This is a genomic window from Pandoraea sp. PE-S2R-1 (assembly GCF_002179865.1).
Taxonomy (GTDB): Bacteria; Pseudomonadota; Gammaproteobacteria; order Burkholderiales; family Burkholderiaceae; genus Pandoraea.
In genome coordinates this window covers 340856-456198 of record NZ_NGUR01000017.1, presented here as the reverse complement: position 1 = coordinate 456198, position 115343 = coordinate 340856, and the positions used below count along the sequence as shown (strand labels likewise).

At 63.8% G+C, this 115343-nt stretch carries 86 protein-coding genes, 1 tRNA gene and 1 riboswitch (1 of these 88 cut by a window edge); of the genes, 40 read left to right on the top strand and 47 right to left on the bottom strand.

The features are described from left to right. Positions 1-62: 62 nt before the first annotated feature. Positions 63-1238: an MFS transporter gene (locus tag CDV44_RS25990; RefSeq protein WP_087691480.1), complete on the top strand. Its 1176-nt coding sequence runs from the start codon at positions 63-65 to the stop codon at positions 1236-1238. On the opposite strand, the gene CDV44_RS25985 is transcribed toward CDV44_RS25990, so the two are convergent. After that, positions 1150-2091 carry a LysR family transcriptional regulator gene (locus CDV44_RS25985; RefSeq protein WP_087691479.1) on the bottom strand — a complete coding sequence of 314 codons (942 nt, stop codon included), beginning with the start codon at positions 2089-2091 and terminating at the stop codon, positions 1150-1152. The two genes, CDV44_RS25990 and CDV44_RS25985, sit on opposite strands and share 89 nt — an antisense overlap. Before the next feature lie 123 nt (positions 2092-2214). Between CDV44_RS25985 and CDV44_RS25980 the strand changes: the two genes are divergently transcribed. Then, positions 2215-2811, top strand: coding sequence for a nitroreductase family protein (locus CDV44_RS25980; RefSeq protein ID WP_058375681.1), 597 nt, complete (start codon positions 2215-2217; stop codon positions 2809-2811). Between the two features lie 94 nt (positions 2812-2905). On the opposite strand, the gene CDV44_RS25975 is transcribed toward CDV44_RS25980, so the two are convergent. The 3 genes from CDV44_RS25975 to CDV44_RS25965 are packed head-to-tail and all read right to left on the bottom strand — an operon-like array spanning position 2906 to position 8810. Beyond that, positions 2906-4390 carry an efflux transporter outer membrane subunit gene (locus tag CDV44_RS25975; RefSeq protein ID WP_087691478.1) on the bottom strand — a complete coding sequence of 495 codons (1485 nt, stop codon included), beginning with the start codon at positions 4388-4390 and terminating at the stop codon, positions 2906-2908. Then, entirely contained in the window at positions 4387-7533 is a 3147-nt protein-coding gene (locus tag CDV44_RS25970; RefSeq protein ID WP_087691477.1) for a multidrug efflux RND transporter permease subunit, read from the bottom strand. Before CDV44_RS25970 ends, CDV44_RS25975 begins: the two co-directional genes overlap by 4 nt. A 2-nt stretch (positions 7534-7535) precedes the next feature. Further along, the gene (locus tag CDV44_RS25965; protein ID WP_212677151.1) at positions 7536-8810 is read right to left on the bottom strand and encodes an efflux RND transporter periplasmic adaptor subunit; all 1275 of its coding nucleotides are present in this window, start codon (positions 8808-8810) and stop codon (positions 7536-7538) included. A gap of 305 nt (positions 8811-9115) precedes the next feature. On the opposite strand from CDV44_RS25965, the gene CDV44_RS25960 reads away from it, so the two are divergent. Next, positions 9116-9988 (top strand): LysR family transcriptional regulator, encoded by an 873-nt coding sequence (locus CDV44_RS25960; protein ID WP_170936107.1) that lies wholly within the window; start codon positions 9116-9118, stop codon positions 9986-9988. 55 nt (positions 9989-10043) lie between these two features. Here the strand turns inward: CDV44_RS25960 and CDV44_RS25955 are convergent, their stop codons facing one another. The 11 genes from CDV44_RS25955 to CDV44_RS25905 form a co-directional block, all read right to left on the bottom strand. Next, complete coding sequence (locus CDV44_RS25955; protein WP_170936106.1) at positions 10044-11420, bottom strand: histidine-type phosphatase; 1377 nt, start codon at positions 11418-11420, stop codon at positions 10044-10046. A 17-nt stretch (positions 11421-11437) separates the two neighbouring features. Beyond that, positions 11438-13588, bottom strand: a complete 2151-nt coding sequence (locus tag CDV44_RS25950) for a TonB-dependent siderophore receptor (protein ID WP_249277722.1) — start codon at positions 13586-13588, stop codon at positions 11438-11440. 276 nt (positions 13589-13864) lie between these two features. Continuing rightward, a complete protein-coding gene (locus CDV44_RS25945) occupies positions 13865-14281 on the bottom strand; it encodes a biopolymer transporter ExbD (protein WP_087691474.1) in 417 nt (138 codons plus the stop codon). Next, a complete protein-coding gene (locus CDV44_RS25940; RefSeq protein WP_087691473.1) occupies positions 14282-15064 on the bottom strand; it encodes a MotA/TolQ/ExbB proton channel family protein in 783 nt (260 codons plus the stop codon). It abuts the gene before it with no gap. Between the two features lie 35 nt (positions 15065-15099). Beyond that, entirely contained in the window at positions 15100-15816 is a 717-nt protein-coding gene (locus CDV44_RS25935; RefSeq protein WP_087691472.1) for an energy transducer TonB, read from the bottom strand. A gap of 291 nt (positions 15817-16107) precedes the next feature. Next, positions 16108-17046, bottom strand: coding sequence for an inositol monophosphatase (locus CDV44_RS25930; RefSeq protein WP_087691471.1), 939 nt, complete (start codon positions 17044-17046; stop codon positions 16108-16110). Continuing rightward, positions 17043-18155: an ABC transporter ATP-binding protein gene (locus CDV44_RS25925; RefSeq protein ID WP_087691470.1), complete on the bottom strand. Its 1113-nt coding sequence runs from the start codon at positions 18153-18155 to the stop codon at positions 17043-17045. The genes CDV44_RS25930 and CDV44_RS25925 overlap by 4 nt, the downstream gene beginning before the upstream one ends. Further along, positions 18152-19972, bottom strand: a complete 1821-nt coding sequence (locus tag CDV44_RS25920; RefSeq protein ID WP_170936105.1) for an iron ABC transporter permease — start codon at positions 19970-19972, stop codon at positions 18152-18154. The genes CDV44_RS25925 and CDV44_RS25920 overlap by 4 nt, the downstream gene beginning before the upstream one ends. Further along, positions 19956-21038 carry an ABC transporter substrate-binding protein gene (locus CDV44_RS25915; protein WP_249277721.1) on the bottom strand — a complete coding sequence of 361 codons (1083 nt, stop codon included), beginning with the start codon at positions 21036-21038 and terminating at the stop codon, positions 19956-19958. Before CDV44_RS25915 ends, CDV44_RS25920 begins: the two co-directional genes overlap by 17 nt. Positions 21039-21130: 92 nt before the next feature. Continuing rightward, positions 21131-22150 carry a LacI family DNA-binding transcriptional regulator gene (locus CDV44_RS25910; protein ID WP_087691468.1) on the bottom strand — a complete coding sequence of 340 codons (1020 nt, stop codon included), beginning with the start codon at positions 22148-22150 and terminating at the stop codon, positions 21131-21133. A 185-nt stretch (positions 22151-22335) separates the two neighbouring features. Next, positions 22336-22412: transfer RNA gene (locus CDV44_RS25905), tRNA-Arg, on the bottom strand. Between the two features lie 215 nt (positions 22413-22627). On the opposite strand from CDV44_RS25905, the gene rocD reads away from it, so the two are divergent. Further along, the gene (gene rocD / locus CDV44_RS25900; RefSeq protein WP_087691467.1) at positions 22628-23842 is read left to right on the top strand and encodes an ornithine--oxo-acid transaminase; all 1215 of its coding nucleotides are present in this window, start codon (positions 22628-22630) and stop codon (positions 23840-23842) included. Here the strand turns inward: rocD and CDV44_RS25895 are convergent. Next, the gene (locus CDV44_RS25895; protein ID WP_058375695.1) at positions 23839-24168 is read right to left on the bottom strand and encodes a multidrug efflux SMR transporter; all 330 of its coding nucleotides are present in this window, start codon (positions 24166-24168) and stop codon (positions 23839-23841) included. The genes rocD and CDV44_RS25895 overlap by 4 nt on opposite strands. A gap of 158 nt (positions 24169-24326) precedes the next feature. Between CDV44_RS25895 and alaC the strand changes: the two genes are divergently transcribed. Next, a complete protein-coding gene (alaC, locus tag CDV44_RS25890) occupies positions 24327-25544 on the top strand; it encodes an alanine transaminase (protein WP_087691466.1) in 1218 nt (405 codons plus the stop codon). Positions 25545-25646: 102 nt separating this feature from the next. On the opposite strand, the gene CDV44_RS25885 is transcribed toward alaC, so the two are convergent. Further along, on the bottom strand, positions 25647-26426 hold the full coding sequence (locus tag CDV44_RS25885) for a helix-turn-helix domain-containing protein (protein WP_087691465.1): 780 nt from the start codon (positions 26424-26426) through the stop codon (positions 25647-25649). A gap of 115 nt (positions 26427-26541) precedes the next feature. Between CDV44_RS25885 and CDV44_RS25880 the strand changes: the two genes are divergently transcribed. Continuing rightward, a complete protein-coding gene (locus CDV44_RS25880) occupies positions 26542-27303 on the top strand; it encodes an alpha/beta fold hydrolase (protein WP_087691464.1) in 762 nt (253 codons plus the stop codon). 66 nt (positions 27304-27369) lie between these two features. On the opposite strand, the gene CDV44_RS25875 is transcribed toward CDV44_RS25880, so the two are convergent. Genes CDV44_RS25875 through CDV44_RS25860 form a run of 4 tightly spaced genes read right to left on the bottom strand, consistent with a single transcriptional unit; the run spans position 27370 to position 31155 of the window. Next, complete coding sequence (locus tag CDV44_RS25875; RefSeq protein ID WP_087691463.1) at positions 27370-27786, bottom strand: PPC domain-containing DNA-binding protein; 417 nt, start codon at positions 27784-27786, stop codon at positions 27370-27372. After that, positions 27783-28319, bottom strand: coding sequence for a PCC domain-containing protein (locus CDV44_RS25870; protein ID WP_249277720.1), 537 nt, complete (start codon positions 28317-28319; stop codon positions 27783-27785). Before CDV44_RS25870 ends, CDV44_RS25875 begins: the two co-directional genes overlap by 4 nt. Beyond that, the gene (locus tag CDV44_RS25865) at positions 28316-29953 is read right to left on the bottom strand and encodes an acyl-CoA synthetase (RefSeq protein ID WP_256388480.1); all 1638 of its coding nucleotides are present in this window, start codon (positions 29951-29953) and stop codon (positions 28316-28318) included. The genes CDV44_RS25870 and CDV44_RS25865 overlap by 4 nt, the downstream gene beginning before the upstream one ends. A 35-nt stretch (positions 29954-29988) precedes the next feature. Further along, a complete protein-coding gene (locus CDV44_RS25860) occupies positions 29989-31155 on the bottom strand; it encodes an acetyl-CoA acetyltransferase (protein ID WP_058375702.1) in 1167 nt (388 codons plus the stop codon). 669 nt (positions 31156-31824) lie between these two features. Here CDV44_RS25860 and CDV44_RS25855 point away from each other — a divergent pair. From CDV44_RS25855 to CDV44_RS25845, 3 genes are all read left to right on the top strand, one after another. Continuing rightward, positions 31825-32844 (top strand): TRAP transporter substrate-binding protein, encoded by a 1020-nt coding sequence (locus CDV44_RS25855; RefSeq protein WP_087691461.1) that lies wholly within the window; start codon positions 31825-31827, stop codon positions 32842-32844. Between the two features lie 15 nt (positions 32845-32859). After that, positions 32860-34722 carry a TRAP transporter large permease subunit gene (locus CDV44_RS25850; protein ID WP_058379828.1) on the top strand — a complete coding sequence of 621 codons (1863 nt, stop codon included), beginning with the start codon at positions 32860-32862 and terminating at the stop codon, positions 34720-34722. A gap of 155 nt (positions 34723-34877) precedes the next feature. Further along, complete coding sequence (locus CDV44_RS25845; RefSeq protein ID WP_087691459.1) at positions 34878-35633, top strand: SDR family NAD(P)-dependent oxidoreductase; 756 nt, start codon at positions 34878-34880, stop codon at positions 35631-35633. Positions 35634-35667: 34 nt separating this feature from the next. On the opposite strand, the gene CDV44_RS25840 is transcribed toward CDV44_RS25845, so the two are convergent. Then, positions 35668-36612, bottom strand: coding sequence for a LysR family transcriptional regulator (locus CDV44_RS25840; RefSeq protein WP_087691458.1), 945 nt, complete (start codon positions 36610-36612; stop codon positions 35668-35670). 344 nt (positions 36613-36956) lie between these two features. Here CDV44_RS25840 and CDV44_RS25835 point away from each other — a divergent pair, with 344 nt between their 5' ends. Beyond that, positions 36957-38144: a sigma-54-dependent Fis family transcriptional regulator gene (locus tag CDV44_RS25835; RefSeq protein WP_249277719.1), complete on the top strand. Its 1188-nt coding sequence runs from the start codon at positions 36957-36959 to the stop codon at positions 38142-38144. Positions 38145-39054: 910 nt separating this feature from the next. Further along, positions 39055-40218 (top strand): porin, encoded by a 1164-nt coding sequence (locus CDV44_RS25830; RefSeq protein WP_058375708.1) that lies wholly within the window; start codon positions 39055-39057, stop codon positions 40216-40218. Between the two features lie 117 nt (positions 40219-40335). Here the strand turns inward: CDV44_RS25830 and CDV44_RS25825 are convergent, their stop codons facing one another. Then, on the bottom strand, positions 40336-41859 hold the full coding sequence (locus tag CDV44_RS25825) for a gamma-glutamyl-gamma-aminobutyrate hydrolase family protein (RefSeq protein ID WP_249277718.1): 1524 nt from the start codon (positions 41857-41859) through the stop codon (positions 40336-40338). Between the two features lie 337 nt (positions 41860-42196). Here CDV44_RS25825 and CDV44_RS25820 point away from each other — a divergent pair, with 337 nt between their 5' ends. Next, on the top strand, positions 42197-42478 hold the full coding sequence (locus CDV44_RS25820) for a YkvA family protein (protein ID WP_058375709.1): 282 nt from the start codon (positions 42197-42199) through the stop codon (positions 42476-42478). 87 nt (positions 42479-42565) lie between these two features. Here the strand turns inward: CDV44_RS25820 and CDV44_RS25815 are convergent, their stop codons facing one another. The 3 genes from CDV44_RS25815 to CDV44_RS25805 all read right to left on the bottom strand — a co-directional run bounded on the left by CDV44_RS25815 (position 42566) and on the right by CDV44_RS25805 (position 44832). Further along, positions 42566-43540 (bottom strand): quinone oxidoreductase, encoded by a 975-nt coding sequence (locus tag CDV44_RS25815; protein ID WP_087691457.1) that lies wholly within the window; start codon positions 43538-43540, stop codon positions 42566-42568. Between the two features lie 65 nt (positions 43541-43605). Continuing rightward, a complete protein-coding gene (locus tag CDV44_RS25810; protein WP_087691456.1) occupies positions 43606-44037 on the bottom strand; it encodes a methylglyoxal synthase in 432 nt (143 codons plus the stop codon). Between the two features lie 15 nt (positions 44038-44052). Beyond that, positions 44053-44832, bottom strand: coding sequence for an SDR family oxidoreductase (locus CDV44_RS25805; protein WP_087691455.1), 780 nt, complete (start codon positions 44830-44832; stop codon positions 44053-44055). A 212-nt stretch (positions 44833-45044) separates the two neighbouring features. Between CDV44_RS25805 and upp the strand changes: the two genes are divergently transcribed. After that, positions 45045-45695: a uracil phosphoribosyltransferase gene (upp, locus tag CDV44_RS25800; protein WP_058375713.1), complete on the top strand. Its 651-nt coding sequence runs from the start codon at positions 45045-45047 to the stop codon at positions 45693-45695. A 15-nt stretch (positions 45696-45710) separates the two neighbouring features. Here upp and CDV44_RS25795 read toward each other — a convergent pair whose 3' ends face one another. Both CDV44_RS25795 and CDV44_RS25790 read right to left on the bottom strand, forming a co-directional pair. Next, a complete protein-coding gene (locus tag CDV44_RS25795; protein WP_058375714.1) occupies positions 45711-46628 on the bottom strand; it encodes a DMT family transporter in 918 nt (305 codons plus the stop codon). A 129-nt stretch (positions 46629-46757) separates the two neighbouring features. After that, positions 46758-48239 (bottom strand): helicase HerA-like domain-containing protein, encoded by a 1482-nt coding sequence (locus tag CDV44_RS25790; RefSeq protein WP_249277736.1) that lies wholly within the window; start codon positions 48237-48239, stop codon positions 46758-46760. 437 nt (positions 48240-48676) lie between these two features. On the opposite strand from CDV44_RS25790, the gene CDV44_RS25785 reads away from it, so the two are divergent. The 15 genes from CDV44_RS25785 to CDV44_RS25715 all read left to right on the top strand — a co-directional run bounded on the left by CDV44_RS25785 (position 48677) and on the right by CDV44_RS25715 (position 63678). Beyond that, a complete protein-coding gene (locus CDV44_RS25785; protein ID WP_058375716.1) occupies positions 48677-49402 on the top strand; it encodes a YebC/PmpR family DNA-binding transcriptional regulator in 726 nt (241 codons plus the stop codon). Positions 49403-49408: 6 nt separating this feature from the next. Then, a complete protein-coding gene (purD, locus tag CDV44_RS25780) occupies positions 49409-50695 on the top strand; it encodes a phosphoribosylamine--glycine ligase (protein ID WP_087691453.1) in 1287 nt (428 codons plus the stop codon). 340 nt (positions 50696-51035) lie between these two features. Then, positions 51036-51935, top strand: a complete 900-nt coding sequence (locus CDV44_RS25775; RefSeq protein WP_249277717.1) for a mechanosensitive ion channel family protein — start codon at positions 51036-51038, stop codon at positions 51933-51935. Positions 51936-52104: 169 nt separating this feature from the next. Next, a complete protein-coding gene (hemF, locus tag CDV44_RS25770) occupies positions 52105-53052 on the top strand; it encodes an oxygen-dependent coproporphyrinogen oxidase (RefSeq protein ID WP_087691452.1) in 948 nt (315 codons plus the stop codon). Positions 53053-53065: 13 nt separating this feature from the next. After that, a complete protein-coding gene (locus tag CDV44_RS25765) occupies positions 53066-53770 on the top strand; it encodes a nicotinate-nucleotide adenylyltransferase (RefSeq protein WP_087691451.1) in 705 nt (234 codons plus the stop codon). Positions 53771-53833: 63 nt separating this feature from the next. Continuing rightward, positions 53834-54286, top strand: a complete 453-nt coding sequence (rsfS, locus tag CDV44_RS25760) for a ribosome silencing factor (RefSeq protein ID WP_087691450.1) — start codon at positions 53834-53836, stop codon at positions 54284-54286. Between the two features lie 20 nt (positions 54287-54306). After that, positions 54307-54777, top strand: coding sequence for a 23S rRNA (pseudouridine(1915)-N(3))-methyltransferase RlmH (gene rlmH, locus CDV44_RS25755; protein ID WP_087691449.1), 471 nt, complete (start codon positions 54307-54309; stop codon positions 54775-54777). 277 nt (positions 54778-55054) lie between these two features. Further along, positions 55055-56386, top strand: a complete 1332-nt coding sequence (gene ugpB / locus CDV44_RS25750; protein WP_087691448.1) for a sn-glycerol-3-phosphate ABC transporter substrate-binding protein UgpB — start codon at positions 55055-55057, stop codon at positions 56384-56386. A gap of 138 nt (positions 56387-56524) precedes the next feature. After that, positions 56525-57421 carry a sn-glycerol-3-phosphate ABC transporter permease UgpA gene (ugpA, locus tag CDV44_RS25745; RefSeq protein WP_058375724.1) on the top strand — a complete coding sequence of 299 codons (897 nt, stop codon included), beginning with the start codon at positions 56525-56527 and terminating at the stop codon, positions 57419-57421. Continuing rightward, positions 57418-58263, top strand: a complete 846-nt coding sequence (gene ugpE / locus CDV44_RS25740; protein WP_058375725.1) for a sn-glycerol-3-phosphate ABC transporter permease UgpE — start codon at positions 57418-57420, stop codon at positions 58261-58263. Before ugpA ends, ugpE begins: the two co-directional genes overlap by 4 nt. Positions 58264-58265: 2 nt before the next feature. Next, positions 58266-59363: a sn-glycerol-3-phosphate import ATP-binding protein UgpC gene (locus tag CDV44_RS25735; RefSeq protein WP_087691447.1), complete on the top strand. Its 1098-nt coding sequence runs from the start codon at positions 58266-58268 to the stop codon at positions 59361-59363. Beyond that, a complete protein-coding gene (gene ugpQ, locus CDV44_RS25730; RefSeq protein WP_087691446.1) occupies positions 59360-60139 on the top strand; it encodes a glycerophosphodiester phosphodiesterase in 780 nt (259 codons plus the stop codon). Before CDV44_RS25735 ends, ugpQ begins: the two co-directional genes overlap by 4 nt. 163 nt (positions 60140-60302) lie before the next feature. Continuing rightward, positions 60303-60902 (top strand): nucleoside triphosphate pyrophosphatase, encoded by a 600-nt coding sequence (locus tag CDV44_RS25725; protein ID WP_087691445.1) that lies wholly within the window; start codon positions 60303-60305, stop codon positions 60900-60902. A 42-nt stretch (positions 60903-60944) separates the two neighbouring features. Then, positions 60945-62414, top strand: coding sequence for a ribonuclease G (rng, locus tag CDV44_RS25720; RefSeq protein ID WP_058375729.1), 1470 nt, complete (start codon positions 60945-60947; stop codon positions 62412-62414). Positions 62415-62439: 25 nt separating this feature from the next. After that, positions 62440-63678, top strand: coding sequence for a cation diffusion facilitator family transporter (locus CDV44_RS25715; RefSeq protein ID WP_087691444.1), 1239 nt, complete (start codon positions 62440-62442; stop codon positions 63676-63678). Between the two features lie 80 nt (positions 63679-63758). On the opposite strand, the gene rfbC is transcribed toward CDV44_RS25715, so the two are convergent. The 5 genes from rfbC to msbA form a co-directional block, all read right to left on the bottom strand. Then, on the bottom strand, positions 63759-64307 hold the full coding sequence (rfbC, locus tag CDV44_RS25710) for a dTDP-4-dehydrorhamnose 3,5-epimerase (RefSeq protein WP_087691443.1): 549 nt from the start codon (positions 64305-64307) through the stop codon (positions 63759-63761). A 69-nt stretch (positions 64308-64376) separates the two neighbouring features. Next, positions 64377-65264 (bottom strand): glucose-1-phosphate thymidylyltransferase RfbA, encoded by an 888-nt coding sequence (gene rfbA, locus CDV44_RS25705; RefSeq protein WP_212677150.1) that lies wholly within the window; start codon positions 65262-65264, stop codon positions 64377-64379. 13 nt (positions 65265-65277) lie between these two features. After that, complete coding sequence (gene rfbB / locus CDV44_RS25700) at positions 65278-66336, bottom strand: dTDP-glucose 4,6-dehydratase (RefSeq protein WP_087691442.1); 1059 nt, start codon at positions 66334-66336, stop codon at positions 65278-65280. Between the two features lie 27 nt (positions 66337-66363). Continuing rightward, complete coding sequence (locus CDV44_RS25695) at positions 66364-66945, bottom strand: peroxidase-related enzyme (RefSeq protein WP_087691441.1); 582 nt, start codon at positions 66943-66945, stop codon at positions 66364-66366. A 90-nt stretch (positions 66946-67035) separates the two neighbouring features. Then, entirely contained in the window at positions 67036-68784 is a 1749-nt protein-coding gene (msbA, locus tag CDV44_RS25690; protein WP_087691440.1) for a lipid A export permease/ATP-binding protein MsbA, read from the bottom strand. Positions 68785-68947: 163 nt separating this feature from the next. On the opposite strand from msbA, the gene recQ reads away from it, so the two are divergent. Next, positions 68948-70753 carry a DNA helicase RecQ gene (gene recQ, locus CDV44_RS25685; RefSeq protein WP_058375736.1) on the top strand — a complete coding sequence of 602 codons (1806 nt, stop codon included), beginning with the start codon at positions 68948-68950 and terminating at the stop codon, positions 70751-70753. A gap of 25 nt (positions 70754-70778) precedes the next feature. Next, positions 70779-71582: a glycosyltransferase family 2 protein gene (locus CDV44_RS25680; RefSeq protein ID WP_371328815.1), complete on the top strand. Its 804-nt coding sequence runs from the start codon at positions 70779-70781 to the stop codon at positions 71580-71582. Between the two features lie 130 nt (positions 71583-71712). On the opposite strand, the gene CDV44_RS25675 is transcribed toward CDV44_RS25680, so the two are convergent. Then, complete coding sequence (locus tag CDV44_RS25675) at positions 71713-72564, bottom strand: glycosyltransferase family 2 protein (protein WP_087691439.1); 852 nt, start codon at positions 72562-72564, stop codon at positions 71713-71715. A 58-nt stretch (positions 72565-72622) separates the two neighbouring features. After that, entirely contained in the window at positions 72623-76237 is a 3615-nt protein-coding gene (gene dnaE, locus CDV44_RS25670) for a DNA polymerase III subunit alpha (protein ID WP_087691545.1), read from the bottom strand. 228 nt (positions 76238-76465) lie between these two features. On the opposite strand from dnaE, the gene CDV44_RS25665 reads away from it, so the two are divergent. Both CDV44_RS25665 and gluQRS read left to right on the top strand, forming a co-directional pair. Beyond that, positions 76466-77350 (top strand): sulfurtransferase, encoded by an 885-nt coding sequence (locus CDV44_RS25665; RefSeq protein WP_087691438.1) that lies wholly within the window; start codon positions 76466-76468, stop codon positions 77348-77350. A 9-nt stretch (positions 77351-77359) separates the two neighbouring features. Then, positions 77360-78274 (top strand): tRNA glutamyl-Q(34) synthetase GluQRS, encoded by a 915-nt coding sequence (gene gluQRS / locus CDV44_RS25660; RefSeq protein ID WP_087691437.1) that lies wholly within the window; start codon positions 77360-77362, stop codon positions 78272-78274. Between the two features lie 78 nt (positions 78275-78352). On the opposite strand, the gene CDV44_RS25655 is transcribed toward gluQRS, so the two are convergent. After that, on the bottom strand, positions 78353-79867 hold the full coding sequence (locus CDV44_RS25655; RefSeq protein WP_087691436.1) for a DEAD/DEAH box helicase: 1515 nt from the start codon (positions 79865-79867) through the stop codon (positions 78353-78355). Between the two features lie 283 nt (positions 79868-80150). After that, entirely contained in the window at positions 80151-81203 is a 1053-nt protein-coding gene (locus CDV44_RS25650; protein ID WP_087691435.1) for a bile acid:sodium symporter family protein, read from the bottom strand. A 253-nt stretch (positions 81204-81456) separates the two neighbouring features. On the opposite strand from CDV44_RS25650, the gene CDV44_RS25645 reads away from it, so the two are divergent. The 3 genes from CDV44_RS25645 to wrbA all read left to right on the top strand — a co-directional run bounded on the left by CDV44_RS25645 (position 81457) and on the right by wrbA (position 83717). Continuing rightward, positions 81457-82443 carry a LysR family transcriptional regulator gene (locus CDV44_RS25645; protein WP_249277716.1) on the top strand — a complete coding sequence of 329 codons (987 nt, stop codon included), beginning with the start codon at positions 81457-81459 and terminating at the stop codon, positions 82441-82443. Between the two features lie 238 nt (positions 82444-82681). Then, the gene (locus tag CDV44_RS25640) at positions 82682-82975 is read left to right on the top strand and encodes a hypothetical protein (RefSeq protein WP_087691434.1); all 294 of its coding nucleotides are present in this window, start codon (positions 82682-82684) and stop codon (positions 82973-82975) included. Positions 82976-83084: 109 nt separating this feature from the next. Next, on the top strand, positions 83085-83717 hold the full coding sequence (gene wrbA / locus CDV44_RS25635) for an NAD(P)H:quinone oxidoreductase (RefSeq protein WP_058375743.1): 633 nt from the start codon (positions 83085-83087) through the stop codon (positions 83715-83717). A gap of 92 nt (positions 83718-83809) precedes the next feature. On the opposite strand, the gene blaOXA is transcribed toward wrbA, so the two are convergent. Then, positions 83810-84676 (bottom strand): OXA-62 family carbapenem-hydrolyzing class D beta-lactamase, encoded by an 867-nt coding sequence (blaOXA, locus tag CDV44_RS25630; protein ID WP_087691433.1) that lies wholly within the window; start codon positions 84674-84676, stop codon positions 83810-83812. Between the two features lie 255 nt (positions 84677-84931). Here blaOXA and CDV44_RS25625 point away from each other — a divergent pair, with 255 nt between their 5' ends. Next, on the top strand, positions 84932-86578 hold the full coding sequence (locus CDV44_RS25625; RefSeq protein WP_087691432.1) for a hypothetical protein: 1647 nt from the start codon (positions 84932-84934) through the stop codon (positions 86576-86578). A gap of 41 nt (positions 86579-86619) precedes the next feature. Here the strand turns inward: CDV44_RS25625 and CDV44_RS25620 are convergent, their stop codons facing one another. Continuing rightward, on the bottom strand, positions 86620-87075 hold the full coding sequence (locus CDV44_RS25620) for a carboxymuconolactone decarboxylase family protein (protein WP_087691431.1): 456 nt from the start codon (positions 87073-87075) through the stop codon (positions 86620-86622). A gap of 126 nt (positions 87076-87201) precedes the next feature. On the opposite strand from CDV44_RS25620, the gene CDV44_RS25615 reads away from it, so the two are divergent. Then, the gene (locus tag CDV44_RS25615) at positions 87202-88758 is read left to right on the top strand and encodes a PLP-dependent aminotransferase family protein (protein ID WP_249277715.1); all 1557 of its coding nucleotides are present in this window, start codon (positions 87202-87204) and stop codon (positions 88756-88758) included. 110 nt (positions 88759-88868) lie between these two features. Next, positions 88869-88967: riboswitch (TPP riboswitch) on the top strand. 73 nt (positions 88968-89040) lie between these two features. After that, positions 89041-90957 (top strand): phosphomethylpyrimidine synthase ThiC, encoded by a 1917-nt coding sequence (gene thiC / locus CDV44_RS25610; RefSeq protein ID WP_058375748.1) that lies wholly within the window; start codon positions 89041-89043, stop codon positions 90955-90957. A gap of 172 nt (positions 90958-91129) precedes the next feature. On the opposite strand, the gene CDV44_RS25605 is transcribed toward thiC, so the two are convergent. After that, positions 91130-92362, bottom strand: a complete 1233-nt coding sequence (locus CDV44_RS25605; RefSeq protein WP_141118809.1) for a hypothetical protein — start codon at positions 92360-92362, stop codon at positions 91130-91132. 363 nt (positions 92363-92725) lie between these two features. Here CDV44_RS25605 and CDV44_RS25600 point away from each other — a divergent pair, with 363 nt between their 5' ends. Then, the gene (locus tag CDV44_RS25600; protein WP_058375750.1) at positions 92726-94087 is read left to right on the top strand and encodes a hemolysin family protein; all 1362 of its coding nucleotides are present in this window, start codon (positions 92726-92728) and stop codon (positions 94085-94087) included. Between the two features lie 71 nt (positions 94088-94158). Here CDV44_RS25600 and recD read toward each other — a convergent pair whose 3' ends face one another. From recD to recC, 3 genes are read right to left on the bottom strand one after another with little or no spacing between them, the layout of a single operon-like run. Further along, entirely contained in the window at positions 94159-96324 is a 2166-nt protein-coding gene (recD, locus tag CDV44_RS25595; RefSeq protein ID WP_087691429.1) for an exodeoxyribonuclease V subunit alpha, read from the bottom strand. Beyond that, entirely contained in the window at positions 96321-100268 is a 3948-nt protein-coding gene (recB, locus tag CDV44_RS25590) for an exodeoxyribonuclease V subunit beta (protein WP_087691428.1), read from the bottom strand. Before recB ends, recD begins: the two co-directional genes overlap by 4 nt. Further along, positions 100265-103669 (bottom strand): exodeoxyribonuclease V subunit gamma, encoded by a 3405-nt coding sequence (gene recC / locus CDV44_RS25585; RefSeq protein ID WP_087691427.1) that lies wholly within the window; start codon positions 103667-103669, stop codon positions 100265-100267. Before recC ends, recB begins: the two co-directional genes overlap by 4 nt. Before the next feature lie 321 nt (positions 103670-103990). On the opposite strand from recC, the gene CDV44_RS25580 reads away from it, so the two are divergent. Further along, positions 103991-106213: an FUSC family protein gene (locus CDV44_RS25580; protein WP_087691426.1), complete on the top strand. Its 2223-nt coding sequence runs from the start codon at positions 103991-103993 to the stop codon at positions 106211-106213. Between the two features lie 72 nt (positions 106214-106285). Here the strand turns inward: CDV44_RS25580 and CDV44_RS25575 are convergent, their stop codons facing one another. The 4 genes from CDV44_RS25575 to CDV44_RS25560 form a co-directional block, all read right to left on the bottom strand. Continuing rightward, positions 106286-106924: a response regulator gene (locus tag CDV44_RS25575; RefSeq protein WP_087691425.1), complete on the bottom strand. Its 639-nt coding sequence runs from the start codon at positions 106922-106924 to the stop codon at positions 106286-106288. A gap of 510 nt (positions 106925-107434) precedes the next feature. Beyond that, a complete protein-coding gene (locus CDV44_RS25570; RefSeq protein WP_087691543.1) occupies positions 107435-109033 on the bottom strand; it encodes an efflux transporter outer membrane subunit in 1599 nt (532 codons plus the stop codon). 142 nt (positions 109034-109175) lie between these two features. Then, complete coding sequence (locus CDV44_RS25565) at positions 109176-112328, bottom strand: multidrug efflux RND transporter permease subunit (protein WP_087691424.1); 3153 nt, start codon at positions 112326-112328, stop codon at positions 109176-109178. Then, on the bottom strand, positions 112325-115343 hold the 3' portion of the coding sequence (locus CDV44_RS25560) for an MdtB/MuxB family multidrug efflux RND transporter permease subunit (RefSeq protein WP_087691423.1). It continues 143 nt past the right edge of the window; only the last 3019 of its 3162 coding nucleotides appear in the window; the start codon falls outside the window, past its right edge; the stop codon is at positions 112325-112327. Before CDV44_RS25560 ends, CDV44_RS25565 begins: the two co-directional genes overlap by 4 nt.

The window sequence follows — 115343 nt, the reverse complement described above, 5'->3', positions numbered from 1 at the left end:
CACCATGGCAACCTCCCCCAGCCATTCGTTGCTGCCCGTCCCGGCATGCGCCCTACATCACCATGCCCACCGTCGTCACGCTAGGTCTTGCGCAACTGATCAACTGGGGCGTGAGCTTCTATCTGCCCGGCGCCTTTGCCTGGCGCATCGTGCAGTCGACCGGCTGGGCGCAGACGGTCGTGTTTGCCGGCCCGTCGCTCGCCATGCTGGTCATGGCCGCCGTCTCGCCGTATTCGGGCCGTTGGCTTGAACGCTTCGGTGGCCGGCGCGTGATGTGCGCCGGCACACTCATCTGTTCGACAGGCTGCGCGGTGCTCGCCACCAGCACGACGCTGGTGCAGTTCTATGGCGCGTGGTGCCTGCTTGGCGTCGGTATGCGGTTGTCGCTCTACGATGCCGCTTTCGCGACGCTCGCCGCGCTTTATGGCGCTGCCGCACGCCGGCCGATGACACAGATCACGTTGATGGGCGGGCTCGCCACGACCGTGTTCTGGCCGTTGGGCAATTGGCTCGGTGATGCATGGGGATGGCGCGCGGGGGTGTGGGTGTACGGCGGATTCGGTTTGATCGCGTGGGGGTTGCTGTGCAGCCTGCCGCCGACGCCACCGCGTGCAGCGACGGCAGGTGAGACACACAGGGCATCGACGGCCTTGCCGTGGCGCCCCGCTCTGCTTTACGGCAGCGTCATGGCGCTGGTGTCGATCCTGTCGTCGGGACTCGCCGCCCATCTGACCGCGTTGCTCGGCGCACAAGGACTGCCGGTCGGTCTCGCCGCGCTATGGGGGCTGGGGCAAGTGTGTGCGCGCATGCTGGAGTGGCTGCAACCGCGTCAGACCAGCGCGGTGAGGCTCAACGTGATCGTCGGCTGCGGCCTGCCGTTGTGCTTCGCGCTGGGACTGGCGGGCATGTCGTCGCTGGTGGTGGCGGCCGTGTTCATCTTCACTTACGGCGCACTCAACGGGCTGGCCACGCTGCTGCGCGCCAGCCTGCCGCTGGAACTCTTTGCACCCGGTGCCTATGCCCGTGCGCTAGGCACGTTGCTGACGCCCGCGTTTGCCTTCTCGGCCATTGCCCCTTGGGGCTATGCACTGGCGCGAGAGCACTGGGGCGATCTCGCTATTCTCTGGGTATCGCTCGGCATCGGCCTGCTTATCGCGTGCGCGGCAGTAGCGTTGCTGCGTCAGGTGCGGCGAGCGCCTGCTCCACAAACACCCGCAGAAACTCAATCCACGATTTGACCTTCGCGTCGAGATACAACCGAGAGGCATAGACGGCGTACACGTTGGTGCCCTGCAATTCATAGTCGGGCAGCACCCGCACCAACGCGCCGCTGCGCAAGGCGGGCAACGCCGAGAGCAACGGCACCGGGCCCACGCCGCAGCCGCTGATCAGCGCGGCCGCCAGCGAGTCGGCCGTATTCACGCGCAGACGCCCTGCGGGCACGGGGATCTTCACGCGCCCGTCGGGCCCTTCGAAATGCCAGTGATCGACGGAATAGTGCGGCGCGATAAGCCGCACTTGCGTGTGCTGTGCCAACTCGTCCAGTGAGCCGGGGGCACCGTGCATTTCCAGATAGAGCGGCGCAGCGCACAACACCGAAGCCATGCGGCAGATACGCGTCGAGACGAGGCCAGAGTCGGGCAACTGCGCCGTCGCCAGCCGCAGCGACACGTCGATGTTCTGTTCGAGCAGGTCAGGCACCCGTGACGACAGAATGAGATCGGCCTGTACGTCGGGGTGTTGCTCAAGAAATCGCGCCAGTGCGGGGATGACGAACACCTGCCCGAAGCTGGCAGGCGCGTGCAGACGCAGCGTGCCGCTCGGCGCAGCGCTTGCGGCACCGGCCTCCGCCTCGGAGTCTTCGACCATCGAGAGAATCTCGCGGCAACGCGCGAGATAGCGATGACCGGCGTCGGTCAGCGCCAGCTTTCGCGTCGTGCGATGGAGCAGACGGGTGCGCAGATGCGCTTCGAGTTCCGAGACCGCTTTCGAGGCTTGTGGCGTGGTCATGTCGAGCGCACGCGCCGCACCGGCAAAGCTTGCCGCATCGGCCACACGCACGAAGATCCGCATGTTCTTGAGGGTGTTCATGGAGCGTCATGATATATGCACGTGCCCCGATATTGGTTGGGATCGGCGCGCCGGCTTGGTATGCTAGCGCCCCGATAGTCCAGCTTCACCCTTCGACTTCCCTTTGCCTACGAGACTCTCCGTATGACCGACACGACGCCCCGCCAAGCCGACCATCCGATCGACCCGCAATTCGTGGCCCGCTGGTCGCCGCGCGCGTTCACCGACGAAACGCTGCCGGAAGCCACGCTGAACACGTTCTTCGAAGCCGCCCGCTGGGCGCCGTCGGCCTACAACGCGCAACCGTGGCGCTTTGTGTATGCCCGTCGCGGCACGCCGCACTGGGAACAGTTCGTCGGCTTTCTCAACGAATTCAACCAAAGCTGGGCCAAGCACGCGGCCGCCATCGTCATCGTGATCTCGAAGTCGACGCTGACGCCCCCGGGCTCGCAGCAGGAAGTGCCGGCACCGACGCACGCGCTCGACACGGGCGCCGCGTGGGGCTACCTCGCCCTGCAAGCCTCGCTCTCGGGCTGGGCAACGCACGCCATGGCCGGCATCGAGCACGACAAGATCCGCAACGAACTCGACCTGTCGTCGAAGTACACGATCGAAGCCGCCGTCGCTATCGGCCGCCCGGGCGACCCCGCCACGCTACCGGAAGGCCTGCGTTCGCGTGAAGTGCCGAGCCCGCGTGAGCCGCTCGCAAAGATTGCTGCCGAAGGCCGCTTCGCGTTCTAAAGCGCATCGCCTGATGTAAAAAAAAACCCCGCCGGGTCTCTCGAACCGGCGGGGTTTTTCTTTGACAGCGACGCCCTGAACGCAGATCAGCCGATCACGATGCCGACGGCTGCGGCTCCCAGCCACCGCCCAACGCGCGATACAACGCCACGTGATTGACGAGCACGCGCTGCTTCACGTCGATCAACTGCTGCGCCGCCTGAAACTCGCTGCGCTGCGCATCGAGCAGTTCGAGGTAGCTCGCCACGCCGTTCACATAACGGCGCTTGGCCAGCCGCAGCCGCTCACGCTCGCCATCCGATACGCGTTTCTGCGCCTGAAACTGACGCGCCAGTTGCGTCTGTGCCGTCAGCGCATCGTCCACTTCGGAAAACGCCGTCTGGATGGTCTGCTCGTACGTGACCACGGCCATTTCCTTGCGCACTTCGGCAAGGTTCAGGCCCTGAATATTGCGGCCACCGTCGAAAATCGGCACGGTGATCTGCGGCAGGAACGACCAGACACCCGAGCCTGCACCAAACAGATCGGCAAAGCGCGTGCTGGCCGTGCCGATCTCAGTCGTGAGCTTGATCGACGGGAAGAACGCGGCGCGCGCCGCACCGATATTCGCATTGGTCGCGCGCAACTGCGCTTCGGCGCGGCGGATGTCCGGACGGCGCATCAGCAGCGACGACGGCAACCCTGCCGCCACCGGCACGACGAACGCGTCGTCAAGCGTGGCAGCGGCAACCGGCCGGGTGCCGACGTCGCCCGTGAGCACCTGCAACGCGTGCACGACCTGACTGCGTTGGCGCTCCCGTTCGGCAAGCGCTGCACGCGCGACTTCGACCTGCGTCGTCTCGGTGTTCAGATCGAGATCGTCGACCAGACCTCGTTCGGCCCGCAGACGGATGACCCGAATGCCTTCCTCGCGTGCCGCCAATACGTCGCGGGCATAGGAAATCTGCTCGCTGAGCGCGACCAGACCGATGTACGACGTGGCGACCTCGGCGACCAGACTCACCTGCGCCGCGCGCTGCGCTTCCTCGCTGGCGAGATACTCCTGAAGCGCCGCGTCGCGCAGGCTGCGCACACGACCGAAGAAGTCGAGTTCGAATGCGCTCACACCCACCGTCGCACGCAAGTCGTTGGCGACGTAATTGCCCGTCGTGCCGCCGTTGCCGTCCGACGTCCCGGCATACCGCTGGCGGCCGAAGGCACCGCCTGCCTGCACGCTCGGCAGCAGGTTCGCGGCTTCGATGCCGTACAACGCGCGCGCTTCCTGTACGCGCAGCGAGGCCAGCCGCAGGTCGCGATTCTGCACCAGTGCCTTGCGGATCAACGCTTGCAGGCCCGGGTCGGTGAACACCTCCGCCCAATCGGCATCGGCCGTCGGGGCGGCAGTGAGTGCCGTCATCGAACTGAGCGACGCCGAAGCCGGCACCGAGCCGTCCGGCGAGGCGTCATAAGTCGTCGGCATCGGTGCCGCCGGACGCTCGTACGTCGGCGCCAGTGTGCAACCGGCCAGCAAGGCGAACGGCGCCAGACTAGCGATGCGGCCCACGGTCATCCCGCGATTGCGGGGTCGAAACTTCGTCATACATTCCCCTCGGCGGCCGGCTTCACATCAACCGCAGCGTCCGCCTGATTCGGATTCGGCCGGCGCACGAAGCGCCCGACCCACAGGAAAAACAACGGCACGAGGAAGATCGCCAGCACCGTGGCCGTCACGATCCCGCCCAGCACCGCGACACCGATCGCGCGCTGCGCGCCGGACGCGGGGCCCGTTGCGATCGCCAGCGGCACCACGCCGAAGCCGAAGGCAAGCGACGTCATCACGATCGGGCGCAGGCGCAGACGCGCGGCTTCCACCGCCGCATCGATCCAGCTCATGCCGTGCTTGACCAGATCGTTCGCCACTTCCACGATCAGAATCGCGTTCTTCGCCGACAGACCGATGGTCGCAATCAAACCGACCTTGAAGTAAATATCGTTCGGCATGCCAAGCAGGCTTACTGCGCTCAACGCACCGATCACCCCCAGAGGCACCACCATGATGACGGACGCCGGAATGGCCCAGCTTTCATAGAGCGCGGCGAGTGCGAGAAACACCACCAGGATCGACAACGCGAACAGCATCGGTGCCTGCGCGCCGGAAATACGCTCCTCGCGCGACTGGCCGCTCCACTCGTAGCCGATGCCCTTCGGCATGTCGGCCATCAGTTGCTCCATGCGCGCCATGGCTTCGCCACTGCTCTTGCCCGGTGCCGATTCCCCTTGCAGCGTGAACGACGGATAGCCGTTGTAACGCTTGAACTGCGGCGCACCGAGCTTCCACTTGAGCGACACGAAGGACGACAGTGGCACCATTTCGCCGCTGGCATTGCGCACGCGCAGATTGCCGACGTTCTCCGGCGACACGCGCTGACGGCCATCGGCCTGAACGATCACACGTCGGTTCTCCGCGCCGAGCATGAAGTCGCCCACGTAGTCGGAACCGAACATGGTCGCGAGCGTCGTGTTCACTTCGTCCATGCTCACCTTGAGCGCTTCCATCTTGCGACGGTCGAGCGTGACGTCGATCTGGGGCACATCGCCCTGACCGGCGAAGATCACGTTCTTGAGCACCGGGTCGTCGACCGCGCGTTTGAGCAGTTGATCGCGCGCGGCGATGAGCGTTTCGTTGCCCACCCCGGCTCGGTCCTGCAAGCGCAGGCTGAAGCCGTTCGACGAACCCAGTTCCGGCAACGCCGGGCTGTTCATCGCCAGCACCATGCGGTCCGGCTGACCGCCGAACTTCGCATTCACGCGATCGACGATGGCATTCACGCCGTCGTGCTTCGATGTGCGCTCGTGCCAGTCTTTCAGCGTCACAAACAACATGCCGCCGCCCGGCCCGGCACCGAACTCGTTCCAGCCGCCCAGCACGAAGACGTGTTTGACCGGCTCGTCCTTCATCAGATAGGACTCGATACGCGTGAGAGCCGTCATCGCTTCGGGCAGCGTCGCGCCTTGCGGCTCCGAGGCCATCACCATGAAGCTGCCGGTGTCTTCCTCCGGGATGAAGGCCGACGGCAAGCGCATGAACGCCAGCGGCACGGCAATCAACACCGCCGCGTAGACCACAATGGCACGCCACGGACGACGCAGCGTATTGCTGACCGTTCGCGTGTAGCGCTCCGTGCCCAACGCAAACGTACGGTTGAACCAGCCGAAGAAACCTCGTTTCTCGTGGTGATCGGCCGAGATCGGGCGCAACAACGTGGCGCACAACGCGGGCGTCAACGAGAGGGCGAGGAACGCCGAGAAGGTGATCGACACCGCCAGCGTGACCGCGAACTGGCGATAGATGTTGCCCACGGCGCCCGAGAAGAATGCCATTGGCACGAACACCGTCACCAGCACGACCGTAATACCCACGATGGCGCCGCTGATCTGCCGCATGGCCTTGACCGTCGCGGCATAAGGCGGCAGCCCTTCCTCGACCATGATCCGTTCGGTGTTCTCGACCACAACGATGGCATCGTCCACCAGAATGCCGATGGCCAGCACCATCCCGAACATCGTGAGCGTGTTGATCGAATAGCCCAGTCCGAGCAGCACGCCGCAGGTGCCAAGCAACGCGACCGGCACGACGAGTGTCGGGATCAGCGTGGCCCGCAGGTTCTGCATGAACAGGTACATCACCAGAAACACGAGCACCACGGCTTCGAGCAAGGTCTTGAAGACCTTCTGGATCGACACCTTCACGAACGACGCGGTTTCGTACGGGATCTGATACGACACCCCGGCCGGGAACAGGCTCGCCTGCTCGTCCATGACGGCACGCACGGCCTTCATCACTTCGATGGCATTCGACCCGGCAGCGAGCTTGATGCCCATGGCCGTGGCCGGCAGACCGTCGACGCGCGACGAGTAGTTGTAATCCGACGCACCCAGCTCCACGCGCGCCACATCGCCCAGCCGGATCGCCGAACCGTCGGCGCGCACGCGCAACGGAATATTGGCGAACTCCTCCGGTGTCGACAGCGCGCTGTCTGAGACGATGTTGGCGTTGATGGGGGCTGCCGTGGGCGTTGCCCCGGCACCGAGATCGCCGATGGTCACACGCGCGTTGTAAGCACGTACTCGCGAGACGATGTCGGAGGCGGTGAGATCAAGCGCCACCAGCTTGGACGGATCGGGCCAGATACGAATGGCCTTCTCCGTGCCCCAGAACTGCACTTGCCCGACACCGGGCACGCGCTTGAGCTGGTTCATGACCTGCGCCGCCGCGATTTCGCCGAGGTCGAACTCATCGACCGACGGATTGCTCGACGAGAGCGTGACCACCATCTGCACGTTGTCCGCCGCGCGTTCGACTTTCACGCCGTAGCGACGAACGACTTCGGGCAGACGCGATTCGATGGTCTTCAGCCGGTTCTGCACTTCGACAGCGGCCAGATCGAGACTGGTGCCCTGACGGAACGACAGGCTGATCGACGATTCGCCGTTGCCGCTCGAGGCCGACATGTACATCAGCCCCGGCGCGCCATTCATCTGGCGCTCGATCACGGCAGTCACCGAATCTTCGACCACTTTGGCCGACGCGCCCGGATAGCTGCTCCAGATGCTGACGACAGGCGGCGCGATGTCGGGGTACTGCGCCACCGGCAGCGACCGGATCGACAGCAGACCCACCAGCGTGATGATTAACGCGATCACCCAAGCGAATACCGGGCGATCGATAAAGAAACGAGCCATTGTTAGAGCGTCTCCGCTTTGGAGGCCGGTCCGGCACGCGCCGGATCGGATTCAAGTTTGGCTTGGGCTTCAGGGGTAGCGGGCGTAGCCGCGGCAGCAGCGCTGGCCGGCTTGGCGGCAACCTTCGGCTCGCCATCTGCCTTCACCTTGACCTGCATGCCGTCGGCGAACTGCGCCACGTTGTGCACGATCACCTGCTCGCCGCCCTTGAGACCGTCGGTCACGAGCCAGTCGCGACCCTCGATCGCTTCGGCGCGCACCTTGGTGTCGTGCACCTTGCCTTGCGCATCGACCACGCGGACAACCGCACCATTCCCCGTACGAAGCAGCGACTCGCGCGGCACCCGCACGATGTTCGGATTGACCGCCCCCTGCATGCGCACCTGTACGAAAGCGCCGGGCAGCAGCACGCCGTCCGGGTTCGGCAGCAGTGCGCGCATGGCGATGGTGTCGGTGCCCGGATCGACTGCGAGATCGGTAAAGTGCAGCTTGCCCGGCAGGTCGTATTCGCGGCCGTCGGGCAGCGTGACATGCACCTTCGGCGCGGCCGCTTCGTTGCCGTTCTGCAACTTGCCGGCGCGCAGATCGCGCGTCATGGCGTACACCTCGGCGGCCGGTTGCGAGAAGTTCACGTAGATCGGATCGATCTGCTCGACGCGCGTGAGCAACGTCGGCGAATCGAGACCGACCAACGCGCCTTCCGTCACCTCGGCCCGACGCACGCGGCCCGCGATGGGCGAGACGACGCTCGTGTAACCAAGATTCAACTCGGCGCGACGAACTTCGGCGCGCGCGGCCAGCACGTCGGCACGCGTGCGGGCTTCCGCAGCACGTGATTCGGCGTCTTCGCGGGCGCTGATGGCACGCTCTTCGAGCAGACCGCGATAGCGCTCGATCTTGTCCTTGGCGGAGTCATGTTCGGCCTGTGCCTTGGCGAGCGCACCGCGTGCGGCATCGAGCGCCGCCGACAGCGGCTGCGGGTCGATGCGGAACAGCACGTCGCCGCGCGCGACCTTCTGGCCTTCCTGATAGCGACGCTCGATGACCACGCCGCCAGCGCGCGCACGCACGTCGGCGCTGCGGTAAGCCTCAAGGCGTCCCGGCTGCTGGGTCGTGAGTGGCTCGGCACGACGTTCGACCGTGCGCACGACGGCCTCCGGCGTAGCGTCGGCTTTGTCTTCTTTGCCGCGATCCGTGCAGGCAGCGAGCAGGAGCAGGCCCGCGAGCGCGCCCGTTAGCATTCCGAAGCGGGTTCGGTATTCGATTTTCGATGACATGTAGAAACTTGGATTTACGACATCCGGTCGGGGGGGTGTCGACACGGCGTTGGGAGCGCTGCATCGACCCGGTGGCAGGGCCGGCGATGGGGAACCGGGCACCTGCGTCTCTTTCATGGGTCGCCGTGGGTGGCAGGTGCGCGTTGCGCGAAGGGGTCTGAACCTGAGACCACCGGACCGGGAGATCCGGTCGTCTGCCGCCTCGCCTGTTTCGGCGTTTCAATTCGGCGTTTCACTAGGAGAACCGCGATTCTGACCTGAAAACGATGTTAGAAAAAGTTGGAACCTATCTATAGAATGGATGGATGAACTGGACAATTGAACAATTGCGCTATTTTGTGGCGGCGGCCGAAGAAGGTTCGATATCGGCTGCCGCGCGTCGTCTGGGCAAAGCTCAATCGGCGGTCAGCACGGCCATTGCCTTGCTCGAAGCCGATTTGGGATTCGAGCTGTTCGACCGCAGCCGGCGCAATGCCCGTCTGACCGATCAGGGCGACGTCATGTTGCTCGAAGCCAAAGAGTTGTTGCGTCAGGCCGAAGGGCTGAATCACCGGGCAAATGCGCTGGCGTACGGCGAGCAGCCGCAGCTCTCGCTCGCCATCGACGAAGCGTTGCCCTATCAGGCCGTGAGCGAACTGGTTCGCGATCTCGCGCACCAATTTGCCTATCTGGAGCTGACGCTGCTTAATGGCACGTCGACGGAAGTGGCCGAGTACGTGGAGAAGCAGCGCGCGGATATTGGCTTTCACGTCGACCGTGGTGCGATTTCATCGGCGCTCGGGCACAAGTACGTGGGCTCCGCCGTGCAGGGCGTCTTCGTGGCTGGCGACCACCCGCTGGCCTTCCGCGATCACGTGACGCGTGGCGATCTGGCGAAATACCGGCAGATTCTGTTGCAGATGGGCGACTTCACGCCGTTGCAGTTGAGTCCGTCGATCTGGCGCGCGGATAGCTCGTATGTGATCGCCAGCATGGTGGTCGACAAGCTCGGCTGGGCCGTGCTGCCCATCGACATCGCCCAGTACGAAGACCTGCACGAACTGCGCTGCGACGACTTGGGGTTGCCGCAATTGCCGGTGCGCATGCTGTGGCGATTTGGGAGAGAACCCAACGACGTGATGCGCTGGTGCGAGGGGCGATTCGGGGAATTGCTGCGCGGGAGCGCGGCGACGCCATAAAGACAATGGGCGACGCACAAAGCGCCGCCCATTGCATTGAGGCTGATTGAGTCGCTTACTTCGTATCGACGTAAGCTTCCGGCGCGATAGCCTCCCGATCGATGACACCAGCCGTCAACGATTCGAACTGCGCCAACGTCATCCACTCGTTACCAACGGACTTCGATTGATAGACAGCGCGCAACGGCGGATGCGCGTCGTCAAGCGGCACGAGATTGCGCGTCTGATCGAGGCTCTGTGCAACATACGACACGCGCACGAAACGCTTGCCGTCGCGCTGGCGCACAAAGCGCTCGAACATCAGCATGCCACCCGGCACCACATCGTTCTCGCGATACGCACCGAGCTTCCAGTCGAAACCGAGCATCGCGCGCACCTGCGAGATGTTGGTGTCGTGCGCCACGAACAGCGTCAGGCGCGCGGGCGGCGGACCACCCTTCACCGGCTTGGCCTTCGCCACACCCGGCCCTGATTCGATGGCCATGGCCACCTGACTCAGCAACTGCGAGGCACCGCGTCGCGCCAGATACGGCGTGTGGTTGACGAGGTCGTACTTGGCGCTGCGCAGGCCCATCAGACGGATGACATCGTCTTCGCCCTTCACGTGCCCGAAGGCAATGCGCTCAAGCGGCCAGCCATCGGCGTATTGCATGCGAATGGTCTCGCTCATGCTCGCGCCGACCGACACCGGCCCAGTCAGACCGATCTTGCCGCTGTCCTTCACACCCCACGCCTTGGCATACAGACCACACGCATCACTACCGCGCTTGGCGGCGCAGTCGGCCGGTACGCCGACCGCCTCGACCATCGCTGCGACGTCAGCTTCGTACTTCTTGCGCGCCAGTTCGGGCGAGCCGCCCATGGCTTGCAGAATGGCCTCGTTTGCCTGCTTCGGATTGGGGGCGCCAAGGCCGATCTCCGCGCCATGGAACAGCGTGTCCAATGCATTGGTGGTGTGCCGCACCGGCACACCACAGCCCGGGAACATGCCGTCGAGCATCGCCTTGGCTGTCGCCTGCGTTCGTGGCGACGGGCTCGTCCAGACGAACGTGTCGGCCGCCCCCGCACACGCCGCCTTGCCCAGCAGCCCGGCGCGATTGAGCGTCTGGCGCTCCCACGTGCCAAGCAACGTCACCGCCTTGTAGCCATGCGGCGTCAGTTGCCCATCGGCGACCTCGAAGGCGGGCCACGGTTGCGCAGACGCCGCGTCCATCTTGGGCGTGTCGGTTGCTGCGCGCACGCCATGACGCATCACGATCACGGCGCGCTCCAGACGCATCCCCGAAGGCGCCGATGCCTTCGCCGCCGAATCTGCGGCGGATGCCTCCGCAGCCATCGCAGCCGGCGACACCAGCGCCGTCGTCAGGCCGCTGGCGATGACCACCGCCAGCGCCGCCCACATTCCGCCGCTATTCCGGCAATGTCGTTGCATGGATTTCTGTCTCCCCATCAGAAGTCGATACGCGCGTTCAGGCTGAGCGTACGCGGTGCCCCCACCTGGAGGTAGTTCTCCTGGTAGTACGACCAGTAGCGGCGATCGGTCAGGTTCGTCACGTTGGCACGCAGGGTCACGAGCTTGCCATACATGCGCGTGCGGTAACCCACACCGGCGTCGAGCAATGCCGACGGGTTGATGTAATTCACGTTGCCCGAGTCGATCGCCATGCCGCCGAGGTAGCGCACGCCAAACTGGAAGTACAGACCTTGCACGGCCGGCACGCGCCACGTTGCCTGGAAAGCGGCCTGCCAGTTCGGCGCACCGACGGCACGCTTGCCGTTCACGCCGGCGGCCGCATTGACGTATTCCGAATTCAGCCCCATCACGCTGGCATCGAGCGTCAGACTGCGCAGCACGTCGACCGAGCCACCCAGTTCAACACCCTGATAGCGCACCTTGCCGTCCTGCACGAAGTAGTTCGCGCTGTTGACGTACTCCGCCCCGCGCTCCACACGGAACAGTGCCGCCGTCGCACGCCAGCGCCCCTGATCCGTCTTCACGCCCACTTCGTACTGATGGCTCTTGATCGGGGCCATCTGCTGGTTGGCATTCTTCGTCGTGCTGTCGGCAGTACCGCCCTGCTCCAGCGATTCGACATAGCTGGTGTAGAACGTGAGATCGCTGCGCGGCGTGTACATCAACGCCACGGTCGGCGTGACCGGCGAGGCGTGGTACGTGGTGGCCGCTGCCGTTGCCGACGCATGCGCGATTTCGTCGTACGTCTGGTAACGCACACCGGCGAGCAACGACCACGAGCCGTACGAGATACGGTCGCTCGCGAAGATCGCGCGTTGCGTCAGCTTGTCGTCACCGTACGTGCCGCCGCTGAAGTTCACGTTGTTGGCCGAGTAGATCGTCGGCGAGTACAGATTGCCGTTGCCGACCACCACCTTCGGCGTATTGACCGACTTGTTCGACAGCAGCACCAGGTTGCTCGCACCGAGGACGATTTCGTGTGTGAGCGGCCCGGTCTTGAACTTGCCTTCGACCGTTGCCTGCACTTCATCGAACTCGTAGCTGTGGTACTCAGCGCTGATGCGGTCCGAGTAGTCGCCCTTGTTGCTCGAAATGTAGTACTGATCCTTCTTGTACTGGCGCACCGAATCCGAGTAGCGATAAGCCACCTTGGCGACCCATTCCGGCGCGATCTTGTACTGCACGCCGAGCGTGGCCATCTTGTAGGTCACGTCGGTGTAGGAGCCGTTGCTATACAGCTTCGAGCGGCCCGAAATCGGATCGGGCACCGAGTACTTCGGGCTGGTGATGATGTCGACACCACCGGACGTGCGGCGCTCTTGCCACATCGTGTCGAGCGTGACGGTCAGGTCATTGGTCAGGCGCGCGTCGAGGCCGAGGCCCACCGACGTGCGATTGATCTTGGCGCTGTCGGCGGCCGCGTTGCCTTCCTCGTGCACCGCGTTGAAGCGGAAACCGAAGCGGTCGTCCTTGCCGAAGCGCCCGCCCGTGTCGAGGTGCTCCTTCCACACGCCGTCTTCCGACCAGCCCTGGTCATAGCTCAGCGTGAATTGTTCGGTCGCCCGCTTGGTCACGTAGTTGACGATACCGCCGGGGCTGCCAAAGCCGTACATGAAGCCGGTCAGGCCCTTGAGCACTTCGATGCGGTCGAACATTTCCAGCGGCATTTCCACGCCACGGTTCACGCTCGCCAGACCGTCGATCTTGTAGCCGTTGAGGTCGTCGAGCGGCAGGCCACGCACGGCGAGCGTGGCCGGGTGCGTGCTGTAGCTCGTGCTGATCGACGTGACCGACGCGTCGTACTTGACCGCTTCCGAGAGGATGTTGGCCTGACGGTCTTCGATCTCTTCGCCGGACACCGATTTGATCGAGAACGGCGTTTCGATTTCCGGGTGATCGCCGAGTGCACCGGCGCTGGCGCTGCGCTTGAGGCTCGTGGGCGACGTGATCTGGGCGGCGGAGACATTCACTTCCGGCAGCGTGGCTTCACTGCCGGCCGCTGCCACTACGGTTGTGGCGGCGGCGTCTGCCTTTGCCTGCGCTTGCGCGGCGAGCGGCAGCAAGCCTGCCAGACAGAGTCCAGCCGCGACGAGGCGCGCGTACAGCGTCGAAGTATGGGGAGACACGTGTGAAGCGGCAAATGCGGTCGCGGGTGCAGTCTTGCGATGCGTCAGGCGTTGCGATAGATCGTGGCGCATGGTGATCGAAGTGGTGTGCGAAGGGTTGTGGTTATCTGGCAACCGGCTACGTTGGTGTTGCCGTTGGCACCGATGCGGGCGCGCAAACGCCCCCACCGGTGCCGCAGCAGCGGCCGGTGTGCCTTATCGAAATGGGTGGAACTCGGTGAGTCTTTGCGAAGCCGCGCACGAAGACGCGAGATCTGGATTCCGGCCGTTGGGCCTTCAGCGTTTCGCCGCCTCGCTGACGAAACCGATCTTGGCGAGGCCGCCGGACTGCGCCGCCGACATCACCTGCATGACGTCCTCGTAAGCCGTCTTGCGGTCGGCGCGCAGATGCAGTTCGGGTTGCGGCTGCGCACGGGCGGCGTCGGTAATCAAGGCACGCATGCCGTCGAGGTCGACGACACGGTCGTTCCAGTGAATGACGCCCGTGGCATCGATCGCCACGTCGATCGTTTCCGGTTTGACTTCGGCGGGTGCCGACGCCGCACGCGGCAAATCAATCTTCACGGCGTGTTGCAGGGCGGGCATCGTGATGATGAAGATCACGAGCAGCACCAGCATCACGTCCACCAGCGGCGTGGTGTTGATCTCGGGGTTGAAGTCGTCTTCGACGTCGTTATGCACGGCACCGGCCATTTACGCAGCCTCCGGCATGGCTTCACGGCGGCGCGATTCCTTGGCCGTCACGAGCGCCTTCACCTCGGCGTCGGCACCGGCGTCGATACGTTCACCGCCTTCCGGCAAACGCTGTCCGACGACAATCATGTCGTGCAGTTCGTAGATGAACGCGGACAACGCGGCCACCGACGTCTTGTTGGCGCGCAGCAAGGCGTTGTAAGCCAGCGAGGCGGGAATCGCGACGGCCAGACCGAGCGCGGTCATCACCAGCGTCTCGCCGACCGGGCCCGCCACTTCTCCGATGCTGGCCTGCCCCGATGCACCGATGGTCATCAGCGCGTGATAAATCCCCCACACGGTGCCGAACAGACCGATGAACGGTGCGCTGGAACCAACGGTAGCCAGCACCGGCATACCGCTTTGCATGCGCACCTGACGGCGCGCAATGCGCTCGCGCAGCGCACGAGTCAACCAGTCGGACAGTACCGGCGGCGTGCGTCCGGCGGCGGTGGCTTGATGATGTTGCAGCGTGGCGTCCAGACTCGTGTGCGCGAGTTCGACAAACGGGTTGCCGCGCGCGTCGCCGTCGAGCGTGGCGACACCGTCGCGCAGCGAGCCCGCCTTCCAGAACGCGCCGGTCGCCTGATCGGCCATGCGGCGCAAGCGCCAGTTGGCGAACGCCTTCGTCACGATGACGTACCACGACGCCACCGACATCACGAACAACAAAAGGGCGACGCCCTTGATCACGCCGTCGGCTTGCGCCCACAGTGTTTCGAATCCGAATTGAGGAGTTGCCATAAAAGCCTCGGTAGAAATAGGCGGGTCAGGTGAGGTCAGGTGTCGAGCGAAAAACGCAGCGGCACGATCACATAGACGGCTTGCGGCTTGCCGTCCTCGGTATAGGGTTTGAACACGGCATGCTGCACGGCGCGAATGCCGGCGGCATCGAGTGCGGCAGAGCCGGACGACTGGCGCACCGTAATTTCGCGCGGCAGTCCGTCGGCACCCACGAGTACGCGCACCGTCACGACACCCTCCTCGCCCATGCGGCGCGACGACTCCGGATAGGTGAGCACCGGGGCGCGCAGGTACTGCACGCCGTGCGTGATGGTGCGCGGCGTCGCCGGGACCACGGGTGACGGCGTTGCTGCCGGTGCGGCTGCGGCGCTCGGCGCGGCCGTTGCCGGGGCTGCCGGTGTCGGGTCGGTCGCCGGAGCACTTGGCGCGGGTTCGCTTTTCGGCGACGGGGCGACCGGGCGCGGCGTTGCCTTCGGCGTGACTTGTGGCTTCGGTTCCGGCTTCTGGGGTTGAGGCGGCGGCGATTGCGTGACGGCAGGCGTCGGCGTGTCTTGAACGAGCGTGGCGTAAATGGGCGCAGGCGGCGTGATCAACGTCGGTTCGCTATGCCATTGCAGCGCCAGCATGAGGGCCGCAACGTGCAATGCGATCACGCCACCCAATCGCAGCGCTTGCGAAGCACGCGGCGCCACCAACCAACTGGGCAACGCCGGGACTTGCAGCGCCGGCATGACGCCATTCGCTCCAGACATCGAACTCTCCTTGTGCGTCTAGGCAGACGCAGGTCATCAACGGCACCGAATCCCATTCCGTGTTTTTGCAAATCATTTGCACACGTGTGCAAAACGACGCCGAAGAAATGCGATTCGGATAACGAGACGAATTGTAGAAATTCAGTGTGACCTCACCGTGACATGGCTGGCCGTGGTCGGTGAATTTTTCGTGTCGTCCGGACATCGTTCGCATCGGGTCTGTCGTCGTCTTGCTCACGCGAGAAATTGCAATCGAATGCAATCACGGTGAAATCAATGCCGTGAAAACGCTTAGTCAGGAGATGACGCATGCCGCTGTGTCGATGCGTTCACCACATCGTTCAGCGTGTTGTAGAGCGCCTTACTCGAAGCGAGAATCGGGTTGCCGCGCGTGAGTCCATCGTCGGCGAGGAAGTCGCTGACCTGCCCACCTGCTTCCTGCACGAGCACGATACCGGCCAGACAATCCCACGCATGAATATGCGGCTCGTAATATCCGATGAGCCGTCCCGCTGCGGTGTACGCCATCATCAGCGCGCCCGAACCGATGCGCACGAACATGCCGCCACGTGCGAGCCAGCCGTCGAGAAACGCCAGAAAGTCAGCGCGATCGACGCGATGCGACACGCCCACGCCCAGCACGCCTTGTGTCGGCGCATTCACATCGGCGACGTTCAACGCCGTGCTGACGCGAAGCACATCAGGCTCGCCGCCATCGGGCAAGCGCGGTGTCGAGGCACTGGCCATCACTGCGTTGTCGACAAATGCGCCCCGCCCGGTTGCGCCGTGAAACAGTTCGTCGGCATTCGGATCGTAGATCGCGCCGATGGCCGGCACGCCGTCGATGATGACGGCGATTGAGACACACCACGCGTGCATACCGTGGAGAAAACAGGCGGTGCCGTCGATCGGATCGACCACCCACGTGACACGTGACGCTGCGGGCATGTTGCCTGCGGCTGCGCTTTCTTCACCGAGGAAGGCGTCCGTCGGAAACGCGGCGGCTACGCGCTCACGCACCAGTTGCTCGATAGCGCGATCGGCCACGCTCACGACATCCTGCACACCCTTGTATTCCACCGTGAGTGCATCGCGCGTGCGAAACATGGCGAGTGCGCGCAGCCCGGCTTCACGGGCGATGACTTGAGCGAGTTGATAGCGCGCATCGAGGGAATCGTCGTTGTTGCCGACGTTTTCCGGTGAGCCTATTTGATGGGGGGTTCCGGTCATTGCGCGGCTCCTACGATAGCGGCGCCGCGCGCATGCAAGCCAACGGCGACGCGCGTGCCGACGGGGAACGGGGGTTCGAATTGATGTGACAAGACCACGAGGTCTCCTGCGGAGGTTTGAACGAAGTACTGCGTGGCGCGCCCCAGATAGGTGGCGCGCCGGATTTCACCGATGGGACCGTGCAGCGCGTCGGCACGGTCTTCGGTATGAGGGACGGGCTGCAACGTCAACGCTTCCGGCCGGATGGCGACGCGAGCGTTGGTCAACGCCGGTCCGGCATAGGGAAGCCTCAGCGGCAGTCCGTGAAAATCGCATTGCGCGTGACCATCGCGTTGTTCGGTGACGGCCAGATCGATCAGGTTGGCGTTGCTGATGAATGTGGCGACGAACGCATCGGCGGGCTGCTCGACGAGCGTGCGCGGCGCGTCCTGCTGGGCAATTCGTCCGTCGTACATGACGACGACTTGATCGCTGATGGCAAGCGCTTCTTCCTGATCGTGCGTGACGTAGACGACCGTCAGACCGAGTTGTGTCTGGAGATCGCGAATGTCTTCTCGTACTCGCACGCGCAGACGCGCATCGAGATTCGACAGCGGCTCGTCGAACAGCATCACTTCGGGTTCCAGCACCAGCGCGCGCGCGACGGCAACACGTTGTTGCTGTCCGCCCGACAGTTCGGCGGGCATGCGCTGCGCCATGGAAGCGAGACCGACACGCGTCAACGATTCGAAGACACGTTCGCGCAGTTCCTGCTGGGGCACGCGCGTGACCGTGAGGCCATAGGCCACGTTCTCGAACACGCTCATGTGCGGAAACAGCGCGTACGACTGGAACACCATGCTCACGTCGCGATCACGAGCACCGAGACGTGTCACGTCCCGGCCGCCGAGTGTGATGCGTCCCGCGTCCGGCAACTCAAGCCCGGCGATCAGACGCAGCGTGGTCGTCTTGCCGCAGCCGCTCGGCCCCAGGAGCGTCGTCAGCGTGCCCGGGGCGACCGTGAAAGACAAGTCGGGAATGGCGACGTGCGTGCCCCACCCTTTGCGGACGTTTTCAAAGACAAGCGCGCCGCGCGGCGTGGATGAGGATGCGGATTTGTTTGCGTTCATGCTAATGATTTCCGGCCAATGCGTGGCGTGTTACCGAGACCCTCAGGCGTCGATTCAATCGCCGACGCCATAGTCCGTGCGCGTTTTGCTTCACTCACACGCAGTGCGGTTTCCAGCGAGACGACGATGGCGAACAAGGCGACCACCAGCACGCCGGCATACGCCAACGCCGGGCCATAGCTGCCATTCGAGATGAGACCGATCAGGTAAGTCGTCGCGAGATCATGGTCGGCGCTCACGAGGAACACGACGGCGCTCACCGCCGTTGCCGCGCGCACGAAGCCGTAGATCAGCGCGGCCGCACAGGCGGGGCGCAGCAGCGGCAGCAGCACGCGTCGCAGCGTCGTCCAGCTACCGGCGCGCAACGTGGCCGACGCTTCATCCAGACTCGGATCGATCTGCGCCAGCGCGCCGACAGTCGTGCGCAAGCCCATCGGCATATTCCGGAACAGGAACGACAGCACGAGAATCGCGCCGGTGCCGGTCAGCGCCAACGGTGCGGCGTTGAACGTCTGCGCGTACGCGAGCCCGATCACAGTGCCCGGAATCGCAAACGCGGCGACGAGAGCGCCCTCAAGCCAGCGGCGGCCCGCAAATTGACGACGTGCGATCAGCCAGCCGCCGAACACAGCAGCGACGGCGGTCAGAGGTGCGGCAATCGCCGACAGGCGCAGGGTTTCCAGTGCAGACGGCCATGCCTGCCCGGTGAGGGATATCGCGCCGTCTTCCATCGCGACGCCGAATACATCCGTCAAATGCGCCAGCGTCCAATGAAAATCGACGCCCCACAGTGTGACGAAGCCGCCAGCCAGCAACGTGCCGTAGACGGCCAGCGTCAGCAGGCACCACGGTGTGACGAGCGCCGCCAGCGACCACGAGAGACGCGCGTCGAGCGGTGCCGCACGACCGCCGCCGCCCTTGCCGTTCACGGCGACGTAGCTGCGCTCGCCGAGCCACCGACGTTGCAGCGCGAACGCCCCCAACGCCATCAACAACAGCCAGACGGCGAGCGCGGCAGCGCGTCCGGGATCTTGTTCGGCACCGACGACTGCGAAATACAGATCGGACGACAGCACGCGGAAGTTGCCACCGAGCACCAGCGGGTTACCGAAGTCGGCGAGGCTTTCGATGAAGCACAGCAGCAGCGCGTTGGCGAGGCCGGGACGCATCATCGGCCACGTCACGGTGCGGAAGGTCTGCCAATGCGTCGCTCGCAGCGTGGCAGCCGCCTCTTCCAGCACAGCAGGCAAGCGCTGCACGACACCCAGCACCGTAAGGAATGCGACCGGTGTGAAGGCCAGACACTGCGCCAACCATAGACCGAGGGGGCCATACAGCCAGCGTCCGGGCGTTACACCGAGCCATTCGGCCACGGCCTGCGTGATCGCACCGTTTCTGCCGAGCAGCAGAATCAGTGCAAGGCCCACGGCGAACGGCGGCGTGATGGCAGGCAACATCGCAACGCCACGCAACAACGCCGCGCCGGTGCGCGAGCGCGTCAGTGCGCTACGTGTGGCGAGCAACGCCAGTGCGGCGCCAAGGATCGTGGATGTGACGGCGGAGGCGATGCCCAGCGCAATGCTGTGCCAGCCGCTGCCGCACGCCCCAGCGCCGCGCACGCAGCCCAGCCGCCAAACGTCGGGCGCCAGCGTGGCCCACGCGGCGGGCAAATCGCCTCCAGCGTTACGCCATGCGGGCACCAGTGAGAAAAAGCTGTTCGCGAGCGGCCACGCCACGAAAACGCCCAACGCCAGTACCGTGGCGATGAGCACGCCGCGCGTGAAGCCGTCGTGCGGCAGCTTAGCGAGCGTGGGCATAGATTTCAGTGTTCCAGCGCTGCAACAGACGCTTGCGCGTCGCGGGGTCGCCAAATCGCGCGGCATCGTAGTCGATCAACTTGATGCTGGACGGCTGCGGTGCCAGCTTCGGCACAGCGGCATCGCGGTTCGACGGCATCTGGTAAGCGTGCGCCTGTTCTGCCAGCGATTGAACATCGGCACGCAGCGCGAACTCGTAGAACTGCTTCGCCAGCGCCGGATGCGCTGCCCCGGCGATCAGGCTCATGCCGCCGGTCTCGAAGCCGATGCCTTCGCACGGTGCGACGGTCGCGATGTCGAAACCAGCCACGCGTTGCTTTACGAGGTCGTGCAGGAATTCGATAGCGATGCTCGCTTCGCCGCGCGATGCCGCTTCGCCCGGCGCGACGCCGGTTGCCGTGTACTGGCTGACGTTCGAGTTGAGCGCGCGAAGGTAGCGGAACGCTTCGTCTTCGCCCATCAGTTGCACGAGGGTGGCGAGGGCCACATAGGCCGTGCCGGAGGCGTTCGGATTCGCGATCTGGATTTCGCCCTTCCACGCGGGCGAGAGAAGATCGCGCCAGCATTTCGGCGGTTCAAGACGGCGCTTGCGCAGCTCTGCGGCGTTGTAGCCGATACCGAGCAGCCCCTGATAGACACCGACGGTGCGGTCGCGGCCGGTCTGTGCGAAACGCTGCGCCCACGGCTGCAACTGTGCCAATGCCGGGGAGCGGTAGGCCTCGGTCAGGCCTTCGAATGCGGCTTGCAGATGCGAATCGCCGGAGCCAGCCCACCATACGTCGAACTGCGGACGCGCACGTTGCGCGGTCAGCAGCGCCAGCGCTTCACCAGCGCTCTTGCGGATCATGGCCACACCGACGCCGGTCTCTTTCTCGAAGCGCTTCTTCATCAGTTGGCACCATTCGAGATCTGCCGAGCAAAGCAGGCTCAGGCGATCGGCGGCGTGGGCGGTCGATGGCGGGAGCATCGCGGCGACGGCGACGACGCTCAGGACGGCGGCCACCGAGCCGCGCGCGACGCGTAGCAGACGCGATGTCAGGCCGCTGCGGTCGCGGTGTTTTCGCACGTTGCACTCGTTTGCAATGTTGGGCGAAATGGCGGGAGGTTTGGGCTTCGTCAGCATGGGAAGGGTCGGAGTCGGTCCGTGGGGGGCGCGGGTCAGCCGGTGGTGGCTCGGCGCACGAAGGTGACGGGGGCGATGCGGACTTCCGCGGCGCGCGAGAAGTCGGTGATGCGTTGGGTGAGCATGTCGACCACGCTATGGGCTAGCGCGTCGGTGTTCTGGGCAATGGTCGAGAGGCGGTAGCTGTCGAGCGCGGCGTGTTGGATGTCGTCGAAGCCGACGATGCGGATGTCTTCCGGGAAACGGCGGCCGAACGCGCGGCGCGCTTCATCCATGAAGCCAAGCGCGACCATGTCCGTGGCGCAGAAGACACCGTCTGGTGCGGTAGCGGCGTCGGCGAGCACTTCACGCGCGGCAAGTTGCCCGGCTTCGTACGACGAGATCGTGGAGTTGCACAACGTGATCCGGTTTTTGCGCACGCCCAGACGCGCGAGTGCGTCGATATAACCTTCGCAACGCTGGCGTCCGCTGAAGTGCGTGGCGTGCGGGCCGATGAAGGCGAAGCGCGTTGCGCCCGAATCGAACAGTTCGCGTGCGGCGAGTGCGGCGCCAGCGTGGTTATCGCTGTTGATTACGTCAGCGCCTTCCAGTTCGGGGGCACGGTTGATCATCGCGACGGGGACTTTGCGCTCGATGTATTCGCGCGCCAGCGAGAGCGGCGGCGCGCCGGAGGTCATGATGACGCCCGCGATGCGGTAGCTCAGCAGCCGTTGCAGGGCGTAGCTGGTCTGGTCCGGATCGTCCGCATTCATGAGAATGGGCAACAGGCCGCGAGCGGCCAGATGGTGGGCGATCGGGGCCAGTAGTTGCGCACGAAAGGGACTCACCAGCGCGGAGGTGACGACGCCGACAAACGTGCTGCGGCCCTGAATCATGTTCCGGGCGTTGATGTCGACGTGGTAGTTCAGCGTCTTCGCGGCTTCGAGCACACGGGCCCGCGTCTTCGGAGAGACGCTGGCACCGGGCGTAAAAGTGCGCGAAACGGCGGAGCGAGACACCCCGGCCATGCGCGCCACATCCTCGGCAATCGCCCAGCTCTTTTCTTTGTCGGTCATCGAAACAATGGGAGCGGGTACGCAAGAGAGGCCAGCGCAGAAGTGGCCGCGCCAGCACGATGACCGGGTAGCTTAGATGTGCGGTGTGTCGGGGATGTGACAGGGGGAGGCGTTGCGGAACGTTGCGTGTGGGAGGTGCTGCGGTGTGACTTCGAGGGGTACCGCAGGGAAGCTGATGAGATAGCTGGCCTGCCCAGAGGGATTCGAACCCCCGACCGTCGGCTTAGAAGGCCGATGCTCTATCCAACTGAGCTATGGGCAGTGCGTGTTGGCGGCGACCGAGTGTCGCTGCCGGAAGGTTCCTGAGCTTGCACTTTGCTGCGGATGATTCGCAATTGCAAGAATGCGCTGAAATGCCCGAGGAATCGGCGATTATAGCGCACGCGCATGCCAATTTCATCCGCGTGCCCTCAGGAGATGTCCTCTTTACGTGTCCCTCCCTTCCCATCTAGACTACTGACGTGGAGGGACGCGCTCATGAACGAGATCGAACGCGAACAACGCTACGGCGCACACAACTATGCCCCGCTCCCCGTCGTGCTCTCGCACGCCAAGGGCGTCTGGGTCTGGGATGTCGAAGGCACCCGCTATCTCGACATGATGAGCGCCTACTCTGCCGTCAGCCACGGCCACGCCCACCCTCGCCTCGTCGCGGCGCTCACCGCGCAGGCGCAGCGGCTCGCCATCGTCTCCCGGGCCTTCTATTCCGATAAGCTCGGCGCCTTTCTCGAACGCCTCTGCGATCTCACCACGCTCGACGGCGCCCTGCCGATGAACACCGGCGCCGAAGCCGTGGAAACCGCCATCAAAGCCGCCCGCCGCTGGGGCTACAGCGTCAAACGCATACCCGCCGAGAAAGCCGAAATCATCGTCGCCGACGGTAATTTCCATGGCCGCACCACCACCATCGTCGGCTTCTCGTCCGAACCCGCCTATCGCGCCGATTTCGGCCCCTTCGCCCCCGGCTTCGTACGCGTCCCGTTCGGCGATATCGACGCCGTTCGCGCCGCCATCACCCCTAACACCTGCGCCGTCCTCTTCGAAACGATTCAGGGCGAAGGCGGTGTCGTCGTGCCACCCGATGGCTTCCTGCGCTCGCTACGCGACCTTTGCACCGAGCAGAACGTGCTGATGTTGCTCGACGAGATTCAATCAGGACTCGGACGCACCGGGCGATGGTTCGCCTATCAGCACGAAGGCATCGTCCCCGACGGGGTGATGCTGGGCAAGGCACTCGGCGGCGGATTGCTGCCAGTGTCAGCATTTGTCGCAAGACACGACATCATCGATCTGTTCGAACCCGGCAGTCATGGGTCAACGTTCGGCGGTAACGCGCTGGCGGCCACCGTCGCACTCGAAGCGCTCGACGTCATGGCCGACGAAGACCTGCCCGGCAGAAGTGCGGAATTGGGGGAATATTTTCTCTCACGTCTGCGGGCGATCCATTCGCCCGTCATCCGTGAAGTACGCGGACGCGGCCTCTGGGTCGGCATCGAAATCGATCCCGCACTCGCCGACGCCCACGATCTCGCCGTGCGGCTGCTGCGTCGTCATATCCTCGCGAAGGAGACGCGCTCGACCGTGCTGCGCCTCGCCCCGCCACTCATCATCGAGCGCGCTGAAATCGATATGTGTGTCGGCGCGCTCAAGGCGGTGCTCGCAGAAGCAGAAGCCGAGCAAGTCACGGCTTAATGCGCCGACGACTTCGACCAGAGATTCATCACCAGCACGCCGGCAATAATCAGCGCCATGCCGAGCATCGCCGCCGCGTCCAACTTCTGCCCGAACAGCACGCGCGACGCGATCGAGATCAGCACGATGCCCAGCCCCGACCACATCGCATAAGCAATACCCACGGGAATGGTGCGCAGCGTGAGCGACAGCATGTAGAACGCCACGCCATATCCCGCCACCACCAGCACCACCGGCCCCGCACGCGAGAAGCCGTCCGACGCCTTGAGCGCCGACGTGGCGATCACCTCCGCCACGATCGCCACCAGCAAGTACAGATACGCCATCGCCAACCTCCGGGTTTCAAGGCCGCCCATCATAACCGACCGCCCTCGCAAAATTGTCTTGCGCAATCTCACGCCGCCTTGCTAAAGTCGCCGTCACGGTGTGGCCAGCACACCGGCGTCGCTCGGACGGTTCCGGGCGCTTACGTTCCAGGATCAACATGTCAGGCTCCCAGAGCTCGCGCAGCTTTGCGCGCATCAATCGCCTTCCCCCGTACGTCTTCAACATCACCGCCGAACTCAAGATGGCGGCGCGCCGTCGTGGCGAAGACATCATCGACCTGTCGATGGGCAACCCCGACGGGGCCACCCCGCCGCACATCGTCAGCAAACTCGTCGAAGTCTCGCAACGCCCCGACACGCACGGCTACTCGACTTCGCGTGGCATCCCGCGTCTGCGTCGCGCCATCACCCACTGGTACAAAGATCGCTACGACGTCGAACTCGATCCCGAGCGCGAAGCCATCGTCACCATCGGCTCGAAGGAAGGCCTCGCTCACCTGATGCTCGCCACGCTGGACCAAGGCGATACGGTGCTGGTGCCCAACCCGTCGTACCCGATTCACATCTACGGCGCCGTCATCGCCGGGGCGAACATCCGCTCCGTGCCCATGACGCCCGGCATCGACTTCTTCACCGAACTCGAGCGCGGCATTCGCGAAAGCCATCCGAAGCCCAAGATGGTGATTCTCGGCTTCCCGTCGAACCCGACCGCGCAGTGCGTCGAACTCGAATTCTTCGAGCGCGTGATCGATCTCGCCCGCAAGCACGACATTCTCGTGGTGCACGATCTGGCCTACGCCGACATCGTCTATGACGGCTACAAAGCGCCCTCGATCATGCAGGTGCCGGGGGCGAAAGACGTTGCAGTGGAGTTCTTCACGCTCTCGAAGAGCTACAACATGGCCGGATGGCGCATCGGCTTCATGGTCGGCAACCCGGAACTGGTCGCCGCCCTCGCGCGCATCAAGAGCTATCACGACTACGGCACGTTCACCCCCGTGCAAGTGGCCGCCATCGCTGCGCTCGAAGGCGATCAGACTTGCGTGGAAGAGATTCGCGAGCAATACCAACGCCGCCGCGATGTGCTCTACAAAGGCCTGATCGAAGCGGGCTGGGCAGTGGATCTGCCCAAGGCGTCGATGTATATCTGGGCACGCATTCCCGAGCCGTATCGCGCCCTCGGCTCGCTCGAATTCGCGAAGAAGCTGCTGGCACAAGCGAAGGTGTCGGTCTCGCCCGGTATCGGCTTCGGTGAGTACGGCGATGAGTATGTGCGCTTCGCACTGATCGAAAACGAATCGCGTATTCGTCAGGCAGTGCGCGGTATCAAGCACATGTTCCGCGAAGACGGACTCGTCACGCCGACCGTCGCATAAGCGCATAAGCCATCACGACACAGCATCATTGCTTGACGTTGACACACACCGGGGCCTCCGTTCAGACGGACGCCCCGGTTTGCTTTTCAAGGCCGCTGCGCGTTAAGCGCGCGCTTCCAGATACCGGCTCGGCACGTCACCCAGCACGCGACGAAACGCCGACGTGAATGCGCTCGGGCTGCCATAGCCCAGATCCAGCGCCACACGCGTCACAGGTTGCCCTTCACTCAGGCGTGCGATCGCCGCCAGCAAACACACTTGCTGCCGCCATTCGGCAAAGCTCACACCGGTCTCTTCACGAAACCGGCGCGTGAAGGTGCGCCGACTCATCGATGCGGCATCCGCCACGGCATCCAGATCGGTCGCAATCGACGGTGCCGCAAAGACATTCCGGCACACATCCACCAGCCGTGGATCGCTCGGCATCGGCGCATGCAGCGACAGGCGCGGCATCGCGGCAATCTCCGAGACGAGAAAGTCCATGAGCTTGCCGTCTCGCCCGCCGATGTCATACATGGCGGGCAAATCCACCGCCTCATCCATCAACTGCCGCAACAACGCCGACACCCCGAAAACGCAGCAATGCCCGGGCAACCCCGCTGCCTCGGCAGCATCGCTCGCAACGAAGGTGTTGAGCATCGTCACCGGGCCGCTCATGGTCATCTCGTGCTGCACACCCGCCGGTACCCAGCAGGCGCGTTGCGGCGGCACGAACCAGCGCCCCTGCGGCGTAGCAACCGTAATCATGCCGCGCGACGCAAACGCGAACTGCCCCCGCCCGTGCGCATGCTCGGGAAACGTCGATCTCGCCGCATAGTCGTTGGTGGTCACGACCACGCTGCGCGGCAAGGTTTCGTAGGGATCGAGCAATGTATTTCGCATGGCCCGGATTCTACAGCGATTGACCCACTGTTGACGGCGGGCAATCCCGCAGGCCAGTACGATGCCTGTCTCGTCAGTGCATCGCACGTCGCCACGATCAACCGCCGGAGTCGATATGCCCAATACGTTTCACCGCGTGGGGAATGGCCCTCACGCTGTCTTTGTCCTGCACGGCTGGTTCGGCGATGCGCATGCGTTCGCGCCCATCGAGGCGTGGCTCTCGCCGGACGACTTCAGCTACGTCTTCATGGACTATCGCGGTTATGGCGGCATGCGTGAAATCGCTGGCGCTTACACGATGGATGAGATCGCCGGCGACACCCTCGCGCTCGCCGACGCTCTCGGCTTCGCGACGTTCAGCCTCGTCGGCCACTCCATGGGGGCGATGGCCATCGAGAAGATCGCCACTCGTGCCCCCGAGCGTGTGCGAGCGTTAATCCCCGTCGCCCCGGTGCCGTGCGGCGGCGTGCCGTTCGACGCGACACGCCGTGCGCTGTTTGAAAACGCCGCGAACGGCATCGAACTGCGCAAGACGATCATCGACCGCAGCACCAGTAACCGGCTGCCGTCGCGCTGGATCGAGTGGAAAGCGGCCTATTCGCTTTCCACCGCATCGCCCGAAGCGTTTGCGGCTTACTTCCGGACTTGGGCCGACACGGACTTCAGTCATGAGATCACCGGCGTGCATCCGATGAAAGTCCTCGTGGGTGAGCATGACCCGACGTTCAACGCCACGCTCGCGAGCGAGACGTACCTGCGACGCTACCCACTCGCCACATTGGACGTGCTGCCAAACGCCGGTCATTACCCGATGAACGAAACGCCGCTGGCACTGGTTACCGCCATCGAATCGTTCCTACATAGCGTCTACGCATGAAAAAAGGGAGTCCGCAGACTCCCCTCCCCGTCGCAACCACCACGACATCCCGACGTACGCCCACCGTCAAGACGCCGGCAACCACTCTTGCAAGGTCACTTCGATGGTGATGAACGACAGGTTGCCGCCGCGCACGAAGCGCCCGGCGAACATGCGCCCCTCGGTGTCCGCGACCATGCCGTGCAACATCGGCAGCGACTTGGCGGGGTCGGTGCGCACATCGACTTCGCCGAACACGTTGAGGATTTCCACGCCCGGACCCTGCACGAGTTGCTCGCGCCAGCCCTCGCCCGCGCGAAACGCGAGGCGTGCATCGATCAGACTGCCGACCGCCCCGCGCACGATGGCGCGCGAAATCGCATGCTCGGCACACAGCGCCTCGATACTTTCGGTCAGGTCCTGATTCGGTTTGAGACGGGCCACCACCAAGCGGCCCAGCGTGCCATTTTCAATGGCGACGGGAACATCGAGCGCTGCGCTCATGAGAGGTCTCCGGCAACGGGATGGAGCAAGTGAAAGCGCGTTTCCTCATCGTCTGCGGTCACATACCCGCCGTGCTCGAACAAGCACAAGCGGATCACCACGGGCTCGTCGCCGGCCCACGTGTGATCGAGAATCAGATGGCCACCGTGCAAGTTGCCCGTAGGGTCGGAAAACCCCGCATGGCAATGCAGCAATGTCGCACCGTCGGCCGTCCGGCCCACGGTGATGGCACCGCCGATCAGGTCCACTTCCCGGGTTTCGTCGACCGGCGCCCCATACCCGAAGGGGCGCTCATTATCTGCGGTGTTCTCAATCATGTGATACCGCAGACCTCGCGCGGTCCCCGCGCAAAAACGGCCGACGCCGCCGCCGTACGCATAGCGGGATAACGCCGCGCGTAACGACTCGCCAAGATTCGCACCAGACCGGATCGTCACGCGCAGTTCGTGCTGCCCGCTCAACACGCAGTCTTCCACACGGGGTAACGTGGGGGCGCCTGCATGCCGATAGATCCGTGAAAGCGCAGGTTTCATAGTCGATAGTCTCCTTGCTCTTCGAGCATCGTCTTGATTTGCTTCTTCACGATCTTGCCGTAGCCCGACTTGGGCATGGCATTCCAGAACACGAAGCGGCGCGGCCACTTGTAGCGGGCAATGCGCGCTTCGAGATGTCCCAGCAACTCGTCGGCTTGCGCGGCCATGCCCTCGCGGGCCACCACGACCGCCAGCCCGCTCTCGCCCCACTTGGGGTCGGGCACGCCGAGCACTGCGCACTCCGATACCGCCGGGTGCGTGAGTAACGCTTCTTCGATCTCGCGCGGGTACACGTTCGATCCGCCCGAGATGTACATATCCGACGCGCGCCCCGTGATGTACAGGAACCCCTGTGAATCGACATGGCCAAGATCGCCGGTGTGGAACCAGTCGTTCTTGAACGCCTTGGCGTTGGCATCGGGGTTGTTGTGATACCCCATGAACACGGCCGGGCCACGCACGCAAATCTCGCCGGAACCGAACGGCGGCTGACGCATGCCGTGCTCGTCGAGAATCGCCACCTCCATGCCCGTGCGCGGCAAACCGCACGTGCCCACGCGCGCATCGGGCGCGTCGTCGTCATCGCCATGCAACCACGGCGGCAGCACGGTGATGTTGCCCGTCACTTCGCCGAGACCGTAGTACTGCACGAGCACGCGGCCCAGCTTTTGTAGCGCGTATTTCTGATCGGCGCGATACATCGGCGCCCCCGCGTAGATCACGAAGCGCAACGCGCTGTGATCGTATTCGTCCACGGACGGGTCTTCGACCAGCATCTTCACGATGGTCGGCACGGTGAACATGTTGTCGATCCGGTGACGCTCGACCGCCTGCCAGACCTGCGCCGCGTCCATCTTCTCGCCCGGCAGCAGCACACTGGCCGCACCGCGCGCCGTGTTGACGATGGCGTGAATGCCCGCACCGTGCGAAAGCGGCGCGACGACCATCGAGCGGCTGCGATACGTGATACCGGGCATCAGGTCCGCCAGATGGTTGGTGACGACGAATGCCATCTGCCCGTGCGAAAGTACCCCCGCTTTCGGATGCCCGGTCGTGCCCGATGTGTAGAAGAACCACAGCGGGTCTTCGTACTCGACTTCTTCTTCGAACTCGGGCGCGCCCATGTGCTCGGCGACCAGCGTCTCGTAGTGCAGCTCGCCAGCGCGCGGCGTGCCCAGTGCGATCACGTGGCGCAGCGCGGGTGAAGCGGCTCTCACCGCGTCGACATGGCCTTCGAAGCCCGCGTCGTAGATCATCACGCACGCCTCGCTCGACTGCCCGAGATAGGCGGCTTCAGGTGCGGTGATACGGAAGTTCGTGGGCACCCAGATCGCGCCAAGCTTGAACGCGATCCACGCACTCTCGAAGATCGGCAGGTTGTTGCGCGAATGCACGAGCAGCTTGTCGCCCTTGCCCACACCGAGCTTGCGCAGCGCATCGACGGCGGCATTCACGCGCGCGTCGATCTCGCCCCAGGTCGTCACCTTGTCGCCGATGATCAACCCCGCCTCGTCCGGATGGCGCCGGGCAACGTCGGCCAACAGGCGGCCGAGATTCATGACCTTCTTGAGCATCTTGCTCGTCTCCTCTGCTTTCCTCTTAGTCTTCTTTGCCCGGCCTGCATCGGTGTGCACAGGCGTCCAATAGCAGGCCCCGGGCCGCGTGCCGATCAGCGCGCTTCGAGAATGCTCACGTAGTTGGCCACGGCTGCGCCGCCCATGTTGAACACGCCCGCGAGTTTGGCATTGGGAATCTGCATCCCGCCCGCCGTGCCGGTGAGCTGCATCGCCGCCATCACGTGCATCGAGACGCCCGTGGCACCGACCGGATGTCCCTTGGACTTCAGGCCGCCCGACGGGTTGACCGGCAGCAGGCCGTCTTTTTCCGTCAGCCCTTCCGCGACGACATTGGCACCCTGACCCGGCTTGGCCAGACCCATGGCTTCGTATTCGATCAGTTCGGCGATGGTGAAGCAGTCGTGCGTCTCGACCAGCGACAGGTCCTTGAGCGACACGCCTGCCACGCCGAGCGCCTGACGCCACGCATGCTGGCCGCCTTCGAACGCGAGCGCGTCGCGGCGCGACAGCGGCAGGTAGTCGTTGACCTGCACGGCCGCCCGGAAGCCCACGGCCTTCGGCATGGTGCGGGCAACGTCGGCCTTCGAGATCACCAGTGCCGCAGCACCATCGGAGACCATCGAGCAGTCGGTGCGCTTGAGCGGGCCGGCGACAAACGGGTTCTTGTCGGAGACGTTGCGGCAGAAGTCGTAGCCGAAGTCGCGACGCATGTGAGCGTACGGATTGTCCGTGCCGTTGCGATGGTTCTTCGCCGCGATGCGCGCGAGCGCGTCGGACTGGTCGCCATAGCGATCGAAGTACTGCTGCGCAATGGTGCCGAACACCCCGGCGAAACCGCCCGGAATACCGGCTTCTTCACGCGCATAGGAACACTTGAGCAGCACTTCGCCGACCTGCGGCGTGGCGAGCTCGGTCATCTTCTCGAAACCGATCACGAGCACGTGCGTGGCCTTGCCGGCTTCGATCGATTGCAGCCCGCCGTGCACGGCAGCCGAACCCGTCGCGCAAGCGTTTTCGTAACGCGTCGCGGGTTTGAAACGCAGGCCGGGAATGTTGTTGAAGACGAGCGACGACGGGAAGTCCTGATACAGGAAACCGCCATTGAAAGTGCCGACATGAATCGAATCGATCTGCTCGGGCGCGAGGCCCGCATCATCGAGCGCGGCTTGCGCGACTTGGGCCAGCAGAACTTCGGCGTCGACGTTATCGAGTTTGCCGAACTGGGAGTGGGCCCAGCCGGTAAGGCATGCAGCAACCATGAAGTTTCTCCGGAAAATTGGGGTGATCCAGACTCCGGTGAGCAATTTCGATGCCAGATTCTCGCGGTTCATGATCGCCACGGCATCGAACGCCGATTGCGCGGCAAGACCGTGAGGAGATTCGCAGAAGATTCGCCCCGCCGTCCGGACACACGCTTATGGCGTGCGCGCAATTGACGTAAGCGTAAAGCGGGACTCCTAAGCGCATCAAGTGAATTCGAATGCGTGGCGCATGAAACGAATTTGCTGTGGCGCAGCATGGCTCGCCACAAGAGACAGTCGACGGCCCAACTGCGACAGGTGTCTCACCGGCGGCGACATTCACACGAGACAGTTGTCGCACGTGCCGCCGCGCCATGCGACAGGTGTCGCACGCCCGTGCGCCGTCGACGCCGTGCCCCGGCAAGCCTGTCATAGCGCGCTACCCGCCTGTTCCATCAGACAAAAGCCGTTGCACGGGCGCGTTCAGATCGCCTTGAGATTGCGTGGATGTTTAACAACGTAAGGGTTTTCCCGTCAGGGCGTCGAACTGGCATTCGATTTGCGTAAGATAGCCAAGCCACTTGTGAGCCCGCGTTCCGAGTTGGCAGGAAGGTTGCAGGGCAACACGCCTGCACCGTCCCGCTTCAGACGCAGTCACCAAACCTATAAATCAAGGAGACATGCAGTATGAGCACTATGGATCGTCGCCACTTCATCAAAGTCGTGGCCGCCTCATCGGCCGCTGCCGCCACGGGGTTGTATCAAACGCAGGCGCACGCCGCCGAAATCACGCTGAAGTTCGCCAACAACCTGCCGATCAGCCATCCGATGAACATCCGCGCCAAGGAGATGGCGCAGAAGATCGCGGAGCAGTCGAAAGGCCGCGTGGACTTCCAGATTTACCCGAACAACCAGCTCGGCACCGATAGCGACATGCTGAGTCAGATTCGCTCGGGCGCTATCGACTTCTTCACGCTCTCGCCGCTGATTCTCGGCACGCTCGTGCCGTCGGCGCAGATCTCGGGCGTGGGCTTCGCGTTCAAGGACTACGGTCAGGTATGGGCCGCCATGGACGGCGATCTCGGTGCCCACGTGCGCGGGCAAATCGCCAAGACCACGGTCTTCGCGTTCGACAAGATCTGGGAGAACGGTTATCGCCAGATCACCACGAGCAATCGCCCGATCAATTCACCGGCTGACCTCAAGGGCCTGAAGATCCGCGTGCCGACGAGCCCGCTGTGGACGTCGATGTTCCGCGCATTCGATTCGTCGCCCACGTCGATCAACTTCTCCGAAGTCTATTCGGCGCTGCAAACGAAGATCGTCGAAGCGCAGGAAAACCCGCTCGCCCTGCTCACCACCGCCAAGCTGTACGAAGTGCAGAAGTACGTGTCGATGACGAACCACATGTGGGACGGCTTCTGGTTCCTCGCCAACAAGCAGAAGTGGGACAAGATTCCGAAGGACTTGCAGGACATCATCACCGCCAACGTGAACGCCGCCGCACTGGTGCAGCGCGACGACGTGAAGAAGCTCAACGACGGCGTGATGGTCGAACTCAAGCAGAAGGGTCTCGTGTTCAACGCACCGAACAACGAACAGTTCCGCGACAAGCTGCGCGCAGCGGGCTTCTACACGGAATGGCACAAGAAGTTCGGCGACGAAGCCTGGGCCATGCTCGAAAAGTACACCGGGAAGCTCGCGTAAATGGAAACGTTGACGATGACGGCCGAGCCCACGCACGCGCTCGCCCGCCTCTTCTGCCACGTCAACCGCGCGGTGATGAAAGTCACCGAGGCGGTTGCCGTGCTGCTGGTCGTGGCGGAGACTCTCATCCTGCTCGCGGGCGTAATCTCGCGCTACGGGTTCGACAATCCGCTCACCTGGTCGGATGAACTGGCGCAAATCCTGTTCATCTGGCTATCGATGCTCGGCGCGGTCATCGCGCTCGATCGCGGTGAGCACATGCGCCTGTCCGCCATCGTCAACAAGCTTCCTGCGGCGTGGCGTGACTGGTTTCAGACGATGGCCGCGCTCACGGTCTGCGTGTTCGTGGCGCTCATCATCATGCCGGCGTACACGCATGCCATCGAACAGATGGACATCACGACGCCCGCGCTCGAAATCCCCGATGGCCTGCGTGCCGCGGCACTGCCGGTCGGTGCGGCGCTCATGCTGCTCGCCGCGATCTCGCGCATGGCGCGCTGCTCCACGATGCGCCAGTTCGGACTCGGGGTGCTGGTCGTGGCTGCGCTCGGTGCGGCACTGTGGCTCGGCCGCCCGGCGCTGATCGCGATGGGCAATTACAACCTGCTCGTGTTCTTCGTGCTGATCGTGGGCGTTTGTGTGGCGGGCGGCATTCCGATCGCGTTTGCGTTCGGGACGGCCACGCTCGGCTATCTCGCGCTCGTGACGGATGCGCCGTTGCAGATCGTCGTGAGCCGCATGGACGAGGGCATGTCGGGCCTGATTCTGCTGTCGGTGCCGCTTTTCGTGTTGCTCGGTGCCCTGATCGAAATGAGCGGGCTGGCGCGCAGCCTGATCGAGTTCATGGCATCGCTGCTCGGTCACGTGCGCGGCGGCCTGCAATATGTGCTGCTCGGTGCGATGTTCCTCGTCTCGGGCATCTCGGGCTCGAAGGCTGCCGACATGGCCGCTGTTGCCCCGGCGCTGTTCCCCGAAATGCAACGCCGTGGCTCGAAACCGGAAGACCTCGTCGCGCTGCTGTCCTCGACGGGCGCGATGACGGAGACGATTCCGCCGAGTCTCGTGCTGATCACCATTGGCGCGGTGTGCGGTGTGTCGATTACCGCGCTCTTCGTCGGCGGCCTGCTGCCGGCCGTGATCGCGACGCTCGCCATCGTGGTGGTGTGCTTCACCCGCTCGCGCAAGGAAGCACCGAGTGCGGCCCGCCGTGCACCGTGGGGCGTGATCGGCAAGACGTTCATCATCGCGCTGCCCGCGCTGGCCCTGCCGATCCTGATCCGTACGGCCGTGATCGAAGGTGCCGCCACGGCCACCGAGGTCTCGACGGTCGGCATCGCCTACACGATCGTGATCGGCCTGATCGTGCACGCGTTCAAGAAGCATCTGAACTTCAAACGCCTCTACCCGCTGCTCACGGAAACGGCCGCACTCTCCGGCGCGATTCTGCTGATCATCGGCATGGCGACCGCCATGGCGTGGGCGCTGACGCAGTCGGGTTTCTCGGCCAAGCTGGTCGGCCTGATGCACGGCGTACCGGGCGGACAGGTCGGCTTTCTGCTGATCTCGATGGTGGTATTCATCGTGCTGGGCAGCGTGCTCGAAGGCATTCCGGCCATCGTGCTGTTCGGGCCGCTGCTGTTCCCCGTGGCGCGCTCGCTGGGCATTCACGACGTGCACTACGCGATGGTCGTCATCCTGTCGATGGGGATGGGTCTGTTCGCGCCGCCGCTCGGTGTGGGGTTCTACGCCGCGTGCGCCATCGGCAAGACCTCGCCCGACAAGGTGTTCAACCGCATGTGGACTTATATGGGCGCGCTGCTCATCGCGCTGCTGATCGTGGTCTTCGTGCCGTGGATCTCTATCGGCTTCCTGAAGTAAGCGGCGCAGCGTCGGGCCGGCGGGTCTTTGATGACCGCCCGCCTGACGCCACCGCTGCCACGGTTCGAATTTTCGCTGGGTAACTAACGGACTCCGCCTCACTGCTGGCGGTGGAGCCCGCGCTGTAAATCGAAATAAATTTAGGAGTCCATAGCATGACCGAGAAAGTAGCAGTTGTGACAGGCGGTGGAATGGGTATCGGTGCAGCCATTTGCGAGCGGCTGGTCAAAGACGGCATGACGGTCGTGGTCGCCGATCTGAACGAGGAAGGTGCGAACGAGACGGCAAGCAAGTTGCGGGCGTCAGGCGGCAATGCGTGGGCACTCAAGATGAATGTGGGTGAGGAAGCGTCGATTGCCGACGGGTTCCGGCAAGTGGCGCAGAAGCACGGCCGCTGCGACGTGCTGGTCAATAACGCAGGCATCGCCAAGACGTTTCCGTTTCTCGAATACCCGCTGGATCACTGGCATCAGGTGATGGCCGTCAATCTGACCGGCACGCTGCTATGCGGGCAGCACGCCGCCCGCCTGATGCGCGAACAACGCTGGGGGCGCATCGTCAATCTGGCCTCGGTGGCAGGCATTCTGGCGAGCGCCGGGCGCACCGCTTATGGCACGTCGAAGGCGGCCGTGATCGGGCTCACGCGTCAGATGGCCATCGAACTGGCCCCGTTCGGCATTACGGCCAACGGCGTTGCGCCGGGCCCGATCGACACGCCGCTGACCAAGGTGCTGCACTCGGACATCTCGCGCCGGCACTACACGGAAACCACGCCGCTGGGCCGCTACGGCCAGCCGGAAGAAATCGCCGGGGCGGTGAGCTTCCTCGCGTCGGACGACGCGTCGTATGTGACCGGGCATATCCTGCCGGTCGACGGCGGCTTCGTGGCCGCCGGGATTCTGGAAATCTAAGCCGCCGAACCGGAACCGGAATCGGCATCGAGAATCAGCGCAGGAGGGTGTCCGGCAGATCGGGCACCACCCGCGCGCCCGGCACGCGCTGCATTTCGCGCCACGCGCGCTGGGCATTTTCAACAAACGTGGCAACACACGGGTTGTGGTTGTCGCGACTCCACAGCAGGGCCACCTCTGCCACGGGCGCATTGCGCAGTGACTTGAACACCGCAGTGCCCGACGCGCTCGCGCTGCTCATCGACATTGGCACCATCGCCACGCCCAGCCCCTCACCCACCAAATTGATAATCGTCTGCTGAAGGTTGGTTTCGAGCCGGATATGCGGTGCGAAGCCGGCGCGGCGGCAATGCGTGACGATCAGGTCGTAGACCAGCGGGGCAATCTCGCGCGGAATGCTCACGAACGACTCTTCTGCCAGTTGCGTGGCATCGAGCACGCCCACGTCGGCAAGTGCGTGCGTGCGCGGTATCACCGCGACCATCTCTTCGCGAAACACCGTCGCCGACTCCAGCCCGGTCAGGTCTTCCGGACGGTACATGATGCCCACGTCGATACGGCCGGCGCGCACCGATTCGGCTAGCAGGTTGGGCAGGGCTTCCGCCAGCTTCATGTCGACGCGCGGATACGCCGCAGCGTAAGTGCGCGTGAGCGCCGGCAGGATGTTGTAGGCCGAGGACATCATGAAGCCCACGGTGATCGCCCCATCCTCGCCCCGGCTGGCCGCCACGACGTTGCGTTTGGCCCGGTCTACCGAGTTGAGAATTTCCACCGCATCCTGATAGAAGCGCGCCCCCGCACGGGTCAGGCGCACGCTCCGCCGTGTGCGCTCAAAGAGCTGCACGCCCAGTTCGGCCTCCATCAACGCAATCTGCCGCGAGAGCGGCGGCTGCGAGATATGTAATTGCTGCGCCGCGCGGCCGAAATGCAAGGTTTCGGCCAACACGACGAAATACTGGAAATGGCGCAGTTCGATCATCTGATACCCCAGAGGTATTAATAGCGCACCAATATTGTATTGGATGTTATGACTGGGCGGTCGTATGCTCCATTTGCGGTCGCCACCCGAGCGAGACGCAAAATAAAGAGACGTGAGGAAACGCCAGGCCAAAAGCCACCGACGGCGACCTTTCGTAACGATACGAGAAGGAGACAGTCATGCCCGCTCACCTCGCTGTAGCGAACGCCCCCGCTCGACCTGTCGGATCGCTTGGCACACTTAGCCCCCTTGGCAACCTAGGCACCCTAGGCACTGTCGCCCCCCTCGGTACGTCCGCCGCCTTCAGCAACGTCGCCGCACTCGCCCCCCTCGCACACCCCGCCATGGCGCCCGCGCCTGCCACCACGGCTCAGCGCCAGATGCGCCCCGACTACCTCGCCATCGATGATCTCAGCGGCACCGACGCCCGCATGCGCGATCTGCTCGCGCGCGGCAAGCGCTTCGTCGATCGCGGCCTGCCGGTGCTGATTCTCGGTGAGACGGGGACGGGCAAGGAGTTTCTCGCCCGCGCACTGCACGCGTACAGCGAACGGCGCGCGCAAGCGTTCGTCGCGATCAATACGGCCTCGATTCCCGAACATCTGGTCGAGAGCGAACTGTTTGGCTATCAGCGCGGCGCGTTCTCGGGCGCGCTGCCCGGTGGCATGAAGGGCAAACTGCAACAGGCCGACGGCGGCACCCTCTTTCTCGATGAAATCGGCGACATGCCGTATGCGCTGCAAACGCGTTTGCTGCGTGTGCTGTCGGAACGCGAAGTCACACCGCTGGGTGCGAGCCGTGCCATCCCGGTCGACGTGCAGTTGATTTGCGCGACCCATCAGGATCTCGCGAGCGCCGTTGCGCAAGGCAAGTTCCGCGAAGATTTGTATTACCGCGTCGCCGTGGGCGTGTTGACGCTCCCCACGCTGCATGAACGCGACGACAAGCCTGAACTTATTGCGCGCATGCTCTGCGACGAGTGGCCCGGCACGCGCATGGATCAAGCCCTCGCACGTGTGTCGGCGGAAGCCATGACGCGTCTGCTTGCCTATGCATGGCCCGGCAATTTGCGGCAGCTGCGCGCGGCGTTGCGCTACGCCTGTGCGGTGATGAACGGGAATGTGATGCGAGTGGAAGATCTGCCACCGGAGTTGACCGCGACGGCGATGACGTCGCGACATTCGACGATGACTGCCCACGAATTGCCGCTGCGAGACGCGGCGGTGTTGCCGATGCCGATGGTGACTTCGATGTCGGCTTCGATGTCGGCCGTCACGCGTGCGGCCTCCGCACAGAGTGCGTCATCGAGCATCGCGGCGACGGCAACGCCCGCCACGACCGAGCACGACGCGCCTCGCATGCAGGAACGTGAACGCATCTTGCAGGCACTCGCCCAACATCGCTGGAACATTTCTGCGGCGGCGCGCACGCTCGGCTTTTGCCGCGCATCGCTGTATCGCAAGCTCAAGCAACTCAGCATTCCGCATGTGCGCGATTGCGCCGACGCGCTGACGTCGGGGCACTACGCGTGACGAAAGCGCGTGACGAAAACACGTAACAAAAATGCGGGCAAAAAAAAGCGCGGCCGATGAGGCCGCGCCAAGGTTTGGAGACTTTTCACTCAACGCAAAAGTCTACTTCTCGCGGAACGTAGTATAGGTGCGGCCCCGCGAAACATTCTCATCATTCGGCGCAATGATTTATTTGTCGACTCGCAATAGTCTGTAAAACCCCATAAACAAAGGGCTTTTTTGACGACGTGCGAAACCGCGCTCACATGCATCTAGGAATTGTCGCATCACACGCGCTCGATTTGTCGTACTTGCGTGCATCGATGACACGAGAATGACAGCGCGCTGTCGTGAACCCATCGGCGAACAAATTTGCCACCGATTTTTCCGCCACGCGACACGCTCGACTGTCTGATCGCGACCGACTGAACATCGCGAATCGCTGAACGACATCACGACAGTATTGGTTACGTCACTGCGTTCGATTTCAGTGTCATGCACCACTCGCGCAAGCCGGCACTTCGGCATGAATTCGCAGCGCGGGAACCAATTCAAATCACGCGTGTCGCGCGCAAATCCAGTGCTGGTAACGCTTCACAGCCGCCTCATCAACCCCACAACACTGTGTCCCGAGCGCAACACACACCGCTTGCATTGCCATTTCTCGCCTAGGCTTAATCAAGCCAATCCCTTGCCACACAACGCTTTAGGACGCATCGACGTGATTCTTTTCAGAAGTGAAATAGATTCTTGCGGATTCTGAAATAGGCGGGAGTGATGCCCACTCATACACTGCCCCCTGTCAGCAGAACAGTGCCGATACCTGATCGGGTCCGCGAATGACAAACCGTCACCTCGACATGTTCTGTTTCGCCGCGTTCTGTTTTCACGCGAATTCTGCGATTCGTGTCACGTTACTGGAGCTTAAACCATGAAAAAAACTCTTCTTGCCGCAGCCGTTGTCGGCGCGTTCTCGGCGACCGCCGCGCATGCTCAAAGCAGCGTCACGCTGTACGGCTTGATCGATGCTGGCGTTGCTTACACGAGCAACTCCACCACGTCGGCGGCTTCGGGTTCGAAGAACTTCCGCGCAACGAGCGGCCTGATCAACGGCAGCCGTTGGGGCCTGAAGGGCTCGGAAGACCTGGGTGGCGGTAACAAGGCCATCTTCGTGTTGGAAAACGGTTTCTCGATCAACAACGGTCAGTCGGGCCAAAACGGCCGCATGTTCGGCCGTCAAGCCTTCGTCGGCCTGCAGAACGACAAGTTCGGCGCCGTGACGATCGGTCGTCAATACGACTCGCTGGTTGACTACCTGGCACCGCTGACCCTGAACGGTTCGTCGTTCGGCGGCACGATCGCTTCGCACCCGTACGATAACGACAACACGAACAACTCGTTCCGTGTGAACAACTCGGTCAAGTACTCGAGCGCCAACTACAACGGCCTGACGTTCGGCGGCCTGTATGGCTTCTCGAACAAGGCTGGTGACTTCGCCAACAACCGTGCATTCAGCGCCGGCGTGAACTACGCAAACGGCCCGCTGACGGTGGCTGCTGCTTACTTGGAACGCCAAGGCAATCCGGGTAACAACAACGGTTCGGGCGCTGTCGACACGTCGAACGGCGGTGACTCGGTGTTCCAGTCGCAGAAGCAACGCGTCTGGGGTATCGGTGGTAACTACGCCTTCGGCCCGGCTACGGTCGGCCTGGTGTACACCCACACGCAACTGCAAGGTCTGTCGGGCCTGAACTACAACAGCACGGCTGTGTCGTTCAACAACGACGGTCTGAAGTTCGACAACTTCGAAATCAACGGTCGCTACATGCTGACCCCGGCAGTCTCGCTGTCGGCCGCGTACACGTACACGATGGCCAAGCAAGATTCGACGGATCAGAAGCCGAAGTTCCACACCGTTACGCTGCAAGCTGACTACCGTCTGTCGAAGCGCACCGACGTGTACCTGACCGGTTCGTACCAACACATCTCCGACAACGAAGGCACGGGCTTGCAAGCTGGTGTCGGCGCTGCCGGCGGTATGTCGTCGACCAGCTCGCAAACTGTTGTGGGCACGGGCATCCGTCACCGCTTCTAATCGACGCGGACGGAGCGCTGCCGGCAGTATCGCAGCGCTCTCGACATGAGAAAGGGCAGCCTCGGCTGCCCTTTTTCTATTGCGGCACTGATGGGGATTCAGTGCATTCGAAATGCATCAGAAGCGCGTCTCGCGCGCGGCACGCAGGAAGTTATCGAGCACCGGCGTGCAATCCAGAAACTCCGGGCCACCCGCACGGTGAAACTCCGGATGCCATTGCAGACCCATCACGAACGGCGCCTTGCGATAGCGAATGGCTTCCACCACGCCATCTTCCGCACACATCGCCTCCACACTCAGATCGCGCCCCAGCGTCTTGACCGACTGGTGGTGAATCGAATTCACGATGGGCACATCGACCGGGCCGAGCATTTGCGCGAGCGACGAGCCTTCGGGGAAGGTCAGCGTGTGGCGATTGTGCTCGTACGTTTCCGTCACGTGAGGAATCGCTTCCGGCAGATCGGTGGCGATGTCCTGATGCAAGGTGCCGCCGAAGGCCACGTTGATCAGCTGACAGCCACGGCAGACGCCGAGAATCGGCTTGCCCTGCTCGACAAACTCGTGCAGCAGTTCCAGTTCGTACATGTCGCGCATGCGGTCGCCCTGCCATTCGTGACGCGTGGCAACTTCCGAATACGTGAGCGGCGCAACGTCCGCCCCGCCCTGCAACACCAGACCGTCGAGATGCTTCGCGTAATCGTGCAGGCGGATGTGGCTCGGGTGAAGCTGGCCTTGCGTATCCACCGTCGGAATCATGAACACCAGCACGTCGCGCGACATCACCCAGTGCGCGATCGATTCTTCAAGGTATTGCAGCGTTTTGCTGCGCAACCCCTTGTTGCCGGGCTCCGGATGGAAGATTCGCGCGGAGATGCCGATCTTTAGCGTGCGCTGCGTGATGCGCTGACCGGCGCGGTCGTACCACGCGCGAAAACGTGCGCCCATGATGCGTCGCAAGACCGACCACGGCGAATCGCCCGCTTGCAGGTAAGACGGCGCACCGCCCATCGATGCAGGGCTGCCGGGACGCGGCGCGCTCCCGCCGAACGCGGGTTGATGGGGCGGTTCTCCGCCGCCTGAGCCGCCTGAGCCACCTGAGGCACCCGCACCGCCCGACGAGGCAGACGTCGCACCAGTGCCGGTACCGATGGTCCCGCCAGCGCTGCCCACACCGGCGGCCTTGACGTCTTCGCGCGACGCGGCAACCGGAGCACCAATGGGATTGCGATCGGACGCAACTTCAGCAATCGGCGGCTGGCTGGCGGCAGGCGCCGCAGAGGTTGTCGGCGGCGTAGTCGGCGTTGCTGAAGGTGTTGTTGCCGCGCTAGCTGTCGTGGCCGGCGGCGGCTGTTCGGCCCGAGCGTCGGCCGAGGCGCCCGGTTCTGCCTGATGCACTGGACGGGTCAGCGTGTCGGGGTTGGGTGGCATGTCGGCAGAACCTTCTGCCGTGCCGCCCACCGGTTTTCCGGTCGCGCGCGGCGCGGCCGGTGTCGCACCTTCGACGTAGTCGGTCGACTGGGTCGAGGCGCTCGACGAGGTTTCCGGGGTGGCGGGTGTTGCTGGTTTGGCTGCGCTCTTGTTCGCGTCGAGCTCGGGCTTGGGGGGCTGTTGCGGCGATTTCGGATCTTGAGCGTCGGTCATAGTGGCGTTGGATGCGTCCGCTAGGAGGGGAAAAAGGGGTAGACCACGGCGATTGGCAAATTATCCCGCCGCCCCTGTTACGCCGCAATCGCGAAAGCTGCCGTTTCCTCACTTGCCCGGCAGTCACTACCGCAAGATGAAACCGTAGCGATGCAGCGATGTCGAAGTCTTTTGTAACGCGTAGTGCGTGCCCATGCCTATCGGCAAGAAACATCACTTACGCGTATCATTCTCAATACTTTGAACGATGTTATACGACGTTTTCGACATTTGCGTCGGTTAAGCACGCATTTCTGCATAACCACACGGTCTTGACGTTTGTTTTGGGAGTCCGCAAGTGAAACGTTTTCTGCGTCTGTGGCAAGTGGCGCGCCACGATTTCCGTATTCTTTGGCACGCGGTGCGTGACCCGCGCCGCCCGCGCTGGCTGCTGCCCGCCGTGGCGGCACTGGTCGTCTATCTGCTCAGCCCGTTCGACCTGATTCCCGACTTTGTACCGGTTTTTGGCCTGCTCGACGACGTGGTGATCATCGGCATGGTGGTGCACTGGCTGGTCGGGCGCCTGCCCGTCGACGTGCGCGAGGACGCCCGCGCGCATATCTTCACGCAACGCGCCTGAAGGGTCGCTGCGGCGACACCAGCGCCAACGAAAAAGGGACGCCACCGGCGTCCCTTTTCTTTTCTGCACGAAGGCCGGAGGCCCCGATTACGGCATCAGCAGCGTCGAGCCCGTCGTCTTGCGCGCTTCGAGATCACGATGCGCCTGAGCGACGTCAGCCAGCGCATAACGCTGGTTGACTTCGATCTTCACGGTGCCCTTGGCCACCACATCGAACAACTCGTTGGCCGTCGCTTCCAGATCCGCACGCTTGGCCGTGTAGTTGAACAAGGTCGGACGCGTGAAGAACAGCGAGCCGCGCGAGACCAGATCGGCCGTGTTGATCTGCGTCACCGGGCCCGAGGCATTACCGAAGTTCACCATCGTGCCAAGCGGACGCAGGCAGTCGAGCGAACCGATGAAGGTGTCTTTGCCGATCGAGTCGTACACCACGGGCACGCCTTCGCCACCCGTGATGTCCTTCACGCGCTCGACAAAGTTCTCGCGCGTGTAGACGATCGGGTGATCGCAGCCGTGCTGACGCACCAGCGCGGCTTTCTCGTCGGAACCGACCGTCCCGATGACCGTCGCGCCGAGTGCCTTGGCCCATTGGCACACAATCAGCCCCACGCCGCCGGCGGCTGCATGAATCAGGATCGTGTCGCCCGCTTTCACCGGATACGTGCGACGCAGCAGGTATTGCGCCGTCATGCCTTGCAGCATCATGGCGGCGGCCTGGTCGTCGGTGATCGCGTCGGGCAGACGCACCAGCGGTGCGGCGGGCATCACACGCGCCTGCGAGTAAGCACCGCACGGGCGGCTGGCGTACGCCACACGGTCGCCCGGCTTCACATGCGTGACGCCTTCGCCCACGGCTTCGACGACGCCCGAGGCTTCCATGCCAAGCCCGGCGGGCAGCGGCTGCGGATACAGACCGGTACGGAAATACACGTCGATGTAGTTCAACCCGACCGCGTTGTGACGCACGCGCGCCTCACCCGGGCCCGGCTCGCCGACTTGCACGTCCACGTACTGCATCACTTCCGGACCGCCATTCGTTTCGATGCGGATCGCTTTTGTCATCCTCGCTCCTTGATTATTCGGGGGTTTGTTCTGGGGATATCGGTTGCCTGCCGAGCGCGTGACGATCAGGTCGCCAGCGCTTTCGGCTGGGCCGCAAGACGAATGATCAACTGCTCCAGCAACAAGCGAGCCGTCGAACTATTGGTTGCGCACGGCACGTTGTGCACGTCGCAGGCGCGCACGAGCGCATTGATATCGGGTTCGTGCGGCTGGGGCGTCATCGGGTCGCGCAGAAACAGCACCATGTCGACGCGGCCTTCGGCCAGTTGGGCGCCGATTTGCAGATCGCCGCCATGCGGGCCGGAGAGCTTGCGCTCCACGTCGAGGCCCAGTTCCGTGGCGATGCGCCCGCCCGTGGTGCCGGTGGCGACGAGGTCGCACTGGCGCAGCACGTCCACGTAATCGCGCGCGACGGCCAGAATTTCATCTTTCTTCTTGTCGTGCGCGATGAGGGCGATGCGAACCTTCGGTGCGCTCGTGACGGTAGTTACGGTCATGTGGGAAGTCTCTGCCTAGAAAGTACCGGGATAAGCGCCGCCATCGATCAGCACGTTTTGCCCGGTAATGTACCCGGCCTGCGAGCTGCAAAGGAACGCGCACGTCGCGCCGAATTCGTCCGGCTGGCCGAAGCGGCGCGCGGGAATCGCGGCGGCCCGCTTGGCACGGGCTTCGTCCACCGACTGGCCGCTCTTGTCTGCCCACGCTTTCATCGTGCCGGCCAGACGGTCGGTATCGAACGCCCCCGGCAGCAGATTGTTGATCGTGACGTTGTGGGCAACGGTCGTGCGCGACAGCCCAGCCACAAAACCCGTCAAGCCCGAGCGGGCACCATTCGAGAGGCCCAGAATGTCGATCGGTGCCTTCACGGCCGACGACGTGATGTTCACGATGCGGCCAAAGCGGCGCGCGATCATGCCGTCGACGGTCGCCTTGATCAGTTCGATCGGGGTGAGCATGTTGGCGTCGAGCGCGCGAATCCAGTCGTCGCGCTGCCATTCCCGAAAATCGCCCGGCGGCGGGCCGCCCGCGTTGGTCACGAGAATGTCGGGTTGCGCACACGCGGCGAGTGCTTGTGCACGGCCTTCCGGCGTCGTGATGTCGCAAGCGACAGCGGTCACCGTCACGCCCGTCGAGGCGCGGATCGCATCCGCGGCTTCATTGAGTGCCGCCGCCGTGCGCGCGACGATCACCACGTCGGCCCCCGCTTCGGCCAGCGCCTGTGCGCAAGCGCGCCCCAGTCCCTTGCTCGCACCGCACACCAGCGCCGTGCGGCCCTTGATTCCCAGATCCATGGTTCAGCCTTCCAAGTCAGTCGAGAATTCGTGGAAATACGGCCCTGTGAGCCGTCTTGCAGCGATTCTAAGGGAATCGGGAGATAGCCGCTGACGCGCGGCGTGATGGGCCGCATTTCGGGCGCGTGGTGTCGAAAGCCGGACCGCCGTAGCCGGCATCGGCTAAAATCGCGGCCATGCGGGCCACACCGGCCCTGCCTCAGAATGCTGCCATGAAACAAGACAATCGCTTCCCGAATCTCTTCATCTGCGATCACCCGCTGATCCAGCACAAGCTCTCGCACATGCGCGACAAGGAAACCTCGACGCGCACGTTCCGTGGCCTGCTGCGCGAGATCACCTTGCTCATGGGCTATGAAATCACCCGCGACCTGCCGCTCACGACCGAGTCGATCGAAACGCCGATGGTCACCATGGACGCCCCCGTCATCGCCGGCAAGAAGCTGGCCATCGTGCCGGTGCTGCGCGCAGGCGTGGGCATGAGCGACGGCCTGCTCGATCTGGTGCCGTCGGCACGCGTCGGTCATATCGGCGTGTATCGCGACGAGCAACACCGCCCGGTGGAATATCTGGTGCGCCTGCCCGACGTGGCCGACCGCCGTTTCATCCTGTGCGATCCGATGGTCGCCACCGGCTACTCGGCCGTGCACGCGGTCGATGTGCTGCGCAAGCGTGGCGTCGAGGAAGAGAACATTGCCTTCCTCGCCCTCGTTGCCGCCCCGGAAGGCGTGAAGGTGCTGCACGACGCCCACCCGGGTGTGAAGCTGTACGTGGCCTCGCTCGACGAGCGTCTGGACGACCACGCTTACATCATCCCGGGTCTGGGTGATGCCGGTGATCGCCTGTTCGGCACGAAGAACTAAGGCCGGCTCCCCCCGTCAGCGCGCCTTGCGCCGCGTCGCCATCGCTACGCCGATGGCGGCGAGCACCATCCCGCCCCACGCGAGTGGCGGCATGTGTTCCCCGACCATGATCCACGCGGCCAGTGCGGCGGCGGGCGGCACGAGAAAGAACAGCGCCGAGACGCGCGACGCTTCGCCTCTCCGGATCATCGCCAGCAGCAACGAGATGGCCACGATCGAATTGCCGATGACAAGGTAGACGAGCGAGAGGCTGAGTTGCCACGTCCATGAGACGTGCATCGGTTCGAGCCACCATGCCAGCGGCAGCGTCGCGGCAAAGCCCACGGCGTACTGCACGAGATTGGACGTGATCGGGTGCTGCCCGACACCGAAGCGCTTTTCATACAGCGTGCCGCAGGTAATTGCGCCCAATGCGATGAAGGTGAACAGCAGGCCGAGTGCCGACGTCGCCTCCACTGCCGAGCGCGCCACGATCACCAGCGCCGCCCCGGCCAGTCCGAGCCCCAGACCGATCCAGTTCATCCCGCTCACACGCTCGCCGACCAGATGCGGCACCGCCAGTGCCACGAGAATCGGTTGCAGCGACGTAATCAGCGCCACGCTGCCCGCCGAGACGCCAATGCGCAACGCGAGATACGTCATGCTGAAATACAACGCCTGAATCAGCAGGCCGATGACGATGAGATGCCCCCATGCCGCCGCAGTCTTCGGCAAGGGCGGCCGCATCACGATGGCCAGCGGCGCGAGCAACACCAGCACGAGGCCGTAGCGCAGCGCGAGGAACGTGAGCGGATCGGCGTACGCGAGGCCGATCTTGGCGACCGTGAAGCCGACCGACCACAGGAACAGGAAGATCAGCGGCGCGGCACGCAGCCACAGCGGATCGTGGGCAACACCGGTACGCACCGGGTCAAGCGACGTTTTCAGAGACATCGGGAAGCGCAGACTCCTTCATTGTTATTGTTGTAAGGGTGATGCGGACCACCCGCGAGTGGCCGGATTGCTATCAACGATGCATACCGGTGGCGACCGGCGACTGCCGGTAACGACTACCGGCGACGACTACCTACGACGATTGCCGCCGAAGATGCTGCCGAGTACGCCACGTACGATTTCGCGTCCCAACTGACTGCCGATCGTGCGGGCCGTGCTCTTGACCATGGCGTCGATCGGCGTGTCCTTGCGGCTCGAACCGCGCGCGCCGCCAGTGCTGCCACTGCCGCCGCCGAGAAGACCGCCAAGCGAGTCCTTCACCGCGTCGAGCAAACCACCCGAGGACTCACCCCCTGCCGGAGCCGCACCGCCCGGCGTGTCCGGTTGGCGGTTCTCCGTCCGGCCCACGAGCTTTTCATAAGCCGATTCACGATCGACCGCCGTCTCGTAAACGCCCGCGACCAGCGAGTTCGCCATCACCGCCTGCCGCTCTTGCGGCGTGATCGGCCCGATGCGCGAGGCCGGCGGCGCGATATACGCACGCTCCGTCACGGTCGGGCGTCCCTTTTCATCGAGCAGCGACACCAAGGCCTCGCCCACGCCCAGTTCGCCAATGACCTTCTCGATATCGAGTGACGGGTTCGCCCGCATCGTCTGCGCAGCCACCTTCACGGCCTTCTGGTCGCGCGGCGAATAGGCGCGCAACGCATGCTGCACGCGATTGCCCAACTGTCCGAGCACGGTATCGGGCACGTCCACCGGATTCTGCGTGACGAAGTACACGCCGACGCCCTTCGAACGAATCAGGCGAACCATCTGCTCGATGCGCTCCAGCAACGCCTTCGGGGCCTCGTTGAACAGCAGATGCGCCTCGTCGAAGAAGAACACGAGCTTCGGCTTATCAGGGTCGCCCACTTCGGGCAGGCGCTCGAACAGTTCGGCCAGCAGCCACAACAGGAACGTGCCGTAGATGCGCGGCGCGGTGAGCAGTTTGTCGGCGGCGAGAATGTTGACGATGCCGCGCCCTTGCGCATCGGTCTGCATGAAGTCGTCGATGTTGAGCATCGGCTCGCCGAAGAACTTGTCTGCGCCCTGCTGCTCCAGCGCGAGCAACCCGCGTTGGATGGCCCCGACCGACGCGGCCGAGATATTGCCGTACTGCGTGGTGAAGCTCGACGCGTTCTCGCCCACGTGCTGGAGCATCGCGCGCAGGTCTTTGCTGTCGAGCAACAACAGACCGTTGTCGTCGGCAATCTTGAAGACGAGGTTGAGCACGCCGGTCTGCGTCTCGTTCAGGCCCAACAGGCGTGCGAGCAGCAACGGGCCGAGATCGGAGACGGTGGCGCGCACCGGATGGCCCTGCTCGCCGAACACATCCCAGAGCATGGCGGGGCTGCCGTGCCAGTCGGGGGTATCGAAGCCCAGATTGGCGATGCGTTCCTTGAGCTTGGGAGTCTCTGCACCCGGTTGGGTGATGCCAGTGAGATCGCCCTTCACGTCGGCGAGAAACACGGGCACGCCGATATCGGAGAACGCCTGTGCCATGACTTGCAGCGTGACGGTCTTGCCCGTGCCGGTCGCGCCGGTGATCAGGCCGTGGCGGTTGCCCATGGCGGGCAGCAGGCCGAGCAGGTGCTGGTCGTTGCGGGCGATGACGAGCGGTGCCCCGGTTTCATGCGTACCGGCAGCGCCGGAGGATGAGGCGGATTCAACGGGAGATGCAGAGCGGGAAGTAGCGCTTGAAGCAGATGCGGGGGACGGCGACGCTTGCGACGGCGCGGGCTTCTTGGGCATGAGCGACCTCGGCAGTAGACACGGTGCGGGTCGTGACACGGCGCAGCAAACACCCGTGGCACGGTGCGGCGGCATGATAAAATTGCCTCCGATTATAGCGGCAGGTTGCCGCCCGGGCCTCGCAGGCCGAGGGCCATGCCTGTCAAGCGCCCGCTGCCCTTCGGTGGCGGGCGCTCCCGTTTCAAAGGCTGGCCGCGCGGCATTGCGCGGACCAGCGGCATATTCAGCCGCACTGCGGCACGACGGAGAATTTCATGGCGGGTCATAGCAAATGGGCCAACATCAAACACAAGAAGGCTGCGGCAGATGCCAAGCGCGGTAAAGTCTGGACACGCCTGATCAAGGAAATCACCGTGGCAGCGCGTCTGGGCGGCGGTGACGCCGACAGCAACCCGCGCCTGCGTCTGGCCGTGGAAAAGGCTGCCGACGCGAACATGCCCAAGGACAACGTCAAACGCGCGATCGATCGCGGCGTGGGCGGTCTGGACGGCGCCAACTACGAAGAAATTCGCTACGAAGGCTACGGCATCAACGGCGCGGCCGTGATCGTCGACACCATGACGGACAACCGCGTGCGTACCGTTGCGGAAGTGCGTCACGCCTTCTCGAAGTTCGGCGGCAACATGGGCACCGACGGCTCGGTGGCCTTCCTGTTCACGCATTGCGGCCAGTTCCTGTTCTCGCCGGAAACGCCGGAAGACAAGCTGATGGAAGTCGCCCTCGATGCGGGTGCCGACGACGTCATCAGCAACGACGACGGCAGCTTCGAAGTGATCTGCCCGGCCAACGACTTCCAGACGGTCAAGACCAAGCTCGAAGCCGCCGGCCTGAAGGCCGAAGTCGCGGAAGTCACGATGAAGCCGCAAACCGAAGTGGTCTTCACCGGCGAAGACGCCCTGAAGATGCAAAAGCTGCTCGACGCGCTCGAAAACCTCGACGACGTGCAGGAAGTCTTTACCAACGCCGTCATCGAGGAATAAACAAGCATGAAGATTCTGGTTGTCGGCTCGGGTGGCCGTGAACACGCCCTGGCGTGGAAGCTCGCGCAATCGTCGCGCATCCAACTGGTCTACGTCGCCCCGGGCAACGGCGGCACGGCGCTCGACGAGCGCCTGCGCAATGTCCCGATCAGCGATCCGAACGTGCTCGCCGAGTTCGCCATTCGTGAAGGCATCGCCCTCACCGTGGTCGGCCCCGAAGCACCGCTCGCCGCCGGTATCGTCAATATCTTCCGTGCCCGTGGCCTGAAGGTGTTCGGCCCGACGCGTGAAGCGGCGCAGCTCGAATCGTCGAAGGACTTCGCCAAGGCGTTCATGAAGCGCCACGGCATTCCGACCGCCGATTACGAAACGTTTTCCGACGCGGCCAAGGCCCACGCTTACATCGACGCCAAGGGTGCGCCGATCGTGATCAAGGCCGATGGTCTGGCCGCCGGCAAGGGCGTGGTCGTGGCGATGTCGCTGGAAGAAGCGCACAACGCCGTGGACGCGATGCTCGCGGACAACAAGCTCGGCGACGCCGGTGCGCGCGTGGTCATCGAGGAATTCCTGCAAGGCGAAGAAGCCAGCTTCATCGTCATGGTCGACGGCAAGAACGTGCTGCCGCTCGCCACGTCGCAGGATCACAAGCGTCTGCTCGACAACGATCAGGGCCCGAACACGGGCGGCATGGGTGCCTACTCGCCCGCGCCGATCGTCACGCCGCAAATTCACGCTCGCGTGATGCGCGAGATCATTCTGCCGACCGTGCGCGGTATGGAAACTGATGGCATCCGCTACACGGGCTTCCTTTACGCCGGCCTGATGATCGACCCGCAAGGCAATATCAAGACGCTCGAATTCAACTGCCGCATGGGCGACCCCGAGACGCAGCCGATCATGGCGCGCCTGAAGGGCGACTTCTCGGTGGTGGTCGAGCACGCGATTGCCGGCACGCTCGATAAGGTCGAACTCGACTGGGACCGCCGCTATGCGCTGGGCGTGGTGCTCGCCGCTTACGGCTACCCGGATAACCCGCGCAAGGCCGACCGCATCTCGGAGATTCCCGCCGAGACCAGCGATTGCGTGACATTCCATGCCGGTACGCAGTTGGAGAACGACGTGCTGTCGGTCACCGGCGGACGCGTGCTGTGCGTGGTCGGCTTGTCGGACACGGTGCGCGGCGCGCAAAGCGTGGCGTATCAGATGGTCAACCAGATCAGCTTCGACGGCATGCAGTATCGCCACGACATCGGCAACCGCGCCCTCGCGCGCAAGCCGGAAGGCACGGCCTGATTGCGTTGTATTGAGGTGCCGCACTGAGGCACCGCACTGAGGCACCGGCAAGTTGATGCCCCACGGCCCGGACGGCCACAAGTCGTCCGGGCCGTTGTCATTTCAGGCGCGACATTGTTGGAACGTGACGCGTTCGCCACATCGGCATCACATCGGCATCATTTCGTTATCCCATCGGCAAGATTGACAAGCGAAACGCAAATTGGCACGCTGGCAGCGGCGCAACCTGCGTAGTTCCACGATGGAATGCGTGGCAAACGCCCTCGGTCACCCCCCTCCGGCCAGCCTCGGCGGAACCCAGCAGTTTTCCCGACAGATCCCTCGCTCGACGGAGACGCGTATGTTCGACCTCAACAAGCTGGTCAACGATTATCTGGTGCCATTCGGACTGAAGATCCTGATGGCAGTCGTCATCTGGATCATCGGCGGCATCGTCATCAATCTGGTCGCCCGCCTCGTGCGGGCCGCGATGACCCGCCGGGCCATCGATCCCACTCTCGTCCGTTACTCCGAATCGTCGTTGCGCATTGCCTTGCGCATCGCCTTGGTCATCACCATCCTGAGCGTCTGCGGTATCGAGACCACGTCGTTCGCGGCGCTGCTTGCCGCTGCCGGCATCGCCATCGGCGCGGCCTGGTCCGGGCTGCTGTCGAACTTTGCCTCGGGCATCTTCCTGATCGTGCTGCGCCCGTTCAAGACGGGCGACATGATCAGCGCCGGCGGCGTGACCGGCGTGGTCGACGAGATCGGCCTGTTCGTCACGACGATGACCACGGCAGACAACCTGCGCGTCTATGTGGGCAACACGAAGGTGTTCAGCGACAACATCACGGTCTACGACGCCAACGCGTTCCGGCGCGTCGATCTGAGCGCGCAGTTGGCCCATACGGTCGACGTGCAGGACGCCGTGGCGCGTCTCAAGGCGCGTATCGCCCAGATTCCGAACGTGATGAGTGCGCCCGCCGTGGACGTCGCCATTCTGGAGTTCAATCCGGCCGGGCCGGTGCTCGCGGTGCGGCCGTACTGCCACAACCGCGACTACTGGCAGGTGTATTTCGACACCAACCGGGCGATTGCCGAAGTCGGCGGTACGGCGCACTGGCCGGTACCCGCGCCGCGTCAGATCCTCATGCCGCCACCGGCGGATGTGGGCGGCGGCAACGCCAGCGCGAACGCACCGATCATCGGCACGGGCAATGCCGCGCCGGCGGGCTCGCGCCCGAACGCTCCGGCGCCCTGAACTGCGCATTCAACATCGGGACGGCCTTCGCGAACGTCCCGAAAGTCACCTCAACACCTTGATACGGGTCATCCGGGCGGCATAAACGCCGCCCCGGCGCCCCGCCTGACGCCCCTGAACGCCCGCCAGCCGGTACAATCCGTCTATTACCAAAACGGGACGTAGAAGGATGACCGCGAGCACGACGGCGAAAGACGCCGCACAGATGCCGGACACCGGCGCAGTGCGAACTTATCTGCTCGGTCTGCAAGACCGTATTGTCGAAACGCTGGAACGGCTCGACGGCAAGCGCTTTCTCGCCGACGACTGGCAGCGCCCGGCCGACGGCGCGCTGCGTGGCGACGGCCGCACCCGGGTGCTCGACGACGGTGATTTCTTCGAGCGCGGCGGCGTGAACTTCTCCCACGTGGTGGGCGACAAGCTCCCCGGCTCGGCCAGCGCCTCGCGCCCCGAATTGGCCGGACGCGGTTTCGAAGCCCTTGGCGTCTCGCTCGTTCTGCATCCCCGTAATCCGTACTGCCCGACCGTGCACTTCAACGTGCGCATCCTGATCGCGACCGCCCCCGGCGAAGCCCCCGCGTTCTGGTTCGGCGGCGGCATGGACCTCACGCCTTATTACGCATTCGAAGACGACTGCCGGCATTTCCACCAGACCTGCAAGGACGCCCTCGATCCGTTCGGCACCGATTGGTACCCGCGTTTCAAGACCTGGTGCGACGAGTACTTCTATCTGAAGCACCGGCAAGAGCCGCGCGGCATCGGCGGTATCTTCTTCGACGATTTCTCGGGCGGCGGCTTCGAGACCGGCTTTGCGGTCATGCAAAGCGTGGGCGACGCCTTCCTCGACGCCTATGTGCCGATCGTGGAACGCCGCCGCGGCATGCCGTACGGCGAGCGCGAGCGCGATTTTCAGGCGCATCGCCGTGGCCGCTACGTCGAATTCAATCTGGTCTGGGACCGTGGCACGCATTTCGGCCTGCAATCGGGCGGCCGTACCGAGTCGATCCTGATGTCGATGCCGCCGATCGTGAAGTGGCACTACGACTGGAAGCCGGAGCCGGACACCCCGGAAGCCAAGCTCTATACCGATTTCCTCGTGCGCCGCGAGTGGGTGTGAAGGCGACCCACGCATGACCGTCACCTCTCCCGCCGCCCGAGGCCCCAAGCGCATCGGCGTGCTCGGCGGCACGTTCGACCCGATTCATACCGGCCATCTGGCGCTGGGCGCACTCTTTGCCCGCACGCTCGCGCTCGACGAGCTGTTGCTCATGCCTGCCGGCCAACAGCCGCAAAAGCAGGGCAGCACGCCCGCCGTGCACCGTCTGGCAATGACCCGGCTGGCCGCCGAATTGCTGGCTGAAGAGTTGCAACGCACGCATCCGGCCACGCAACTGATCGTGAGCACCCGCGAAATCGAGCGGGCCGGCCCCAGCTATACGATCGATACGCTGCGCGAGTTGCGCGCCGATTACGGGCCGCAAGCATCGCTGTCGCTGCTGATCGGCTCGGACCAACTGGTGCGTCTGGACACGTGGCACGCCTGGCGCGAACTGTTCGATTACGCCCACGTATGTGCGGCGGCCCGGCCGGGTTTCAGCCGCGAAACTGCGTCCCCGCCACTGCGTGAAGTCTTCGCAGAAAGGGAAAAGTCCGCGCTCGGGGTACAATCCACGCCATGCGGCGGCATCCTGATCGACGACTCACTGGCCGTCGACATCTCCGCCACCGAGTTGCGCGCCGCACTGGCGCACGCGACAGACGCAGCCTCACGGCCTGCGAATCTGCCCGAACCCGTGTGGGAGTACATCCGCGCGCAACACCTGTATCGCGCCTGACAAGCCCTAGCGGCCCGCCGTCTCGCGCCCCTGTTTGCCTCTGCTTCACCAAGACAACGCACTATGGATATTCGTAAACTTCAGCGCCTTATCGTCGACGCCCTCGAAGACGTCAAGGCCCAGGACATCAAGGTGTACAACACCGAGCACCTCACCGCCCTGTTTGAGCGCGTGATCATCGCCAGCGGTACGTCCAACCGCCAGACCAAGGCCCTCGCCGCCAGCGTGCGCGACAAGGTCAAGGCGGCCGGCGGCGACGTCATCAGCATGGAAGGCGAAGACGTGGGCGAATGGGTGCTGGTCGATACCGGCGACGCCATCGTGCACATCATGCAACCGGCCCTGCGCCAGTACTACAACCTGGAAGAGATCTGGGGCGAGAAGCCCGTGCGCCTGAAGGCCGCGGGCACCAAGGCCGGTGTCAAGGCCAGCGCCGAAGATGACGGCGAAGCGGAAGACGACGGCGACGACGCCGCCGAAGCCAAGGCACCGGCACGCCGCAAGGCCGCCAAGTAAGACCCGCCGGTTTCGCTGTCATGCGTCTGTACATTCTCGCGGTCGGGCACAGGATGCCCGGCTGGATCGAGACCGCCTTTGCCGAGTACGCGAAGCGCATGCCCCCCGAGCTGCGCATCGAACTCAAGGAAATCAAGCCGGAGCAACGCTCCAACTCCCGCACCGCTGAGACCGTGATGGCTGCCGAGGCGCAGCGCATCGACGCGGCCCTGCCGCGCGGCTGCCGGCTCATCTGTCTGGACGAGCGCGGCACGGACCTCACCACGATGCGCCTCGCCCAGTCGCTCACCGGCTGGCAGCAGGACGGCCGCGACGTCGCCTTCGTCATCGGTGGCGCCGACGGGCTCGACCCGGCCCTCAAGGCCCGCGCCGATACGCTCATCCGCTTGTCCAGCCTCACCATGCCGCACGGCATGGTGCGGGTGCTGCTCGCCGAACAGCTCTACCGCGCGTGGAGCATCAACGCGAATCATCCGTACCATCGGGTCTAGACGCGGGCAAATAAGTCAGAAATAAGTCAAATCCGCTTGTGCAGTGCAACGGCGCGTTGTGTTTGTCTGCGGTCTTCGGCCACGACCACGCCCCGCGCCTACGGGCATGGCGCGCCGGTGAATTCCAATATTCTGTCAATCGCTTGCGAGACGCCGCCATACAACAAACGGTGCTGCACTGCGAGTGGAAAAAACACGACGGCGTGGTAGTCTACGCGGCGCTATACCGTTCGCACCGCGAACAGACAAGACTTCTCGTGAACCACCGGAGATTGGCATGAAGCAACCTTCCCTGCGCACGCTCGCCCTGGCCGGCGTCGGTGCGGCCCTGGCGCTCGGCATGAGCACGTCGGCCCTGGCCGCCACCGAGATCCAGTTCTGGCACTCGATGGAATCGGCTCTCGGCGAGCGCGTCAACCAGATCGCCAACGATTTCAACGCCTCGCAAAGCGATTACAAGATCGTTCCGATCTACAAGGGCAACTACGAGCAGGGCCTGGCCGCAGGCATCGCTGCTTTCCGTGCCGGCAACGCCCCCGCAATTTTGCAGGTGTACGAAGTGGGTACGGCCACGATGATGCAGGCCAAGAAGGCTGTGAAGCCGGTCTGGCAAGTCATGAAGGACGCCGGCGAGCCGTTCGACGAATCGGCTTTCGTGCCGACCGTGGCCAGCTACTACGCCGACAGCAAGACCAATCACCTCGTGTCGATGCCGTTCAACAGCTCGACCCCGGTGCTGTACTACAACAAGGACGCCTTCAAGAAGGCGGGCCTCGACCCGAACACCGCGCCCAAGACGTGGGCCGACGTGAAGGCAGACGCCACCAAGCTCAAGGCCGCTGGACTGTCGTGCGGTTTCACGATGGGCTGGCAAAGCTGGACGCAGTTGGAGAACTACAGCGCATGGCAGGGCCTGCCGTTCGCCACGAAGAACAACGGCTTTGACGGTCTTGACGCCAAGCTGGTCTTCAACGGTCCGCAGCAAACCAAGCACATCCAGTTCCTGGCCGACATGGCCAAGGAAGGCACGTTCACGTATGTGGGCCGCAAGGATGAAGTGACCTCGAAGTTCTACAGCGGCGACTGCGGTATCGCGATGACCACCTCGGGTGCACTCGCCAACATCGCCAAGTACGCCAAGTTCAGCTACGGCGTGGGCATGATGCCGTACGACGCGGACGTGAAGGGTGCCCCGCAGAACGCCATCATCGGTGGCGCCAGCCTGTGGGTGCTCGCCGGCAAGTCGTCGGCCGAGTACAAGGGCGTGGCCAAGTTCCTGAACTACCTCACCTCGCCGGCCGTGGCCGCGAAGTGGCACCAGGACACGGGCTACCTGCCGGTCACCAAGGCGGCCTACGAACTGACCGAGAAGCAAGGCTTCTACGAGAAGAACCCGGGCGCCGACATGGCCATCAAGCAGATGCTCAACAAGCCGCCTCTGCCGTTCACCCGTGGTCTGCGTCTGGGCAACATGCCGCAGATCCGCACGGTGATCGACGAAGAACTCGAAGGCGTGTGGAGCGGCAAGCAAACGCCGAAGGCCGCGCTGGATAAGGCGGTGGCCCGTGGCGACGACCTGCTGCGCCGCTTCGAAAAGTCGGGAAGCTAAGCGCTACCCCGCACACGGCACTGACAGCGATGCACGCGCATTTCGTGCATCGGCCAATATGACCGTGACGTTACAATGACGCCACCCGGCCCGCCCACGCGGGCCGGGTTGGCGTTTTTTTCATTGGTTCAAATCGTTATGGCGCACAACTCAAGAGAACGCCCTCGCTTCGGTACCGGCTGGCTGCCGTACGCGCTCGTCGCTCCGCAGCTATTCATTACCGTCGTGTTCTTTCTGTGGCCCGCGGGCGAGGCCCTGTGGCAATCGACATCGACGCAGGACGCATTCGGGCTCTCCAGCCAGTTCGTCGGCTTCGACAACTTCACCTCGCTCTGGCGCGATCCGCTCTATCTCGCATCGTTTCGGACCACGATGATTTTCAGCGGTCTGGTGACCGTGTGCGGGCTGGTGATCTCGCTGCTGCTCGCCGCCATGGCCGATCGCGTCACGCGCGGCAAGCGCGTGTACCAGACGCTGCTCATCTGGCCGTACGCGGTCGCCCCGGCGATTGCGGCGGTGTTGTGGGCGTTTCTGTTCAACCCGAGTATCGGCCTCGTGACCTACGGGCTCGGCAAACTCGGCGTGGAATGGAACCACGCGCTGAACGGCGGTCAGGCGATGTTCCTGGTCGTGCTCGCGTCGATCTGGAAACAGATCAGCTACAACTTCCTGTTCTTCTACGCCGGTTTGCAGGCGATTCCGCGCTCGCTGGTCGAAGCGGCGGCCATCGACGGTGCCGGTCCGGTGCGGCGTTTCTTCGGGCTGGTGCTGCCGCTGATCTCGCCGACCACGTTCTTCCTGCTCGTGGTGAACCTCGTGTACTCGTTCTTCGACACCTTCCCGGTGATCGATGCCGCCACCGGCGGCGGCCCCGGCCAGTCGACCATGACGCTCATCTACAAGATCTACTCGGAAGGCTTCAAGGGGCTCGACCTCGGTAGCTCGGCTGCCCAGTCGGTGGTGCTGATGGCGATCGTCATCGTGCTCACGGTCGTGCAGTTCCGCTTCATCGAACGCAAGGTGCAATACGCATGATCGAGAACCGTCGCGGCCTGGACATCTTCTGCCACGTCATGCTGGTGATCGGCGTGCTGCTGGTGGTCTTTCCGCTCTACGTGGCGTTCGTCGCCGCCACGATGAACGAGCGCGAAATTTTCAACGTGCCTCTGTCGCTCATTCCGAGCACGCACCTGCTGGATAACCTCAGCACGGTGTGGGGCCGGGGCACGGGCGATTCGGCGATGCCGTTCGGCCTGATGCTCGGCAACAGCCTGCTGATGGCACTGGTCATCACGATCGGCAAGATCTCGGTGTCGATTCTGTCGGCCTTCGCCATCGTGTATTTCCGCTTCCCGCTGCGCAACTTGTTCTTCTGGCTGATCTTCGTCACGCTGATGCTGCCGGTGGAAGTGCGTATTTTCCCGACGGTGCAGGTGATCTCGAGCCTCGGGCTCATCAACAGTTACGTCGGTCTGACGGTGCCGCTGATTGCATCGGCCACGGCCACGTTCCTGTTCCGGCAGTTCTTCATGACGCTGCCCGATGAACTCGTGGAAGCGGCGCGCATCGATGGCGCCGGCCCGATGCGCTTCTTCGTGGATGTGGTGCTGCCGCTCTCGAAGACGAACATCGCGGCGCTCTTTGTCATCACCTTCATCTATGGCTGGAATCAGTACCTGTGGCCGATTCTGGTGACCAACGCCCCGTCGATGACGACGGCCGTGGTGGGTATCAAGAGCATGATCGGCAGCGGGGATACCGCCACGCAATGGCAGCTCGTGATGAGCGCCACGCTACTCGCGATGCTCCCGCCGCTCGCTGTAGTGCTGCTCATGCAGCGTTGGTTCGTGCGCGGTCTGGTCGATTCGGAAAAGTAATCATGGCAAATCTCAAACTCCATAGCGTCAAGAAAACCTACGACCAGACGAACTACATCCTGCACGGTGTCGACATCGATATCCAGGACGGCGAATTCGTGGTCATCGTCGGCCCGTCGGGCTGCGGCAAGTCGACCCTGCTGCGCATGGTGGCCGGTCTCGAATCGGTCAGCGAAGGCAGCATCCTGATCGGCTCTCAAGTGGTGAACAAGCTGGAGCCGAAGGATCGCAACATTGCGATGGTGTTCCAGAACTACGCGCTGTATCCGCACATGGATGTGCGTCAGAACATGTCGTATGGCCTGAAGATTCGCGGCATCGACAAGAAGACGATCGAAGAGCGCGTGCTCGCGGCCGCGAAGATTCTCGAACTCGAACCGCTGCTCGCACGCCGTCCGCGCGAACTCTCGGGCGGTCAGCGCCAGCGCGTGGCCATGGGCCGCGCCATCGTGCGCGAGCCGGCCGTGTTCCTGTTCGACGAGCCGCTCTCGAATCTGGATGCGAAGCTGCGCGTGCAGATGCGTCTGGAAATTCAGCGCCTGCATCGCCGCCTGAAGACGACCAGCCTGTACGTCACGCACGATCAGGTCGAAGCCATGACGCTCGCGGATCGCGTGATCGTGATGAACAAGGGCTACGCAGAGCAGATCGGCACGCCCTCGGATGTGTACGAGCGCCCGGCGTCGTTGTTTGTCGCCAGCTTCATGGGCTCGCCCGCGATGAACCTGCTCAAGGGCCGTGTGGATACGGAAGGCCGCTCGTTCCAGGTGGATGGCGGTGGCCCGTCGCTGCGCCTGCCGCCCACGAGCATGGCGCACGCCAATCGCGAACTGGTGCTGGGCGTGCGTCCGGAGCATCTGGTGCCGGCGGAACAGCCGAACGGCATCGGCGCCTTCGCGGCGCAAACGAATGTCATGGTCGATCAGCTCGAACTGCTGGGTGCCGATAATCTGGCACACGGCCGCTGGGGCGATCAACACATCACCGTGCGTTTGCCGCACGAGCTGCGTCCGGCGGCAGGCACGGTGGTGCCGCTGGCCATCTCGGCAAAGGCACTCCACCTGTTCGATCCGTCCACCGGCAAGCGAGTCGAAGCATGAGCGAAAGCGCAACGCCTTCTCATTTGTGGCGCGCGTGGCCGTATCCGCGCATCGTGTCTCATCGGGGGGGCGGCAAGCTGGCCCCCGAGAACACTTTGGCGGCGTTCGAGACAGGCGCCTCGCTCGGCCTGCAAATGGTCGAGTTCGACGCCAAGCTCTCGGCGGATAACGTCGTCTTCCTGCTGCACGACGATACGGTCGATCGCACCAGCAACGGCCACGGTGCCGCCGCGCAGATGACCTACGACGAGATCGCGAAACTCGACGCCGGCGCCTGGTTCGACGAGCGCTTTGCCGGGCAGGTGATGCCCACGCTGGCACAGGTCGCGGAGCGCTGTCAGGCGCTCGGTCTCGCCGCCAACGTCGAGATCAAGCCCTGTCCGGGGCGGGAAGTCGAGACGGGCACGCTCGTCGCACAGGCCGTGCAAGCGCTGTGGCCTGCACACGGCCTGCCGCCGCTGCTCTCGTCGTTCTCTTACGAGGCCCTCGAAGCCGCCGCCAAGGCCGCCCCCGAGTTGCCCCGTGGGATGCTCTACGAGGCTGTGCCGGCCCACTGGCGCGATGACGCGAAGGCGCTTGCCACCGTGTCGCTGCACGCCAGCCATAAACACCTCGACGGCCCGCAGGTCGCCGAGATCAAGGCGGCCGGGCTGCAAATGCTGGTCTATACGGTCAACGATCCGGCCCGCGCCCGGGAGCTGGCCGCTTGGGGTGTCGATGCCATCTGCACCGATCGCATCGACCTGATCGGCGCTGATTTTCTCGCCGACGCCTGAGGATTGGTGGTTGGGGGAGAAGTTCTCTCTCCCCCTGAAACTGGCGGGCGGGGGCGCAAGGCGGCATAATAGGGCGTTCCCTTCGCCCAGCCTACCAAGCGGCCCGGTGCAGCCCGAATTCCCTTTCGAGCGCCGGGCTGGACGATTTCAAGCCAAGCCGCCCATGCCGTATATCTATCTCGCTTCGCAAAGTCCCCGCCGTCAGGAGCTGCTGCACCAACTCGGTGTGCGTTTCGAACTGCTGCTCCCCTCCGCCGACGAAGACGCCGAAGCGCTCGAAGCCGTCCTGCCCGGTGAACCGCCCGACAACTACGTCCAGCGCGTGACCCGCGCGAAAGCCGAAGCCGCCATTGCCCGGCTCGCCCGCGCCGGCCTGCCCGACGCCCCTATCCTCGCCGCCGATACCACCGTCTGCCTGGACGGCACGATCCTCGGCAAACCGTTCGACGACGCCGATGCCCGCGCGGTGCTCTCGCGTCTTTCCGGTACGCGCCACCGTGTGCTCACCGCCGTGGCGGTGTGTACGGGGGATCAGATTCGTCAGGCGGTGAATATCTCGCATGTCTGGTTCCGGCCGCTGCGCACGGAAGAAATCGAACGTTACGTCGCGTCGGGCGAAGCCATGGGCAAAGCCGGCGCTTACGGTATTCAAGGCAAGGCCGCCGAATTCGTCATGCGCATCGACGGCAGCTATTCCGGCATCATGGGCCTGCCGCTCTGCGAAACCGCTGCGCTGCTGCGACAAGCGGGCGTCGACTTCTGACGCGTACCGAATTCCCAAGAATTTGAGTCTGGTCGACACTTTATGAACGAAGACATTCTGGTCAACATCACGCCGCAAGAGACGCGCGTAGCGCTCATGCAAATCGGCGCGGTGCAGGAGCTGCACATCGAGCGCACGCTGTCGCGTGGCCTCGTGGGCAACATCTATCTGGGCAAAGTCGTGCGGGTACTGCCCGGCATGCAATCGGCATTCATCGATATTGGTCTGGAGCGCGCCGCGTTCCTGCACGTGGCCGATATCTGGCATCCCCGCACGAGCAACGATACGTCGGTGCCTCACCCGCAACCGCCCATCGAAAAGACGGTGTTCGAGGGCCAGACGCTGATGGTGCAGGTCATCAAGGACCCGATCGGCACGAAAGGCGCACGGCTGTCGACGCAGGTCAGCATCGCCGGGCGCACGCTGGTGTATCTGCCGCAAGAGCCGCATATCGGCATCTCGCAGCGCATCGAGAGCGAAGCGGAGCGCGAAGCACTGCGCAGCAAGATTCAGGCGCTGGTGCCCGCCGACGAAAAGGGCGGCTTCATCGTGCGCACGATCGCGGAAGACGCGGCCGATGCGGAGCTGGCCAACGACATCGCCTATCTGCGCAAGTCGTGGCAGACCATCGGCGAACAGAGCACGCGAGTGCCGGCGCCTTCGCTGCTGTATCAGGATCTGAATCTGGCCCAGCGCGTACTGCGCGACTTCGTGCACGAGGAAACCGGCAAGATTCTGGTCGACTCGCGCGAAACGTTCCAGAAGCTGGCCGACTTTGCCGCCATTTACACGCCGGCCGTGTTGAGCAAGCTCACGCACTACACGGGCGAGCGGCCGCTGTTCGATCTGTACAACGTGGAAACGGAAATCGAGCGCGCGCTCTCGCGCCGCGTAGATCTGAAGTCGGGCGGGTATCTGATGATCGATCAGACCGAAGCGATGACGACGATCGACGTGAACACCGGCGGCTATGTCGGTGCGCGCAACTTCGACGACACGATCTTCAAGACGAATCTGGAAGCGGCGCTGATGATCGCGCGCCAGCTGCGCCTGCGCAATCTGGGCGGCATCATCATTATCGACTTCATCGACATGGAAAGCGCCGATCATCGCGACTCCGTGCTCGCCGAACTGAAGAAGGCACTGTCGCGCGATCGCACGCGCATCACGGTGAACGGCTTCTCGCAGCTCGGGCTGGTGGAGATGACACGCAAGCGCACGCGTGAATCGCTGGCCCACGTGCTGTGCGAGCCGTGCGCGATTTGTCAGGGCAAGGGGCAGGTAAAGACGCCGCGCACGCTGTGCTACGACATCCTGCGCGAAATTCTGCGCGAGTCGCGCCAGTTCAATCCGCGCGAATTCCGTCTGATCGCGTCGCAGGAAGTGGTGGACCTGTTCCTCGAAGAGGAATCGCAACACCTCGCCATGCTCATCGACTTCATCGGCAAGCCGATTTCGTTGCAGGTGGAATCGTCGTTCCACCAAGATCAGTACGACATCATCCTGATGTAATCACCCTCGCGCGCGTCGCTCTCTCATGCCCTACTCCAACTACGACAATCTGGCGGCATCCAGCGAGGCGCTCGACAAGCACGCGGTTGCGCGACATTCGACCTGGGTCAGTATCTGGGTCAATGTCGTGCTCACCACGGCGCAGATCGTGATCGGCATCTTCGCCCGCTCACAAGCCTTGATTGCCGACGGTATCCACTCGTTCTCGGACATCGTCTCCGATTTCGTGGTGCTGGCCGCCGCACGCGGCAGCGCCCGGGCACCGGACGCGGATCACCCCTACGGCCACAGCCGCTACGAGAATGCTGCTTCGCTGTTTCTCGGCGCCATTCTGCTGGTGGTCGGTGCGGGCATGCTGTGGCGCGGCGTCGAGCGCTTGCTTCATCCGGAAGAAATTCCGGAAGTCCACGCCATTGCGCTCGCGGTGGCCGTGCTCGTGCTGGTCTGCAAGGAAGGGCTTTTTCGCTACATGCTTCGCGCGGCGCAGCGTGTGCGTTCGGCGATGCTCGTTGCCAATGCGTGGCATGCGCGCTCTGACGCGCTGTCGTCGCTGGTGGTGGCGTGCGGCATTCTGGGCAATCTGGCCGGCTACCGTCTGCTCGATCCGCTCGCGGCAGCGCTCGTCGGCCTGATGATCGGCCGCACGGGCTGGAAATTTGGCTGGAACGCGTTGCAAGACCTGATCGACCGCGGCGTAGACGACGCCACGATGGTCGACATCCGGCAGTATTTGCTCAATACGCCGGGGGTGCGCGCCATCGACATGCTGCGCACGCGTCGCATGGGCGACGAGATCGTGGTCGACGTGCACGTTCTCGTCGATGCGCGGCTGTCGGTGTCGGAAGGTCACTACATCGCGGAACAAGCGCGGGCAGCGGTGATGAACGTGCCGCAAATTCTCGATGTGCTCGTACACGTCGATCCCGAGAGCGATACGAAAGGCACTGCCTTGCAGCAGTGGCCAGCACGCGCGGCGATCGTCGCCGCCGCCGAAGTGCTTTGCCGGGCAAACGCGTTGGCGCTGCACGACGTGAAGCTGCATTACATCAACAACGGGCTGGAAGCCGACGTGATCGTGGAGGGGTTGCATGAACCGGCAACGTCCACGGAGCCCGCGGTGCAGGGCGACGCCTGTGGCGAATATGCGTCGCAAACGGTCGCCGATGCGCTCGCGGCGCGCTTCGGGCTGCGTCACGTGAGAGTGCTGCGCGTCACGGGCGAAACTACTACCGTGTTGTCGACAGCGACGGTCGAACCTGTGTAGCGCACGCCGGCAGACGCGTGAAAAACAAAAACGGCGCTGTCTCAGCGCCGTTTTTTTGTGCCGTCACGCGAACCACAAGCTTAGTCTTCGTGCTTGTAGTCGGCGAACAGCATGCCCTGCTTGTCCTTGTCCGACACGAGCGGCGTGATGCCGTCGAGGGGCCAGGGAATGGCCAGCGACGGATCGTCCCAGCGAATGCAGCGCTCGAACTGCGGCGCCCAGTAGTCGGTCGTCTTGTAGAGCACTTCGGCGTTCTCCGACGTCACGACAAAGCCGTGCGCAAAGCCCGCAGGAATCCACAACTGCTTCTTGTTCTCTGCGCTCAGCACCTCGGCAACCCACTTGCCGAAGGTCGGTGAACCCTCACGAATATCGACGGCCACATCGTAGATCTCGCCCTGCAACACGCGCACGAGCTTGCCCTGCGGCTGCTTGACCTGATAGTGCAGGCCGCGCAGTACACCGCGCGCCGAGCGCGACTGGTTATCCTGAACGAACGAGAACGTGCCGCCAAGCAACTCATTGAAGCTGCGTTGGTTGAAGCTCTCGAAGAAATGACCACGCGAATCGCCGAACACCTTGGGTTCGATGACGCACACAGCCGGAATGGCGGTCGGAGTGACTTGCATAACGGTTACCGGTAGCTATCAGGAGTCGGCGGCGAACGGGCGAACGGCCCCGTTCGACACTCAGGAAATTCAGAACACGCGCTCGCGCAACATCGCAAGCAGATACTGGCCGTAACCGTTCTTCGCCAACGGTTGCGCCAGTGCTTCGATCGCAGCGGCATCGATCCAGCCGCGGCGATAGGCGATCTCCTCCGGGCAGGCCACCTTCAGACCCTGACGGCTTTCGATCGTCTGGATGAAGGTGCTCGCCTCGAGCATCGACTCATGCGTGCCGGTGTCGAGCCATGCATAACCGCGTCCCATGATCTGCACGTTCAGCTTGCCGCGACGCAGATACTCGTTGTTGACGTCGGTAATTTCCAGCTCGCCGCGCGGTGACGGCTTGATCGAGCGGGCGATGTCGATGACGTCGTTGTCGCAGAAATACAGGCCCGTCACGGCGTAGCGCGACTTCGGCTCTTTCGGCTTTTCGACGAGTTCGATGGCTTTGCCGCTGTCATCGAACGTCACCACGCCATAGCGCTCCGGGTCATGCACTGGATATGCAAACACCGACGCGCCGTCGGTTTGCGCGTTCGCGGCCGACAGCAGACCTGCGAAGTCGTGTCCGTAGAACAGGTTGTCGCCGAGCACCAGCGCGCACGGATCGTTACCGATGAAGTCCGCACCGATCAGGAAGGCCTGCGCGAGACCGTCCGGCGAGGGCTGCACGGCGTACTGAAGATTCAGGCCCCACTGGCTGCCGTCGCCAAGCAGTTGCTCGAAACGCGGCGTGTCTTGCGGGGTCGAGATGATCAGGATGTCGCGAATTCCCGCCAGCATCAGCGTGCTGAGCGGGTAGTAGATCATCGGCTTGTCGTACACCGGCAGCAACTGCTTCGAGACGGCCAGCGTGGCCGGATACAGTCGCGTGCCGGAGCCGCCGGCGAGAATGATGCCCTTACGTTTGATGCCCATACGTGCCTCGTTCTTATTTCTGATAATGCGTTTCGATCCAGCGCTGATACTCGCCCGACAGCACCTGGCGCACCCACTCACCATTGGCGAGATACCACTGCACCGTCTTGCGCATGCCGGTCTCGAAGGTTTCGGCCGGACGCCACCCCAGTTCGCGCTCGAGCTTGCGGGCGTCGATGGCGTAACGGCGGTCATGGCCCGGGCGGTCGGTCACGAAGGTGATCTGATCGACGTACGACTTGCCGTCGGCGCGCGGCGACAATTCGTCGAGCAGCGTGCACAGGTGCTTCACGACCGACAGGTTGTTCTGCTCGTTCCAGCCACCCACGTTGTAGACCTCGCCCAACACGCCCTTGGCAAGCACTTCGCGAATCGCCGAGCAATGGTCGCCAACGTACAGCCAGTCGCGCACGTTGCTGCCGTCGCCGTAGATCGGCAGCGGCTTGCCGGCCAGCGCATTGGCAATGACCAGCGGAATGAGCTTCTCGGGGAATTGGTACGGACCGTAGTTGTTCGAGCAATTCGTCGTGAGCACCGGCATGCCATAGGTATGGTGATACGCACGCACCAGATGGTCTGAACCGGCTTTCGACGCCGAGTACGGGCTGTTGGGCGCGTATGGCGTGGTCTCGGTAAACGCGGGGTCGGTCGGGCTCAGCGAGCCGTAGACTTCATCGGTCGACACATGCAGGAAACGGAACGCGTCGCGTGCGTCGCCGTCGAGCGTGCCCCAGTAGGCGCGCGCGGCTTCGAGCATCGTGAACGTGCCGACGATGTTGGTTTGCACGAACTCACCCGGGCCATGAATCGAGCGGTCGACGTGGCTTTCCGCCGCGAAATGCAGCACGGCGCGCGGACGATGCTCGGCATAGAGCCGGTCGAGCGCAGCACGATCGCAGATGTCGACCTGCGCGAAACGATGGCGCGCATCGTGTTCGAGACTCGCCAGATTGGCCAGATTGCCGGCGTAGGTGAGCTTGTCGATGGTCACCACCGTCTCGTCGTTTTGCGCCAGCCAGTCGAGAACGAAATTTGCACCGATAAATCCGGCGCCGCCAGTCACGAAGATCATGAGTATCGAGAGTTAAGAGAAGTAGATTTAGCGGGTGCGCGGCACGCGCCCCATCAAGAAGAATTCGTCGTTTGGCCGCATGGACACCGCATTCGCAATGCGGTTGGACATGCCGAAAAACGCCGTGATCGCCGCAATATCCCAGATGTCCTCATCGTCGAGGCCATGGTCGCGCAACTCGGCGTAATCCTGATCGCCCACTTCGTGAGCGCGTTCGCAAACCTTCATCGCGTACGTCAGGATGGCCTTCTGACGCGCGCTCAGGTCGGCTTTCAAATAGTTGACGGCCACCTGATCGGCCAGCAACGGCTGCTTTTCATAAATACGCACCAGCGCGCCGTGTGCCACCACGCAGTACAGACACTGGTTGGCGGCACTCGTGACCACCACGATCATTTCGCGCTCGCCCTTGCTGAGGTTGCCCTCTTTGAGCATGAGGGCATCGTGATATGCGAAAAATGCGCGAAACTCGTCGGGACGATGCGCCAGCGCCAAAAACACGTTCGGAATGAAGCCCGCCTTTTCCTGCACTTCGTCGATACGCGCCCGAATGTCCGCCGGCAGGCTCGCCAGGTCGGGCACAGGAAAACGACTGATCGGCTGGCTCATCGTAATCTCCTCGAAACGTGTTGTCTGGTCGCAGGCATCGGGTCGATTCCGCGCTGGATCAGCACTGAATCAGGCCCCGATGCGCCTGAATTAAGCCTCTTCCTGCGCGTATTGAATGCGGTGCAAATGCGCGTAGAGGCCATTATGCGCCAGCAGTGCCTGATGGGAGCCCTGCTCCACGATGCGGCCGTGCTCCAGCACGACGATGCGGTCGGCGCGTTCGATGGTCGACAATCGGTGCGCAATCACCAGCGTGGTGCGGCCTTCCATCAGCACTTCGAGCGCTGCCTGCACGTGACGCTCCGATTCCGAGTCGAGGGCCGACGTCGCCTCATCGAGAATCAGGATCGGCGCATCCTTGTAGATTGCGCGGGCAATCGCCAGACGCTGACGCTGACCGCCCGACAGACGCATACCGTTGTCGCCCACGAGGGTCTCCACGCCATCCGGCATGGCCGCGACAGCGTCGATCAGATTGGCTGCCCGCAGCGCCGCTTCGACACGCGGGGTATCAATTTCTTGCCCGTAGGCGACGTTCGCGGCGATGGTGTCGTTGAAGAGCACCACGTCCTGACTCACGAATGCGATCTGACGGCGCAGATCGGCCAGACGCAGGTCGCTAAGCGCAATATCGTCGAGCAGAATGCGCCCGCCGGTCGGATCGAAGAAACGCGGCACCAGATTGACCATCGTGGTCTTGCCGCTACCCGACGGCCCCACCAGCGCCACCATTTCTCCCGGGGCGACATCGAGCGAAATACGATCGAGCGTCGGGCGATCGCTCGCGCCGTAGTGGAAGCTCACCTGATCGAACGTCACGCGGCCCTTGGCGCGCTCGAGCGTGCGCTCACCGCCGCTCGGCTCGATTTCGACGTCCATCACCTCGAAGATGAGTTCGGCTGCCGTCATACCGCGTTGCAGCGGCTGGTTCACGTCCATCAGGTGCTTGAGCGGCGAGACCACCAGCAGCAGCGCCGTGACGAATGCCGTGAAGCCGCCGACGGTCATCTCGCCCGACGACGATTCGATCATCGCCACGGTAATCACGATGGCGAGCGCCAGCGATGCCAGCGCCTGGGTTACCGGCTGTGCGAGACCGCCCGACACGGTCACGCGCATGGCATAGCCGCGCAGCGTGCTCGTCATCTTGTCGAAACGCGACTTTTCGTAGGCTTCGCCGTTATGAATCTTCACGACCTTGTAGCCGCCGACCGCTTCTTCGACCACGTACGACAGCTTGTTGGTCAGGGTTTGCTGCTCGCGGTTCAGGCGGCGCAGACGGCGGTTGATCTTGCCGACCAGCCAGCCGATGAGCGGCAAAATGACCGCCACGACGAGCGTGAGGCGCCAGTTCAGATAGAACAGATAACCGAGCAGGCCGATCACGGTCAGCGAATCGCGCACGAGCGTGATCAGCACGGTGGTCAGCACACCGAGCACCTGATTGACTTCGTAGACGATGGCGTTGATCAGCGTGCTGGTGGTTTCACGCTGGAAGTAGGCCGCCGGCGCGTGCAGCAGACGCTCGAACATGCGCACGCGCAGGTCGAGCAGCACGCGGTTGGACACCCACGAAAGCATGTAGTTGGCGGCATACTGCGCCAGACCACGAATGACGGCCAGGCCGATCACGGCGGTCGGCACGTACCAGAGCTTCCACGGATCGCCGCCCGAGAAGCCCTTGTCGAGCACCGGCTTGAGCACGGCCGGAATGGCCGCCTCGGTCGCCGCGACCATGGCCATGGCCAGCACGGCCAGCAAGCCCATGTGCCAGTAAGGCTGGAGATAGCCCAGCAGACGTCGCAGAATCGGTCCGGAAGGCGGGTGCGGTGCGCTCATGTATTGGGGGAACGGCGGAAAAACCGCTATTCTAACGTACCGGCCTGCCCCGCCGGGACTCGTCTGCCCCGGCATCGGACGCTTCCGGAAAATTCATCGGAAAGCCGCTCATTCCGGCCCTCGCAAGCGCCTGCCCGGGATGGGAACCGGTATACTCCCGCCCATGGCAAGCGCACTCGAAGTTCTCCGTACCGTATTCGGCTATAACGCATTCCGTGGCGATCAGGCCGCGATCGTCGACCATGTGGCCGGCGGTGGCGATGCGCTCGTGCTCATGCCCACCGGCGGCGGCAAGTCGCTGTGCTACCAGATTCCCGCGTTGCTGCGCCCTGGCCTGGGCATCGTCGTCTCCCCGCTCATCGCGCTCATGCAGGATCAGGTCGACGCGCTGCTGCAAGCGGGTGTGCGCGCGGCCTATCTCAATTCCAGCCTTAGCTTCGACGAAGCCATCGATACCGAGCGGCGTGCCGCGCGCGGCGAACTCGATCTGCTCTACGTCGCGCCGGAACGGCTGCTGACCGATCGCTTTCTCGATCTGCTCGACCGGCTCGACGAGCGCGGGCAACTGGCGCTCTTCGCCATCGACGAAGCGCACTGCGTGTCGCAGTGGGGCCATGATTTCCGGCCGGAGTACATTCAACTTTCGGCGCTGCACGAGCGTTATCCGAGCGTGCCGCGTATTGCGCTCACGGCCACGGCTGACGCGGCGACACGCGAGGAAATCCAGACCCGGCTGGGTCTCACCGAAGCGCATCTGTTCGTGTCGAGCTTCGACCGGCCGAACATCCGCTACGAAATTGTCGACCGCGACAACCCGCGCAAGCAGTTGTTGACGTTTCTGGGCCGGCATCGTGGCGAGGCCGGGATTGTCTATTGCCTGTCGCGCAAGAAAGTGGAAGAAACCGCCGCCTGGCTGGAGACACAAGGCATTCCGGCCCTGCCCTATCACGCGGGTCTGGACGCCGACGTGCGCCGCACCCACCAGCAACGGTTTCTGCGTGAAGAAGGGCTGGTGATGTCGGCGACGGTCGCCTTCGGCATGGGGATCGACAAGCCGGACGTGCGCTTTGTCGCCCATCTGGACCTGCCCAAGAGCCTCGAAGCCTACTATCAGGAAACCGGCCGCGCGGGCCGCGATGGCGAACCCGCTGAAGCCTGGATGGCCTACGGGCTGAACGACGTGGTGGTGCACCGCAGCCGCATCGACGAATCCAACGCACCGGACCTGCAAAAGCGCATCGAGCGTCAGAAACTCGACGCCCTGCTCGGCTATTGCGAAGCCCCGCGCTGCCGCCGGACCGTGCTGTTGTCGTACTTCGGAGAGAGCAGTGAGCCGTGCGGCAACTGCGACGTGTGCCTGAACCCGCCGGAAGTCTTCGATGGCACGATTGCGGCTCAAAAGGCACTTTCGGCCATTTTGCGCACCGGCCAGCGCTTTGGTGCCGGCCATCTCGTCGATCTGCTGCGCGGACGCAGCACCGACAAGATGCGCCAGTTCGGTCACGAGAGCCTGCCGACGTTCGGCGTCGGTGGTGAACTGGACGATCAGGGCTGGCGTGCTGTGTTCCGTCAGTTGATCGCCCACGGCCTGATCGAGCCGGACAGCAGTCAATACGGTGCGTTGATTCTGAACGCGTCCGCGCGCCCGGTGCTCAAGGGCGAAACGACACTGTCGCTGCGCCGCCAACGCGCGGTCGCCAGCAAGAAGAGCCGCTTTGCGGGCTACGCGTCGCCGGCCATCGAGCTGGATCCCGCCGACCAGCAGTTGTTCGACAAGCTGCGCGCCTGGCGACAGGACATGGCGAAAACGCAGGCGGTACCCGCGTACGTTATTCTTCACGACCGGACGCTGCGAGAACTGGCGCAGCGCCGCCCGCGTCACCGCGATGGTCTGGTGGACATCACCGGTCTGGGAGAAGCCAAGATCGAGCGCTATGGTGAAGCGCTGGTCGAGTTGCTGAACGCCTGAGCGCCTGAACGTCCGAACCTTCGACATGACTGAAGCCCATTCGACCTTGCCGAGTGCACCGAATCTGCCCTCGTCACCGCAGCGCCTGCCGCTGACCGTGACGATTCTGACGCGCAACGAGCAGCACAACATCGCCGAGTGCATCGCGTCGGTCCGGGCACTGGCATCGCAAATCGTGGTGCTGGATAACGCCAGCACCGATGGCACGGCAGACATCGCACGCGATGCCGGTGCCGAGGTTCATGTCACCCCCGACTGGCCGGGCTTCGGGCCGCAGAAGAACCGCGCGCTGTCGTTCGCGACCCAGCCCTGGGTGCTCTCGCTCGATGCCGATGAACGCATCACGCCAGAATTGGCCGCCGACATCGCTGCGGCCATCGCATCGAACCGTCATGCGGGCTATCGCATGCCCCGCCTGTCGCAGTTTCTTGGCCACTGGGTGCGGCATTGCGGGTGGTATCCGGACTACGTGCTGCGGCTGTTCCGCCGCGACGCCGGGCGCTTCTCCGACAACCTTGTGCACGAACGCGTGATCGTGGAAGGCGAGATCGGCACGTTGCCCAATCATCTGCTGCACTACAGCTACACCGAAGCGCGGCAGGTCGAGGACAAGGTGCAGCGTTATGCCAAGGCAGGCGCAAAGGAAATGTCGTTGCGTGGCAAGAAGGTCTCCGCACTCAAGCCGTGGATCAACGGCGGATGGGCCTTCGTGCGCACCTTCGTGCTGCGCCGAGGCTTTCTCGATGGCGCCACAGGTGCCGCGATTGCGCGCATGAACGCACGCAGTGCATTCCTGAAGTACGCGCTGTTGAGGCGCGGGGACAACTGAAACGGGTGAGCAACCGGCGAATGCTCGCAAATCAAAAAAGGACGCGAATACGCGTCCTTTTTTATTTGATCGACGATCGACAACCCCGATGGTCGCTACGACTGTCGATCGCCGGGCAATCGACTCGCGCTTACTTCGCGAGCGCTCGCTTGATACGCGAGCGGAACATCTGCCAACGCAGTTGGCCATCGTCGACGGGCTCCCCCACCGAACCATCGCTGTCGGCAGGCACGACCTTGCCGCGACGTAGGTAGTAGCGATCGAAAATCTTCTGGGTCATACCCCACTTACGCAGGAACTGCGTGCGTCCGTCGTTCTTCACGACCTTGCCCGTGCTCTTGCACTGGAAGTGGTAGACGAGACTCGCCCCGACGCCGATGAACTTGCGGCAGCCGGCCGCCCATAACTTCATCGAGAAATCATTGTCGCTGCTCATGCCCGGGCTCAGCTCGGTGCTGTAACCGCCCACAAGGAACCACCAGTCGCGATGCACCAGCGTCGGCGGCCACGTGGCGCCGAACCAGTCCGCCTTCTGATACGTCGGCACCGCCGCGAGCAGCGCGGCTTCGTCAAAGGTATCGACTTCGCGTCCGAAATCCGTCACGAGCACGCACGGATTGCCGGTATCCACCGGCTCGATCATCGTGCCCGAAAGCATGAACGCCTTATCCGGCATCGCCTCGGCACGCTCGATCAACGCCGTGTCCCAACCCGGGCAGCAATACATGTCGTCGTTCAGGTAGACGATGTACTTCTCTCGCGCGAGCGCCGCCGCCTGATTCACGGCGTAGCAGATCCCGATGTTGTCCGGCGAAGCGGTGTGATCGAGTCCCTCGGCGCGCACCCAGTCCAGCGTGCCGTCGGAGCCATCGTTCACGTGAACGATGATCTGGTGCGGCATGCCCGAGTTCTGGCGAATGCTGCGCACACAAAGTTGCAGCAACGCGAGGTTGTTCCACGTCGGAACGATGATGGAAAACATCCGGAAATTCCTTGTTGATCAGGCCAAACGGGCGGGTTCGATTACGAGGTCAGGCCGTTCAATAAACGATCTGCACCGAGTCGGGGGTGAGCCACTGACGAAGCTCGCCCAACAGCTCATCGCCGGGCTGCACCTTCCAGTCGTCCCCGAGACGCGACTCGCATTCGGCGTCGGTGCGGCGGTAGACGATGTGCACCGGCAGCCCCGTCGGCTTGTCGTCGTCGCCGTTACCATTCCCGTTGCGCCGGCCGAAGCCACCGCCACCACCGCCACCACCGCCATTGCCACCCTTGAATCCGCCGCCACCGCCGCCAAAGCCCCCGCCGCCACCTCCACCACCGGATCCGGCCCCAGCCGTTGCCGTCACGCGATACATCGTGCAGTGCGGTTGCAACGTGGCGCGCAGGCGTGTCCAGTCGGCATTGCCGTTGAACGACAGCTTGAGCGCGCGAGCGAAACGGGCACGTGCGCGGCCGAGATCCATAAGACTTTCCGTGGTGAAACGCAGCCCGCCGGTGAAGCTGTCGGGTCGCGCACTGCCGTGAACGATCAGCAGTTCGTCTTCCTTGAACAGTTGCTTGTTCGCCTCGAACTGCTCGTTGAAGATCGCCACTTCGAGCGTGGCGGAGCCATCGTCGAGTTGGGCGATCACCATCTTGCCGCGCTGCGTCATCATCGTGCGCAGGCTTGCGATCACACCCGCCACGAGGCGGTCGCGCCCTTCACTCAAGTCCTTGATGCGCGTGCGCACAAAACGGCGCACCTCTTCGGCGTACGAGTCGAACATGTGTCCCGACAGGTAGAAGCCGAGCGCCTGTTTTTCTTCCTGAAGCTTGCGCTTGTCGGTCCAGGCCGGTTCGTCGGCCAGTTCCAGCGGCGCCTGCAAACTCTCGTCGCCCAGATCGAACAGGCTGACCTGATTGGCCGCAGCACTCGCCTGCTCAGCCGCTTCCATGGCCATGGGCACCGACGCCATCAATTGCGCCCGGTTATCGTGAATGGTGTCGAACGCCCCGGCGCGGATCAGCGCTTCGATCGTGCGGCGGTTCACCATGCGGCGATCGATACGCTGGCAGAAATCGAACAGATCAGTGAACGGCCGTTCTTCGCGTGCCCGCAGAATCTCTTCAATGGCCGACTGACCGCTGCCCTTGATCGCACCGAGACCGTAGCGCACGGTCTTCGAATCGGCGGGCTCGAAACGGTAAGCAGAGACATTCACGTCCGGCGGCAGAACAGCCAGACCGTTGGTCAGGCAGTCTTCATAAAGAATCTTGACCTTGTCCGTATCGTCCATGGCCAAGCTCATATTGGCCGCCATGAATTCGGCAGGGTGATGCGCCTTGAGCCATGCCGTGTAATACGCGAGCAGCGCGTAAGCCGCCGCGTGCGACTTGTTGAAGCCGTAGCCCGCGAACTTCTCCATCAAGTCGAAGATTTCGTCGGCCTTCTCGGCCGTCAGCCCGTTCTTGTCCGCGCCCTCGCGGAACAAGCCACGGTGCATGGCCATTTCCTCGGCCTTCTTCTTGCCCATTGCGCGACGCAGCAAGTCGGCGCCACCGAGCGAGTAACCGCCGATGATCTGCGCCATCTGCATCACCTGCTCCTGATAGACCATGATGCCGTAGGTCTCCTGGAGCACGGGCTCGACGCGCGGATCCGGATATTCCACCTTCTCGCGGCCGTGCTTACGCGCGCAGAAGCTCGGAATCAGGTCCATCGGGCCCGGACGGTACAACGCCACCAGCGCAATGATGTCTTCGAAGCGGTCGGGCTGGGCGTCTTTCAACATGCCCTGCATGCCCCGGCTTTCCAGCTGGAACACGGCCACCGTATTGGCTTTCTTGAGAATGCTGAAGGCTGCCGGATCGGTCAGCGAGACCTGCTCAAGCGACCAGTCCGCCATCTCGGGATGCAAGCGCTTGATGTAGCGCTCTGCCCAGTTCAGGATCGTGAGCGTAGTCAGGCCCAAGAAGTCGAACTTCACCAGCCCGACGGCTTCCACGTCGTCCTTGTCGTACTGACTCACGACGCCGCTGGCGTCTTCGCCGACGCCTTGCGTGTACAACGGGCAGAAATCGGTGAGCTTGCCCGGCGCGATCAACACGCCCCCGGCGTGCATGCCGACGTTACGCGTGAGGCCTTCGACACGCTGCGCCAGTTCGAGCAACTGCTTGACTTCGTCTTCCGTGTTGAAGCGCTCGGCCAGTGCCGGCTCTTCCTTCATCGCGTCGTCGAGCGTGACGAGCTTGCCCGGCTTGAACGGGATGAGCTTGGCGACACCGTCGACGAAGTTGTAGCCGAGATCGAGCACGCGCCCGACATCTCGCACCGCCGCCTTGGCCGCCATCGAGCCGAAGGTCGCGATCTGCGAGACGGCGTCCGCGCCGTACTTCTCTTTCACGTACTGAATGACGCGGTCGCGCCCGTCCTGACAGAAGTCGATGTCGAAGTCGGGCATCGAGACGCGTTCCGGATTCAGGAAACGCTCGAACAGCAGGTTGTACTTCAGCGGGTCAAGGTCGGTAATGCCCAGCGCATAGGCGACGAGCGATCCGGCGCCAGAACCCCGGCCCGGGCCGACCGGCACGCCGTTATTCTTGGCCCATTGGATAAAGTCCGCCACGATCAGGAAGTAGCCCGGGAAGCCCATCTTGATGATCGTGCCGGTCTCGAAATCGAGCCGCTTGTAATACTCGGGGCGCTGCGCGTCACGCTCCGCCGCGTCGGGGAAGAGCTGCCCCAGACGCATTTCCAGCCCCTCTTTCGACAACTGCACGAGATAGTCGTCGAGCGACATGCCGTCAGGCGTCGGGAAGAGCGGCAGCTTCGGTTTGCCGAGTTCGAGCGTGAGGTTGCAACGCTTGGCGATCTCGACGGAATTGGCAATCGCGGACGGCACATCCTCGAACGCGGCGATCATGTCGTCCTGCGTGCGGAAGCTCTGGTCCTGCGTAAAACGGCGCACCCGGCGCGCATTGCCGAGAATTTCACCTTCCGAGATACACACGCGCGCTTCGTGCGCGGTGAAATCGTCGCCGGTCATGAACTGGATCGGATGCGTGGCAACGACCGGCAGCCCTACCTTCGCGGCCAGTTGCACCGCCTGCTGCACATACGTTTCCATGCCGGCCTGACCGGTGCGTTGCAGTTCGATATAGAACGCCCCCGGGAAGACCTTCGCCCAATGCTGCGCGCACTGCGCCGCCAGATCGGGATTGCCTGCCGCCAGCGCGGCACCGACATCGCCCATCTGCCCACCGGAAATCGCCAGCAGACCTCGCGCGAAGCCGTCGGGATCAAGCCACGACGGGTCGATTTCTGCACGCCCGCGCCACTGGTTGCCGAGCCATGCCTTCGACAGCAACTGGCACAGGTTCAGATAGCCTTCCTTGTCGCGCGCGAGCAGCAACAACCGTGACGGCTTGTCGCGATCGGCAGCATTGGTGATCCAGGCGTCGCAACCGATGATCGGCTTGACGCCCTTGCCGCGGGCTTCTTTGTAGAAACGGATGGCACCGAACATGTTCGCGAGGTCGGTGAGCGCGAGCGCGCCCTGCCCGTCCTTGGCCGCGGCTTTGACGACGTCGTCAAGGCGCACGATGCCATCGGCGATCGAGTATTCGGAGTGGAGGCGGAGGTGGACGAAACGAGGTTCTGACATGGGCCGTATTGTAACGCGGCGGCTCCGGATTTCGCGCGCCGTGTCCCCGGTCCGGTGGCATATCTGCGCTTTTCGGACGGCACCGGCCGACCGCTCGGAATTTGCCGCATTCGGTGCGGGAGCATCATCCGATTCCACGGGATATCAGCGACTTATGGGGTGAAATCAAAGTGCCTTCGGGCCAGATCGGCGATAATGGCGGTTTATTGCTTCACGCTTTTGCGAAACCCTGTTGCCATGTCTATCGTCAACATCGCCGCGTACAAGTTCGTCTCGCTCGACGACATCGCAACACTGCGCCCTGCGCTGCTCGAACACTGCCAGGTGCTCGACCTGAAGGGCACCATTCTGCTGGCCCCGGAAGGCATCAATCTGTTTCTGGCCGGCTCGCGCGAATCGATCGACGCATTTCTCGGCCAACTGCGCGCCGACGCCCGTTTCGCCGACCTCGCGGTCAAGGAGAGTCTCTCCGAGGAACAACCGTTCCGCCGCATGCTGGTCCGCGCCAAGAAAGAAATCATCACGATGAAGATGCCGGTCATCAAGCCGGCAGACGGGCGCGCGCCCGGTGTCGAACCCGCCACGCTCAAGCGCTGGCTGGACGCGGGCCAGGATGACGAAGGCCGTCCGGTCGTGATGCTCGACACGCGCAACGACTTCGAAGTGGATGTCGGCACGTTCGATAACGCCGTCGACTATCGCCTGACCAAATTCTCCGAATTCCCGGACGTCATCGCAGCCCATCGCGAAGATTTCGAGGGCAAGACGATCGTGTCGTTCTGCACGGGCGGCATTCGTTGCGAAAAAGCCGCCATCTACATGCGCGATATCGGGCTGGAACACACGTATCAGCTCGACGGCGGCATTCTCAAGTACTTTGAGGATGTCGGCGGCGCCCACTATCAGGGCGACTGCTTCGTGTTCGACTACCGCACGGCACTGACCCCCGACCTCGCGCCGGCGGGCACCGTGCAGTGCTTCGCGTGCCGCGCCGTCGTCACGCCCGAAGCCCAGCAAAGCCCGGACTATGTCGAAGGCGAGCATTGCCCGGCGTGCGTTGGCGAGAAAAGCGCGACGCCTGCCGCGCGTGCTGAACGCGCAGCCCCGTCCATCGCGGACTAAGGCGCGCCGGTGTCGCGCGTCGAATCGGGCCGTACCGGGCACTATCGCGGCCGCTTCGCCCCCTCGCCGACCGGGCCGCTGCACCGCGGCTCGCTGGTCACCGCACTGGCGAGTTGGCTCGATGCCCGCGCGCACGACGGCGTGTGGATCGTGCGCATGGAAGATCTGGACGAGCCACGTTGCATTGCCGGTGCGGCGGATGACATTCTGGCAACGCTCACGCGACTGGGCCTCCACAGCGACGAACCCATTGTCTGGCAGAGCCAGCGGCACGCGCTGTACGAGGACGCGCTCGCTTCGCTGACGGCGTCTGGCCGGGTGTATCCCTGCGGCTGCACTCGGCGGGAAATCGCCGACTCACTCACGCGCGAACACGCCCGCCACAGCACGCTAGCCTATCCGGGCACCTGCCGCGATGGCCTGCACGGCAAGCCCGCGCGGGCGTGGCGACTGCGAGTCCCGGATGGCAACGCGGCACGCATCGGATTCGATGATCGCTGGATGGGGCCGCAGTCGCAGGATCTCGCCACCGAAGTCGGCGATTTCGTGCTCAAGCGCGCCGACGGACAGTGGGCATACCAGCTCGCGGTGGTGGTCGACGACGAAGCGCAACGCATTACCGATGTCGTACGCGGCACCGACCTGCTCGACTCCGCCGCCCGCCAGATCTATCTCCAGCAATGCCTTGGCGCCGCCACGCCGCGCTATCTCCATGTGCCGCTCGTGATGGCCGCCGATGGCGAGAAGCTGAGCAAGCAGAATGGCGCAGCGGCACTGGCGCTCGACTCCGATGAAGCCGTCCTCGCAGCCCTTCAAGAGGCTGCCACGCATCTCGGCCTGCCAGCAGTACTGAGTCAGACGACGCATCGCGAGGATTTCTTCGCGGCGGCAACACAGGCATGGCGGGCGCAACACGGCGACTGATCGCCATAAAAAAAGCCAGCGCGATACGCTGGCTTTTTTCATTCGACACGCTGAAGGGCCTTAGCCCTTGAAGCTCACTCAGTTGCTGGCCTTGCGCGGGAACCCCGCGAGCAGTGCTGCCACCTGACGCTTCGGTGCTTTCTCGGGCATGGCGCCGAAGGCGTTCGGCGCACCCGCGTCTTGCGACGACTTGCTGTTTTGCTGCGCATCGTCGGCCGTGGGCGACGGCTCGTACGGCTTGTAGAAGAACTCGTCTTCCGGGCGAACGCGACGCTGACCCGGCAGGCCGCTGCTACCGCTGCGGCTGGCGCGCAGGCCGTCGTGACGGCCATGACGCTCGCTGCGCTCACCGCGCTCGGTACGTTCCGAACGCTCCGGGCGCTCACTGCGCTCGGGACGATCACCACGCTCATCACGCGAACGGCTGCGGCGCTCCAGCACCAGCTCGCCACGCTTGAGTTCGCGCTTGATCAGCTTTTCGATTTCAACCAGGTGTTTGCGCTCGTCCGGGGCGCACAGCGAGATGGCCTCGCCCGATGCGCCGGCACGGCCAGTGCGGCCGATACGGTGGACGTAATCTTCCGGGTTGTACGGCAGATCGTAGTTGATCACGCCCGGCAGATCGGAGATATCGAGACCACGCGCAGCCACATCGGTCGCGACCAGGGCTTGAATGCCGCCCTGCTTGAAGGCTTCGAGGGCCTGCATGCGTTCATTCTGCGATTTGTCGCCGTGAATGGCCGCCGTCACCACACCGTCGCGCTCCAACTGACGCGCCAGACGGCTAGCGCCGATCTTGCTGTTCACGAACACGATGACCTGCTTGAGGTCGCGTTCGTTGAGAATCTGAACCACCGCGGCGCGCTTGTCGTCTTCCGGCACTTCATAGACGATCTGCTCGACCGTATCGGCCGTCGCATTGCGGCGTGCCACTTCGATCGTCAGCGGGTTGGTGAGGTAGCTCGAGGCGAGCTTCTTGATTTCGTTCGAGAACGTTGCCGAGAACAGCAGCGTCTGGCGCTGCTTCGGCAGCAAATTCAGAATGCGCTGGAGATCGGGCAGGAAGCCCATGTCCAGCATGCGGTCCGCTTCGTCCAGCACAAGCATCTTGACCTGGCCCAGATTGACCGTCTTTTGTTCGACGTGATCGAGCAGACGTCCCGGCGTGGCGATGAGAATCTCGACGCCACGGCGCAGCGCGTCTTTCTGCGGGTTCATGTCCACACCGCCGAACACGACGGTGTTGCGCAGCGGCGTGTGCGAGGCGTACAGACGCACGTTCTCTGCCACCTGATCGGCGAGCTCACGCGTCGGCGTCAGGATCAGCGCGCGCACCGGGTGACGGGCAGGCGAAGCACTCGTATTGGCGTCGGGCAGCAGGCGTTGAATGATCGGCAGCGAGAAGCTTGCCGTCTTGCCGGTACCCGTTTGCGCAGCACCCATCACGTCGCGGCCGGAAAGTACGACCGGAATGGCCTGCGCCTGAATCGGAGTCGGACTGGTGTACCCCTGCTCGGCGATGGCCCGCAAGATGTCCGCATGCAGCCCAAAGCTATCGAAGCCAGGGGTAGGAACAGCATTCACATCAGCCATGGTGAAGGGACATCTCTTTTAAAAAAACGGGGGCCGCCACGCGGAAGGATCCGCATCAAAGCACACTCGCGAAAATTCAAGGGGCGCTGGGCGCCATGCTCAGGGCTGGCGCGAGAGGGGACTGTCAGGGGACAGATGCGTCGGGCGCCGCCGGACCTGGGAGGTCATTAAGAAGCGAAACAGACGCAATTCTAGCACTTGCGCACGACCAACGTGTGACAGCGAGGCTTTGCGGCACTTTGCGCCGGCCCGCACGAGGCGCCGCGCACCACCCCCGCCACACTTATCGGCCCGCGCCGGCTTTGGCGCTGCCGTCCGACTTCACAGCCTTGGCAGCACCGGCCTTGCCGGCTTTCGCCTGAGCGGCGCGCTGCTTGGTGGCGTAGCGTTGCGCCAGCACGGCGCAGACCATCAGTTGCATCTGGTGAAACAACATCAGCGGCAAGACGATCGCGCCCAGCGGGCCGGTGGCAAACAACACCTTCGCCATCGGGATGCCGCTCGCCAGACTCTTCTTCGAACCGCAGAACACGATGGTGATTTCGTCTTCGCGCGAGAAGCCGAGCCAACGCGCCGAGAACGTGGTGATCGCGAGCATCACCGCCAGAATCACCGCGCAGCAGCCCACCAGACCGACCAGCGCCAGCGGCGGAATCTGGTGCCACAAGCCCGTATTGACCGCCTCACTGAACGCCGTGTACACCACCAGCAGGATCGAGCCCTGATCGACGAACTTGAGCAGCGCGCGATTACGCTCGACCCAGCCGCCGATGGCCTTGCGCGACAACTGGCCGGCGATGAACGGCACGAGCAGTTGCAGCATGATGTTGCCGATGGAGTCGAACGGCGATGCGCCCGTGTTGCCATCGTGGTGCACCACGACCAGCCCCACGAGGACCGGCGTAATGAAGATGCCGAACAGGCTGGAGGCCGAGGCACTGCACACGGCCGCCGGCACATTGCCGCGCGCCATCGACGTGAACGCGATGGCCGACTGCACCGTCGCGGGCAAGGTGCACAGGAACAGAATGCCGAGATATAGCTCAGGCGTCACGGCCCATGACAGCAGCGGCTTGAGCGCCACACCGACAATCGGGAACACAACGAACGTGCTGGCAAAGACGAGCAGGTGCAGGCGCCAGTGCGTGGCACCCGCCAGCACGGCTTCGCGCGAGAGTTTCGCGCCATGCAGGAAGAACAGCAGGGCAATCGCCACGCTCGTGAGCAGGTTGAAGGCAACTTCGCCTTCGCCGTGCGCCGGCAGGAAGCTGGCGAGCGCTACGGTCGCCACTAACATCAACGTAAAGTTGTCGGGAAGGAAACGCGGTCGGGCCATCGTCAATCTCGGGTGAATCTCGAGGAAATCTCGGCGGGTCATAAAAGACAAAGCCCGTCCACAAGGACACGGAACGCCGCAGCTCAGGGCTGACAGCGTGGTCGTGGGTCGATGCATGCGCGATCAATAGCGGATCAATATGCGATCGAATGTGACCGGAAGTGTGCGCTCGCGATACGGGTTTTCACGTATTAGAGCGCAAGGATAGTTAAAATACAAATTCATTTAAAAAATTTATTCATACCAATAACGCATGAATATCTCGCTGCGCCAACTCAAGGTGTTCCTCGCAGTCGCCCAGCACGGGAGCTTCAGCCGGGCCGGGGAGGACATTGGCCTGACGCAACCGGCCGTGAGCCGTTGTATTCGCGAACTGGAACAAGAACTCGGCCTCAAGTTGGTCGATCGCACCACGCGGGAAGTCACGCTGACCGAAGTGGGCGCTAGCCTCTCGGCGACGCTCGCCCGGGTACTCGACGAACTGGAGAGCGCGTTGCGCGATACCCACGGGCTCGCAGAAGAGCGGCGTGGCCGCGTGCGGGTAGCCAGCGCGCCGACCATTTCGGCCAACCTCATGCCCGAATGCATCTCGGCGTGTGCCGCCCGCTACCCCGACATCACCCTCATGCTGCGCGATCAGGTGCAGACGCTCGCGACCGACAGCGTGCGGCACGGTGAAGTCGATTTCGGCGTGATCGTGGCATCGGAAGGCACCGACGATTTGGTCGGCGAGCCCATCATGGTCGAACCGTTTCTCGTGGTGTGCGACCGCTCACATCGCTTCGCCAAGCAGTCGCAAGTCACGTGGAAAGAACTCAACGGCGAGAAGCTGGTGCTACTCGATTACGCCTCGGGCAGCCGGCCGCTCATCGACCGGGCGCTGGCCGAGCACGGTGCGTATTGCCAGATTGCGCAGGAAGTCGGCCACGCCATCACCGTGTTCCGCATGGTCGAGGCGGGTATCGGTATCAGCATCATGCCGGCGCTGGCATTACCGGCCATGCCCGGCTTGCCCGAGAACGGCGGCCGTCTCGTCGCCCTGCCGCTCGTGCCGCAACTGGATCGCACCATCATGCTGGTACGGCGCAAGAACCGCACGCTCTCCCCCGCCGCCCAATCGGTGTGGGAGTTGATCCAGCAGATCACGGCCAACACGCCGCATGCGCTTGCCGCCAAAGCAGCGAAGGCAGCCAAGGCAGCGATCACCACCAAGCCCACCAAAACGGCCAGCAAACCCTGACATCATTGGAGATGACATCCGATACCGGGTGTAACCGCAACGTTGACGAAAATTGAATTCAGTTATCGCCTGCGTTGACAGCTTTCTCGCGCGAAATGTAAGTGAGCACCTGCTACAATCGGCGTGCGTCGACTCCCCAAGCGCCTGACTGTCGCGTGAGCCCTCACCCGGTGCTCACCCCACCATGCCTCGACGCCATGCCCGCGCCCCGCGGGCATTGTGTTTCCGGTACGGCGTCATGGACTTGCTCATCAAATACTTCAGCCCGCTGTGGCTCTTTCACGCGGCGGCCGATCTGTCGTTCTGGCAGCGGCATCAACTCGACGCGCGCATGCAGGTCGTGAGCCGCTTCATGTGGCGCTACGTCATGCGTTGGAGTGTGGTGACGGCCATGCTGCTGGTGCCCGCCGCCGTAATGGCGCACGGCGTGGCCGCCACCGGACTCGCACTCGCCGGCGGCTTGTCGGCCAGCGTGGCGGTGTTGATGGCCGCCCTCGCGCTCGGCTGTCTGATCGGCTCGCGACTGCGCTAGTCTGCCGCTGGTTTCGTCATGAGCGTCGACTATCATGGAACGGCTCGCGTCGAACCGCCATGACCGGCGTGTCGCGGCGCTTGCCCCTCTAGACCCTTAGGAGTTTTCCATGGCCAACGCCAAGATCCTGGTGGTGTTCTACAGCATGTACGGGCACATCTACACGATGGCCGAAGCGGTTGTCGAAGGTGCACGCAGCGTCGCCGGCGCCGACGTGACACTGATGCAAGTGCCTGAACTGGTTCCCGACGAAGTTCTCGAAAAAAGCGGTGCGAAGGCGGCGCGCGCCGCGTTCGCGCATGTGCCTGTCGCGCGCGTTGAACAACTGGCCGATTACGACGCGATCATCTTCGGCACGCCCACCCGCTTCGGCAACATGACCGCGCAGATGCGTAACTTCCTCGACCAGACCGGCGGTCTCTGGGCCAAGGGCGCTTTGGTCGGCAAAGTCGGCAGCGTGTTCGCCAGCACCGGCACGCAACACGGCGGGCAGGAAACGACGATCACCAGCTTTCACACCACATTGCTGCATCAGGGCATGGTGATCGTTGGCGTGCCCTATACCGAGCCGGGCCTGACCAATATGCAGGAAATCACCGGCGGCACGCCTTACGGCGCCACAACGCTCGCGGGCGCCGACGGCTCGCGCCATCCCAGCGCGAACGAGTTGAAGATCGCGAAGACGCAAGGCCGTCATGTGACGGAAATCGCGTCGGCACTCAAGCACGGCCGCACGCTGTAAGCGACCGCGCCCTCCCCTGATCAGCCACAGACCCGCCCACGGCCGGTCTGTGGCTGATATCGCACTGGCATCACGCCGGTAGCGAATCAACCTCAGATCAACTTCAGATCCTTCAGCACGGCACGGGCAATCCGGGCGCGCTTGGGCGCATCGGCGTCGCTGCGCATGTCCATGTTCAGCGCAACCGTGGTGATATTGCCGTCCCGCTCGATCCAGCCGACCCACCAGCCGATGTCGTGCTTGCCGTCGACATACCAGCCGGTCTTGCCGTGCAAGACGTAGTCCATGTTCGCTTCGGCAATCGAAATCTGCCGCACGATGTCCTGCGTGCGCGCCGAGAACGGCAACTGCCCGCGCGCCAGCCGTTGCAGGAATACCACCTGTTCACGCGCTGAGATTTGCAGGCTGTTATCGACCCAATACGCATCGGCCGCGGACCCAATGGTGTGATTTCCATAGCCCACCGCATCGAGTTTGCCCTGCGCAAAGGTCCGCGGAATCTTGCGCGAGACCACCTGATAGCACGGCAGACACGACACCCGGAACGCATCGCGCAGATTCATCGCGGCGTTCCAGCGCTTCATGCTGCGCGGCTGGCCGTCCCAAGGAATGATCTCGCGCTCGTTGTCGAGCGCCCCGGACTCCAGCGCCAGCAAGCTGTTGAAAATCTTGTACGTCGAAGCCGGCGACATGCGCTGATTGGCGCGAGTGCTGTCGTAGGCCTGATAGCCCCCGGTGCGGCCGTCGAGCACGATGATCGTGCCCTTCGCGCCTTCAGCCTCGAAATACTTGCCCCAATCGGCCCGTTCCACGATTTTTGGCGCTGCGGTATTGGCAGCATTTGCGGCATTGGCGATAGCGTCCGCATGCGCCGGTATCGCAACCGCCAACGGGGATAACAACGCGGCGGCGATCCGCAGCACAACGGCGCTACGACGCCAGCGAGAAAGCATCATCATTTTGGAGTCCTGATGTCAGTGGGTGGATGCAACGAGTGTCGTGAATCTCGAAGCGCTGGCCGGGCGCTCGCTTCCGAAAGCGCTTGCAGAATAGGAGGTGTTTCGACACGTGGAAAGTCACAGTGCCGTAACCGATGTAACCGCCGTATCATTGCCACGAAATCGGCGGATCCTGCCGGTCGTTGTTCCCCGTTCACCGCTCCTTTCTCGTGCGTCGCCATGCCTGACGATCGTGTCCGCCCACCTCACGCCTCCATGCCGACTGGCCCGTCCGCGCCCTCATCCCCGCTCGTCATCCGCCTCGATGCACCGCAGCACGTCGGCGATCAACCGGTGCGGTACCAGAGTCTGTGGTTGTTGATGCGCGTGTATTACGCGGCGCGCTACGAGTCGGCATCCGTGCCGCTTGCCGCGCTCAAATCGCGCTTCGCTCAGGCGGGCGACCTGCGCATGCTGGTGAGCCGGGCGTTCGCCGATTTCGCCGAATGGGGCGTCAGCGCCGGTTGGGGTGACGACCGGCAAGCCGACGCTCGCCTGCTGCCCACTCGCGGACGCGGCAGAGGGCCGTTCTGGCTGCCCAGCCACGAACTTGAGCGAATCGTCGTCACGATTGGCGGCGCCGTGCCCACCGACGAACGGCGCACGCTTGCCACCTTCCTCGGTCTTTCGCACGACACCCCGGCCACGCTCGACACCCCGGCGCTCGACTACGTGATGCAGGACATTGCGTTCTGGCATCACGTCACGCTCGGCAAACGCGACATGCAGGACGGCATCTTCTTCGCGCCGTCCGACCCTGCGCCTCACGGGCGCACCCGCACGCAGCGCACCGGTGCCATTCCGTCGTTTCATGCTGCGCAAGTCTGCGCGGTCGACGACGTTCAGCGCGGCATTGCCCTGCTGGCGGAGACCATCGTGTGGCGTCGCATGGGCGACGTGGCACGCGCGAAACGCACGCTGACAGCGCTCGCCGAGACGTTCGGCGCGAATCAGCCCACGCAGAATGCCTCGCCCACCTTGCGCGCGATGCACTGGATCGTGCAGGCCTGGCAGGCGTATGCCTTGCGCGACGAAGCGGGCGCCTTCGCGCATTTGCAGCGCATCAGCGACGATGCTTCGCTCGCACCGTGCCTCGTCTACAACCCGCGAATTCGATTCGAAACGCGCAACTTGCAAGCGCTGCTGTACAAGACGCACGCCGCACGCCCCGGGCCGCAGCCAGCGCGGGCGCAATCGGCGGCCGACGCCCTCGCCGCATTCTCCGACGCCCTGCAAGCCGCGTTCGAAGCCGACTCCATCGAGCTGGCTCAGCACGTCGCCGCGAATATCGGGCTCTCGCTGTGGCTGTTCTGGCAGGACTCGTTGATCGACCCGGCCCGGCGCCTCGCCGTGAGCGACGTGCAGCGGCAGGCACTGCGCTGGATCGGCTTGTCGGAATGGATTTGCGACCGCTTCGGTGTGGGCGGGAATTCCGTGTGGAATACGGTGTTCCTGCTGCGTATCGCGCGCGGTGCCGTGCCCGTGCGGCGCGACCCCGATCTGGCGACGCTGCGCGCGAGCACGCCGCTGGCCGTCGACGCGTTTCTCGACGCCGTGCAGCCGTTCGGCGCGCCATTCTCGCGCGCCAAGGGCTTTTCGAAATGGACGGATGTGGTGGCGACGACGCTGGCCGACCACGAGGATGGACGCGTGCGCTTCGAGCCGTTGCAGCTCGCCAACTTGTGGTTCGAAATGCTGTGGTTTGCGCTGCATCAGGACGGCGACTCGCCACAGGCCACCCACGCCGCCCAATCGCTCGGGCGTGTGCTGCCGATGCTGCCGCCGCCCGATCGCCGGTTCTTCCGCGACGCGTTACGGCTGATGCCTCGCGAGTTTCAGCGGGAGGTGCGGGTCGCGGAATAGCGTGATCCGCACCCTCTCGTGCGAACGTGCGAACCAGCGATTTAGCGCACGCCCTTCGGCGTCTTCGGCAGTGCCGAGCGGAACGAGATCGCCAGACGGTTCCATGCGTTAATGGTGCTCACCGCGAACGTCAGGTCGGCGATCTGCTTGTCGTCGAAGTGCTCGCGCAGGTCGGCAAAGACGGCATCCGGCACATGGCCGTCCTGCACGTTGGTCACGGCTTCGGTCCACGCCAGTGCGGCGCGCTCCGACGGCGAGTACAGCTCGGTTTCGCGCCATGCATCGAGCAGGTGCAGGCGACGGGCTTCGATGCCGACCTTGAGCGCGTCGGCCACGTGCATGTCGATGCAGAAAGCGCAGCCGTTGAGCTGCGAGGCGCGCAGCCACACCAGTTCCAGCAGTCCATCGGGCAGGCCGCAGTCATGGAAGTAGCCGCTCAGAGCCGCCAGGTGTTCGTAGGCACGCGGTGAGGCCTTGATGTAGTTCAGACGTTGCATTTTTAAGTCTCCGTTGTGTGTCGGGAAGTCAGTCGATGGATGTAACGATACGGCCTCTTGGCCTGCTTCGAAAGAGCCAAAACCGAATAGAATCGGTAGGCCAAAAAGACGCTGGAGACCGTCCCTATGCGCGACACATCCGACCTGAGCGGCCTGCGCCTCGCCGACGCCGCCCAAGCCACCGGCATGCCGACCTACCGCGCGCTGTACGAGCGTATTCGCGAGGGCATTCTCTCGGGCAAACTCGCGCCCTCGTCGCGGCTGCCGTCCACGCGCGCGTTGGCGAGTGAGCTTGGCGTCGCACGCGGCACCGTCGAAGCCGCCTACGAGCGGCTGGTGGCCGAAGGTTTCGTGATCGGACGCGGCGCCGCCGGCAGCCGCGTGAACCCGCACTTGAGTGGCGCACGGCTCGATGCGGCGGCCAAAGCGTTGCCTCGCGACCTCAACCACCGTTCCATCGGAGACGAAAAAACCGCCCGCGCGAACACTGGTGAGCCACCCGCTATCCGTAGCCCTCGCGCGCCGCACCGGAACCATCGCATCGAAAACCCGAGTTACGTGCCGCTCAGCGCGCACGGCACACCATTGCCGTTACAGAACGGCATGCCGGCCTTCGACGAATTCCCCCGCAAGCTGTGGGCGCGCCTTGCCGCACGCCATGCCCGCCACTTGCCAGCCGACGCGCTCAGCTATCAGGATGCCGCCGGTCTGGCGCCCCTGCGCGAGGCCATTGCCGGCTATCTGGCCATTGCGCGCGGCATTCACTGCGACCCGGCGCAAGTCATCGTCACCACGGGCTTTCAGGGCGCGCTGGCACTGATCGCCCGCCTGCTGTTGCAGCCGGGCGACGCCGTCTGGTGCGAAGACCCCGGCTATTTCCGGGCACACGAAGCCTTGCGGATGGTGAATGCAACGCTGGTACCGGTGCCGGTCGACAGCGACGGACTCGATGTCGCCGAGGGTGAGCGTCGTGCCCGCCACGCGCGGCTCGCGGTGATCACGCCCTCGCACCAGTCACCACTGTCGGTGGCGCTATCGCTGGAACGCCGTCTCGCCTTGCTCAACTGGGCGCAGGCCAATCAGGCATGGATCGTCGAAGACGACTACGACAGCGAGTTCCGCTATACCGGTGCGCCGTTGCCTGCCTTGAAGAGTCTGGACGGCGGCGAACGCGTGCTTTACGCGGGTTCATTCGGCAAGGTGCTGTTTCCCGGCCTGCGGCTTGGCTATCTCGTCGTGCCCCCCGCGTTATGCGACGCCTTTACGGCGGCCACCGCGCTGCTCTCCCCGGTGCACGGCTGGATCGAACAGGCGACCGTCACCGACTTCATCACGGAAGGCCATTTCAGCCGGCACATTCGCCGCATGCGGCAACTCTACGGTGAGCGCCGTGCGGCGCTGGCCGACGCGTTGCGGCAGCATCTTCCCGGGCGCATCGAACTCGCACATCAGGCGGGCGGCATGCATCTGCTGGGCTGGATCGAGCCGCATCGCGACGATCGTGCGGTGTGCCGCGCCGCCCACGTCCACGGGCTGGCGCCGGGGGCGTTGTCCTATTTCCGTATCGAGCGGCAATTACCGCCAGCCCTCGTGATGAGCTTCACGAATGTGCCGCAAGCGAGTGCCGACGACGTCGCCAAGCGCCTCGCGCGTGCGTTCGACGACGATGAAAAATCGCGCTGAAGATGACGCAGCGCAGCATTTTTACGTTGTCGCAACAGAACATTTTTCGGATGGTTTTCGGGACACATCGCGCTTGTGTTTGCGTGTCATGTCGGTGTATCGTTGCCGCAAAGCTAGCGCAGGGGTCCTGCAACGTGAGTTGTGGGTGAGAAATACCCTTAGAACCTGATCTGGATAATGCCAGCGCAGGGAGCGTAGAAGTCACTCGCCCCCGTTCATGCTCCTGAGCCGCTTTGCGCCGAATTTGTCGGCGTCAACACGTGCCCCGCCAGGAGACATTGCATGAACGCCAATCCGAAGTTCCTCTCAGCCAACGCGCGCGTGGACGAAGCCGCGATCGCACCGCTGCCCAATTCCCGCAAGATCTATGTGAACGGTTCGCGCCCGGACCTCCGTGTTCCGATGCGTGAAATCTCGCAATCGGACACGCCCACGAGCTTCGGCGGCGAAAAGAACCCGCCGATTTTCGTCTACGACACGTCGGGTCCGTACACCGATCCGGACGCCAAGATCGACATCCGCTCGGGCCTGCCCGCCGTGCGCGCCGCATGGATCGAAGAACGTGGCGACACTGAAGCGCTGCCGGGTCTTTCATCGGCTTATGGCCGCGAGCGTGCCGACGACTCGGCGACGACCGACCTGCGTTTCCCGGGCCTGCACCGCACGCCGCGCCGCGCCAAGGCCGGCAAGAACGTGACGCAGATGCACTACGCGCGTCAGGGCATCATCACGCCCGAGATGGAATACATTGCCATTCGCGAAAATCTGCGCCGTCAGGAATACATCGAGAGCGTGCGCAACGCCGGCCCGCAGGGCGAGCGCCTTGCCAAGCTGCTCTCGCGCCAGCACCCGGGTCAGCACTTCGGTGCCAGCCTGCCTGCCGAAATCACGCCGGAATTCGTGCGTAGCGAAATCGCCCGCGGCCGCGCCATCATCCCGAACAACATCAATCACCCGGAATCGGAGCCGATGATCATCGGCCGCAACTTCCTCGTGAAGATCAACGCGAACATCGGCAATTCCGCCGTGACGTCGTCGATCGGCGAAGAAGTCGACAAGATGACGTGGGCCATCCGCTGGGGCGGCGACACGGTCATGGATCTGTCGACCGGCAAGCACATCCACGAAACGCGCGAGTGGATTCTGCGCAACAGCCCGGTGCCGATCGGCACGGTGCCGATCTATCAGGCGCTCGAAAAGGTCAACGGCAAGGCCGAAGACCTGACGTGGGAAATGTTCCGCGACACGCTCATCGAACAAGCCGAGCAAGGCGTCGACTACTTCACGATCCACGCCGGTGTGCGTCTCGCGTACGTGCCGATGACCGCCAACCGCATGACGGGTATCGTGAGCCGTGGCGGTTCGATCATGGCCAAGTGGTGTCTCGCACACCACAAGGAAAGCTTCCTGTACACGCACTTCGAAGAGATTTGCGAAATCATGAAGGCCTACGACGTGGCCTTCTCGCTGGGCGATGGCCTGCGTCCGGGCTCGATTTACGACGCCAACGACGAAGCCCAGCTCTCGGAACTGAAGACGCTCGGCGAACTCACGCAAATCGCGTGGAAGCATGACGTGCAGGTGATGATCGAAGGCCCGGGCCACGTGCCGATGCAGCTCATCAAGGAGAACATGGATCTCCAGCTCGAGTACTGCGACGAAGCCCCGTTCTACACGCTCGGACCGCTGACGACGGACATCGCCCCCGGCTACGACCACATCACGTCGGGCATCGGTGCCGCGACCATCGGCTGGTACGGCACGGCCATGCTCTGCTACGTCACGCCGAAGGAACACCTGGGTCTGCCGAACAAGGACGACGTGAAGGAAGGCATCATCACGTACAAGCTCGCAGCACACGCGGCCGATCTGGCCAAGGGTCACCCGGGCTCGCAGATTCGCGATAACGCGCTGTCGAAGGCTCGCTTCGAGTTCCGCTGGGAAGACCAGTTCAACCTCGGTCTCGATCCGGACAAGGCGCGCGAATTCCACGACGAGACGCTGCCGAAGGATTCGGCCAAGGTGGCGCACTTCTGCTCGATGTGCGGCCCGCACTTCTGCTCGATGAAGATCACGCAGGACGTGCGCGACTACGCTGCCAAGCAAGGCCTCACGGAAGAAGCCGCGCTCAAGCAAGGCATGGAAGTCAAAGCGGTCGAGTTCGTGAAGAAGGGTGCCGAGATTTATCAACGCACCTGATTGATGCTTTGATCGGTGCGTTGAATGGTACGGTCTGGCAGCGCTGTTGATTAGCGGTTGTTTTGCCGCTGATTGGTAGCTGACCGGCAGATGATGTGCCAATGAGAAAACGCGTCCGGGAGTGATCCCGGACGCGTTTTTTATGCGTTATACGTTATGCGTTAGTGGTGCATCAAACATCGGAATAGTCGTAGTTCTCCTCGGCATCATTCCCACCGAACGCTTTGATCGTGGGCACATTCTGGGCCGTCATTTCATTGCGCAGGCGCCGGCAGGCTTCGTGCGGACGCAACGACGTGTGCATCGAAGTCGCCAGTGCGGTGAAGGACTGTGTATCGGTCACGGGTAACCGTGCCGACTGCATGACGTCCGCGTGCCGCATGCCCCAGTGACCGTCGCCGATCTGTTCGATACCCAACGCCAGTTTGGCCCAGTCGTTGGAACACACGGCAACCGTTGCGGGAAGGTCGTTGCGAGCCATCGCCTGCTGCATCGGCGAGCCCGTGGAAAGCGCGACACGCAGCATCCAACCGGTCGCGTCCGGCGCCGGCAGCAAGCGGCGGCCTTCATGCAGGTGCTGGTTGATCTGTTGGATGAACGTGCTCACGGGATCTCGTACGCGGCAAACCTGCGCCCACTCTTTCTTGCCGACCAGATCGGGCTTGCCGGTCCAGCGGCGCGCTGTATCGCCCACTGATTTCGCGACATCTGAACGGAGCACCTCGTAAGCCGACGTACTGTTGCGTCCGTCCGTACCCAACAGCGCGCTGCCCACGACCTCGCTGCACACTTGCGCGCGTTCGCTGCGCGCCTCCGGCATGATCACCGGATGATTCCTCAGACCGGCGGCACTCGGGTTGGCGTCGAATCCAGCCGGTCCCGCACAGACATACAACGTTTGCAGCGCCGAGGGGCACAGGACGGGCGCCGCGCGCTGGGTGCCATTCGTCTTCGGCAATGCCGCGAAGGCTTCGCCCGAACCGGCTGGACGATCGGCAAACGCGGACAACACTGCCGAATCGGGTCGGTCGCTGTTCGGTTTCGACGGGGAACCGGTTGCGGTCGCCACATCGCGAAGATCCGCCCGCATGGCGTTTGCCAGCGCTACCAGCGATGCCGGTAGCGCGCTGGCGCGGATCTGCTGTGCCGGGTGCCCATCCCTGGCGCTTTCGACACCTTGCAGCGGAAAGTCTCGATCGAGCGCGGGCCGCGTGTTTCGAACCAGACTGTTCGCGAGCAGTGCTTGTGACAGTGAATGTGTGGCCAGTCCATGCAGCCCGGCAAAAAGCGGTTGCAAGCCATTCATCGTGAAGTCCTCCGTCAGTGCGGTGAGCGTGGCCATCGACCACGGCCCCGACAAGGTGTCGGAACGGCGTTCACGATGCCCGACGGGCATGGGTGTCACTGTCGGTTCTGCGCACGCGCACTCCCCGCTCGCGCAAGCCACCGCCCAGTAGGAGACAGTGAACGTCCGTCGCGCAACGCGAACGTTGCCGGGGTGCCGCTGTCGGGGCGACATGGACTTATGGCATGCTATCGGTCAGCGGCACAGCCGACGCGGCTGCTGCGCCCCCGTGGATTCGCCCCACACGCGAACGCTCCGGGGACGCGCTTTCCGCACCCCAGCCCGAAGGCATCTCAAAATGATGGCCACCCGGCCTTGTTTCGAAATGTCTCCGCGCAACCGGTTTCGCCCTGTCTTGGGGCGTCACCGCCTTGCTCCCGTCGCTGCTGTGCGCCTGACTTTGTACTTACAGGTGACAACAATATGAGTGGTTACGGCTTTCTTTTCAGTATCTTGCTGCTGGTTCTGGCGAGCGCATTCTTTTCCGCCGCCGAGATTTCACTGACCGCCGCCAAACGCACCAAGCTTCAGGTGCTCATGGAAAAGGGCGACCAGCAGGCCATCAAAGTGCTCGCGCTCAAGGAGCAGCCCGGTAACTTCTTCACCGTCGTGCAGATCGGCGTGAACGCGGTCGCGGTGCTCGGCGGTGTGCTCGGCGAGAGCTTTCTCACCGGCTATCTGTTCGACTGGCTGTCGTCGTTCACCGATCAGGCCATGGCGCTGCGACTGGCCGGTATCGGCTCGTTCCTGTTCATCACCATCGCCTTCATTCAGTTTGCCGATCTGATTCCGAAGCGGCTCGCCATGGTCAACCCGGAACGCGTGGCGATGTCGATCATCGACCCGATGCTGCTCTGCCTGAAGGTGCTGCGTCCGTTGGTGTTCATCTTCAACGGCATCGCGAACATGTTTTTGCGCATCTTCAAATTGCCCACGCATGCCATCGAAAACATCACCTCCGAAGACATCGCCGCCATGGTGGGCGCGGGTGCCGAGGCAGGTGTGCTGCGCAAGCAGGAACTGCATCTGATCGAAAACGTGTTCGAACTGGAGTCGCGCACGGTCGGCTCGGTCATGACGTTTCGCGACGACGTGGTGTACTTCACCATCGCCGAGGAAGAGCGCAGCATCCGTCACAAGATCATCGAAAGCCCGCATTCGAAGTATCTGGTGTGCCGTGGCGAAATCGACAACGTGCTCGGCTACGTCGACTCGAAAGACTTGCTCCAGCGCATTGCGAGCGAAGACCTGTCGAGCGTGATTCGTAACCTTGACCGTCTCTACGCGAAGAAGCTGCTCGTCATTCCCGACACGCTCAATCTCTCGGAAGCGCTGGCCCGCTTCAAGGAAACCCGCGAGAGCTTCGCCGTCATCATCAACGAGTACGGCATGGTGGTAGGCGTGGTCACGCTCAACGACATCGTGGGCGCACTCATGGGCGACGTGGTCCACCCGGCAGATGAAGACCAGATCGTGCAGCGCGACGAGCATTCATGGCTGGTCGATGGCGTCACTTCCGTCGAAGACGTGAAGAAGGCGCTCGACATCGACGAGCTGCCCGGCGAGGGCGAGTACGAGACCATCGCCGGCTTCATGATCTATCAGCTCAAGCGCATTCCGAAGAAGTCGGAAGCGACCGAAGCCATGGGCTACAAGTTCGAAGTGGTCGACATCGACAACTACAAGATCGACCAATTGCTTGTCACGCGGATGGGCGCAGTTGCCGAAGCCGCCATCGCGGCGCAGAAGCTGGCCCAGTCTCAGACACAGACGCCAACGTCCTGACGGCTGCGGACATCGTCAGGAATCGACAGTTTCGCGGCGACTGTCGTTGCCGATCGCGCGGGCGGTGCAGTTCACGAAGGCATTGCCTCCAGCACCTGCGCCAGCCGATCGGTCAATCCACCGTCTCGCTGCGTTGGACGCAGAATCGCCGAGGCAATGACCTGCCACGGTGCATAGAGCCACGCCTGACGGCGAGCGCGGGTCACGCCCGTGTAGATCAACTCGCGCGACAACACGCGGCTCGACTGCTCGGGCAGCACGATGGCGACGCGCTCGAACTCCGACCCCTGCGACTTGTGGATCGTCATCGCGAACGCCGTCTCGTGTGCCGGCAAGCTCGCCGGCGAATACAACCGGTATCCGCCATCCGGCGTGGCAAACGCTACCCGCAACGCGCCGCCCGGCCCAAGCGGCAACGCAATACCGATATCGCCATTGAACAGATTCAGCGCGTACTCGTTCTGCGTCACGAGCACCGGGCGCCCTGCAAACCAAGCGCCGCCGCCAGCATTCAGTGCGACGCCCGCGCGACGCGCCAGCAGTGCGGTGAGTTGCGCGCCAAGGAATTCCACGCCACGGCGTCCGCCACGCGTCGCACACAACACCCGAAACTGACCGAAAGCCGCGAACACCGGCTGCGCCACCATCGAGATGTCACCTGCCGTCGCGGCACCCGGGTCACCGAGTTGGCCGATAAGGGTCACGGCATCGGTCAACGCGTCGAGGTAAGCGCCATAGCCATCCGCCAGCGCATTGAGATTAGCCGAAGAGAGTTGCACGCCACCGTCTTCGCTGAGACTGACGCGGTCGGCGGCCGACGCGGAAACCGATGAAGTTGCGGATGCGGATGCGGCATGCGAGGTTGCTTGCACGGAGACTGCGGAGGGCTGCGGCGCCATCGACGCACGCCCATGCGCCGATGCCAGTACGCGTTCTGCGCTTTCCGTCGTGAACTCCTTGCGCGCGTCCGCCACGCGCCCGGTCTTGATCGCCGTCGCCAGCCGACCAATGGCCGAGTGCTCGCCGAAACGGTAAGTCCGTTCCAGCCAGACCACGGCATCTTCCAATCCACGCGCCACACCGGCCGGGGCACTTGGCGAAAGGGGGCCGTGCACCGGCGGCGTTCCCTGCGGCCAGCCCAGCGCCTGTAACAGTTGCGCACGCATATCGACGGAAAACGCGCGTTTGGCACTCAGCTCGCCGAACACCGCACCGGCTTCCACGGCGGCCAATTGGTCCTTGTCGCCCAGCAGAATCAATCGCGCGCCCTCGGGCACCGCTTCAAGCAACTGCGTCGCCATCGACAAATCGATCATCGAGGCTTCGTCAACGACGATCAGGTCGTAAGGCAGCGGATTGCCCGCGTGATGGCGGAAGCGTCGACCGACCTGCTCCGCCGATTCGGGCAGCACCCCCAGCAGACGGTGGAGCGTCAGCGCCGCCTCGGGCAGGGCTTGCCGGACGGCTTCAGGCAAATCCTGACGGGCGGTGAGCGCTTCCTGCATCCGTTGCGCCGCTTTGCCCGTGGGAGCCGCCAGTGCCACGCGAAGGTTGGCGTCGCGTTCGAGCAGGCACGCGAGCAGCCCCACGACGGTGGTCGTCTTGCCGGTGCCCGGTCCGCCACTGAGCACCACGAGCGAGCGTTGCAGCGCCAATGCAGCTGCCGCCATCTGCCAGTTCGGTTCGGGCTGGCCATCGGAAGCGGTGGACGACGCAAGCACGCCCTCACCGAAATACTTGCGCAACCGTTCGCGATCCTGCGCCGTTACTGCTGTCGTCTCCGACGTGGCCAGCTTGCGGCCGAGCGCCGCCGCGAGGCGCGCTTCATACACGTAGTAACGCGCCAGATAGAGGCGGTCTTGTTCATCGAGCAACAACGGCCATGCGTCGGACTGCGCATCGCTGGTCAGCACGGCGGCAAGGTTGGCCGGCGCGCATAGGCCGCTGGCAAAAAGTGCATCGCGCCACACGGAGAGCGACGGCGAATCGTCAGGGAACAACTCGCCGCTGGCCTGCGCATCGAGAAAGTTGTCGAGCGGCACGCAGACATGCCCTTCGGCAGTCGCGAGACTCACGGCCAGCGCCGCGCGCCAGACGTAGCGGCACGTCGACTCGTTCGCACCGCGCCCGCGTGCGAGCATCGTCATGCGACGTGCGAAACCCTGCGCGAGTCTCACCACGCCAGTATCGGCTTGCGCGGACCCGGCCGGGTCGTTCAGGTTGAGGAGTTCGCTCATGCGCGGACTCCTTCGGCATCGTCCGCAGCATCGGGGCTGTCGCGGCCGTCGAGCGCCAATGCCTCGGCTAGCGCCACGTTCTCGCCAGCGGCAAACAGCCGATCGAGTGCATCGACCATCTCCCGCGACGGCTTGTCGAAATAGACACCCGGCACGTGGTCTTCCAGTCGATTGGCCTCAGCCCAGTCGGGACGCACACCACGCACGAAGAGATAAAGGCTGCCCGCCATATCGCGGTCGTAATCGTAGTCAGTCAGGCGGCGTCGCAAATAGCGATGCAGCGCCAGTGTGTAGAGCAGGTATTGCAGGTGATAACCGTGTTCGGCCATCGCCTCGCGCAGACCCTCCGGCCCGTAGTTCTCGGGGGCCGTGCCCAGATAGTTGGACTTCCAGTCGAGAATCCACCACTGCTTGCCGTGGCGGAACACCAGATCGATGAAGCCTTTGAGATAGCCGCGCAGCACCGTGGCGTCGAGTGGCAGATCCGGATAACCGAACTGCCGCAGCAGCCCGCGCAACGCATCAAGCGAGACCGCATCGGCCGGGTACGTGAACTCCATTTCCGTGAGCCGCTCGCTCATGGCCACATCAGAGAGATGCAAACCGGGTCGCAGTGGGGTATTCAGCGTATCGCCCAACATGCTCATCATCATCGCGCGCCACAAGTCGTTCTGTTCCGCCCCGCGTCCCGGCGGACGCTCGCGCAAGGCACGCGTGACCGCCTGCGGCCATTGGCCACGCGCGGTGAAATCGGCCAGTTCGAACACACGGTGCAAGCTCTCGCCCGCTGCCGGACCGCGCGGAAATCGCAGAATGTCGTCGGGGGGCGGCCACGTGTCATCACCTTCCGGCGGCAAGGCGAACGTCGGCCCCGCATTGGCTTGCGCGTCGTAGTCCGGACGCGTGCGCTCAGGCGCACTCAATTGCCCGCCACCCAACTGCGGCCCGGCATGCATGCCGGCCAGCAGACCGGAAAAGCTGCCGATGCGCCACACTTCACGCAACGCGCGCGTGCTCGTGCGAGTGGAGAGTTCGGGCGGCGCATCGTGTCCGATACGCTCCCCCTTCCCCAAGGCATCGCCCACCGGCAAGGGAATCACGTCGACGGGGCCTCCGGCGAGTGCCTTCCATGCGGCACGAATCGCGTCGACGCGAGCGTCAGCATCGACGCTTGGCGAAATCCAGTCGTCGAAGGCAGTCCCCTGCCCGGCGGCCAGCCAGTTGAGCATGCCGCCGCAGGCCTCTTTCACGCTGCGTCGCGACGTGTAGATCCCCGCAGCAAGATAGCAACGGTAGACCGCGCGGGTCAGCGCGACGTACAGCAACCGCGCCTGTTCGGCGGACTGCTCGCGGCGTAGCGCGCCGTGCGCCGGTGAACCCTTGGCGCCCGCCTCGGTAAAGTCGATGACCGCGTTTGGCCCGTCGTGATACTCCAGACCATCGAGACTGCCGCTGTCACGCACGGCGCCATCCCACAGGAACGGGCAGAACACGACGCCGTACTCCAACCCCTTCGACTTGTGGACGGTCACGATCTGTACAAGATTCTGATCGGACTCGAGACGCAACTGCGCGTCTTCCCCGCCGCTGGCATTACGTTGCGACGCCAGCCAGCGCAGCAGTGCCGGCATGCCCGGTTGCTCAGCCCAGCGGGCTTGTGCCAACTCGGCCAGATGCATGAAGTTGGTAAGCCGCCGCTCGCCGCCTGCCTGCGCGACCAGACGCGCCGCCAGCCCCAACTCGCGCATGAGCGTGCGCCACATGGCGGAGAAGCCTCGCTCGATCCACAACTGCCGATAACGTTGCAGCCGTTCGATCCAGGCAATCGCCTCGGCATCGGACGCTTCGCTCGTCTGCATCCGGAACAACGCCGAGGCGTCTAGTCCGAACAATTCCGTCGCGAGCGCGGCACGTAACGCACGCACATCGCCGGGTGATTCGACCGCACGCAATACACGCAACAGCGTTTGCGCTTCGTCGCTGGCAAACACCGAGTCTTGCGTGAGTTCAACGCTGCCCACCGCATGTTCGGCGAGCATTGCCTTCATCAGCGCGCCCTGCCGGTGAGTTTGCACGATGACGGCAATATCCCCCGGTGCCAGCGCGCGCTCACCGATCAAAACATCCCCGCGCGACGCGCCAGAGAGCAAACGCGCGACTTCCGCCGCAGTGGCACGTGCGCAGGCTTGCTGGGCTTCATCCTTGGAGAACGGCCCGTCGCCTTTGCCTTGCTCGCTGCTCGCCCCTTCCGGCAACCACCACACCGTGAAGTCTGCAACGGTGCGCCCGTCGGCCAACGGCGGGCGCACACGCTGCCCCGGGCGCACGGGTGGATACTCCAGACCGTCGAGTACGAACGCGCGCTCATTGGCCCCGAACAGGCGATTCCCCGCTTGAATGATTGCAGGCGTCGAGCGTTGATTGACGGCGAGCGTGTATGCCGCATCGGCATTCTCACGAGCGGCCAGATACGTATGCAGATCTGCCGCACGGAAGCTGTAGATAGCCTGCTTCGGATCGCCCACCATGAACATCGGGCCGCTCTTCGCGCGTCCAGTGCCGTCGCCTTCGTTACTGACGTCACCACCCGCGCGGCCATCGCCGTCGCCCCGAGCATCGGCGGCGTTCACATTCGTCAGCGCCGAACCCGCGCGGTACACCGCATTGAAGATGGCGAATTGCAGCGGGTCGGTATCCTGAAACTCATCGATCAGCGCGCACGGGTAGCGCGTGCGCAGGGCGTCGGCCAGATCGGGGTGCTGCGTCAGCGCACGCGAGATGTTGCCCAGCAAGTCATCGAACGACACGACGCGGAGTTCGCGCTTGCGCTGTGCCAGTTGATCGGGGGCCTCGTTCAGCCATGCGCGCAGGATACGAAGCCACGCAATGGCGTAGCGCTCGTCGGCGTCGGCGCGCGCCTTCACCAGCACGTCGGCCAGTCCGAAGAAGCGATGGTCGGGAGGCGTCTCCCCTTTCTTGATGTCCTTGGCCAAGCGCGTCGTCGTGAGCAGTTCCGCCTTGGTGTTGAGCAGCGCGCCGACGTCACCGGCGTTCAGGTACCGCTGCCACGCGGAGACCGCCTGCGCCAGCGACGCCTCGTGATAAATGTTCTTCTTGAGCGATGGCAGCACCTTGCCCATCAACTCGGCAATGCCCTGCGCCTCGGCCTCCCAGCACTCGCGGGCGATGGCATACGTTTCGAGCAAGGCCGCATCGGCGGCAGTCGAGGCCTCGGCGCGCACGGCGGCGGGCCAGCGCAGCGTCGACATCGGCTTTTTCAACCGCCGCGCCAACTGATCAGTCAACGTACCCGGCGAGCGTTTGCGATCCACCAGCCACGCGGCAAACCCTTCGTCTTGCGCTGCCAGCGGCTCCACCACGCGACGCCAGAACTCGACCGCCAGATCGTGGCGCACGCCGTTATCGTCCGGTACCAGTTCGTAGGCAAACGGCAAACCTGCCGCGAACGGCACTTCGGCCAGCGCGCGCTGGCAGAAACCGTGAATCGTATGGATCGACGCCTGATCGAAGCCGCGCAGTGCCGCTTGCAGGCACTCGCGAATCTGCTTCACCGTCATTTCGCCGCGCTCAATCAATCCGGCGATCATCACGGTAAAGAGTGGGTCGCTACTCGCGTCAGGATCGAAGTCCGGGAAATCGTCATCGCCGGCCTCGCCCTCGCCTGCTTCGTCCTCGCCGAACATAGGGGCGATAGCCGCGACCAAGTCCGACAGCCGACCACGAATGCGCTCGCGCAGTTCGGCCGTTGCCGCGTTGGTGAACGTCACCACGAGGATTTGCTCGACGCTCAGGTTCTTTTCGAGCAGGAGACGCACATACAGTGCGCAGATATTCCACGTCTTGCCAGTGCCGGCCGACGCTTCGATCAGGCAAACGCCATCGAGATCGCAATTGAATACGTCGAGGTCGATAAGCTGCGTCATGCGCCCTCCACGAGTTCGAGATGGGCGACCAACGGGCCGAAAACGGTATTGGCAAGCAAGTCAAAAGGCGCGGCCAGCGGGTCGTCTACCCCTCGCCACACCAGCCGGGTGTACGGATCGTCGGCATCGCCACGGGCAAACGCCGAGCCCTCCCATTGGCTTTCGGCGTCGCTGCGCTTGCCGGTGCTCGCGAGCTTCCATGCACTGCGCGCGAAGAAAGGCAGTGGCCGCGTCTGCCCCAGCCGGTATAGCGCCACCAACTCGCCGAGCAACGTGGCAGCATCCGCCACCGGGCGCAGCGCGAACGTCTCGTCCTCGCCGTACCAAAGCGTGCGCGCTGCGATGTCCAGCCCCGCATGCGCCGGTTGCTGCAAGTGAGCGCACAGCGCGAGGTGAGACAACCACGCGGCCAGCAGGTCGCTCGGGCGCATGCTGCCGTAGCGGTACATCACGAGGCCATAGCGCGACACTGGCGCGAGCCGCCCCTGCAACAGACACGCTGCCGACAGCGTGGCGTCGCCGTGCCATTCGGCCTGCGTCGCCTGCTGCCACGTGGCAGGCAATGCCGGGGCGAGCGGCAGCATCGTCAGGATCTCTTGTGTGCCTTCTGCCTGCGCTTCACGCACTTGTGAGGCCAACGCCCGAAGCCCGCCCAGTTCGCGCCGGCGCCACACGGCACCTGTCGCGCCGCCGGGTAATTCGTGGCTGACCAGCGCAATGCGCTCGATGGCGTCGGTCCGTGTCCGGGCATCGCCACCGTCCTCGCGCAACAACCGCGGCAGGAGTCGCGCAGCCAGCGCGTCACGGCCCGCCCAGTCGAGCACGAACGGCTCGTCATCTTCGACTTCGGTGAGCACATCGCCCAGCGACAGCCCCAACCGGTCACGTGACCACGCCCGGCCGGGATGTCGCCAGAACCGCAGCAAGTCGTCGAGCGTCAGGTGCGTCTGCGCGACCGCAGGCAGTGCCTCGGTTACGAACGGCGTTGCCTCCGTCTCCGGTACCGGCGCCGCCATTTGTGTCGCCAACTGCCGCGCAGCTTCACCGTTGGACACATCGTAGCTGTAGAGCGACGCATGCTGCCCGTCGAAATACGCGGGCGAGAACGGTTGCAGCGGATGCAGCACGACGAGTCTCTCCCGTGCCTCGCGCTGGTCATCGACGTGGAAACCTTGCGACGCCGGGGCCAGCAGTTGCCCCGTAAAATCAAGCAGTTCGTCCACGGCGGTCGACGGCGGCAACGGGGCGTTATCGCGCACGCTGCGTCCCGTGTAGGTCATCAGGAATCGATCCTGCGCGCACAGCAGCAGATCGAGAAAGAGATTGCGTTCATCGTCGCGACGCTGCCGGTCACCGCGCTGCGGCAACACGCGCATCAGATCGAATTCGTCGGCACGCACGCGCCCGGGCAGCACGCCGTCGTCCATGCCGAGCATGCACACCACCCGGTACGGCAGCGAGCGCAAGCTGGGGATCGCCGCGAACGTGACGCGCCCCGACGGCACCCCGCCCCGCGTCGGGTCGTCCAGTGCATCGGCCAACACGCGCGCAACGACTTCCACCGGCACACGCACTGCCGGGGCGCCGTCGGCAATTGCCGAACCGATCTGCTCGATCGCCATGCGCACTTCCGCCACATCGTCGGCAAAACGCGCATCGTCCGAGAAGAACTGCTCCAGCATGGCCAATAGCTGATCCCGCCATGCCAGCCCGGTGCGCTCGGTTTGCAGGGCGACTGCGGTGGCATCCAGATCGTCGATCAGACGCGCCAGTTCCCCCAGCAACTCTGCGCGCCCGCCTTCGATGCCGCCGATAGGCAGCCAATCGTCGACCGGCAACGCATCGTCCGGCAAGGCATAACCGAGGAACAGCCGCATCATCGCGTCGCCCAGCGTGTGGCGCTCCAGTGCGGGTGTGCCGTTTGCGGCGTCCGCGGCCTTTGCCTGCGCGCCCTGCGCATCGAGGCGCAGCAACGCGTCGCCGCGCCAGCCACGGCGCGCGCCCGCCGCATGCAGCCAGTTCTGGATCGAATCGAGTACGTTGCCGCCGAGGTCGTAGCGCTGTGCCACCGCCTCCGTGCGCGCCAGTTCCACGAGATCGGACGCCGCAACGCGCAGTTGCGGCAACGCCAGAATCGACGCGAACGCCCGGGCTACCGGGTTGGTGCGCGTGGGCGGCAGCCCGGTCACCAGATACGGAATACGAGGCGTCGCCGTGCCGAACACCGCATCAATCAGCGGTGCCGCTTTGCCGAGGTCCGGCACCGTGATCAGCACATCGTCGGGCCGAAGATCCGGAATCTCGTCAAAGCAGGCCAGCAACCGGTCGTGAAGGACTTCGATCTGACGCGCGAGGCTATGACAGACATGCACTTCCACCGAGCCGTCGGCACCCACGCCGTCGGGCACGCCGTAGCGGCCATCGTCCAGCGTGAGAATACCGTTTTGCAGCGCGGCGAGCAGCGTCGGCGCGGTATTCGGCTGAAACAGCGCCCGGTCTTCCACCGCCTGCTGGGCAAGATCGGCGTAGAGCGCGTCGATGTGCGACTGCGTCTGGCGGCCCCATTCAGCCAGCAACGGATGCCCGACCTCACGGTGCGCCGTCCCGTCGCGGCGCTTGATATACGAGAGCCGGGACGGCGGCACGATATCGAACCAGTAGCTCTCGCACGGGTTGAGCACGTACAAATGCACGTCGATCAGGCGCGACATTGCCTTGAGCATCACCATCGAGAGGGGCGGCATCGACGAGAGCGCGAACACCGAGACCCGCGCGGGCCAGCCTGAAGGCAGCGTTTCCGGCGTCAGTTGCTCGATCTGATCAATGGCGCGCAGTGTCGGGTGCCGCTCGCGAATGTCGAGATGCTGCAACGTGTGCCGCCACAACTCGCTCTGCCACGCTTCGTCGTCACGCTGGACGTCGCCCCAGCCGGTGGCCCCGTGGGTCGGAATCGTATCGCCCGTCTGCCAGCGTTCGAGCCAGTTCGGCCGGTAGGTCAGGTATTGGTCGTAAATGTGCGCCAGCCGGTCGGCCAGTTCAAAGCGCATGACGTCGTCCGCCTCGGACAAATAGCCTGCCAGCCGGGGCGACGCCTTCACCCACGGCTGGGCGAGGCACTGGTAAAGCGGCCAGACGAGCCGGTCGGGTGCGAAAGGCGAACTCTCGGGCACCGTCAGCAGCTTGCCCGCCATGTCCCACAGCCATTGCGCCAGATAGGCCAGCCGAACGTTGGCGCACACGCCGAACACGTCGGCGTAGTCCAGCTCGAGCCGGCGACGCACCGCTACACTTGGCACGACGATGGTTTCCGAATGCATCGGGTCACCCGGCGCCTGGGCGAGATCGCGCAGCAAGGCGGCTTCGAGCGTGGTGAACCGGTTCGAGAAGAATAAGTGGAGCATGCGGGCGTGGCGACCTGATGGGACGGAAGGCTAAGGGCCGGGGGTGATGACGCAATGACCAAGGATCAAGGATCAAAGGCCAAAGCGACCAAGAAAACCCACGGCTGAGCGACTGTTCGCAAGCATAACAAAAGGGCCGCGCCAAGGCCCATCGGATCCATCCGAAAAGCCGGACTTGTCGGGGTCACAGCACAGCCGGGCGGGTCGTGTAACCGGCAGTATCCCCTCTTCGCGCTGCGCGGGCGTTGGGCTAGACTCCTGTCTGCGCCGCGCGCTACCCGCGCACGGCCGGCTTTGCAGCGGAACCCTCGCACCCGACGCATGGACTACCAGACCGATATCAAGAAGTTCTTATATAGCCACTACTTTTTCACCGGCACCCGGCAGGCAGTGGGTGTCGTCTTGCCCGCGCTCGTGTTGTTCTGGGGGCTCGATCAGCACCTGCTCGGCATCGAAGTCGCTTCCGGGGCCTTGTGCGCCAGCGTCGTCGACATCAACGGGCCGCTGCGTCACAAGCACACCGAACTGCTCAGTTGCACGCTGCTCGGCGCGCTGACGGTACTGATTACCGGCATGGCCACGGCAGCCCAGCCGTGGCAGCTCTGGCTCACCACGCTGATTCTCACGTTCGGCCTGTCGATGCTCGTGGTCTACGGGTTTCGCGCCTCGCTGGTGAGCTTTGCCTGCCTGATGATGATGGTGCTCAACGTCGAGGCCGATCTCACCCGGCATCAGGCCGTGCTCGACGCCGGGGCCGTGTTGATCGGCGGGCTCTGGTACACCTATTTCAGTCTGGTGGTGTGCCGTGTCTGGTGGTTTCGCATCGAGCAGCAAACACTTGCCGAGTGTTTTTTCGTCACGGCGCAGTATCTCGAAGCCAAAGCGGCGTTTTACGACTCATCGACCGATATCGACGATTGCTACCGCAAGTTGATTGCCGCACAGGTCAACGTGGTCGAAAAGCAGCAGGCTGCGCGCGAAATCATTCTGCGCAACCTGCCCCGGCTGCGCATCGGCAAGCTGGAACCGCGCCGCACGATGCTGTTCAATCTGTTCATCAACATCGTCGACCTGCATGAGGTCGTGGTGTCGGTGCACACCGACTATCCGATGCTGCGCCGCGAGTTCGCCAATGAAGACGTGCTCGTGTTCTTCCGGGACATGATTCGCAAGATCGCCGTCGAGGTCGATGCCATCGGCTACGCCATTGCGACCAACGAGCCATCACGCGCGCAGCGCAGCTGGCGCGCGGAGTTTCGTGCCATCGAGTACGAAATCGAACTGATGCGCAAACAGCAGTTGCCGCAGCGCGCACCCGAGGCCTATCAGGCCGTGACCAGCACCTTCCGCCGGGTGTGGAGCGCCACGCGTGTGCTCGAGCGCATGCATCGCAACACCAATATCGCCACGGCCGCCTCCGCCACGGAGATGCAGATCGATCAGGCGCTGTTGCGATTCACCTCGCGGCAGAGCTTCTCGCCCAAGCTGCTGCGCAAGAACCTCACGTTCTCGTCGCCGAGTTTTCGTCATGCGCTGCGGGTGACGATCGCGATCACGGCCGGGCTCATCATCTGCGAGAACTGGTCGTTGCTCGCGGGACAGGCGCACAGTTACTGGGTACTGCTCACGATCATCGTGATCTTGAAGCCCGGCTTCAGCCTCACGAAGCAGAAAAATGCCCAGCGTCTGACCGGCACGCTCGTGGGCTGCGTGAGCGTGCTGATCATCCTGTCGTTCGTGCACAAACCCTGGGTGCTGTTCGCACTGATGTTCTTCTGCATGGTGATGGGCAACAGTCTCTCGCTCTTCAACTACGGCTTGTCCGTGGTGTTCATGTCGTCGTACGTGCTGCTGCTGTTCCACTTTCTGCTGCCGGGCTCGTTATCGGTGGTGGGCGAGCGCGCCATCGACACGTTGATCGGTTCGGGCGTCGCGCTGGTGTGCTCCTACTTGTTCCCCTACTGGGAATATCGTCTGATGGGGCCGCTGATCCGGCAGGCCGTGCAATCGACCCGTGCGTATCTCGAGTCGTGCGCCGGCCGCGAGGGCAAGCGCGACGATCTCGCCTATCGCATGGCGCGCAAGGACATGCACATTGCCTTCGGGAATTTTGGCGCGGCTTTCAAGCGGATGATGCTCGAGCCCAAGTCGAAGCAGGTGTCGGTGGGCGAGCTTAACGACCTGCTGGTGCAGAACCATGTGATGGCGTCGTACATCACCGGCATGTCGGATGTGCTGCCGCGTCAGATTGCCGCCGACAAGAGCGGCGAACTGGGGCAGGTGGTGTCGGCCATCAGCGACTTGCTGTCGCAAGCGGTGGCGGCCCCGGCCGCGTCAGTGCCGACCGACGCACAGGCCGCCAGCGAGGCCATGCGTGACTACACCCGGCGTCTCGACGCGCTCGTCGTCGCGCAGGAGCAGCAGCCCGATGCGCCCGACGCTAATGTGCAGGAACTCAAACAGGTGGTGCATCAGTTGAAGCAGATGCTCCGCGCGGGCGAGCTGATTCTGCGCGATATGCGAGGAATCCGCCTGCCCGCGTGAGCGTGAAGGGTCAATGTGGTGTGTGGGGGGCACGGGAAGCATGACGCGTGATGTTTTAGGAGTGAGCCGGCATCAGGTAATGCCGGTTCGCGTGGCGTAGTGATAGAGATCGACGTCACGATCCAGCCCGAGCTTGCGCATCGCGTTGGTCTTCTGTGAACTGACGGTCTTGACGCTGCGGCTCAGCTTGAACGCGATTTCGCTGATCGTGAGCCCCGAAACGAAGAGCCGCACTACCTCGACCTCGCGCCCCGAGAGTTTCGAGGCGTCGGCTTCGGCATCGTCGGCGACCGAGTCGTGCAATCGCGTGGCCAACCCGGCGGGAATGTAGCGGCTGCCGTCGGCCACCACGCAAACGATGTCGGCAATGGAACTCTGCTCGTCGAGTTTCGAGAGGATCGAGTGCACCCCGAGCTTGAGCATGCCGCGCAAGATCGCCAGATTCTCCAGCATCGTGACGACGATGATCTTGATGTTAGGGAAGTAACGGCGAACATAGCCGATGAGAAACAGCCCGTCTTTGAAGTGACCGCCGGGCATCGAAAAATCGGTCACCAGAATGTCGCACGGCGACTTGGCCAACAGGCTGACCAGCTCCGACGAATTGGCCGCCTCCCCGACCAGTTGAATCATCTCCCGCTCTTCCAGCAAACGGCGAATTCCGTAACGCACGATCGGATGGTCATCTGCGACCACGACATTGATTGTCATCGCTGCCCCCTCCTTTATTCGTCATCTGGCAGAACTGCCGTGGCAGCACGGCGCTTCGTGCCTGCCATCGCAGCGAAGTGGGAACATTCTGGCAAAACGAATCGGCCCTCCTCGCTGGGAGATCGCCCATAGACAATTCACTCGGGCACCCTTGCTACGCACTGTGGTCAACGCGCGAGACGCCCGGCCACTGCCTCATAGCGAGGTAACGGCATGCGAAAGGCTTGAACGCGCTCGCTTGAACGTGAAATCACTCACGCCTCTCGCCGTCCTCTTTGTGCTACTCGCGTCACACCGGTTCGGACAATTCGTAGCGGCGACTTCCGTGATTCCGAGAGCGAAGTTCGGAAATAGCTCAAACACCAACTCGCAAATTAGTGATCGCCCCCCGCAAATGCTCGGAAACGGCGCAATCAGCGGTGCCGCAGATGACAGTCGACGGCAGCGCGCTGGAATGAAAAACGCCGCGCTAGGCGCGGCGTTCAAAGATGACATCCATCCGAATCCGAATCAGCCGGCTGACGCGCCGGAAGCTACACCGGGTGCTGCCGGTGCTGTCGGCGCTGTCGGCGCAGCCGACGTCTCTGGCGAGTCCGTGGCGGCTGGTCCGCCGTCCTCCGGTGGCAAACCGTGCCAGCCGCCGCCCAGCGCCGTCACCAACAGCACGTTGGCCGTGAACTGGCGGCCGAGAATGGTCAGCGACGTACGTTCCGTGCTGTACGCAGTGGCTTGGGCCGTCAACACGTTCTGAAAGCTGACGGTGCCCGCCTTGTACTGATTCAGGATGAGTTGTGCCGCCTCGCGCGACGACTGGACGGCCTGCGTCTGCACGGTCGCCTCGCGGCCCAGATAGTTCAACGCCGCCAGATTGTCTTCGACCGACTGAAACGCCGTGAGCACCGTCTGACGATAGGTCGCCACCTGCGCGTCGTACGCGGCAATGGCCGCGTCGGTTTGCGCACGGCGCAGACCGCCATCGAACAGCGTTGCCGCCAACGCCGGTCCGACCGACCAGAAGCGGCTTGGCAGCGTCAGCCAGTTGGCAAAGCTGCTGCTCTGGAAACCGCCGGAAGCCGAGAGCGAGAGCGCGGGGAAGAACGCCGCCTTCGCCACACCGATCTTCGCATTGGCCGACGCCACGGCACGTTCGGCCGCAGCGATGTCCGGGCGACGCTCCAGCAGTTGCGACGGCAACGCACCCGGCACACTCGGCAATGCCGCGCGCATCGGCGCCACGGCCAGCGAAAACGCCGCCGGTGCCTTGCCGACCAACAGCGCGATGGCGTGCTCCAGCTGTGCCCGGGTCACTTCAATATCGATCGCCGACGCCTGTGCCGACTGCAATTGCGTCTGCGCCTGAATCACGTCGGAGCGCTGCGCCACGCCCACCGCGTACTGGTTCTGCGTGAGCTTGAGCGTCTGCTCGTACGCGGCGACGGTCCGGTCGAGCAACGCCTTCTGGGCGTCGGTCACGCGCAGATCGAAGTAGTTCTGCGCCAGCAACGCTTGCGCCGACAGGCGCGCATTGGCCAGATCGGCGGCACTCGCTGCCGCGCTCGCGTCGCCCGATTCGACCGAACGGCGCACGCTGCCCCAGATATCCGGCTCCCAGCTGGCCGTCCCCGACAGGCTGTAGCTGTTCGAAATGCCGCCGGCGCCCGAGCCGCTCACGGCCGTGTTGCTCACGCGTGAGCTGCTGCGCGTCAGGCTGGAATTGGCCCCGATCGTCGGGAAGAAAGCCGAGCGGGCCTGCGAGGCCACCGCCAGTGCCTGGCGGTAATTGGCCTCGGCGACCTTGATGTTCTGGTTATTGACGTCGACTTGCGCCATCAGGTCGTTCAGCGTGGTGTCCTGATAGATCGTCCACCACTCGCCCTTGGCGGCGGCGTCGTTCGGTTCGGCCAGCTTCCAGTCGCCGGTTTCCTTGAAGGCCGCCGGAGTGTCCATCTCGGGGCGCACGTAGTCGGGCCCGACGGCGCACCCCGCCAGCCAGAGCACGGCACTCGCGGCGAAAAACGCTGCCGTACGGCGCGTGCGCAACGATGCGCCGGCTCGCCCCACGGCGGGGTGACGGGCAGCGTTGTCTTGACGATTCAGGGTACGAGGCATGGCACGGGTCGGCCCATCGGCCGAGACAGGAGAGTCAGATTCGGAAAAAATCGCGGAGGCAGCACGCGGCATGGCCGGCATCGACAGCCAGCAAAGCGGGCGCAGCGAAAGCAGCGAAAGCAGTGGTCGATTGAAGCGGCGATCAGCCATGGCCCACCTCCACGTTGCCGTGACCGCGCGCACGCCAGCGCGCCCAGCGCAAGCGCACCCGGTCGAGATACAGGTACACCACCGGCGTCGTATAAAGCGTGAGCACCTGACTCACGAGCAGACCGCCCACGATCGAGATACCCAGCGGCTGGCGCAGTTCTGCGCCGTCGCCAGTCCCCAATGCGAGCGGAATGGCGCCGAGCATGGCCGCCATCGTCGTCATCATGATCGGGCGGAACCGAAGCACGCACGCGTGATAGATGGCATCGCGCGGCGCCATGTTCTGGCGCCGTTCGGCATCGAGCGCGAAGTCGATCATCATGATCGCGTTCTTCTTCACGATACCGATCAGCAGAATCACGCCGATGAGCGCAATGATGCTGAACTCCGTGTTGAAGAGCAGCAGCGCCAGCAATGCGCCTACGCCCGCCGAGGGCAGCGTCGACAGAATGGTGAGCGGGTGAATGTAGCTTTCATAAAGCACGCCCAGCACGATATACACGGTGAGCAACGCCGTCAGAATCAGGAACGGCTGCGACGAGAGCGCCGACTGAAACGCCTGCGCCGTGCCCTGAAAACTGCCGTGCACGGACGTCGGCATGCCCAGACGCGCGACCGCATCGTTGACCGCCGCCTGCCCCTGCGAGAGCGACACACCCGGCGGCAAGTTGAACGAGATCGTGCTCGCCGCAAACTGCCCTTGGTGCGACACCCCCAGCGCCGTATTTGTCGGCCGATACTTCGCAAACGACGACAGCGGCACTTGCGCACCGGCCGAGGTCACCACGTAGATGTCTTTCAGCGACTCGGGGCTCTGCCACCACTGCGGGGCGACTTCCATCACCACTTTGTACTGATTGAGCGGGTTGTAGATGGTCGATACCTGCCGCTGGCCGAACGCGTCGTTCAGCACGTTGTCGATCTGACTCATCGACAGGCCCAGCCGCGACGCCTGATCGCGATCGACGTCGAGCGTGGTTTGCAGCCCCTTGTCCTGCTGATCGGTATTTACGTCGGCCAGTATCGGCAGCCGCGAAAGCGCGTTACGCACTTTCGGCTCCCACTCGCGCAACTGCTGCAAGTCGTCGGCCTGCAACGTGTATTGATACTGCGCGTTGCTGGAGCGCCCGCCCACCCGGATGTCCTGCACCGATTGCAGATAGAGCTGCGCACCCGGCTCCTTGGCCAGCTTGATCCGTAGACGCGCAATGATCTGGTCGGCTGAGAGCTTGCGATCTGACAGCGGCTTCAACGTGACGAACATCGAGCCGCCGTTGCGATTCGAGCCGCCGGTAAAGCCGGTCACCGTCGCCACGGCCGGGTCGGCCTGCACGATCTTGATGAAGTCGGCGAGCTTCTTTTCCATCGCCTGAAACGAGATCGCCTGATCGGCCTGAATGAAGCCGATCATCCGGCCGGTGTCCTGTTGCGGGAAGAAACCCTTGGGCACTACCGTGTAGAGCCACACGTTCAGACCGATGGTCGCGAACAGAATCACCAGCATCAGCGGCCCGTGGCGCAACGCCCACGTCAGCGACCGTTCGTACTCGCGCAACATGCCGTCGAACATGCGCTCGGTCCAGTTGCCCATGCGCGTCCAGATCGACGGCCGGCGCGGCGGCTCGGTCGCAAGCGGTGCCGCGCCTTGCGGCACGCCCGGCGCCGCACGCCCCTTGAGCAAACGCGCGCACATCATCGGCGTGGTCGTGAGCGACACCACCAGCGAGACCATGATGGCGGCCGAGAGCGTGACCGCAAACTCGCGGAACAGCCGCCCGACAATCCCGCCCATGAGCAGCAGCGGAATGAACACGGCCACCAGCGAGATACTCATCGACAGCACCGTGAAGCCCACCTCGCGCGTGCCCTTGAGCGCCGCCGCGAACGGACTCAGCCCTTCTTCGATGTGCCGCGAGATGTTCTCGAGCACGACGATGGCGTCATCGACCACGAAGCCCGTCGCCACGGTCAGCGCCATGAGCGAAAGGTTGTCGAGACTGAAGCCGCACAAATACATCACGCCGAACGTGCCGATCAGCGAGACCGGCACGGCCACGCTCGGAATCAGCGTCGCACGCCAGTTGCGCAGGAAGACGAACACCACCCCGATCACGAGCGCGATGGAGATCAGCAACGTGCGCTCCACTTCGCGCAACGACGCACGAATGGTCGGCGTGCGGTCCATCACCACGTCGAGATTGATGGCGGCGGGAATCGACGCACGCAGGTTCGGCAGAATCGCGTTGATGCCGTCGACCGTCTGGATGATGTTGGCGCCCGGCTGCGTCGTGATGATGAGCAAGACCGACGGCTTGCCGTTGGCCGAGCCCGCGTTACGCAGATCCTGCACCGAGTCGACCACGTCGGCAATGTCGGCCAGCCGCACCGGCCGGCCGTTCTGATAACTGACGATGACGGGCAGGTATTCCTTGGCCGTCTTCGCCTGATCGTTGGCCAGAATCTGCCAGCGGCGGTCGCCATCTTCCAGCGCGCCCTTCGGCCGGTTGGCGTTCACCGACTGAATCGCCGTGCGCACCGACTCGATAGGAATCTGATACTTGTTGAGCGCCGTCGGGTTGAGTTCGACGCGCACTGCCGGCAATGAACTGCCCCCCACGGTGACGTCGCCCACACCTTCCAACTGCGAAATCTTTTGCGCGAGGATCGTCGACGCCGCGTCGTACATCTGCCCGCGCGTCAGGCTCTCGGACGTGAGCGCAATGATCATCACCGGCGCGCTGGCCGGGTTCACCTTGCGATACGTCGGGTTGCTCGGCAGACCCGTGGGCAGCAGACTGCGCGCAGCGTTGATCGCCGCCTGCACGTCGCGCGCCGCACCGTTGATGTCGCGGCTCAGGTCGAATTGCAGCGTGATGCGCGCCGACCCGAGCGAACTGTTCGAGGTCATTTCCGTGACGCCGGCAATACGGCCGAGCGAGCGCTCAAGGGGCGTCGCCACGCTGGCCGCCATCGTTTCGGGGCTGGCGCCCGGCAGCGAGGCCGACACCGAGATGGTCGGAAAATCGACCTGCGGCAACGGCGACACCGGCAGCAGGCCGAAGGCGACGATGCCCGCGAGCGTGACGCCGATGGTCAGCAGGACAGTGGCGACCGAGCGCCGGATGAAGACAGACGACAGGTTCATCGCGTCTGACCGTCCGGGGTGTCGCTGACGGCATGGCCGCCATGGCCACCGTGGTCACCATCATCCGACGGGCCGAAGCGTCGCTCTCGCCAGGCGCGCGCACGCATGGCCAGACGATCGAACCACAGGTAGATCACCGGCGTAGTAAAGAGCGTGAGCACCTGACTGACCATCAGGCCTCCGACCATCGTGATACCGAGCGGCTGACGCAACTCCGAGCCGACGCCCGAACCGAGCATCAGCGGCAGCGCGCCAAGTACCGCGGCCATCGTCGTCATCAGAATCGGGCGGAAGCGCAGCAGACACGCCTGATAGATCGCCTCGCGCGGCGCCATGCCGTGCTCGCGCTCGGCCTCCAGCGCGAAGTCGATCATCATGATGGCGTTCTTCTTGACGATACCGATCAGCAAAATGATGCCGATGATCGCGATGATGCTGATGTCGTTGCCCGAGACCATCAGCGCGAGCAACGCGCCCACGCCCGCCGACGGCAGCGTCGACAGAATGGTGATCGGGTGGATGTAGCTCTCATACAGCACGCCCAGCACGATGTACATCGTCACCACGGCGGCGAGAATCAGCCACAGCGTGTTCGAGAGCGACGCCTGAAATGCCTGTGCTGCCCCTTGAAAGGTGGTCTGCGTGCTGATCGGCAGGCCGATGGACGCTTCGGCTTCGGTAATCGCCTTGACGGCATCCCCCAGCGACGCGCCCTTCGCAAGGTTGAACGAGATCGTGGCGGCCGGGAACTGGCTCTGGTGGTTGATCGCGAGCGGCGTGGGCTTCTCGGTAATCGTTGCGAACGACGACATCGGCACCTGCACGCCGGTGTTCGACGCCACGTAGATACTCTTCAACGCATCGGGGCCCCGCTGGAAGTCGGAGGACACCTCAAGCACCACGCGATACTGCGACGCCTGCGTGTAGATCGTCGAAATCAGCCGCTGGCCGAACGCGCTGTACAGCGTCTGGTCGACGGCTGCGGGGGTCACGCCGAGGCGGCTGGCCGTATCGCGATCGATCTCCACATACGCTTGCAAGCCGTTGACCTGCAAGTCGCTCGTCACGTCGGCCAGCAACGGCACATGTTTGAGCTTCTCGACGAGTTTGGGCACCCAGATGCCCAATGTGTCCAGACTCGGGTCCTGCAACGTGAACTGATATTGCGTGCGGCTGATGCGGTCTTCGATCGTCAGATCCTGCACCGGCTGCATATACAGCGCGATGCCCGGCACGTGCTCCAGTTGCGGTTGCAAGCGGCGAATGACGGCCGAGGCATCGAGCCCGCGCACGTCCTTGTCTTTCAGGTTGATGAGCAAGCGGCCGCTGTTGAGCGTGGCGTTCACCCCATCGACACCGATGAACGACGACACCGATTCGACCGCCGGATCCTTGAGCACTTCGTTCACGAGCGCCAGTTGACGCTCACCCATGGCGGCGAACGAAATCGACTGCGGCGCTTCCGAAATCCCCTGAATCACCCCCGTGTCCTGCACCGGGAAGAAGCCCTTGGGCACCCACATATAGAGCAGTACCGTGAGCACGAGCGTGCCAAGCGCGACGAACAGCGTCGCGGTCTGACGGTCGAGCACCCACGTGAGCCATTCGCCGTACTTGGCGATGATGCGGTCGAACATCTCGCCGGTCTTGCGGTAGAACTTGCCCTGCTTCTCGTCCGGCACATGGCGCAGCAGCTTCGCGCACATCATCGGCGTGAGCGTGAGCGAGACGACTGCAGAGATCAGGATCGAGACCGCCAGCGTGACGGCGAACTCGCGGAACAGCCGGCCCACCACGTCGCCCATGAACAGCAGCGGAATCAACACGGCGATCAGCGAGAAGGTCAGCGAAATAATCGTGAAGCCGATCTGCTCGGCCCCTTTGAGCGCCGCCTGAAGCGGCTTTTCGCCCTGCTCCAGATAGCGCGTGATGTTCTCGATCATCACGATGGCATCGTCGACCACGAAGCCCGTGGCAATCGTCAGCGCCATGAGCGTGAGGTTGTTGATCGAGAAGCCCGCGAGATACATCACGCCGAACGTGCCGATCAGCGAGAGCGGCACCGCCACGCTCGGAATGATGGTGGCCGAGACGTTGCGCAGGAAGACGAAGATCACCATCACCACCAGGGCGACGGCGAGTATCAGTTCGAATTGCACGTCGGCGACCGACGCGCGAATCGTCGTCGTGCGGTCGGTCAGCAGCTTCATGTCGACGCTGCCGGGCAGCGCGCCCTGCAACTGCGGCAGCAGTGCCTTGACCTTGTTGACCGTGTCGATCACGTTGGCGCCCGGCTGGCGCTGCACGTTCACGACGATGGCAGGCGTGGTGTCGGCCCACGCCGCGAGCTTGGTGTTCTCGGCACCGTCGATCACGTCGGCGATGTCGGTCAGGCGAATCGGGGCGCCGTTCTTGTAAGCGATGACGAGATTGCGATATTCGTCCGCCGACGCCAATTGGTCGTTGGCGTCGATGGTCGAGGCGCGCAGCGGGCCGTCGAAACTCCCCTTGGCCTGATTGACGTTGGCGGCCGCAATGGACGTGCGCACGTCTTCGATATTCAGGCCGTACGACGTAATGGCACGCGGGTTGACCTGAATACGCACCGCCGGACGCTGCCCGCCCGAAATGCTCACGAGGCCGATGCCCGGCAACTGCGAGATTTTCTGCGCCACGCGCGTGTCGACCAGATCCTCCAGCTTGGGCAGCGGCATGGTCTTCGACATGATCGCCAGCGTGATGATCGGGGTGTCCGCCGGGTTGACCTTGTTGTAGATCGGCGGCATCGGCAGATCGCTCGGCAGCAGGTTGCTGGCGCTGTTGATGGCGGCCTGCACCTCCTGTTCAGCGACGTCGAGCCCGAGATCCAGCGAGAACTGCAAGGTGATCACCGAGGCGCCGCCCGAACTCGTCGACGACATCTGGTTGAGGCCCGGCATCTGGCCGAACTGACGCTCGAGCGGCGCCGTGACCGAGGACGTCATCACATCCGGACTCGCGCCCGGATAGAGCGTG

Coding starts and splice junctions, on each gene's coding strand:
- CDV44_RS25990 (WP_087691480.1), top strand. CDS start 63: ATGCCCACCGTCGTCACGCTAGGTCTTGCGCAACTGATCAACTGGGGC.
- CDV44_RS25985 (WP_087691479.1), bottom strand. CDS start 2,091: ATGAACACCCTCAAGAACATGCGGATCTTCGTGCGTGTGGCCGATGCG.
- CDV44_RS25980 (WP_058375681.1), top strand. CDS start 2,215: ATGACCGACACGACGCCCCGCCAAGCCGACCATCCGATCGACCCGCAA.
- CDV44_RS25975 (WP_087691478.1), bottom strand. CDS start 4,390: ATGACGAAGTTTCGACCCCGCAATCGCGGGATGACCGTGGGCCGCATC.
- CDV44_RS25970 (WP_087691477.1), bottom strand. CDS start 7,533: ATGGCTCGTTTCTTTATCGATCGCCCGGTATTCGCTTGGGTGATCGCG.
- CDV44_RS25965 (WP_212677151.1), bottom strand. CDS start 8,810: ATGTCATCGAAAATCGAATACCGAACCCGCTTCGGAATGCTAACGGGC.
- CDV44_RS25960 (WP_170936107.1), top strand. CDS start 9,116: ATGAACTGGACAATTGAACAATTGCGCTATTTTGTGGCGGCGGCCGAA.
- CDV44_RS25955 (WP_170936106.1), bottom strand. CDS start 11,420: ATGCAACGACATTGCCGGAATAGCGGCGGAATGTGGGCGGCGCTGGCG.
- CDV44_RS25945 (WP_087691474.1), bottom strand. CDS start 14,281: ATGGCCGGTGCCGTGCATAACGACGTCGAAGACGACTTCAACCCCGAG.
- CDV44_RS25940 (WP_087691473.1), bottom strand. CDS start 15,064: ATGGCAACTCCTCAATTCGGATTCGAAACACTGTGGGCGCAAGCCGAC.
- CDV44_RS25935 (WP_087691472.1), bottom strand. CDS start 15,816: ATGTCTGGAGCGAATGGCGTCATGCCGGCGCTGCAAGTCCCGGCGTTG.
- CDV44_RS25930 (WP_087691471.1), bottom strand. CDS start 17,046: ATGACCGGAACCCCCCATCAAATAGGCTCACCGGAAAACGTCGGCAAC.
- CDV44_RS25925 (WP_087691470.1), bottom strand. CDS start 18,155: ATGAACGCAAACAAATCCGCATCCTCATCCACGCCGCGCGGCGCGCTT.
- CDV44_RS25920 (WP_170936105.1), bottom strand. CDS start 19,972: ATGCCCACGCTCGCTAAGCTGCCGCACGACGGCTTCACGCGCGGCGTG.
- CDV44_RS25910 (WP_087691468.1), bottom strand. CDS start 22,150: ATGACCGACAAAGAAAAGAGCTGGGCGATTGCCGAGGATGTGGCGCGC.
- rocD (WP_087691467.1), top strand. CDS start 22,628: ATGAACGAGATCGAACGCGAACAACGCTACGGCGCACACAACTATGCC.
- CDV44_RS25895 (WP_058375695.1), bottom strand. CDS start 24,168: ATGGCGTATCTGTACTTGCTGGTGGCGATCGTGGCGGAGGTGATCGCC.
- alaC (WP_087691466.1), top strand. CDS start 24,327: ATGTCAGGCTCCCAGAGCTCGCGCAGCTTTGCGCGCATCAATCGCCTT.
- CDV44_RS25885 (WP_087691465.1), bottom strand. CDS start 26,426: ATGCGAAATACATTGCTCGATCCCTACGAAACCTTGCCGCGCAGCGTG.
- CDV44_RS25880 (WP_087691464.1), top strand. CDS start 26,542: ATGCCCAATACGTTTCACCGCGTGGGGAATGGCCCTCACGCTGTCTTT.
- CDV44_RS25875 (WP_087691463.1), bottom strand. CDS start 27,786: ATGAGCGCAGCGCTCGATGTTCCCGTCGCCATTGAAAATGGCACGCTG.
- CDV44_RS25870 (WP_249277720.1), bottom strand. CDS start 28,319: ATGAAACCTGCGCTTTCACGGATCTATCGGCATGCAGGCGCCCCCACG.
- CDV44_RS25860 (WP_058375702.1), bottom strand. CDS start 31,155: ATGGTTGCTGCATGCCTTACCGGCTGGGCCCACTCCCAGTTCGGCAAA.
- CDV44_RS25855 (WP_087691461.1), top strand. CDS start 31,825: ATGAGCACTATGGATCGTCGCCACTTCATCAAAGTCGTGGCCGCCTCA.
- CDV44_RS25850 (WP_058379828.1), top strand. CDS start 32,860: ATGACGGCCGAGCCCACGCACGCGCTCGCCCGCCTCTTCTGCCACGTC.
- CDV44_RS25845 (WP_087691459.1), top strand. CDS start 34,878: ATGACCGAGAAAGTAGCAGTTGTGACAGGCGGTGGAATGGGTATCGGT.
- CDV44_RS25840 (WP_087691458.1), bottom strand. CDS start 36,612: ATGATCGAACTGCGCCATTTCCAGTATTTCGTCGTGTTGGCCGAAACC.
- CDV44_RS25835 (WP_249277719.1), top strand. CDS start 36,957: ATGGCGCCCGCGCCTGCCACCACGGCTCAGCGCCAGATGCGCCCCGAC.
- CDV44_RS25830 (WP_058375708.1), top strand. CDS start 39,055: ATGAAAAAAACTCTTCTTGCCGCAGCCGTTGTCGGCGCGTTCTCGGCG.
- CDV44_RS25825 (WP_249277718.1), bottom strand. CDS start 41,859: ATGACCGACGCTCAAGATCCGAAATCGCCGCAACAGCCCCCCAAGCCC.
- CDV44_RS25815 (WP_087691457.1), bottom strand. CDS start 43,540: ATGACAAAAGCGATCCGCATCGAAACGAATGGCGGTCCGGAAGTGATG.
- CDV44_RS25810 (WP_087691456.1), bottom strand. CDS start 44,037: ATGACCGTAACTACCGTCACGAGCGCACCGAAGGTTCGCATCGCCCTC.
- CDV44_RS25805 (WP_087691455.1), bottom strand. CDS start 44,832: ATGGATCTGGGAATCAAGGGCCGCACGGCGCTGGTGTGCGGTGCGAGC.
- upp (WP_058375713.1), top strand. CDS start 45,045: ATGAAACAAGACAATCGCTTCCCGAATCTCTTCATCTGCGATCACCCG.
- CDV44_RS25795 (WP_058375714.1), bottom strand. CDS start 46,628: ATGTCTCTGAAAACGTCGCTTGACCCGGTGCGTACCGGTGTTGCCCAC.
- CDV44_RS25790 (WP_249277736.1), bottom strand. CDS start 48,239: ATGGGCAACCGCCACGGCCTGATCACCGGCGCGACCGGCACGGGCAAG.
- CDV44_RS25785 (WP_058375716.1), top strand. CDS start 48,677: ATGGCGGGTCATAGCAAATGGGCCAACATCAAACACAAGAAGGCTGCG.
- purD (WP_087691453.1), top strand. CDS start 49,409: ATGAAGATTCTGGTTGTCGGCTCGGGTGGCCGTGAACACGCCCTGGCG.
- CDV44_RS25775 (WP_249277717.1), top strand. CDS start 51,036: ATGTTCGACCTCAACAAGCTGGTCAACGATTATCTGGTGCCATTCGGA.
- hemF (WP_087691452.1), top strand. CDS start 52,105: ATGACCGCGAGCACGACGGCGAAAGACGCCGCACAGATGCCGGACACC.
- CDV44_RS25765 (WP_087691451.1), top strand. CDS start 53,066: ATGACCGTCACCTCTCCCGCCGCCCGAGGCCCCAAGCGCATCGGCGTG.
- rsfS (WP_087691450.1), top strand. CDS start 53,834: ATGGATATTCGTAAACTTCAGCGCCTTATCGTCGACGCCCTCGAAGAC.
- rlmH (WP_087691449.1), top strand. CDS start 54,307: ATGCGTCTGTACATTCTCGCGGTCGGGCACAGGATGCCCGGCTGGATC.
- ugpB (WP_087691448.1), top strand. CDS start 55,055: ATGAAGCAACCTTCCCTGCGCACGCTCGCCCTGGCCGGCGTCGGTGCG.
- ugpA (WP_058375724.1), top strand. CDS start 56,525: ATGGCGCACAACTCAAGAGAACGCCCTCGCTTCGGTACCGGCTGGCTG.
- ugpE (WP_058375725.1), top strand. CDS start 57,418: ATGATCGAGAACCGTCGCGGCCTGGACATCTTCTGCCACGTCATGCTG.
- CDV44_RS25735 (WP_087691447.1), top strand. CDS start 58,266: ATGGCAAATCTCAAACTCCATAGCGTCAAGAAAACCTACGACCAGACG.
- ugpQ (WP_087691446.1), top strand. CDS start 59,360: ATGAGCGAAAGCGCAACGCCTTCTCATTTGTGGCGCGCGTGGCCGTAT.
- CDV44_RS25725 (WP_087691445.1), top strand. CDS start 60,303: ATGCCGTATATCTATCTCGCTTCGCAAAGTCCCCGCCGTCAGGAGCTG.
- rng (WP_058375729.1), top strand. CDS start 60,945: ATGAACGAAGACATTCTGGTCAACATCACGCCGCAAGAGACGCGCGTA.
- CDV44_RS25715 (WP_087691444.1), top strand. CDS start 62,440: ATGCCCTACTCCAACTACGACAATCTGGCGGCATCCAGCGAGGCGCTC.
- rfbC (WP_087691443.1), bottom strand. CDS start 64,307: ATGCAAGTCACTCCGACCGCCATTCCGGCTGTGTGCGTCATCGAACCC.
- rfbA (WP_212677150.1), bottom strand. CDS start 65,264: ATGGGCATCAAACGTAAGGGCATCATTCTCGCCGGCGGCTCCGGCACG.
- rfbB (WP_087691442.1), bottom strand. CDS start 66,336: ATGATCTTCGTGACTGGCGGCGCCGGATTTATCGGTGCAAATTTCGTT.
- CDV44_RS25695 (WP_087691441.1), bottom strand. CDS start 66,945: ATGAGCCAGCCGATCAGTCGTTTTCCTGTGCCCGACCTGGCGAGCCTG.
- msbA (WP_087691440.1), bottom strand. CDS start 68,784: ATGAGCGCACCGCACCCGCCTTCCGGACCGATTCTGCGACGTCTGCTG.
- recQ (WP_058375736.1), top strand. CDS start 68,948: ATGGCAAGCGCACTCGAAGTTCTCCGTACCGTATTCGGCTATAACGCA.
- CDV44_RS25680 (WP_371328815.1), top strand. CDS start 70,779: ATGACTGAAGCCCATTCGACCTTGCCGAGTGCACCGAATCTGCCCTCG.
- CDV44_RS25675 (WP_087691439.1), bottom strand. CDS start 72,564: ATGTTTTCCATCATCGTTCCGACGTGGAACAACCTCGCGTTGCTGCAA.
- CDV44_RS25665 (WP_087691438.1), top strand. CDS start 76,466: ATGTCTATCGTCAACATCGCCGCGTACAAGTTCGTCTCGCTCGACGAC.
- CDV44_RS25655 (WP_087691436.1), bottom strand. CDS start 79,867: ATGGCTGATGTGAATGCTGTTCCTACCCCTGGCTTCGATAGCTTTGGG.
- CDV44_RS25650 (WP_087691435.1), bottom strand. CDS start 81,203: ATGGCCCGACCGCGTTTCCTTCCCGACAACTTTACGTTGATGTTAGTG.
- CDV44_RS25645 (WP_249277716.1), top strand. CDS start 81,457: ATGAATATCTCGCTGCGCCAACTCAAGGTGTTCCTCGCAGTCGCCCAG.
- CDV44_RS25640 (WP_087691434.1), top strand. CDS start 82,682: ATGGACTTGCTCATCAAATACTTCAGCCCGCTGTGGCTCTTTCACGCG.
- wrbA (WP_058375743.1), top strand. CDS start 83,085: ATGGCCAACGCCAAGATCCTGGTGGTGTTCTACAGCATGTACGGGCAC.
- blaOXA (WP_087691433.1), bottom strand. CDS start 84,676: ATGATGATGCTTTCTCGCTGGCGTCGTAGCGCCGTTGTGCTGCGGATC.
- CDV44_RS25625 (WP_087691432.1), top strand. CDS start 84,932: ATGCCGACTGGCCCGTCCGCGCCCTCATCCCCGCTCGTCATCCGCCTC.
- CDV44_RS25620 (WP_087691431.1), bottom strand. CDS start 87,075: ATGCAACGTCTGAACTACATCAAGGCCTCACCGCGTGCCTACGAACAC.
- CDV44_RS25615 (WP_249277715.1), top strand. CDS start 87,202: ATGCGCGACACATCCGACCTGAGCGGCCTGCGCCTCGCCGACGCCGCC.
- thiC (WP_058375748.1), top strand. CDS start 89,041: ATGAACGCCAATCCGAAGTTCCTCTCAGCCAACGCGCGCGTGGACGAA.
- CDV44_RS25600 (WP_058375750.1), top strand. CDS start 92,726: ATGAGTGGTTACGGCTTTCTTTTCAGTATCTTGCTGCTGGTTCTGGCG.
- recD (WP_087691429.1), bottom strand. CDS start 96,324: ATGAGCGAACTCCTCAACCTGAACGACCCGGCCGGGTCCGCGCAAGCC.
- recB (WP_087691428.1), bottom strand. CDS start 100,268: ATGACGCAGCTTATCGACCTCGACGTATTCAATTGCGATCTCGATGGC.
- recC (WP_087691427.1), bottom strand. CDS start 103,669: ATGCTCCACTTATTCTTCTCGAACCGGTTCACCACGCTCGAAGCCGCC.
- CDV44_RS25580 (WP_087691426.1), top strand. CDS start 103,991: ATGGACTACCAGACCGATATCAAGAAGTTCTTATATAGCCACTACTTT.
- CDV44_RS25575 (WP_087691425.1), bottom strand. CDS start 106,924: ATGACAATCAATGTCGTGGTCGCAGATGACCATCCGATCGTGCGTTAC.
- CDV44_RS25570 (WP_087691543.1), bottom strand. CDS start 109,033: ATGCCTCGTACCCTGAATCGTCAAGACAACGCTGCCCGTCACCCCGCC.
- CDV44_RS25565 (WP_087691424.1), bottom strand. CDS start 112,328: ATGAACCTGTCGTCTGTCTTCATCCGGCGCTCGGTCGCCACTGTCCTG.